This window comes from Nocardioides xinjiangensis (assembly GCF_017916455.1).
In the GTDB taxonomy this organism is placed as follows: domain Bacteria; phylum Actinomycetota; class Actinomycetes; order Propionibacteriales; family Nocardioidaceae; genus Nocardioides; species Nocardioides xinjiangensis.
Genome location: NZ_JAFMSY010000005.1, coordinates 56032 through 170398, shown reverse-complemented (window position 1 = coordinate 170398; position 114367 = coordinate 56032). Strand labels below are relative to the sequence as shown.

The following is a 114367-nucleotide window of genomic DNA, read 5'->3' as shown; positions in this document are numbered from 1 at the left end:
TCCGGTGCCACCGGCGTGGGCACGGCCTCCCTGGGCGACCTGCGGGTGCTCGCGGTCATGGACCCGAGGCGCACCGGCAGCAACGCGCTGCTCGTGCAGGTGCAGGACGCGGCCGGGGAGCCGTACGACCCGCCCGCCACTCCGGTCGTCGAGCTGCGCACCGAGGGGCTCGACATCGGCGCTGTCGCGGTCACGCCCATCGCCGCGGGCACCTACCGGGGCGAGGTCGTGGTCCCGCGCGCCGGCGTGTGGGAGGTGCAGGTCGGGGTCGAGCTGAGCCGGTTCGAGAACCCCGTGACGACCGTCAGGCTGACCGTGCGACCGTGAGCTCCACCGGCACGGTGTGCAGGAAGCCGTCGACCCGCACCTGCGCGAAGAGGCGGTAGTCGCCGGGGTCGGGGATCTCGGCGTGGAAGGTCAGCTCGGAGCCGTCCTCGGTCACGTCCGGCGCGCCGAGCGGGTGCAGGTGCACCATCGCCCCTGTCTCGCGGTGGAAGCCGGTGACGTGCGCGTAGGCGCCCAGGTACGTGCCGAGCTCGACCGGCCGTCCCGCGGCGTCGCGCACGACGAGACCCAGCTCGCCGTCGAGCCCGGCGGTCGGCGCCTCGGAGACGGTCACCGACACGGCCCGGTCCTCGGCCGCGGTGTCGCCGGGATCGCCCGGGGGCATGGCGATCGGCCGGCCCAGGACGACGTGGTCGCCGTTGCCGCCCTCGTCCACCGCGACGAACTCGGTCACCACGCGGTAGGCGCCGGCGTCGGGGACGTCGAAGGGCGCGGACCACGTGCCGTCCGCGTCGCGGGTGGGGTGCAGGTGGCGGAACACGGTGAGCTCGTCGTTGACGAGGTAGAGGTGCAGCTCCTTGGTGAGCTCCTCGACGTAGTCGGTGACCGGCGCGCCCTCGGAGTCGTGGATGCGGAAGCGCACCTCGCCGGTGCCCTCGGGCTGTTGCCGGACCTGCAGGCCCGCGAGGGAGTAGCCGACCTCGCTGACGCGGGTCCCGTCGCCGACAGGCAGGGACGTGTGGCCCTGCCCCGGCGCGTGCGTGTGGCCGGCCTCGACCCGGCCGTCGTCGCCTCCGCTGCAACCGGCCAGCACGACGGCGCCCAGGGTCAGCGGGACGGCGTACCGGAGGAGGCGTGTCACGCGCCCAGTATGCCGACGCGGCGGTGGTGAGGATCGGCCGGTCGACCCGTCACCCGGCGGGCCCTTTCAGAGCTCGGACTGCACGCCCGCCAGCAGCTGGCGGGCCATCACGATGCGCTGGACCTGGTTGGTGCCCTCGTAGATCTGGGTGATCTTGGCGTCGCGCATCATCCGCTCCACGGGGTAGTCGCGGGTGTAGCCGTAGCCGCCGAGCACCTGCACGGCGTTGACGGTGACCTCCATCGCGACGTCGGAGGCGAAGCACTTGGCCGCGGCCCCGAAGAACGTGAGGTCGTCGTCGCCGCGCTCGGAGCGGCCGGCGGCGGCGTAGGTCATCTGCCGCGCGGCCTCCACCTTCATGCCCATGTCGGCGAGCATGAACTGCAGGCCCTGGAAGTCGGCGATCGGCCTGCCGAACTGCTGGCGCTCCCTGGCGTAGCCCAGCGCGTGGTCGAGCGCTCCCTGCGCGACACCGACGGCCTGGGCGGCGATCGTGACCCGGGTGTGGTCGAGGGTCCTCATGGCCGTGGCGAAGCCGGTCCCCTCCTCCCCGATCATCCGGTCCGCGGGGACGCGGACCCTGTCGAGGTAGACCTCGCGGGTCGGGGACCCCTTGATGCCGAGCTTCTTCTCCGGCGCGCCGAAGGAGACGCCCGGGTCCGACTTCTCCACGACGAAGGCGGAGATGCCGCCGCGGGTCTTCTTCTCGGCGTCGGTGACCGCCATGACGGTGTAGAACTCCGACTCGCCGGCGTTGGTGATCCAGCGCTTCACGCCGTCGATGACCCACTCGTCGCCGTCGCGCACGGCGCGGGTCCTCATCCCGCCGGCGTCGGAGCCGGCCTCGGGCTCGGAGAGGCAGTAGGAGAACCCGCCCTCGCCGCGAGCGAGCGCTCCCAGGTAGCGCTTCTTGAGCTCCTCGGAGCCCGCGATCTGCACCGGCAGCGAGCCGAGCTTGTTGACGGCGGGGATCAGCGAGGACGAGACGCACGCGCGCGCGACCTCCTCGATCACCAGCACCGTGGCGAGCGCGTCGGCACCGGCGCCGCCGTACTCCTCCGGCACGTGGGGTGCGTGGAAGTCGGAGGCCAGCAGCGCCTCGGCCGCCTCGTGCGGGTAGCGCGCCTCCTCGTCGACCGCCGCGGCGTACGGCGCGATCTTGGCGTCGGCGACCGCGCGGACGGCCTCCCGGATGGCCTGGTGCTCCTCGGAGAGGGCGTACAACGGGAACTCGCTCATGGCCGAATTGTAGGACGTCCATGCTTTCTGGAGCAGCCGTCTACGGTGTGGTCATGACCACGTCGAGCGCCGCGCGCCATCGCTGGCAGGATCCCGAGACCGTCGACCGGATGCTCGACGAGGCCGCCACCTGGGCGGTGGTCGGCCTGTCGGGCGACCCGTCGCGCACGGCGTACTCCATCGCCGCCCTGCTCCAGCAGCGCGGCAAGCGGATCGTCCCGGTGCACCCGCAGTTCGCCGACCCCGGTGCCGAGCCGGTGCTCGGGGAGCAGGGCTACGCCACCCTCGCCGACGTGCCGTTCCCCGTCGACGTCGTCGACGTCTTCCGGCGCTCCTCGGCTGCCGGCGAGTTCGCCGACGAGGCGGTCCGCATCGGCGCCGGCGGCGTGTGGTTCCAGCTCGGCGTGGTCGACGAGGCGGCGTTCGAGCGCACGGTGGCCGCCGGCGTCCCGATGGTGATGGACACCTGCCCCGCGATCGAGTGGCGCAGACGGGGCCGGTGACCGGGGGCGCCTCAGACGACGCCCATCGCGAGCATGGCGTCCGCGACCCGGAGGAAGCCGGACACGTTCGCGCCGAGCACGTAGTCACCGGGCCGTCCGTAGTCGTCGGCGGCCTCGGCGCACCGCGCGTGGATGCCGGCCATGATCTCGGCCAGCCGGGACTCGGCGTGCTCGTGGGTCCAGGAGTCGCGCGAGGCGTTCTGCTGCATCTCCAGCGCGCTGGTCGCGACGCCGCCGGCGTTGGCCGCCTTGCCCGGGGCGAAGAGCACCCCCGCGTCCACGAAGACCGCCACGCCGGCGGGCGTCGTCGGCATGTTGGCGCCCTCGGCCACCACCGTGCATCCCTGCTCCACGAGGGTCCGGGCCGCGGACTCGTCGAGCTCGTTCTCGGTGGCGCACGGCAGCGCCACGTCGCACGGCACGTCCCAGATCGAGCCGCCCGCGACGTACGACGCCGCGGGACGGCGCTCGGCGTACTCGCTGATCCGCGCGCGCTCGACCTCCTTGAGCTGCTTGAGGAGCTCGAGGTCGACACCCGTCTCGTCCACGACGTAGCCGGCCGAGTCCGAGACCGCCACGACGGTCCCGCCGAGGGCGTGCACCTTCTCCACCGCGTAGATCGCCACGTTGCCCGATCCCGAGACCACGACCCGCTTGCCGTCGAGCGACTCGCCACGCTCGCGCAGCATCTCCTGCACGAAGAACGCGGTGCCGTAGCCCGTGGCCTCCTTGCGCACCGCCGATCCGCCCCAGCCGGTCCCCTTGCCCGTGAGCACCCCGGACTCGTAGCGGTTCGTGATCCGCTTGTACTGCCCGAACAGGTAGCCGATCTCCCGGCCCCCGACGCCGATGTCACCGGCCGGGACGTCGGTGTACTCGCCGATGTGGCGGTAGAGCTCGGTCATGAAGGACTGGCAGAAGCGCATCACCTCGGCGTCGGAGCGGCCCTTGGGGTCGAAGTCCGAGCCGCCCTTGCCCCCGCCGATCGGCATGCCGGTGAGCGCGTTCTTGAAGACCTGCTCGAAGCCGAGGAACTTCACGATGCCGAGGTAGACGCTGGGGTGGAAGCGCAGGCCGCCCTTGTAGGGACCGAGCGCGGAGTTGAACTCCACGCGGAAGCCCCGGTTGATCTCCACCCGGCCGGAGTCGTCGACCCACGGGACGCGGAAGATGATCTGCCGCTCGGGCTCGCAGATGCGCTCGATCACCCGCGCGTCGGCGTACTCCGGGTGTCGCGCGACGACCGGGCCGAGGCTGTCGAGCACCTCGCGCACAGCCTGGTGGAACTCGTCCTCGCCCGGGTTGCGGCGCACGACGAGGTCGTAGATCGAGTGCAGTCGGGAGTCGTCAACGGTCACCAGCGAACCCTAGGCAGGCCGTCGCGGGCCCCGACACCCCCGTCCGAGCCTCGGGCTCGGCCGAGCACGGTTGAATGGACGGATGCGCGACCTCCACGTCCCGCCGGGCCCGGGGCTGCCCGAGGGCCTCGTCGTGCCGGCGGCCGAGCTGGTCGAGCGGTTCTCCCGCTCACCCGGCCCCGGCGGCCAGTCGGTCAACACCACCGACAGCCGCGTCGAGCTGGAGTACGACGTCCGGTCGGCGAGCAGCCTCACGCCGGCGCAGCGGGCGCGCGCCCTGCGCCGGTGGCCCGGCGGGGTGGTCGCGGTCGCCGCCTCGGAGCACCGCTCCCAGCACCGCAACCGCGTCGCGGCGCGGGAGCGGCTCGCCGGCCTGCTGCGCGACGCCCTCGCGCCGCCACCGCCGCCGCGGCGCCCCACCAGGCCGAGCCGGGGCGCGAAGGAGCGGCGGCTGCAGGAGAAGAAGCTGCGCAGCCGCACCAAGTCGCTGCGCGGCCGCGTCGCCGAGTGAGGGACGAGGCGGTCCACGACCGCCTCGCCCGCCGACCTCAGGCGGAGATGCCCGCCACGGCGCCCTCGACCGGCGCGACGCCGCCGAGCTGCGCCAGGGCCTCGTCCATCACCCGCTGCACGGCGAGCGTGTCGTCGAGGGGCACCACCGGGCTCTCGAGGAGCCCGTCGCGCAGGCACTCCTCGACGTGGCGGATCTCGTGGGCGTAGCCGCGTCCGGTGCGAGGGACGACCAGCTCCTCGGCGGCCTGACCGGCGCGGCGCACGACGAGCCGGTCGGGGTGGTGGAACGGCGGGCCGATCTCGATCGAGCCGCTCGTCCCGACCAGGACCGCGTGGCACCCCGTCTGCGCGGTGAGCGACGTGGCGAGCGTGGCACCGCGGCCGTCGTCGTAGGCCAGCGAGATCGAGGCGGTCGCGTCGGCGCCGTTGGGGAACAGCGTGCCGGTGGCCCGCACCCGGTCCGGGGCGCCGAGGAAGTGCTGGGCCAGCGAGATCACGTAGACGCCGAGGTCGAGCACCGCGCCGCCGCCGAGGGCGGGGTCGAAGAGCCGGTGGCCGGGCTCGTAGGGGCGGTGGGCGCCGAGGTCGGCGTGCACGGCGACGACCTCGCCGATCTCACCGGCGGCGACGAGCTCGCGGGCGCGGAGGACGGCCGGGAGCAGGCGGGTCCACATCGCCTCCATGCAGAAGACCGCCGACTCGCGGGCGGCCGCCACGACCTGCTCCGCGCCGGCCAGCGTCACGGTGAATGACTTCTCCACGAGCACCGGGATGCCGTTGCCGATCGCTGCCAGGGCGATGTCGCGGTGCTGCGCGTGCGGGGTGGCCACGTAGAGCACGTCGAGGTCGGCGGCGACGAGCTCACCGTTGGTCATGCCGGTGGCGCCCCAGCGGTCGGCGAGCTGCCCCGCCCGCGCCCGGCTGCGGCTGCCGATGGCGACCACCTCCGCGGAGGGGACGTGCTCGAAGTCGGCGAGGAAGGCCTCCGCCATGCCGCCGGTGCCCGCGATGCCCCATCGTGTCGTCACGCGCCGACCCTAGGCCCGCCGGGCCCCTCGCCGCCGGACCGCTCGCCGTCCGGGCGCCTCGCGACCGCCCGGCCGGCGGCGAGCCGGGAGACCGCCCCGACAGCGCCCTCCAGCGGTCCGCGGCGGCCCAGGCCGCTCACCACCAGGCCGAGACCGAGGAGGAGCAGCACGTGGAAGAGGTAGCTGTCGCGCAGGTCGTCGGGGAGCACGTCGGGCGCGCGGGCCGCGACGTGGACGGCGTAGAGGGTGAGGGTCATCGTCCCGGCACCGAAGAAGAGGGCCGCGCTGCGCCGGGCGAGCGGTCCGAGCGACTCCACGACCACCAAGGCGGTGCCGATGACGAGGAACGCCGCGCCGATGGTGTGCGCCAGGTCGAACGGGGTGGCGGAGTGCGGGGCCACGACCAGCAGCCACTCCCACGCCCCGCCTGCCGGCGTCGTGCCGTACAGGCCCTCGCCGATGCGGTCCAGGAGGGCTCCGGCGCCGTCGTCGCGTGCCGGCGGGTCCGTCATCAGCGCCTCCCGCACCGCCGGTCGCGCGGTGGACCACCGCGACGCCCCGGTGGCCAGCACGGCGAGGGCCGCGCCCCCGACGGCGAGCACGGCGACCAGCCGGCGCGAGGAGAGGTCCAGGCGGCCGATCGCCATGCCGGCCAGGACGTAGGCGAGCCACGGCACCGCCGGGTAGTAGCCGGTGAAGGTGAGCTCGGCGAGCAGCCCGGCCGGGTCGTCGACGACCTGCTCCGGTGAGGGGCTGTCGAACCCGCGCGCCGGCAGGTGCGGCCGCACGAGCTGGGACACCACCGGCGCGATGACCACCCAGCCGGCGGCGAGGGCCCCGAGGAGTGGGGCGCTGAGGCCGAGGAACGGCAGCGCCAGCACGAAGAGCACGCCGTAGTAGGTGAGGATCACGGCGATCCCCGAGTCGAGGCCGGCGAGCAGCAGCCCGACGCCGGCGACCAGCACGGCCCGCACCGCCAGCGCCACGGTGGCCTTGGCGCGCGCCTTCCCGCTGAGCGGCCGTCCCCGGCCCGTCACCAGGGCGATGCTGACGCCGGCGAGGACGGCGAAGAGGGCCGACGCGCGCCCGCCCGCCAGCCACTGCGCGACAGACAGGGAGCCGTCGGCGTCCCGGGGCTTCAGGACGTGCGTGGCCGCCATGCCCAGCAGGGCCAGGCACCGCGCCACGTCGATCCCGACGAGGCGGTCCGGCGCCGGCCCCTGGTTCAGAAGCCGAGCTTCCTGGGCCGCGCGGCCTCCCGGACGGCCTCGCCCTTGGCGTGCGCGGTCTCGGCCAGCGCCGCCTGGTGGTCGAGCAGCCGCTGCCGGAGCCCCGGATCGCTGGTGGCGAGGATCCGCGCGGCGAGCAGGCCGGCGTTCCGGGCGTTGCCGATGGCGACGGTCGCGACCGGGATGCCCGCGGGCATCTGCACGATGGAGAGCAGCGAGTCCATCCCGTCGAGGTACTTCAACGGCACCGGCACCCCGATGACCGGCAGGGGCGTGACCGCGGCAAGCATGCCGGGCAGGTGCGCCGCGCCCCCGGCACCGGCGATCACGACCGACAGGCCCCGCGTGTGCGCCTGCTGACCCCACTCGATCATCTCGGTGGGCATCCGGTGCGCGGAGACCACGTCGGCCTCCCAGGCGACGCCGAGCTCGGTGAGGGCCTCGCCGGCGGCCTGCATGACCGGCCAGTCGGAGTCCGAGCCCATCACGATCCCGACCTGCGCCCCGTCCTGCGCCCCGTCCTGGGCTCCGTCCGGCTGCTGCGTCTGGCTCATCGTGTCCCTCACTCGCTCTCGTCGCCGAGGTCGCCGCGGAACCACGCGGCGGCGTGCCGGGCGCGCTCGAGGCAGTCCTCGAGGTCGTCGCCGTAGGCGTTGACGTGGCCGACCTTGCGCCCGGGACGGAGGTCCTTGCCGTAGAAGTGCACCCGCAGCCGGGGGTCGCGCGCCATGGCGTGCGGCAGGCCGTCGTAGAGCCGGCCGGTGTCGGCCGGTCCGCCCAGGATGTTGACCATCACGGTCCAGCGAGCACGCGGAGCCGGCGACCCGAGCGGGAGGTCCATGACGGCGCGCAGGTGGTTCTCGAACTGCGACGTCACGGCACCGTCCTGGGACCAGTGGCCGGTGTTGTGCGGGCGCATGGCCAGCTCGTTGACCAGGATCCGGCCGTCGGTGGTCTCGAAGAGCTCGACGGCGAGGATGCCGGTGACGTCGAGCGCGCCGGCGATGCGGAGCGCGATCTCCTGCGCGTGCCCCGCCAGCGCGGGCGAGAGGTCCGGAGCGGGCGCGACGACCTCGTGGCAGATGCCGTCGAGCTGGGTCGAGGCGACGACCGGGTACGCCGCGGCCTGGCCGCTGGGGGCGCGGGCGACGAGGGCGGAGAGCTCGCGACGGAAGTCCACGAGCTCCTCGGCCAGCACCTCCACGCCGGCCGCCGCAGCGGCGTCGAAGGCCGCCTGCGCCTCGTCGAGGGCGCGCACGACCCACACCCCCTTGCCGTCGTAGCCGCCCCGCGTCGTCTTGAGCACGCACGGCAGCCCGAACGACTCGACGTCGGCCGACGAGGCGACCACCGCGTTGCGCGGGCACGGCACGCCGAGCTCGGCGAGGCGACGGCGCATCACGGCCTTGTCCTGCGCGTGGACGAGCGCGTCGGGCCCGGGGCGCACGGCCAGCCCGTCTGCGGCCAGGGCGTGCAGGTGCTCGGTCGGCACGTGCTCGTGGTCGAAGGTGACCACGCTGGCGCCCTCGGTCACCCGCCGCAGCGTCGCGAGGTCGGTGTGGTCGCCGACGACCTGGTCGGGGATCACCTGCGCGGCGGAGACGCCCTCGGCCTCGGCGAGCAGGCGCAGCGGGAGCCCGAGCGCGATCGCGGGCTGGGCCATCATCCGGGCCAGCTGGCCGCCCCCGATGACGGCGAGCGTGGGAGCACGGTGCACGGTCGAGGACACGACGGGGAGCCTATCGACCCGGGGTCGCCAGACCGGGCGAGGGCTCAGCCGGCGGCGGTGCCGGCGGTCTCGAAGCGCAGCCCGCGCCCACGGTGGGTGGTGATCAGCGTGGGCCGGCGGGGGTCGTCCCCGAGCTTGCGGCGCAACCAGCCCAGGTGCACGTCGATGGTCTTGGAGCTGGTGTAGAACGACGCCTCCCAGACGTCGGCCATGAGCTCGCCGCGCGTGACGATGTCGCCCGGGCGCGCCATCAGGGCGTGCAGGAGCTGGAACTCCTTGCGGGAGAGCCTGATCTCGCGGTCGCCGCGCCAGACCCGCCGCGCGGTCGGGTCCAGTCGCACGTCTTGCACAGCCAACACGCGCCGAAGGTAGGGACGACCGGCCCCACCGGTGGGCCTTTCGACGAGAAACGGCAAGTGGTCTGGTCCACTCGCCACCGTGCCTCGCTGTCGTGGCCCGCGCTCCCGTGCGTCGCCCGGGGGCGGGCCCTCAGCGCTCGCCCACGCCGAAGACCGGCCACCCGATCTCGGTGCGCCAGGCCGCCGGGTCGGCGGTGTCGCGCGGACCGACGAGGTAGGTCTCCCGCACCGGTCCGGCCACCGCCAGGGCGTTCGCGACCACCCAGGCACCGACCTCGCCGTAGGTGACGTCGATGTCGTCGTGGGGGCCGGTGTGGGTGGCGACGGCGAGCTCGACGGCCGGCAGCGTCACCGGGTGCACCCGGCCGCGGCGCGGCGGGCGCGCGGTCGGGCGGTGGACGAGCACGTGCCCGCGGCCCTCCTCGAACAGGGCGTTGTCGTACAGCCCCCCGGGCGCGCCGTCGCCGTCCTCGACGACCGCGTCGAGCTCGGCCATCGCGCCGGCGTACCACGCGAGGACGTCGTCGACGCCGACGTCACCCTCCACGGCGGCCACGGTGGTGGCCGGGACCGCGCGCACCTCCACGTGCACGGGCGCCGGGTCGGGGGCGAGGAGCCGGCGGAGCGAGGCGACGGCTCCCCGGGTCCGCTCCAGCTCGGCCTCCAGCCGGCGGAGGTGCTCGGCCACGAGGGCGCCGCGGGCGGCCGGGTCCGGCGCCTCGAGGATGCGTCGCACGTCCGCGAGCGGCACGTCGAGGTCGCGGAGGCGGTGGATCACCTGTGCGGTCGGGATCTGGTCCGCGCCGTAGGAGCGGTAGCCGGTCGCGGGGTCGACGGTCGCCGGGACCAGCAGGCCGGCCTCGTGGTAGCGACGCAGGGTCCGGATGCTCAGGTGGGTCAAGCGGGAGAACTCGCCGATCGCCAGCATGCCCCGCAGTGTGCACCCTCTCGCAGGGGGAGGGTCCAACGCTTGACCCTCGCCCGCACGGAACCGGCACGGTGGCCGACATGGACACGAACGCTCCCGACGCCGCCCTGCCTCCCACGATCCGGGCCTTCCTCGCCGCGCACGCCGCCAGGCAGGTGGACGCCGCGGCCCGCGCCTTCTCCTCCTCCCCCACCTCGCCACCGGTCGTCGTCGACGACGGGCACACCTACCGCGGGACCGAGGAGGTCCGTCACTTCCTGCGCGACGCCGGCGGGCAGTACACCTACACGACCGAGCTCGTCGGCGCGGAGCGCGTCGACGACACCCGCTGGGTGGCGGTCAACCGGATCGAGGGCGACTTCCCCGGTAAGGTCGCCGAGCTGCGCTTCCGGTTCACGCTCGTCGACGACCGCATCGCCGAGCTCGTCATCGCCCCCTGACGACCCACGCGGGTCCGCGCCCGGTCAGCGACGGCGTACGGCCACCGGCTCCACGAGCCCGAAGCCGCGGACCGGACGGGCGGGCAGGCGGCGGTTCTCCCACTCCTCGGCCGGCAGCAGGTCGGCGGTGTTCTGGTCGACGATGAGCCGGTTGCGGCGTGCGACCTGCGTCAGCCGGGCCGCCATGTTGACCGGCGGGCCGAAGATGTCGCCGAGGCGCTGGATGACCGGCCCGCTGGCCAGGCCGAGGCGCACGTCGGGCATCTTGGAGTCGCGCCCGATGACGTTGATGATGCCCTCGGCGACCCCGACCGCCTCCTCGGCGGTGGGGGTGACGAAGAGCACCGAGTCGCCGAGGCTCTTGATGATCCGCCCCCCGTAGCGGGCGACCACGTCCTGGCAGCGGCTCTCGAAGACCTCGACGAGGTCGCCGATCTCGTCCCGGTCGAGGGTGTTCGACAAGGCGGTGAACGAGACGAGGTCGGCGAACCCGACGGTCACGTCGATCGTGTGCAGGTCCTCGTCCTTGGCGCCCATCGCCTCGATCCGGCCGACGGCTGCGGCCAGGTGGCGACGCCAGGCGTAGACGAGCAGCCGCTCGAAGGGCGGGTTCACCTCCTCGATGAGGCGCAGCGCCGAGCCGATGCGCGAGCCGGTGGCCTCGTCGCCGGCCTCGAGCTCCTCCACCCGGCTGACGAGCGTGGAGACCTCCCAGTCGGCGAGCCGGGCCATCGTCTGGCCCACACCGCGGGTCAGGTTCACGGCCATGTCGAAGTCGACCGCGCCGGCGTCGACGAAGCCCATCAGCGTGGCGACGGCCTCGATGTCCGCCGCGGTGTAGGCCTTCTCACCGCTCAGCTCGGGGAAGCCGAGCGCGCGCCACAGCCGGCGGGTCTGCTCGATCGTCATGCCGGTCTCGGCCGCCACCTCGAAGGCGTCGAACGCCGGGGCGCTGCGCAGGATGGCCTGGTCGAGCTCCTCGCCCGCCGGCTGTCCCCCGTCCCGGTCGGGCGACCCGCCACGAGGAGTGCGGTCAGGCGCCATCGTCGCGGTGGTCGCCGCTCGAGAGGCGGTGCAGCTCGTCGGACACCTGGAGCTGGACCCGCTCCACGTCGGGGATGTCGTGCAGCTCGACCCGGCCCTCGGTGCTCGCGTCGGAGACCACCAGGGTGCCGCAGCCGAAGAGGCGGTCGATGACGCCGATCTCGAAGTCCACGCCGCTGATGCGGTTCAGCGGGATGGTGCGCCCCTCCTTCGCGACAAGGCCGGAGCGCTTGATGAAGCGGCGGTTGGTGAAGGTGTACGTCGTGGTCGACCACACCACCAGCGGGCGGACGACGAACCAGACGACCACCAGGACCGCGACGGCCCCCGCCACGAAGCCGACGACCGTGGAGTCGGTCACCGTGCTGAGCACGAGCACGGCGGCGACCACGAGGACGAGCACCAGCGCGGGACCGACCAGCGCCTTGGCGTGCGTCCGGGTGGAGACCACGACGTGTTCGCCCTCGTTGAGGAGCTTGGTCGGGAACGGCACGCGCCGATCATGTCACCCGGTGCACCCGACTGCTAGGCGGGCCGCACGTGCACCACGTCGCCCGCGGCGACGGTGAGCGTGCCGTCGTCGGTGCCCACCACGAGCGCCCCGGTCGCGTCGATGTCCAGCGCCTCGCCGCGGCGTACGTCGCCAACGGGCAGGTGCACGTCGACGGTCCGACCGAGCGTGACGCACACGTCGGCGTACGCGGCCCGCAGCGAGCCGACGTCGTCGAGCAGTCCCTGGAGGCCGTGCAGCGAGCCGAGCACCTGGCCGAGCAGGTCCGTGCGCTCCACCGGCTCGCCGGTCTCGAGCGACACCGACGTGGCCTGGGCGACGGGGAGCTCGTCGAGCGTCTGGTCGACGTTGATGCCCACGCCCACGACGGCCAGAGGGCCGGTCGCCGTCTCGACCCGCTCGACGAGGATCCCGCACACCTTGCGGCCGGGCCCGTCGTCGGCGTCGACGAGCACGTCGTTGGGCCACTTCAGCGCGATGTCGGGCAGGCGGTCGGCCAGCGCCGCCTGCACGGCGTACCCGGTGAGGAGCGGCAGCCACGGCCACGAGGTCGGCGGTGCGTCGGGCCGCAGCAGCAGCGAGAAGGTCAGCGCCGACCGCGCGGGCGTCGACCAGACCCGGTCGAGGCGCCCGCGCCCGGCCGTCTGGTGCTCGGTGACCAGCACCAGGCCGGGCGCCTCGCCCGCCCGGGCGCGCTCGGCGAGGACGGCGTTGGTCGACGGGGTGGCCGCGACGACCTCGACGCGCCACCCCGCGGGCGTGGCCAGCCGGTCGAGGTCGAGGGGTGGGCGCGAGGGGGTCGGGTCGCTCATGGGTCTAGATTGCCGCAGTGGGAGACAGCCACGTGCAAGCGACCGAGTCATGCCACAGGAGGCCACCGCGTGAGTGCACAGCCGGGTGAAGGCACCGAGGTCCCCGTCCCGGGGACCGAGCAGGGGACCGACATCGACATCCACACGACCGCCGGCAAGCTCGCCGACCTCGAGCGCCGCCTCGACGAGGCCGTGCACGCGGGCTCGGCGAAGGCGGTCGAGAAGCAGCACGCCAAGGGCCGGCGCACCGCCCGCGAGCGCATCGAGATGCTCTTCGACGAGGGCACCTTCGTCGAGCTCGACGAGCTGGCGCGGCACCGCTCCACGGCGTTCGGGCTGGAGAAGACCCGCCCGTACGGCGACGGCGTGGTGACCGGCTACGGCGAGGTCGACGGCCGGATGGTGTGCGTGTTCAGCCAGGACTTCACCGTCTTCGGCGGCTCCCTCGGCGAGGTCTACGGCGAGAAGATCACCAAGGTGATGGACCTCGCCATCAAGACCGGCTGCCCGATCATCGGCATCAACGAGGGCGCCGGCGCGCGCATCCAGGAGGGCGTGGTCTCCCTCGGCCTCTACGGCGAGATCTTCCGCCGCAACGTCCACGCCTCCGGCGTCATCCCGCAGATCAGCCTGATCATGGGCAACTGCGCCGGCGGGCACGTCTACTCCCCCGCCGTCACCGACTTCACCGTCATGGTCGACCAGACCTCGGCGATGTTCATCACCGGTCCCGACGTCATCAAGACCGTCACCGGCGAGGACGTCTCGATGGAGGACCTCGGCGGGGCGCGCACCCACAACACGAAGTCGGGCAACGCCCACTACATGGCCTCCGACGAGGAGGACGCCATCGCCTACGTCAAGGCGATGCTGTCCTACCTCCCGCAGAACAACCTGGATCCCGCACCCGAGTACGAGGCGCCAGCCGAGTACACAGGTGGGCTGTCCGTGACCGATCTCGACCGCACGCTCGACACGCTCATCCCCGACTCGCCGAACCAGCCCTACGACATGCACGACGTCATCACCGCCGTCGTGGACGACGAGGAGTTCCTCGAGGTCCAGGAGCTCTTCGCCCCGAACATCCTCGTGGGCTTCGGCCGCGTCGAGGGGCGCTCGGTCGGGGTGGTGGCCAACCAGCCCATGCAGCTCGCCGGCACGCTCGACATCGACGCCTCCGAGAAGGCCGCCCGGTTCGTCCGGTTCTGCGACGCCTTCAACATCCCGGTGCTGACGTTCGTCGACGTCCCGGGCTTCCTGCCCGGCACGAACCAGGAGTGGGACGGCATCATCCGCCGCGGCGCCAAGCTCATCTACGCCTACGCCGAGGCCACCGTCCCCCTGGTCACCATCATCACCCGCAAGGCCTACGGCGGCGCCTACGACGTGATGGGCTCCAAGCACCTCGGCGCCGACATCAACGTCGCCTGGCCCACCGCCCAGATCGCGGTGATGGGCGCGCAGGGGGCGGCCAACATCGTCCACCGCCGCACCCTCAAGGCGGTTGAGGAGGCCGGCGGCGACGTCGAGGCCAAGCGGGCCGAGCTGATCGACGAGTACGAGACCACGCTCGCCAACCCCTACATCGCCGCCGAGCGGGGCTACGTCGACGCCGTCATCGCGCCGCACGAGACCCGCGTCGAGGTCATCCGGTCGCTGCGGCTGCTGCGCTCCAAGCGGGAGACCCTCCCGCCGAAGAAGCACGGGAACATCCCGCTCTGATGGGGGCCGCGAGCGACGAGACCCCGCTGCTGCGGGTGGTCGACCCCGACGCGACGGCCGAGGAGGTCGCGGCCCTCGTGGCCGTCCTCACCGCCCTCGGCTCGGCGGGCGCCGAGCCGCCGCCGCGGCCGCGGCCGTCGTGGAACCACCCCGCCCGGGGGGTGCGCACCCCGCACCGGGCGGGTCCGGGCGCCTGGCGCGCCAGCGGCCTGCCGCGCTGACCCGACGGTGGAGCGCCGGGCCGGACCTAGCGGCCGCGGGCTCCACCGTCGCGGAGCGCCGTCCACAGGCGGGTGCCGGTGGCTCGCGCCGGTCCTCGACGGGCGGGATCGTCGGGGGATGCCGAAGCGCTCACCGAGCACGCTCGACCATGCCGGACTGGCACGCCTGCTGCGGGAGCAGGACGGGCTCGTGTCGAGGCCACAGCTGGTCGACCTCGGCGCCTCCCGTGCCGACGTACGCCGCCTGCTCGCGCGACGCGAGCTCGTCGAGGTCCACCCCGGGGTGTACGTCGACCACTCCGGTCGACCCACGCGCCGCCAGCGCGAGTGGGCGGCCGTGCTCGCCTGCGCGCCCGCCGCGCTGCACCGTGAGTCCGCCCTGGACGCCTCTGGGATGACCCGCGACCGCGGGACTTCCGGCGACCCGGCGGTCGTGCACCTCGTGGTGGACCGCGGGCGCCGACTCACCCCGCCCGAGGGCGTGCACGTCGAGCGCGTGCGCGACATGGACAGGTGGGTGCACGAGCACCGGCGGCCGCCCCGGGCGCGCTTCGACTACGCGCTCCTCAAGGCTGCGGCCGACCGGCCCGAGGCCGAGGCCGTCGCGTTGCTCTCCGACGGGGTGCAGCAGGGACTCACGACCGCCGAGCGGCTGGTCGACACCCTCGGCGAGCTGCCGCGCCTGCCGCAGCGGGCCCTGCTCCTGGCCATCGTCGAGGACGTCGCCGCCGGCACCCGGTCGGTGCTGGAGCGGCGCTACCTCTGCGACGTGGAGCGTGCCCACGGCCTCCCGCGCGGCGAGCGGCAGGTCCGCCAGCACACCGCGAGCGGCACGGTGCTGCGAGACGTCCGGTACGGCCCCGAGCGGACCCTCGTCGAGCTCGACGGCGCCTTCGGGCACCGCGACGCCGTGGACCGGTGGGCAGACCTGGGACGCGACGTCGACGCGGTCGTCGACGACCACGTCACGCTGCGGGCCGGGTGGGCGCAGGTCCTCGAGCCCTGCCGGCTCGCCGGGGCGGTGGCCACGGTGCTGCGGCGACGCGGCTGGGAGGGGACGGCTCGCCCCTGCGGGACCCGGTGCGGACTGTACGTCGACGATGGAGGCACCGGCCGGACCTACCGGCCGCCGGCTCCACTGTCGCGCCCCCGCGGCTAGGGTCACCGGCGTGACCGCAACCATCGACGGACTGTGCGACGCCCACGGCGACGACCGCCGCGGGCTCGACCCGCTGCGCACGGCGCTGGAGCGCCTGTGACGACGCTCGTCCTGGCCTCCGCCTCGCCCGCCCGGCTGGCGACGCTGCGCGCGGCCGGGCTCGACCCGACCGTCGTGGTCAGCGGCGTCGACGAGTCGCAGGTGACGGGGCTCCCGCCCGCGGAGCTCGCCCTCCGGCTGGCCGAGCTCAAGTGCGCGGCGGTCGCCGAGCGCGCGGACCTGCCCGCGGAGGCGCTCGTGCTCGGCTGCGACTCGGTGCTCGAGCTCGACGGCCAGCCGCTCGGCAAGCCCCACACCGCGGACGAGGCGGCCCGCCGCTGGCGCGCGATGCGCGGTCGGTCCGGGGTGCTGCACAGCGGGCACTGCCTGCGCGACGTCGCGACGGGACGGGTCGCCTCGGCGACGGGTTCCACGCTCGTCCACTTCGCCGACGTCAGCGACGCCGAGGTCGAGGCGTACGTCGCCACGGGCGAGCCACTGCACGTCGCGGGGGCGTTCACCATCGACGGGCTCGGCGGGGCGTTCGTCTCGCGGATCGAGGGCGACCACCACAACGTCGTCGGGGTCAGCCTCCCGCTGCTGCGCGAGCTCGTCCTCGGGGTCGGCCACGCGTGGACCGATCTGTGGCGCTGACCCGATAGCATCCCCGGCGTGGGGAGCGGGGCGCAGGGAGGACCGGCCGTGGTGGCCGACCCCGACGACCGCTACGGCGTCCGGCACGAGCGGCTGCTCACCGGCGCCACCGTGATCACCGCGGTGCGCACCGTCGCCAGCGTCGTCCTCGCCGCGACCGCCGCCCACCAGCAGAGCCTGACCCTGCTGGTCGTCGCGCTCGGCGTCTACTGGGTCGGCGACATGCTCGACGGGTTCTACGCGCGGGTTCGCGACTGCGAGACCCGCATCGGCGCGGTGCTCGACATCATGTGCGACCGGCTCAACGCCGCCGCCTTCTACATCGGCCTCGCCTGGCTGCAGCCCGACCTGTCGCCGGCCATCTTCGTCTACCTGGCCGAGTTCATGGTGGTCGACTGCTTCCTGTCCATCGCGTTCCTGGCGTGGCCGATCCGCAGTCCCAACTACTTCTTCGTCGTCGACCGGCAGATCTGGCTGTGGAACTGGTCCAAGCCCGCCAAGGCCGTCAACAGCGCGCTCTTCGCCGTCCTGCTGCTGGTGACGGGCTGGATGTGGGTCGGGCTCGCGATCGCCACCGCCCTGCTGGTGCTCAAGTGCGTCTCGCTGCGCCGCCTCACGCGGATCGGGCTGCCCGTGCCCGGGGCCGTCGGCTGATGCTCTTCTGGAGCGTCATGGGCGCCTCCATCGGGTCGGCCCTGCTCCCCCTCATCAACATCGAGGCCATCCTCGCCGTGTCCGTCAGCCGGGCCCCCGGCCACACGTGGGGCCTGCTCCTCGCCGCCACGCTCGGCCAGATGCTCGGCAAGATCCTCTGGTACTGGGGCGGCATGCACGTCGAGCGTGCGCCCTGGGTGCACCGCCACCTCCAGAAGCCGCGCGCCAAGGCCTCGCTGGACAAGTGGCACGAGCGCGCCGAGGGCCGGCCGTGGTTCACGGCCGGCCTGCTCTTCGTGTCCGCCGCCAGCGGCATCCCGCCGTACGCCGTCACCGCGGTGCTCGCCGGCGTCCTGCGGGTGCCGCTGTGGATCTTCCTCGTGACCGGCGTGCTGGGCCGCGGGCTGCGGTTCTGGGCCGTGGTGGCCGGGACGTCGTCCCTGCTCCACCTCTTCTGACCCGTGCGGACCGCGGCCCGCGACCGGTGCGAGGACGCCGGCGCCCGGTGCTACTCGGCGGCGGCCCACGCCTGGCGCAGGGTGACCCGCCCGCCGGTCTGCAGCAGGGCCCGGCGGTAGAGGCGCTCGCCCACCCACACGGTCACCGCGGCGAAGGCGGCCAGCAGGCCCAGCGCGAGCAGCGGCTCCCACCACGCCACGCCGCCGGCGAGGATCCGCTTGGGCATCACGACCGCGGACACGGGCGGAACGAAGGAGGCGATGACCTGGCCGCGGCCGTCGAGCGAGACGCCGCCGAAGAACATCACCAGCATGAGCATCGTCAGCGGGGTGGAGGTGGCCTGCAGGTCCTCGGTGCGCGAGGCGAGGGAGCCGGCCACGGCCCACAGGCAGGCCAGCGCGACGAAGCCGGCGAAGAAGAACCCGACGAACCACGCGGTGGGCCCCGACAGGTCGGGGACGAAGGACTTGTACGGCGTGAACGTCAGCCCGACCAGCCCGACGGCGAGGTAGACCAGCAGCTGGATCATCGCCAGTGCGGTGTTGCCGAGCACCTTGCCCGCGAGCAGGTGCCGCAGCGGGATCGCCGCGGCGATGATCTCCACGATGCGGCTCTGCTTCTCCTCGATCACCGACGAGGCCAGCTGCATGCCGAAGACCAGCGCCGCGAAGTAGAACAGGAAGACGAAGACGAAGCCGACCGCCTCGGCCACGCTCGCCTTCTCGGCGTCGCCGCGCAGGAAGTCCGTGCTCACCGTGCTGCCCGCCTCGAGCGCCTCGACCGTGCTCCCGACGTCGGCCGCGTTCTCGGCCAGCACCTGCTGGCGCACGACCGCGCGGGCGACGTCGGTCAGCGAGTCCTGCTCGCTCGACTCCGAGGTCAGCTGCCAGCCGCCGTCGGCGGGGTGGAGCCACGCGTCGGCCTCGTCCTCGCGCAGCGCGGCCTCGGCGGCGTCCCGGTCGTCGACCTCGAGGACCGTGACCTCGACCCTGTCGTCGACCTCGGGCGCCGACTCCTCGATCGCGGAGGCCATCTCGGCGGCGTCGGGCGTGGCTGCGAGGGTGGCCTCGTCGGTCCGGCCGTCCTGCCAGGCGGTGAAGCCGATGAAGCCGACGAGCATGGCCACCATCAGCACGGTGCCGACGAGGAACGACTTGTCGGTGATCCGCGAGACGACCTCGCGGCGGGTCACGAGCAGCCAGGCGGGCTCGGTGCTGCGGTCGGTGCCGCGGTCGGTGCTGCGGTCGGTGCTGCGGTCGGTGCTGTCGGCGTTCATGCGGTGGCCTCCCGGTAGATCTCGCTCAGCGCCGGGCGCACCCGGACGAACTCGTGGACGTCGCCGCGGCCGGTCGCCTCGGCGACGAGGTGCTGCTCGGCCCCGTCCTCGCGGACCTCGACCAGCGCGGTGGTGCCGTCGAGGTCGAGGACCTCGAGGCCGCGGAGGTCGCGGACCCAACCGGCGTCGCCGCCGAGGACGAGACGGAAGCGCGGCACCCCCGCGTCGCGCAGCTCCGTCACCGTCCCGGCGGCGACCCGGCGTCCGTGGGACAGCACGACTAGCCGGTCGCACAGGCGCTCGACGAGGTCGAGCTGGTGGCTGGAGAAGAGGACCGGCACGTCGTCGCGGGTGTACTCCCGCAGCAGGTCGACCATCGAGTCGACGGCCTTCGGGTCGAGCCCCGAGAACGGCTCGTCGAGGATGAGCGCGGCCGGCCGGGGCAGCACCGAGGCGATGATCTGCACCCGCTGCTGGTTGCCCAGCGACAGCTTCTCGAGGTGGTCGGTCGTACGCCCGCCGAGGCCGAAGCGCTCCAGCAGCTCCTGCACCTGCGCGCGGGCCTCGACCCGTGCCATGCCCTTGAGCTGGGCGATGTAGACCAGCTGGTCGAGGATCGGCTGCTTCGGGTAGAGCCCGCGCTCCTCGGGCATGTAGCCGAAGGACCGGCGGTCCAGGCGGGTGATCGGTCGGCCCTGCCACCGCACCTCCCCCTCGTCGATGCCGAGCACGCCCATCACCATCCGCATGGTCGTGGTCTTGCCGGCGCCGTTGCCGCCCACGAAGCCGGTCATCTGCCCGGCCGGCACCTCGAACGACACGTGGTCCACGGCGGTGTTGTCCCCGAACCGCCTGGTCAGCTCCCTGATCTCCAACATGACCACGACGCTAGGGCGGTGCCCACCTCCTCCGGATCCCCCGCCGGACGGAACCGCGCGACGGAGCCCGGGGTGGAGACACCTCGGACGCGGTCACTCCTCCGTCGGAAGGATGAGGCCGGCCTCGTAGGCGTAGACGACGGCCTGCACGCGGTCGCGCAGGTGCAGCTTCGCCAGGACGTTGGAGACGTGCGTCTTCACCGTCGCCTCCCCGAGCACGAGCTGCGCGGCGATCTCGCCGTTGGAGAGCCCGCGCCCGAGCAGCACGAGCACCTCCCGCTCCCGGCCGGTGAGGTGGGCGAGCGCCGGCGGCTCTGGGCGGTCGGGGACGGCGGCCGCACCGGACATCCTGCCGATCACGCGGCGCGTCACTTCCGGCGCGAGCAGGGCGTGGCCACGGCCGGCGGCGCGTACGGCGTCGAGCAGCTGCTCGGGACCGGCGTTCTTCAGCAGGAACCCGCTCGCCCCGGCGCGGAGCGCGTCGAAGAGGTAGTCGTCGCGGTCGAACGTCGTCACGATCACGACGTGGCCGAGGTCCTCGGCGACGAGGTGGCGGGTGGCCTCGATGCCGTCCATGCGCGGCATCTGCACGTCCATCAGCACCACGTCGGGCCGCGTCGCCCGGGCCCGCTCGAGCGCGTCCAGGCCGTCGGCCGCCTCGCCCACGACCTCGACGTCGTCCTCGACCGAGAGGACCATCGCGAAGCCCGACCGCACCATGGCGTGGTCGTCGACGAGGAGCACCCGCAACGGCCTGCCCGCGTCGGCGGGGCTCGCGAGGGGGCTCGCGCCGCTCACGGCCGCGCTCCCAGCGGATAGCGGACCCGGACGCGGTAGCCGCCCGTCACCCGCGGTCCGATGTCGACCTGGCCGCCGTGGGTGGCCGCGCGCTCCCGGATGCCGAGCTGGCCCAGGCCGCTGCCGGACGTCCCGTGCCGTGGCCGGCCGTCGTCGACGACCTCCACCTCGGCGTACGCCGCCGCCTCGTCGACCCGGACGACCACCGACGCGGTGTCGGCGGTGCTGTGCCGGCGCACGTTGGTCAGCGCCTCCTGGACCGTGCGGTAGATCGCCAGGCCGACGCCGCGCGGCAGGCGGTCGGCCGCGCCGTCCTGCGCCTCGACGACCTCCAGACGGACCCGGAGCCCGTGGTGCCCGGCCTCGGTGACGAGGTCCGGCAGGTCGCCGACCCCGGCCTCGGTCGTCCGGGCGTCCTGTGGGTCGTCGGCGCCCTCGCCGGCTCCCTCGCGCAGGGTGCCGAGCAGGCGGCGCATCTGCGTGACCGCGTCGCGCGAGGCCTCCTCCACGCGGGCGAGGGCCGTACGTGCGGCGTCGGGGTCACGGTCGAGCACCCGTCGCGCCGCTCCCGCCTGCACGCCCATCGCCGAGACGCCGTGGGCCACGACGTCGTGCAGGTCGCGGGCGATGCGCAGGCGCTCGTCGACGACGGCCTGCTCGCGCAGCCGGCCGGCCTGCGTCGCGATGGTGCTCGCCTGCTCCTGCAGGCGTGCCCGCTGGCGGGCGGCACGCCACGAGACGCCGCCGCCGACGATGGCGCCTCCGAAGTACAGGGCGTTGACGACCAGCGTCATCGCCACGGCCGCCGGGATGGGGGGCAGCACGCCGACCCGCTCGGAGGGCGCCTGGTCGTCGATCATGTCCTGCGCGGCCGAGCCGACCGCGAACTGCCAGGTGATCCACGCGAACATGAACAGCACGATGGTGCCGACGACGAGCACCATCGCCCTCCTGTCCCGCGCGTAGGCCACGCCGCTGAGCAGGGCGACGAAGTACACGATCTGCAGCGACACCTGGCCCATCACCTGCGGCATGGTCACCCCGGCCACGAACATGTGCGTCGCCGCGAGCAGCGCGACCACGAGCGGCCACCGCCGCCTGCCGAGCAGCAGCAGCGCGCCGCTCGAGACAGCCAGCCACTGCGTCCACACCGGCGCGTCGGTGTGCTCGAAGCCCCCGGCGCTGCGGACGAGCTCGAGGGCGAGCAGGCTGACCGCCTCGACGCCGGCCGCGAGGACGACGTCCTGGCGGCCGACCGGCGGCCGGGGGCGCTCCCACGTGTCGTCGACGCCGAACCACGTGAGGACGCGCTGGGTCGGGGTCGGCATGGAGCGAGGGTAGGGCGCGCCCGGCCCCCGCAGATCCGCCGGGAGGTGGAGATCGGCGTCCGGGGCTCGCACGCCGCCACGGACGCGGGCGGCAGCACGCGGCTGCCAGACTGCCGCCATGCGGATCGCCACGTCGCTCGCCCTCTTCGCGCTCGCCGCCCTGGCCGAGATCGGGGGCGCCTGGCTGGTCTGGCAGGGCGTGCGCGAGCACCGGGGCTGGCTGTGGGTGGGTGCCGGCGTCGTCGCGCTCGGTCTCTACGGACTCGTCGCCACCCTGCAGCCCGACGCGCACTTCGGACGGATCCTCGCCGCGTACGGCGGTGTGTTCGTGGCCGGCTCGCTCGCGTGGGCGATGGTCCTCGACGGGTTCCGTCCCGACCGGTACGACGTCGTGGGCGCGCTGGTGTGCCTCGTCGGCGTCGCGGTGATCATGTACGCGCCCCGGTCGGCCTGAGGCGCCGGGGTCACTCGACCGGCAGGCCGAGCCCGCGCGCGATCAGCATCCGCTGGACCTCCGAGGTGCCCTCGCCGATCTCGAGCACCTTGGCGTCGCGGTAGAACCGGACGACCGGGTACTCCTCCATGAAGCCGTAGCCCCCGAACACCTGGGTGGCGATCCGCGTCGCGGTGACCGCCGACTCGGTGGCGTAGAGCTTCGCCACGGCTGCGGCCTGCTTGAACGCCGCCATGGAGACCGACGACCAGCCGGCGTCCATCGCGTCCTTCATTGCGGCCGCCTTGTAGGTCAGCAGCCGGGACGCGTCGAGCATGACCTGGAGGTCGGAGACCTGGAACGCGAGGCCCTGCTTGCGCCCGATCGGGCCGCCGAACGTCTGGCGCTCCCCGGCGTACTGCACCGACATGTCCAGGCAGGCCTGGATGCAGCCCACCGCGAGGGCGGCGATCGCGACGCGGCCGTCGTCGAGCGTCGCGAGGAACTGCGCGTAGCCGCGGCCCCTCTCGCCGAGCAGGTTCGCCTCCGGCACGCGCGCGCCGTCGAAGGACAGCGGGTGGGTGTCCGAGGCGTGCCAGCCGAGCTTGTCGTAGGCCTTCTCCGCGGTGAAGCCGGGCGTGCCCGAGGGCACGATGATCGTGGAGATCTCGGGACGTCCGTCGGGCCGCTCGCCGGTGCGCGCGGTCACGGTCACCAGCGAGGTGATGGACGAGCCCGAGTTCGTGATGAACTGCTTGGCCCCGTCGACGACCCACTCGCCGTCCTCGAGGACCGCCTTCGTCCTCGTCGCGCCCGCGTCGGACCCGGCGCCCGGCTCGGTCAGCCCGAAGCCGGCCAGCCGCTCACCGGCGACGAGGTCGGGCAGCCAGGTCTTCTTCTGCTCGTCCGTGCCGAAGGTGAGGATCGGGTTGATGCCGAGGCCGACCGCGGCCTCGAGCGTGATGCCCATCGACTGGTCGACGCGGCCGATCTCCTCGATCGCCAGGCACAGCGAGGTGAACCCGCCGTCCTCACCGGCCATACCCGCACCACCGAACTCCTCCGGGGCGGTGAGCCCCATCAGGCCCAGGGCGCCCATCTTCTGCACGACGTCGGTCGGGAAGTGGTGCTCGCGGTCCCACCGCGCCGCGTGCGGGGCGATCTCGGCCTCGGCGAAGTCGCGGACGCTGCGCCGGAACTGCTCGTGCTCGGGGGACAGCTCGAAGGTCATGGGCGGCATGCTAGCCGGTGAGGGTTAACGATCGCTAACCCTCCGGCGCCGCGCCCGCCGGGCGCCCGACACGTTTCGCGGCGTGGCGCCGACGGGTCTAGGGTTAGGGCAGCCTAAGCAAACAAGGACGACTCCATGACGACTCACCGGCGCCGCACAGCCACCCGCATCGGCGTGACCCTGACCAGCACCCTCCTCACCGCCTCGACCCTCTCGGGTTGCAGCGTGTTCGGCTCGCCCGACCTGGTGATCTACAACGCCCAGCACGAGCAGCTGCTGGACGAGATCGTGCCGCTGTTCGAGGAGGAGTCCGGCCTCGACGTCGAGCTGCGCCACGGCAAGGACCTCGAGATGGCCAACCAGATCGTCGAGGAGGGCGAGGACTCCCCCGCCGACGTGTTCCTCACCGAGAACTCCCCTGCGATGAGCATCGTCGGCAACGCCGGGCTGTTCGCCGAGCTGCCGGAGTCGGCGTACGCCACGATCCCGGACGAGTACGTCCCCGCGGACCGCACGTGGACCGGCTTTCTGGCCCGCTCGACCGTCGCGATGTACAACACCGAGTCCATGACCGAGGCCGACATGCCCGCCTCGATCCTCGACTTCGCCGACCCCGAGTGGCAGGGCCGGGTGGCGTTCTCCCCCACCGGCGCCGACTTCCAGGCGATCGTCTCCGCCGTCCTCGAGCTCGAGGGCGAGGAGGCCACCGCCGAGTGGCTGGCCGGGCTGAAGGAGAACGGCGTGGTCGTGCAGAACAACCTCGTCGTCATGCAGTCCGTCGACTCCGGCGAGGTCGACGCGGGCATCGCGTACCACTACTACTGGTACCGCGACCGCGAGGAGAACGGCACCGACTCCGACGACTCCGCGCTGCACTTCTTCGGCGACCAGGACCCCGGTGCGTTCCTGAGCATCTCCGGCGCGGGCATCCTGGCCAGCAGCGAGCACCAGGACGCGGCCGAGGAGTTCGTCACCTGGCTGACCGGCACCGACGCGCAGCAGGCGATGGCCGAGTCCTACGCCCTGGAGTACCCGCTGAACCCCGAAGCCGCCCTCAACCCCGACGTGAAGCCGTTCGGCGAGCTCGAGCCGCCGGTCGTCGACGTGGCCGCCCTCAACGGGCCCCAGGTCACCGACCTGATGACCGAGGCAGGCCTGCTCTGACCGTCACCGGGCGTCGCACGCCACCCCTGCTGCTCGCAGCAGGGGTGGCGGTCGCAGTCCTGGCGCTGGTCCCGTTGGCCTACGTGGCCTCCTACGTCGCGATCATCGGTCCGGTCGACCTGTGGGGCCTCCTGGCGCGCCCGCGCATCGCCGAGCTGCTCCGCAACACCGTGACGCTCGCCGCCGCCTGCATGGCCGCGACCGCGGCACTCGGCGTCGCGCTCGCCGTCCTCGTCGAGCGCACCGACCTGCCGGGACGGCGGCTGTGGCACGGCCTGCTCGTCGCCCCGCTCGCCGTCCCGGCGTTCGTCAACGGCTATGCCTGGGTGTCCCTGGACCGCAGCGTCCACGGCTTCGCCGGGGCGTTCGCGGTCGTCACGCTGTCGTACTACCCGTTGGTCTACCTGCCGGTCGTGGCGATGCTGCGCCGCCTCGACCCGGCGCTGGAGGAGTCCGCCTGGTCGCTCGGCCACTCGCGCGCCCGCACCTTCGCGACCGTCGTCCTGCCCCAGCTGCGCCCCGCGGTCCTCGGCGGGGCGCTGCTGGTGGGCCTGCACCTGCTCGCCGAGTTCGGCGCGCTGTCGCTGCTCCGCTTCCCCACCTTCACCACCGCGATCTACGACCAGTACGGCTCCACCTTCAACGGCGGCGGCGCCACGGCGATGGCCGGCGTGCTGGTCCTGCTCTGCCTGTTCCTCCTGCTCGGCGAGCTCCGCCTCCGCGGTGAGCGGAGGTACGCCCGCCTCGGCCGCGGCGCAGCCCGCACGTCCGTGCCCCTCGCGCTGGGCCACTGGCGCTGGCCGCTGCTCGCGACGGTCGCCACGGTCGTGGCGCTCGCGGTCGGCGTGCCCGCCTTCGCCCTGGTCCGCTGGCTCGTCGTCGGCACGTCGACGGAGTTCCCGCTGGCCGACCTCACCGAGGCGCTGGTCGCCACGGTCCTCCTGGCGCTCGCCGGCGCGGTCGTCACGACGCTCGCCGCGGTGCCCGTCGTCTGGCTGGCCGTGCGGCACCGCGGGTGGGCGAGCACGCTGATCGAGCGGACGTCGTACGTCGCCAACGCGCTGCCCGGCATCGTCGTCGGCCTCGCGCTCGTGGTGGCCTCGCTCCGCCTGGTGCCGGTCGTCTACCAGACCGCCACCCTGCTCGTGGCGGCGTACGCCATCCTCTTCCTGCCGCGCGCCGTGGTGACCGTGCGCGCCGGGCTGGAGCAGGCGCCCGCCGTGCTCGACGACGTCGCCCACAGCCTCGGCGTGGGCCCGCTGGCCACCGCCCGCCGAGTGACACTCCCGCTCATCGCCCCCAGCCTGGGCGCCGGCGCCGCGCTCGTCTTCCTCGCCATCTCCACCGAGCTCACCGCCACCCTCATGCTCTCGCCGATCGGCACGCGGACCCTCGCCACCGAGTTCTGGTCGGCGTCGTCGGAGCTGCGCTACGGCGCGGCCGCCCCCTACGCGCTGCTGCTCGTGCTCGTGTCGATCCCCGCCACGGTCCTGCTGATGCGCGGCGACAGCCCCGCGACCCGGACGGAGACGGTGCCGGCATGAGCTCGCTGACCCTCACCGCCGTGACGAAGTCGTTCGGCTCCGGCGCCGCGGCGACGCGCGCCGTCGACGACGTCACGCTCGACGTCCCCCACGGGTCCTTCACCACCGTGCTCGGCCCGTCGGGTTGCGGCAAGACGACCCTCCTCCGGCTCATCGCGGGCTTCCTCGTCCCCGACTCGGGCAGCATCGCGTTCGGCGACACCGTCGTGGCGGGCCCCGACGTGCGGCCGCTCGCTCCGCAATCGCGCCACGTGGGCTACGTCCCGCAGGAGGGAGCGCTCTTCCCGCACCTCGACGTCGCCGCCAACATCGCCTTCGGCCTGCCCAGGAAGGCCCGCGACGGTGCGGTCCGCGACCGGGTGGCCGAGATGCTCGACCTCGTCGAGCTGCCCGCCGACTACCGCCACCGGCGGCCCGACGAGCTGTCGGGGGGCCAGCAGCAGCGGGTGGCGCTCGCCCGGTCGCTGGCCCCGCAGCCCGCCGTGGTGCTGCTCGACGAGCCGTTCTCCTCCCTCGACGCCAGCCTGCGCGGCGCCACGGCCCGCGCCGTGCTGCGGGCGCTCGAGGCGACGAACACCACGGCCCTCCTCGTCACCCACGACCAGGACGAGGCCCTCTCGCTCGCCGACCAGGTCGCCGTGATGCGCGCCGGCCGGCTGGTGCAGTCCGCGCCGCCGAGCGAGGTCTACCTGTCGCCCAGCGACCCGCAGGTCGCCGAGTTCGTGGGGCGGGCCGTCGTGCTCCCGGGCACCGCGAGGGACGCCCACGCCACCTGCGCGCTGGGCGACGTGGTGCTCTCCGAGCCCGCCGCCGGCCCGGTCTCGCTGATGATCCGGCCCGAGCAGGTATTCGTCGACCTCACCCACGCCGAGGGCGTCCGGGGAACCGTCGAGGAGGTCAGCTACTACGGGCACGCCTGCGCCGTGCAGGTGCGCCTCGTGGACGGCACGTCGGTGCTGTCCCGGATCTCCGGCGTGCGCCACCCGGCGCCGGGCGACACCGTGCACCTCCGGGTGACCGGACTGGTCCGCCCCTACCGGTCGGGGGGCTCCACGTGACCCTCACCGTCCCGCAGCCGGCGCTGCGCCGCACCGTCGCGACCCGTCCGGTCCTCGACCACGCCCACTACGGCGAGGCGCCGGCCGTCGTCACCGACGGCACGGTGCTGACCCACGCCGGGCTCGCCCGTCGGGTCGCGGACCGTGCGGCGTCCTGGGGTCCCGCGCGCCGGCTCGTGCTCGTCGAGGGGAGCAACGACCTCGACTCGCTCGTGGCCTACCTCGCCGCGCTCCAGCACGGCCACGTGGCCCTCGTCGTGCCCGACGGGCGCCCCGCGCAGCGCCGAGCGCTCGTCGAGGCCTACGACCCGGACATCGTCTGCAGCGCCGGCGCCGCCGACGACGTACGTCGCGGGGTGGGCGCGCACGACCTCCACCCCGACCTCGCCCTCCTGCTCAGCACGTCGGGCACGACCGGCTCCCCGAAGCTGGTGCGCCTCTCGCGCGACAACGTCGCGAGCAACGCCGCCGCCATCGCCGACTACCTCGCGCTCCGCCCGACCGACCGCGCCGCCACGACCCTGCCGCTGCACTACTGCTACGGCCTGTCGGTGCTGCACTCGCACCTCGTCGCCGGCGCGAGCGTCGTGCTCACCGGGCTGAGCGTCGTCGACGACTGCTTCTGGGACCTCGCCGCCCGCACGGGCGTCACCAGCTTCGCCGGCGTGCCGCACACCTTCGACCTGCTGGCCACCAGCGGCTTCGAGGACCGCGAGCTGCCCACCCTGCGACAGGTGACCCAGGCCGGCGGCCGGCTCGCGCCGGAGGACGTGCGCCGCTGGAGCCGGGCCGGCCGCGAGCGGGGCTGGGACCTCGTCGTGATGTACGGCGCCACCGAGGCGACCGCGCGCATGGCCTGGCTGCCGCCACACCTCGTCGAGGACCACGCCGGGGCGATCGGTGTCGCGATCCCCGGCGGACGCCTGCGCCTCGACGAGACGGTGGACACGCGACCGGGCACCGGCGAGCTCGTCTACTCCGGACCCAACGTGATGCTCGGCTACGCCGAGTCCCCCGCCGACCTCGCGCTCGGGCGCGAGACGACCGAGCTGCGCACCGGCGACCTCGCCCGGGAGCGCGACGGGGTGTTCGAGGTGGTCGGCCGGCTCAGCCGCTACGGCAAGGTCTTCGGCCTGCGCATCGACCTCGACGGGGTCGAGCGCCGCCTCCGTGCCGAGGTCGACCGCACGGCGCGTGTCGTGGCGACCGACCGCGCGGTCCACGTCTTCCTCGGCGCCGGCCGCGACAGCGCTGCCGCACGCGCCGTCGTCGTCAGCCAGTGCGGCGTACCTCCCCACGCCGTGCGCACCACCGTGCTGCCGCAGGCGCCGCTGACCGGGTCCGGCAAGCCGGACTACGCCGCCCTGGCCGAGCTGGCCGGGCTGGACGAGCAGGCCGAGCACGAGGCGCGCCACGCCGCCGACGGGACGGCGGGCACCAGCACCCCGGTCCGCACCGACTTCGTCCGCGTGCTGCGCCGGCCCGACGCCACCGAGGCCGACTCGTTCGTCGACCTCGGCGGCGACTCGCTGTCCTACGTCGAGCTGGCGACCCGGCTGGCCGACCGCTTCCCCGCCGGCCTGCCGTCCGGCTGGCACACCCGCGGCATCGGCGAGCTCGAGCGGCTGGCCGCCCACGGCGACGGGCACCCGGGGCGTGCGGACAGCCGCGACGGCCGTGCCGTCGGCGATGGCGACGGCAGTGCACCACGGCGCCCGGCCGCCCGCCGCACGCGGCTCGACACGACGGTCGCGCTGCGCGCGCTGGCGATCCTGTTCGTCGTCGCCTCCCACGTCGACCTCGTCGCGCTCGAGGGTGGCGCCCACCTGCTGCTGGCGCTCGCCGGCTTCAACTTCGCCCGGTTCCAGCTGTCCGCGAGCGGCGGCGCCCGTGCCCGGCTGCGGCACGGGCTCTCCGGCCTCGCCCAGCTCGTCGTGCCGGCCGTGCTCTGGGTGGGCGGCGCGGCCCTCCTGCTCGGCAGCTACGACCTCACCACGGTCCTCCTCGTCCGCGAGCTCGTCAACGGCTCGGAGTGGGACGACCAGTGGCAGCTGTGGTTCCTCGAGTCGCTCGTGTGGATCACGGCGGCCGCGCTCGCCACCACCACCCTGCCCGTGCTGCACCGCCTCGAGCGGCGCACGCCCTTCGGGTTCGCGCTCGGCGTGCTCGGCGTCGCCGCAGCGGCGCGCTTCGCGGAGGTCGGGCTCCGGGCCGGCCCCACCGAGCGCTACACGACCCTCGTGGTGGCGTTCTTCTTCACCCTCGGCTGGGCGGGTGCCCGCGCGACCACGCCCCGCCGCCGCGTCCTCGTCTCGGCGCTGGCCGTGGTCCTCACGGTCGGGTTCTTCGGCCAGCCGCACCGCGAGGCGATCGTGCTCGCCGGCTTCCTGCTCCTGCTGTGGGTGCCGCACGTCGTCGTCCCGCCGCTGCTGGCGCGCGCCGCCGGCGTGCTCGCCGGGGCCAGCCTGTTCATCTACCTCACGCACTGGCAGGTCTACCCGGCCCTCGAGGACGCCGGCCACCAGTGGCTCGCCCTTGTGGCGTCCCTCACAGTCGGCGTCGCCTACGCCCGCCTCGTGCGCCCTGTCGGCCACGCGGTCGGTCGCGCCGTGCTGGGGGCGCGGTAGCCTGCCGAGCGGTACGCCTCCGCACCTCGAACCAGGAGCCCCGCGTGAGCTTGAAGAAGGTCCTCATCGCCAACCGTGGCGAGATCGCCGTCCGCGTCGTCCGCGCCTGCAAGGACGCCGGCATCGGCTCCGTGGCGGTGTACGCCGACCCCGACCGCGACGCCCTCTTCGTCCGCCTGGCCGACGAGGCGCACTCCCTGGGCGGCGCGACGCCCGCCGAGTCCTACCTCGACATCGCCAAGATCATCGCCGTCGCGCAGCGGTCCGGCGCCGACTCCGTGCACCCCGGCTACGGCTTCCTGGCCGAGAACGCCGACTTCGCCCAGGCCGTCATCGACGCCGGGCTGATCTGGATCGGCCCGCCGCCGGCGGCCATCGAGGCTCTCGGCGACAAGGCGAAGGCCAAGCACATCGCCGACAAGGCGAACGCGCCCCTGGCGCCGGGCACCAAGGACCCGGTCGCCGACGCCGACGAGGTCGTCGAGTTCGCCAGGGCCAACGGCCTCCCCGTCGCCATCAAGGCCGTCTTCGGCGGCGGCGGGCGCGGCCTCAAGGTCGCCCGGACCCTGGAGGAGATCCCCGACGCCTACGAGTCCGCGGTGCGCGAGGCGGTCACCGCGTTCGGCCGCGGGGAGTGCCTGGTCGAGAAGTTCCTCGACAAGCCCCGCCACGTCGAGACCCAGTGCCTGGCCGACCAGCACGGCAACGTCGTCGTGGTCTCCACCCGCGACTGCTCGCTCCAGCGCCGCAACCAGAAGCTGGTCGAGGAGGCGCCCGCGCCGTTCCTCACCGACGCGCAGCTCACCGAGCTCTACGAGTCGTCCAAGCGGATCCTCAAGGAGGCCGGCTACCACGGCGCCGGCACCTGCGAGTTCCTCGTCGCGCAGGACGGCACGATCTCCTTCCTCGAGGTCAACACCCGCCTCCAGGTCGAGCACTGCGTCTCCGAGGAGGTCACCGGCATCGACCTGGTGCGCGAGATGTTCCGCATCGCCGCCGGCGAGGAGCTCGGCTACGACGACCCCGAGATCCGCGGGCACTCCATCGAGTACCGCATCAACGCCGAGGACGGCGGCCGCAACTTCATGCCCGCCCCCGGCACCCTGTCCGCGTGGAGCCCGCCGTCCGGTCCCGGCGTACGCCTCGACGGCGGCTACGAGAACGGCGAGACGATCCCCGGCTCGTTCGACTCCCTCATCGCCAAGCTGATCGTCACCGGCCGCGACCGCACCCAGGCGCTGGAGCGCTCGCGCCGCGCGCTCGACGAGTTCGTCGTCGACGGCATGCCCACCGTCATCCCGTTCCACCGCGCGGTCGTGCGGGACCCGGCGTACGTCGGTCCCTCCACCCCCGACGGCACCGGCTCCTTCGACGTCTACACCCAGTGGATCGAGACCGAGTTCGACAACCGGATCGAGCCGTACGCCGGCGACGCCGCGGAGGCCGCGGAGGCGGCCGAGCGGCAGAAGGTCACCGTGGAGGTCGGCGGTCGCCGCCTCGAGGTCGTCCTCCCGGCCGGGCTCGGCGGCCTCGCCGGTGCCGGCGGCGGCGCAGCCGGGGCGAAGAAGCCCCAGCGGTCGGCCAGGAAGGCCGGGGCCGCGGCGTCCGGCGACGCGGTCACCTCCCCGATGCAGGGCACGATCGTCAAGGTCGTCGTCACCGAGGGCCAGGAGGTCGCCGAGGGCGACACCATCGTGGTCATGGAGGCGATGAAGATGGAGCAGCCGCTCAAGGCCCACAAGTCCGGCACCGTCACCGGGCTCCAGGCCGAGGTCGGCGCGACCGTCGCCAACGGCGCGGTCATCTGCGAGATCCAGGGCTGACCGCCGCCCGATCCCCCCGGTAACGCCCCCGACTGCACACTCCCGCCCCCATCAGTGGGGGCGGGAGTGCACGTTCCGGGGCGTTACCGGGGGCGACCAGGACCGGCGCTCGCTCGCTGACCACGGAGCGCGCCGACCGGAGTACGGACCGGTAACCCCGGTCGCACCGGCCGATGGATAGCGTTCGGCCATGTTCTCCAAGGTGCTCGTCGCCAACCGTGGCGAGATCGCAGTCCGGGCCTTCCGCGCCGCACGCGAGATCGGTGCGCGCACAGTGGCCGTCTTCCCCCACGAGGACCGCTGGTCCGAGCACCGGATGAAGGCCGAGGAGGCCTACCAGATCGGCGAGGAGGGCCACCCGGTCCGCGCCTACCTCGACCACGAGGCGATCGTGGCGGTCGCCGTGGAGTGCGGCGCCGACGCCATCTACCCCGGCTACGGCTTCCTGTCCGAGAACCCCGCGCTCGCCGAGGCGTGCGCCGCCGCCGGCATCACCTTCATCGGCCCGAGCGCCGAGGTGCTCACGCTGACCGGCAACAAGGCGCGCGCGATCGCGGCGGCCCGCGCGGCCGGCGTACCCGTGCTGGAGTCCGTGCCTCCGTCGACCGACGTCAAGGAGCTCCTCGCCGCCGCCGAGCAGATCGAGGCGCCGCTCTTCGTCAAGGCCGTCGCGGGCGGCGGTGGCCGCGGCATGCGCCGCGTCGAGGACCGCGCCGACCTGCGCGAGGCCATCGAGACCTGCATGCGCGAGGCCGAGGGCGCCTTCGGCGACCCGACGGTCTTCATCGAGCAGGCCGTCGTCGACCCCCGCCACATCGAGGTCCAGATCCTCTCCGACGGCACTGGCTCCGACGAGGGCGTGATCCACCTCTACGAGCGGGACTGCTCGGTGCAGCGGCGCCACCAGAAGGTCGTCGAGATCGCGCCGGCACCCAACCTCGACCCCGAGCTGCGCGACCGGATCTGCGCCGACGCCGTCCGCTTCGCCCGCGAGATCGGCTACAAGAACGCCGGCACGGTCGAGTTCCTGCTCGACCCGGCCGGCCGCTACGTCTTCATCGAGATGAACCCCCGCATCCAGGTCGAGCACACCGTCACCGAGGAGGTGACCGCCGTCGACCTGGTGCAGTCGCAGATGCTCATCGCCGCCGGCGCCACGCTGGCCGACCTCGACCTCACCCAGGACGCCGTCGAGCCGCGCGGCTTCGCGCTGCAGTGCCGCATCACCACCGAGGACCCCGCCAACGGCTTCCGGCCCGACACCGGGAAGATCACCACCTACCGCTCCCCCGGTGGCCCGGGCGTGCGGCTCGACGGCGGCACGACCTACACCGGCGCCGAGATCAGCCCCCACTTCGACTCGATGCTCGCCAAGCTGACCTGCCGCGGCCGCACCTTCGAGGCCGCGGTGCAGAAGGCGCGGCGCGCGCTGCTGGAGTTCCGCATCCGCGGCGTCTCGACGAACGTCGGCTTCCTCCAGGCCGTGCTCGCCGACCCCGACTTCGCCGCGGGCGGCGTGACCACCTCCTTCATCGAGGACCACCCCAACCTGCTCAAGGCGAACCTCGGCGGCGACCGCGCCACGAAGCTGCTGGCCTACCTCGCCGACGTCACCGTCAACCAGCCGCACGGCCCGGCGCCCGTCTCCGTCGCTCCCGCCACCAAGCTGCCGCCGCTCGACCGCTCCCAGCCGGTGCCCCCCGGGACCCGCCAGCTGCTGCGCGACGTCGGGCCCGAGGAGTTCGCGCGCCGCCTGCGCGCGCAGGACCGGGTCGCGGTCACCGACACCACGTTCCGCGACGCGCACCAGTCGCTGCTCGCCACCCGCGTGCGCACCCGCGACCTCCTCGCTGTCGCCGACCACGTCGCCCGCACCACGCCGCAGCTGTGGTCGGTGGAGTGCTGGGGCGGGGCGACGTACGACGTCGCGCTCCGCTTCCTGGCCGAGGACCCGTGGGAGCGGCTGGCCGCGCTGCGCGAGGCGATCCCCAACGTCGGGCTCCAGATGCTGCTGCGCGGTCGCAACACCGTCGGCTACACGCCGTACCCCACTCAGGTCACCGAGGCCTTCGTGCAGGAGGCGGCCGAGACCGGCATCGACGTCTTCCGCATCTTCGACGCCCTCAACGACGTCTCGCAGATGCGGCCCGCCATCGACGCCGTCCGCGCCACCGGCACGTCGGTCGCCGAGGTCGCGCTCTGCTACACCGGCGACCTGTCCTCGCCCGACGAGCGGCTCTACACCCTCGACTACTACCTGCGCCTGGCCGACCAGATCGTCGAGGCCGGCGCCCACGTGCTGGCGATCAAGGACATGGCCGGCCTGCTGCGCGCCCCGGCGGCCCGCACCCTGGTCACCGCGCTGCGCGAGCGCTTCGACCTCCCGGTCCACCTCCACACCCACGACACCCCGGGCGGGCAGCTCGCCACGCTCGTCGCCGCGATCGAGTCGGGCGTCGACGCCGTCGACGCGGCGTGCGCGTCGATGGCGGGCACGACGTCCCAGCCGGCGCTGTCCGCGCTGGTCTCGGCCACCGACCACTCCGAGCGGGAGACCGGCCTGTCGCTGGCGGCGGTCAACGCGATGGAGCCCTACTGGGAGGCCGTGCGCCGCGTCTACGCGCCGTTCGAGTCCGGACTGCCGTCGCCGACCGGCCGCGTCTACCGCCACGAGATCCCCGGCGGGCAGCTCTCGAACCTGCGCCAGCAGGCGATCGCGCTCGGCCTCGGCGAGAAGTTCGAGCAGGTCGAGGACATGTACGCCGCGGCGAACGACATCCTCGGCAACGTCGTCAAGGTGACGCCCTCCTCCAAGGTGGTCGGCGACCTCGCCCTCGCGCTCGTCGCCGCGGGCGCGGACCCGGCGGAGTTCGAGGCCGACCCGGCGTCGTACGACGTGCCGGACTCGGTGATCGGCTTCCTCAACGGCGAGCTGGGCGACCCGCCCGGCGGCTGGCCCGAGCCGTTCCGCACCAAGGCGCTCGCCGGCCGCACCTGGAAGCAGCCGACGGAGGAGCTCACCGAGGAGCAGCAGGCGAGCCTGGCCTCCGACCGCCGCGCCACCCTCAACGAGCTGCTCTTCCCGGGCCCCACGGCCGCCTTCCGCGAGTCGCGCGAGGCCTTCGGCGACCTCTCGGCGGTCTCCACCATCGACTACCTCTACGGCCTGCGCCGCGGCGAGGAGCACCGCGTGCAGGTGCGCGAGGGCCGGGAGATGCTCTTCGGTCTCGAGGCGATCAGCGAGCCCGACGAGCGCGGCCTCCGCAACGTGATGGCCACCGTCGACGGCCAGATGCGACCCGTGCAGGTGCGCGACCGCAGCATCTCCGCCGAGGTCGCCTCGGCCGAGAAGGCCGACCCGAAGGACCGCGGCCACGTCGCCGCCCCCTACGACGGGGCGGTGACCGTGGCGGTCGCCGAGGGCGACGAGGTGCAGGCCGGGCAGACGGTGGCGACCATCGAGGCGATGAAGATGGAGGCCTCCATCACCGCGCCGGTGGCCGGCACGGTCGCGCGGCTGGCGGTGCCGTCGACGCAGGCCGTCGAGGGCGGCGACCTGGTGCTGGTGATCAGCCCTCGTTGAGGACGACCACGTCGGGGTCGGGCTCGGCGTACTCGCCCACCTCGGCGGGGTCCTCGCCGGTCACGTGCCGGAAGACCTCGACCGCGACAGCGCGCATACCGGTGATCGTGGGGTGGAACGGCGCCGCGACCCCGACGCGGAGCCGGGGCCCGTTGACCCACGCCCGGCCGCCGGCGCACACGTCGTGGCCCTCGGAGGCGGCCTCGAGGTCGACGTACTCACCACCCCCGGCGGTCGCGCCGCGCTCCAGCGCGTCGTTGAGGAGCCCCGCGACCTCGGCCACCGGACCGAGCACCTCGGCGGGTACCCCGACGGCCGGGCAGGTGCCCTCCGTGGGCAGGATGTCGGGATAGCCCACGACGAGGACCTCCGCGCCGGGCGCGGCGTCGCGGATGCGGCGCACCGCCTGCCGGACGCGGCCGGCCACCTTGCCGGCATCGGTGCGCAGCTGCGCGACCGGGCACTGCGCCGCCGTCCCGCGCTGGCACCGGATCAGGGAGTCGTAGATCCCGAAGTCGTTGCCGCCGATGCCGAGGGTGACCAGGTCGGTCTCCTCCGACACCGCGTCGAGCTGCGGGCGGGTCACGTTGCCGTCGAACATCGTCATCGGGTCGTACAGGTCCGCCGTCGTGGCGGCCGAGCACGTGACGTCGGTGTAGCTGGCCACGTCGAGCCAGTCGGCGAGGAAGGCCGGGTAGTTGTCCTTCGACCGCGCGCAGCCGCTGGGGTCGCTGCGCATCGTGCCGATGAACGGCCCGGCCGAGAACGAGTCACCCATCGCGACGTAGTCGACGGGCGTGGCGACCTCGGCGTTGACCACCGGGTCGGGCAGGTCGGCGTCGTCGTCGGCCGCTCCGCCGGACTGGCAGGCCGAGCCGGCGAGGACCAGCGCCGCCAGCGCGGCCGCGAGCCGGGCCCCGGGCAGCGGCACTACCGCACCGGACCCTTCTGCCGCGGCATCACGCTGAAGGTGAACCAGTCGGAGTAGAGCCCGAAGTAGGAGCGGACGGTGTCGCCGTCGACGCGGGCCGTGCCGGTGGTGCCGATGAACGCCATGTCGGTGACCCGACCGCCCCAGTCGCCGTTGCCGTCGCGCGAGATGACCTCGATCCTCGTCAGGTCGCCGATCGCGGGCCAGTGCCGCTCGACCTGGGTGTCGTCGATCACGGTCGTCCACGTGGAGTACTTCGGGTTCGCGAGGCCGTCGTAGGGGTCGGGCTGCGCGACGAGGTACGGCATGGACCCGGCGGCCGAGAAGCCGCCGTTGCTGGCGGAGAACTGGGTGAACGCGGGTCGGCCGTCGTGGAACAGGCCCTGCTTGGCGGTCGCCCGGATCGCCTCGGTCGCCGCCGGGTGCTCGACGTCGGCGCCGCCGTAGACCTGGCACTGGGTGGTGTCGCAGATGTCGTAGTGCGCCGCCGCCGGGTGCGCGCGCTCGTACGCCGCATAGGTGCGCGCCGCGACCGACTGGGCGCTGACCGCGGCCGGCTCCCACAGCGCCGGCACCTCCTGCGGCACGACGCCCCGCAGGTAGGCCTCCATGCCGACCCTGTTGACGGTCTGCCGCCGGCCGCCCTCGCGCGCGGCCACGGACTGGAGGGCGCCGCGGTACTCCCGGCGCGCGCCGCGCACGACGAGGGTGAGCCGGCCGTCCGCGGCGGTCAGCTCGGCCTCGCCCCGCACGGTCCGCCACGTGCGCCAGGCGCCGCCCTTGGTCCACTGGACCGCGGTGTCGTCGCCCCGCGCGACGAGGCGCCACTTGCGCGCCGCCACGGGCGGCAGCCGCCAGGTGCGCTTGCGGCCGAGCGTCGTGACCTTGATCCCGCGCTCGGCGACGACCTGCACGTCGCGCCCGGTGTCGGCGGTGATGAGCACGCGGAGCTTGCCGCGCACCGCGCCCCAGGTCGTGCCGGGGTAGTAGAACTCGTTGATCTGCCGCCACGAGAGCCCCTGCTGGGCCGCGCCGAGGGCGCCGTACTGCGACATCCCGCGCCCGTGGCCGAACCCGTGCCCGGTCACCGTGATCGCGGTGCTGCCCGTGACGGGCCAGGTCTCGGCCCGGCTGCGCGGCTCGGCGGCGCTCGCGACGGGCGCGGGCAGCATCGGCAGCAGCAGGGCGCCGGCTGCGAGCGCGAGGAACGTGCGGGTCCTGGTCATGGGCGTGGCTCTCCCCCGAGAACGACGGAACAAGAACCTCCGAGACTACAGGTGGTCCGCAGCGCGGGGGTCCGGACCGCGGGAACGGTGGCAGGATGGACTGCGTGCTGGGACGTCGCCGGAGGGAGAGGCACGCGCGCGAGCTCGCCGAGCTCGACGCCTTCCGCCAGGTGCGCCGCGCGGCCGACGAGGACGTCACCCGGTTCGGCGAGGAGCTCACCGCGCTCCACCTCGAGACCCTCGGCACCGACCTCGACGACGACATGCGCGCGGACTACCAGCGCGCGCTCGACGCCTACGAGGGCGCCAAGGCGGCGCTCCGCCGGGCGGAGGCCGCCGCCGACGTCACCACCGTCACCCGCACGCTGGCCGACGGGCGCTTCGCGCACGCGTGCGTGCTGGCCGCGCAGGCCGGGAAGCCCCGGCCCGAGCGCCGGCCACCCTGCTTCTTCGACCCGGCCCACGGTCCGGCCACCCGCGACGTCACGTGGGCGCCGCCCGGCGGGGTGCCGCGCGAGGTACCGGTCTGCTTCCGCGACGCCGAGCGGCTCGCCGCCGGCGAGCAGCCCGAGGTCCGCCTGGTCCGGCTCGGAGACCGCCGCGTCGCCTGGTTCGCCTCCGGTCCGACGTACGCCGCCTGGGCAGGCGGCTGGTACGCCGAGCTGGTGCAGGAGGGCCGGATGCAGGCCGAGCGGCTCACCATGGCGTACGCCGGCACGCCCGGCGGGGCGGGCGCGCAGCTGCCGCTCGCCGCCGCGTGGAGCGACCCGGGCTCGTGGGAGGCCGGCGGGATGATCGGCGGCCACGACTACAGCTGGTACGGCGGCGGTGACGGTGGAGGGGGCGGCGGCGGTGACGGTGGAGGGGGCGGCGACGGCGGAGGCGGGGGCGGGGGCGACTGACGCTCGCCCGGGACGGCTGTTCGGGGCCGCCTGTGACACTGGAGGGGTGCCCGAGGGAGACAGCGTCTGGAAGCTCGCGCGCCGGCTGGACCGCCAGCTGGTGGGGCGCACGGTCGTGCGGTCCGACTTCCGCACCCCGGCGCTGGCCACCCGCGACGTGTCCGGGCGCGAGGTGGTCGGGCACGACACCCACGGCAAGCACCTGCTGACCCGCTTCTCCGCGCTCGGCGACTCGCCTCCCGCCACGCTGCACAGCCACCTGCGGATGGACGGGTCGTGGTCGACCCTCGCACCGGGCAAGCGGCTGCCCGGCGGGGTGGTGCCCCACGTCCGCCTCGTCCTGGCGCTCGACGACGGCCGGACCGTGCACGGCATCCGCCTCCACGACCTCGCGCTCGTGCCCACCGACCGTGAGGCCGACCTGGTCGGACACCTGGGTCCCGACCCGCTCCGCGACGACTGGGACCCCGAGGAGGCCGTGCGCCGGCTGCTGCGCGAGCCGGCGACGCCGCTGGTCACCGCGCTGCTCGACCAGCGCTCGCTGGCCGGGCTGGGCAACCTGTGGGCCAACGAGCTCGCGTTCCTCACCGGCGTCAGCCCGTGGACCCCGGTCGGCGAGGTCGACGTCGCGCGCCTGGTCGAGCGGGCGGCGACGATGCTGCGCCACTCCGCCACGGTCGACGGCGCCTACCAGGTCACGACCGGGTCACCGGTCAGGGGCGACGACCACTGGGTCACCGGGCGGCAGCGCCAGGGCTGTCGCCGCTGCCGAGGCCCGGTCAGCGTGAGCGCCGAGGTGCCGGGCGACCCCGCCAACCGGCGCACCTGGTGGTGCCCGGCGTGCCAGCCCGGCCCGGGCCCGGAGATGCGGGTCGGCGGGAGCGGCGTCAGACGTGGTGCAGGCGGCGGGCAGCCTCGGCGACCGACCCGCTCATCGACGGGTAGACGGTGAACGCCTGGGCGAGCTGGTCGGCCGTCAGCGACTCCGCCACGGCGATCGACACCGGGTGGATCAGCTCGGAGGCCCGCGGTCCCACGACGACACCCCCGACGACGATGCCGGTGCCGGGGCGGCAGAACAGCTTCACGAAGCCGTCCCGCACGCCCTGCATCTTGGCGCGGGCGTTGCCGGCCAGGGGCAGGGTGACGACCTCGGCGTGGATCTCGCCGGCGTCGACGGCCTGCTGCGACCACCCGACCGTGGCGATCTCCGGGGAGGTGAAGACGTTCGAGGACACCTTCTTGAGGTCGAGCGGCGCCACGGCGTCGCCGAGGAAGTGCCACATCGCGATGCGGCCCTGCATCGCCGCCACCGAGGCGAGCATCAGCACTCCGGTGCAGTCGCCCGCGGCGTAGATGCCGCGCGCGGAGGTGCGCGAGACGCGGTCGACGGTGATGAACCCGCCGTCCCCGGTCGCCACGCCGGCCTCCTCGAGGCCGAGGTCGGCGGTGTTGGGCACCGACCCGAGGGCGAGGATGCAGTGGCTGCCCGAGACGGTGCGCCCGTCGGTCAGGGTGACCGTGACGGTGTCGCCGTCACGGGTGACCGACTGCATCCGCGACTGCCCCAGGACGTTCATGCCGCGTCGGGTGAGCACCTCCTCCAGCACCGCGGACGCGTCCGCGTCCTCCCCGGGCAGCACCCGGTCGCGGCTGCTGACGAGCGTCACGTCGATGCCGAGCGAGAGGTAGGCGCTGGCGAACTCGGCGCCCGTCACGCCCGAGCCGACGACGATGAGCTTCTCCGGCACCTCGGTGAGGTCGTAGACCTGCTCCCAGGTGAGGATCCGCTCGCCGTCGGGCTGGGCGCTGGGGAGCGTGCGCGGCGCCGCGCCGGTCGCCACGATGATCGCGTCGGCCCGCAGGGTCTCCTCACCGTCGGCGGTGGTCGCCACCACGGTCAGGTCGGGTCCGAGGCGGCCGCGACCGCGCACCATGCGTACGCCGTCCCGCTCGAGCCGGGCCGCGATGTCGGCCGACTGGTCGGCCGCGAGCTGCTTCACGCGCGCGTTGACGCGCCCCAGGTCGACCGCGATCGAGGTGGCGGCGTCGCCCTCGTGGTCGCGGAAGTTGACCCCGAGCTCGCGTGCCGAGGCCATCTCGGTCATCAGCTCCGAGGTCGCGATGAGGGTCTTGCTGGGCACGCAGTCGGTGAGGACGGCCGAACCACCCACCCCGTCGGTGTCGACGACGGTGACCTCGGCGCCGAGCTGGGCGGCCACGTGGGCCGCCTCGTAGCCGCCGGGGCCGCCGCCGATGATGACGATGTGGTCGGTCATCACAGGTTGATCATGTGGCCGGCGATGCCGTGGACGGCCTCCTTGACGGCCTCGCCCAGCGTCGGGTGGGCGAAGACGTTGCGGGCGACCTCGTCGGCGGTGAGGTCCCACTTCTGCGCCAGCGTCATCACCGGCAGCAGCTCGGTGACGTCCGGGCCGATCATGTGGGTGCCGATGATCTCGTTGTGCTCGGCGTCGGCGACGACCTTCACGAAGCCCACGGCCTCGCCGAGGCCCATCGCCTTGCCGTTGGCGGTGAAGGGGAACGTCGCGGTCTTGACGTCGTAGCCCTTCTCCCTGGCCTGCGCCTCGGTGTAGCCGAAGGAGCCGATCTGCGGCATGCAGTAGGTCGCGCGGGGCACGAAGTCGTAGTCCACCGGCATGGTCTCGGCGCCGTTGATGGTCTCGGCGGCGACGATGCCCATGGCCTCGGCGACGTGGGCGAGCATCATCTTGCCGGTGCAGTCGCCGATGGCGTAGACGCCCGGGACGTTGGTGCGGCAGTAGTCGTCGATCTCGATCGCGCCGCGCTCGGTGACGGTGACGCCGACGTTCTCGAGGCCGAAGCCCGTGACGCGGGGGGCGAAGCCGAACGCCGCGAGGAACTTGTCGGCCTCGAGCACCTGCTCGTCGCCGCCGGCCGCGGGGGCGACGGTGACCCTGACGCCCGAGCCGGTGTCCTCGACGCCCTTGACCGCCGTGGCCGTCATGACCTTCACGCCGAGCTTCTTGTAGTGCTTGAGCAGCTCCTTGGAGATGTCGGCGTCCTCGGTCGGGACCATCCGGTCGAGGAACTCCACGATCGTGACGTCGACCCCGAAGTTGGCCATCACGTAGGCGAACTCGACGCCGATAGCGCCGGAGCCGCCGATGATGATGGAGCCCGGGAGCTGGTCGTCGAGGATCTGCTCCTCGTAGGTGACGACGTTCTCGCTGAGCTCGACACCCGGCACCAGGCGCACCGTGGCGCCCGAGGCGATGATCAGGTTGTCGAAGGTGTAGCGGGTCGTCTGCCCGTCCTTGTCCGACACGTCGATGTCGTTGCGGCCCTGGAGCGTGCCCCAGCCGTCGATCTCGGTGATCTTGTTCTTCCGCATGAGGAAGTGCACGCCCTTGACGATGCCGGCGCTCACGTCACGGCTGCGCTTGTGGGTGGCACCGAAGGCCATCGACACCTCGCCCTCGATGCCGTACTTCGCCTTCTCGTGCTGCAGCGTGTGCGCCAGCTCGGCGTTCTTGAGCAGGGCCTTGGACGGGATGCAGCCGACGTTGAGGCAGACCCCTCCCCAGTACTTGTCCTCCACCACGGCCACCTTCTGGCCGAGCTGGGCTGCGCGGATCGCGGCGACGTAGCCACCGGGGCCGGCGCCGAGGACGAGGGTGTCGAAGTGCGTGTCGGTCACGCGCCCAGCCTAGTTGTCGGCCTCGCACGGCGGACACCCGAGGTCGCGGCTCGATATCGTGTGGCCCGTGACGCTCTACGCCGCCTACGGGACGAACCTCGATCCCGCCCGCATGAGCGAGCGCTGCCCCCACTCGATCCTCCAGTCCACCGGGTGGCTCACCGGCTGGCGGCTGACGTTCGGCGGCGAGGAGCACGGCTGGGACGGCGCGCTCTCCACGATCGTCCAGGACCCCTTCGAGCAGGTCTTCGTGGCGGTCTACGACGTGACGCCCGAGGACGAGCGCGCGCTCGACGGCTGGGAGTCCGCCGACACCGGGCTGTACCGCAAGACCAAGGTGCGGGTGCAGACGATGACCGGTCCGCTGGTCGTGTGGGCCTACGTTCTCGACGCCTACGAGGGCGGCCTGCCCTCGGCGTCCTACCTCGGCGTGCTGGCCGACGCCGCCGAGGCCGCCGGCGCGCCCGAGGACTACGTCGCCGCGCTGCGCCGCCGCGCGTGCCGCTCGACCGGGCTCTGACCCCGCACCTCCGGCCGAGGCGGTCTAGAGTTCGCGCGTGACCCACGCCGCAGCAGCCCCCACCCCCTACGAGCTCGCCGGATCCGCCGCCGCCCGGCTCGCCGACCTCACCGGAGTGGAGCGACACGACATCGCGCTCGTGCTCGGCTCCGGCTGGCTGCCCGCCGTCGACGCGCTGGGCGAGGCCACCGCCGAGATCGACACCACGGACCTCCCCGGCTTCAGCGCGGCGGCCGTCGCGGGGCACAGCGGCAAGATCCGCTCCATCCGCAGCGGCGGGAAGAACCTGCTGGTCTTCCTCTCCCGCACGCACTACTACGAGGGCAAGGGCGTCGCCGCCGTCGTCCACCCGGTCCGCACCGCGGCCGCGGCCGGGTGCTCGGCGATCGTGCTCACCAACGGCTGCGGGGGGCTCAAGGAGGGTTGGCAGCCCGGCCAGCCGGTGCTGATCTCCGACCACATCAACCTCACCGGCACCAGCCCGATCGTCGGCGCGACCTTCGTCGACCTCACCGACCTCTACAGCCCCCGCCTGCGAGCGATGTGCAAGGACCTCGACCACTCCCTCGACGAGGGCGTCTACGTCCAGTTCCCCGGGCCGCACTACGAGACCCCCGCCGAGGTCCGGATGGCCGGCATCATGGGCGGCCACCTGGTGGGGATGAGCACCACGCTCGAGGCCATCGCGGCCCGTGAGGCCGGCATGGAGGTCCTCGGCATCAGCCTGGTCACCAACCTCGCGGCCGGCCTGAGCGGCGAGCCGCTCGACCACGCGGAGGTCCTCGAGGCGGGCCGCGCGGCCGCCAGCCGGATGGGCGGGCTGCTCAGCCGGGTCGTGGCAGGCATCTGAGGCACGCGAGCGTGCGCGTCCTCGTCACCGGCGCCGCCGGGAGCATCGGCCGGGTCGTCACTCCCGGACTGACCGCCCTCGGCCACGACGTCGTCGGCCTCGACCTCGTCCCGGCCCCCGACGGCACCCCGTTCGCGTGGCACGAGGCCGACTGCGCCGACGCCGACGCCGTCGACGCGGTCCTCGCGGCCGAGCGGCTCGACGCGGTCGTGCACCTGGCGGGCGTGCCGGAGGAGCGCTCCCTGCCCGAGGAGCTCACCTCGCACGTGGTCACCACAGCGGCGCTGCTCGACGCCATGGTGGCCCACGACGTGCCGCGCATGGTCTACGCCTCCTCCAACCACGCCGTCGGCCGCACGCCGCGCGCCGACGGCGAGCTGACCGAGCACGCCGCCCCGCGCCCCGACACGTACTACGGGGTCGCCAAGGTCGCGGCGGAGGCGCTGCTGCGGCTCTTCGCCGACCGTCACGGCCTCGACGCCGTGGCGTGCCGCATCGGGTCGTTCCTCGAGGAGCCGACCACCGTCCGCGCGCTCTCGACGTGGCTCTCCCCCGGCGACGCCGTACGCATGGTCGACGCGGCACTCACCGCGCCCGCGCCCGGGTACGCCGTGCTCTACGGCATCAGCGCCAACACCCGCGCCTGGTGGGACCTCGAGCCCGGCCGCCGGCTGGGCTACCAGCCGCAGGACGACGCCGAGGCGTACGCCGACCGGGTCCAGGCGGGCCCCCACGACGAGGCGGAGGCCGAGTTCGTCGGCGGCCCCTATGCCACCGCCCGCTTCCACCGCCCGGCCCTGGGCGCGTGACGCTCGCGCCGCCGCCTCCGCTCCGCTGCTCCAGCCCCAGAATCCCCGCTTAAGCGGGGGAGTTCGAACTTCCGGGGGCGTGCAGGCCACTGGAAGTTCGCAATCCCCCGCTTAAGCGGGGGATTCGCGCCCGGGCGGCGACTCGCGCCGGCGACGCCGGGCGAGCCGGGGGGCCTTGACCTGGAGTGCACTCCAAGTCCGAGACTGGTGCGATGACCAGCCTGACCATCGCCGAGGCGGCCGAGAGGACCGGGCTGACCGCCCACACCCTGCGCTACTACGAGCGTGACGGGCTGCTCCTCCACGCCGTCGAGCGCGCGCCCTCGGGGCACCGGCGCTACACCGACGACGACCTCCGCTGGATCGAGATGGTGACCCGGCTCCGCGCCACGGGGATGCCCATCCGGGACGTACGCCGCTACGCCGCCCTCGTGCGCGACGGCGACGGCAACGAGTCCGAGCGGCTGGCGCTGTTGCTGGCGCACCGCGAGGTGGTCGAGAGGCAGCTGGCCGAGGTCACCTCCCACCTGCGTGCCATCGACCACAAGATCGCGCTCTACGAGAACCTGGCGCCCGCCTCCTGAGACCCCTGCCGCCCGCCCGCGCGCCGGGGCCTTGACCTGCAGCGCGCTCGAAGTCGGAGGGTGAGGGACATGACGAACACCTCCTCCACCGCACCCGTCGGGCAGCGCGACCTCGGCACCACCTCACCGCTCACGGTCAGCACGCTCGGACTCGGCTGCATGGGGATGTCGGAGTTCTACGGCACCCCCGACGAGCAGGCCGGGATCGACACCATCCACCGCGCGCTCGACCTCGGCGTCACCTTCCTCGACACCGCCGACATGTACGGCCCGTTCACCAACGAGCGCCTCGTCGGCCGGGCCATCGCGGGCCGCCGCGACGAGGTCCAGCTCGCGACCAAGTTCGGCAACGAGCGGAACCCGGACGGCTCGTGGGTGCGCATCAACGGCACCCCGGAGTACGTCCGCAGGGCCTGCGACGCCTCCCTCGAGCGGCTCGGCGTCGACCACATCGACCTCTACTACCAGCACCGCGTCGACAAGACGGTCCCCATCGAGGAGACGGTCGGGGCCATGGCGGAGCTCGTCGAGGCCGGGAAGGTGCGCCACCTCGGGCTGTCGGAGGCGGGCGCCGAGACGATCCGGCGCGCGCACGCCGTGCACCCGCTCACCGCGCTCCAGTCGGAGTACTCGCTCTTCACCCGCGACCTCGAGGACGCGATCCTGCCCGTCCTGCGGGAGCTCGGGATCGGGCTGGTCCCCTACTCCCCCCTCGGCCGCGGGATCCTCACCGGCGCCGTGACCCGGGAGTCCCTGGAGTCCGGCGACTCTCGCGCCGCAGGCCGCTTCCCCCGCTTCTCCGGCGACGCGCTCGACGCCAACCTCGCGCTCGTGGGGGAGGTCGTCCGGCTGGCGGAGGAGAAGGGCTGCACGCCCGGCCAGCTGGCGCTGGCGTGGGTGCTCGCGCAGGGCGACGACGGCCTGGGGGTCGCCCCGATCCCCGGCACCAAGCGGGTGGCCTACCTGGAGGAGAACGTCGGCGCTGTCGCCGTGGCGCTCACCCGCGACGACCTCGCGGCCTTGGAGCGGGCGGTCCCGCGCGACGCGGTCGCCGGCGACCGCTACGGCGACATGTCCACCATCGACGCCTGAGCGCACCCGGCCGGGATCGCCGCGGGGCACCGCGCGCCCGCGACGTCAGGTGGCGGCGATCCCGACCCGGCCCTCGCGGAACGCGTCCACGAACAGTGCGTGGTCCTTGCGCACGCGAGCGGCGTACTCGATCGCCCAGTCGGACAGCCAGGCGACGAGGTCGTTGCGCCGACCGTGCAGCGACCGCGCGATGGCCTCCTCGACCTGGAAGTCGACGAGGTCCTGCTGGCTGTCCTCGTCGGAGGCACAGTGGATCTTGGCGGTGGCCCGCCCCAGGAGGTCGACCACGGCGCGCATGTCCTCCGGCTCGTTGATGTCGCCCCAGTCGAGGTCGACCTCGTAGGGCGAGACCTCGGAGACGACGTAGCCCACGCCGTCGATGCTGGTGTGCCCGAGCAGCGGGTCGGTGTGCACCTGGAGGGCCCGCTGGCTGACGGCCGTGCGGTGGCCCTCGTGCTCGAAGTAGGCGTCGACGTCGGCGGTGTCGACGAACCTGCTCAGCGCCGGGACGTTGGCCTGCTTCATGCTCAGCACGACGTCGTTGTCCAGCGCCTGGCTGTAGCCCTCGACGAGCACGTTGTACGCCGGCAGCCCCGCGCTGCCGATGCCGAAGCCGGACTTGCCGACGACGTCGCGCAGCTCGTAGAAGAGCTCGCGGTCGAAGCGCTTGGAGTCGGGGATCGTGTCGAGGTAGCCGCCGAAGGCCGCCACGACCTTCTCGCGCTCGGTGCGCGAGAGCCGCCGCGTGGTGGCGTCCTCGAGGAACATGCGGGTGCCGCCCTGCATCGTGGTGACCCTGTCGAGGAGGTCCGCGCGCCGCATCCGGCGGGCCGACTGCAGCGCGGTCAGCACCGGCCCGTGGGCGGTGTCGAGGCGAATCTCGAAGCCCTCGTCGTCCTCGGTCCCGGTGTAGTGGTTGATCTGGGCCAGGTACGAGCGGGTGTAGCGGCCGACCAGCTTGCGGATCGCGTCCTCCGGCAGGGCCTTCTGCCAGCCGAGCAGCGCGAGGCTGGCCGCGAAGCGCTGCAGGTCCCAGGTGAAGCGTCCGAGGTAGGCCTCGTCGAAGTCGTTGACGTCGAAGATCAGCCTGCCGTCGGAGTTGAGGTAGGTGCCGAAGTTCTCCACGTGGAGGTCGCCGTGGATCCAGATGCGCTCCGCCCCGTGGGCGGCCCAGTCGTCGGAGGCCGCGGTGACGTCGTGGAAGAACAGGCACGCGGTGCCGCGGTAGAAGGCCAGCGGGTCACGCGCCATCTTGCGGTACTTCGCGCGGAACGCCGTCGGGTCGGCGCGCATCAGGGGCGCGAAGGCGTCGCGCAGCACCTCGACGATCACGCCGGTCCGGTCGCGGGTGGCCATGGGCGCACTCTAGGTGCCCGCTAGGTTTGCGCCATGGCAACCACCCAACTCGGTCCCAACACCGTCAGCACCGTCGGCGAGCTCCCGACGGTCGGCTCCCAGGCCCCCGGCTTCGAGCTGGTCGACTCCTCGTTCGGCTCGCTCACCGACGCCGACGTCGCCGGCAAGCGTGTGGTGCTCAACATCTTCCCGAGCATCGACACCGGCGTGTGCCAGGCGAGCGTGCGGAGGTTCAACGAGCTCGCCGCCGGGCTCCAGGACACGGCCGTCGTCAACGTGTCGGTCGACCTGCCCCTGGCGCAGGCCCGGTTCTGCGGCGCCGAGGGGATCGACGACGTGCTCGTCGGGTCGGCGTTCCGCTCGAGCTTCGGCCGGGACTACGGCGTCGAGATGGCCGACGGCGGCTGGCGCGGGATGCTCGCGCGTGCGGTGGTCGTGCTGGACGCCGACCGCACCGTCCTGCATACCCAGCTCACCGAGGCGATCGGCCAGGAGCCCGACTACGACGCGGCGGTCGCCGCCCTGAACTGAGGCCCACCGACTGCGCCTCGGGTCGCGGCGCTCACCGCCGCGACTCGAGCCAGTCGTGCTCGGCCCGCGGCAGCACCCGCGCCCTCAGGAACAGCTCGGCCAGGCCCTGGTCGCCCATCCACGCCCGGAAGTACATCGGCACCGTGAGTCCGTGCCCCGGGCGGTGCACCACCGTGACCGGGTCGCCCGGCTCGATGCGCCCGGGCTCGCGCACCGCGAGGTAGGCCCCCGTGCGGCCGTGCTCGGCGAAGCGGCGCATCCACCGGGGCTCCGCCATGTGCTTGGCGAACGTGGCGCAGGGCACCCGCGGTCCGCACACCTCGAGCAGGGCGCTGCCGACCTCCCACAGCTCGCCGACCTCGCTATCGTCGACCGCGAGCCCGCGGGTGGTGAGGTTCTCGCCGAACATCCCGTCGGGCAGGTCGCGAGCGAGCTCGCGGCCCCAGTGGTCCAGCTCCTCGCGCGCGACGGCGTACACCGCCTGCGTGGCTCCGCCGTGGTGCTTGCGGCTGTAGATCTCGTCGCCCACGACACCGCTGCCGAGCCCGCCGCGCTTGGGACCGGGGTCGCGGACGTCGATCCGGTCGACCGGGTGCTTGCGGATGCCGCTCGGGCGACGCATCCCCTCGACCGGCGCCAGGGCGCCGGCGTTGACGGAGAGCACGGTCGCGGTCACGGCGCCACGCTAGCCCGGGGTGCCGGCCGGGCCCGCGGTCAGGAGTCGCCGGAGTGGCAGACCGCCTCGACGTTGTTGCCCTCGGTGTCGCGGACGAAGGCGCCGTAGTAGCCCGGGTGGTACTCCGGCCAGAGCCGCGGCTCGTGCAGCGACTCCGCACCCGCCGCCACGGCCTCCGCGTGCCAGGCGCGGACCGTCGCCGCGTCGGGCGCCCGGAACGCGACGTGGACCTCGCGGTTGGGGCCGACGCCGTCGAAGGTGCTGATCCAGAAGTCGGGCTCCTCGGTGCCGTAGCCGATCGCCACGTCGAAGTCCATGATCCGGCGGTGTCCGAGGACGCCCAGGACCCTGTCGTAGAACGCGGCCGCGCGGGCCAGGTCGGTGCAGTTGATGCCCAGGTGATCGATCATGGACCGATCGTGGCACCGCCCACCGACAGCGGCCCGCGCCTGGGGATAGCGTGCGTCCATGACCGTCGAGACCGCACCGACCGACCTGATCGAGCAGGCCCGGGCCTGGGCCGCCGAGGACCCGGACGAGCAGACCCGCGCCGAGCTCGAGGCACTCGTCGCGGCCGCTGCGCGCGGGGAGCAGACCGACCTCGCCGACCGCTTCGCCGGGACGCTCGAGTTCGGCACCGCCGGCCTGCGCGGCGCCCTCGGCGCCGGCCCCAACCGGATGAACCGCGTCGTGGTCACCCGCGCTGCCGCCGGCCTCGCGGCGTACCTGCGCGACACCGGCCACGCCGGCGGCTCGGTCGTGATCGGCTTCGACGCGCGCCACAACTCCGACGTGTTCGCGCGCGACACGGCCGAGATCATGACCGGCGCCGGCTTCAAGGCGCTCGTCATGCCGCGGACCCTGCCGACCCCGCTGCTGGCCTTCGCGATCCGCGAGCTGGGCTGCGCCGCGGGCGTGATGGTCACCGCGAGCCACAACCCGCCTCAGGACAACGGCTACAAGGTCTACCTCGGCGACGGCAGCCAGATCGTGCCGCCGGCCGACAGCGAGATCGCCGACCGGATCGCCGCCGTGGGCCCGCTGGCCGACCTCCCCCGCGGCGACGCCGGCCGCGTCGTCGGCGAGGAGATCGTCGACCGCTACCTCGACACCGTCGCCGGGCTCGCCGGGGACGGTCCCCGCGACCTCAGCCTCGTCTACACGCCGCTGCACGGCGTGGGCGGCACGACCGTCGCCCAGGTGCTGGAGACCGCCGGCTTCGACGCACCCCACGTCGTGGAGCAGCAGGAGCACCCCGACCCCGACTTCCCGACGGTCTCCTTCCCCAACCCCGAGGAGCCCGGCGCGATGGACCTGGCGATGGCGCTGGCCGCGGAGACGCGGGCGGACCTCGTCGTCGCGAACGACCCCGACGCCGACCGCTGCGCCGTCGCGGTGCCCGACGCCCACGGCTGGCGGATGCTGCGCGGCGACGAGGTCGGCGCGCTGCTGGCCCACCACCTGCTCGCCCGCGGCCGCACCGGCACCTACGCCAACTCGATCGTCTCCTCCAGCCTGCTCGGCAAGATGGCGGCCGCGGCCGGCCAGCCGCACGAGGAGACGCTGACCGGGTTCAAGTGGATCGGCCGCGTCGAGGGCCTCGCGTTCGGCTACGAGGAGGCGCTGGGCTACTGCTGCGACCCCGAGCACGTCCGCGACAAGGACGGCGTCTCGGCGCTGCTGCTGGTGTGCGAGCTCGCCGCGGCCGCGAAGGCCGAGGGCCGCGGCCTCACCGACATCCTCGACGACATCGCCCGCCAGCACGGCCTGCACGCGACCGACCAGCTGTCGGTGCGCTTCGAGCAGCTGTCCGACATCCCGGCCACGATGCAGCGGCTGCGCGCCGCGCCTCCGACGGCCCTCGGCGGGCTCGCCGTCGAGCGGGTCGAGGACCTCGCCGAGGGCTCGGAGCTGCTGCCCCCGACCGACGGCCTGCGCTACTCCCTCGCCCAGGGCGCCCGGGTGATCGTCCGTCCGAGCGGCACCGAGCCGAAGGTGAAGTGCTACCTCGAGGTGGTCGTGCCCGTCGGGGCCGACGCGGACGGCGGCGTCGACGCCGCCCGCATCAACGCCGCCGGCCGGCTCGACGCGATCAAGGCCGACCTGCGGGGCGCCGCCTTCGGACCGGACCGCTGACGTGCGGACCCGCGCCCCGGCCCTGACGACCGGGCTCGTGACCGGACTGGCGACCGGAATGGCGACCGGGCTGGTGGCGGGGCTGATGGCCGCTCCGGTGGCCGCCGCGCCCGCCGGTGCGGCGTACGACGAGCAGGTCCCGCGCACGTGGCGCGTCGGCCCCGAACGCGCCCTGACCACCCCGAGCGCCGCGGCGGCCGTGGCGCGCGACGGCGACACCGTGCTGATCGACCCGGGCACCTACCCCGGCGACGTGGCGACCTGGACCCAGGACGACCTCACGCTCCGCGGGGACGGCGGACGCGCCCACCTGCGCGCCGCCGGCAACGACGTGCAGGGCAAGGCCATCTGGGTCATCGCCGGCGACCGCACCACCGTCGACCGGATCGAGCTCAGCGGCGCGGCCGTGGCCGACCGCAACGGCGCCGGCATCCGGCACGAGGGCACGGACCTCAGGGTCACCCGCAGCTGGTTCCACGACAACGAGAACGGCATCCTCACCGGTGCCGACCCCGACAGCGACGTCGTCGTCCGCAGCTCCCGGTTCTCCGGCAACGGTCACGGCGACGGCTACTCGCACAACCTCTACGTCGGCGCCGTCCGCTCGCTCACCGTGGTCGGCAGCTGGTTCGCCGGCGCGGACACCGGCCACCACGTGAAGTCGCGCGCCGCGCGCACCACCGTCGTGGCCAACCGGATCAGCGACGGCCGCTCGACGGCGAGCTACTCCGTCGACCTGCCCGAGGGCGGTCGGGCCCTGGTGGCGGGCAACGTGGTCGTGCAGGGCCCGCACTCGGAGAACCCGGCGCTGGTGTCCTACGGGGCCGAGGGCCTCGGTCCCTCGCGCACCCTGTGGGTCGTCAACAACACCTTCGTCAACGAGCGCTCGTCGGGCACCTTCGTGGCGCTCGCGGACGGCAGCCGGGCCCACCTGCGCAACAACCTGCTCGTCGGCCCCGGCGACCTCACCACCGGCCGCACCGACGCCCGCGCCAACCGCCGCGTCGGTCGAGGCGGTTTCGTCGACCCGGGCTCGGAGGACTTCCGGCTCCGGTCGTCGTCCCCGGCGCTCGACCGCGGCGTGGCCCTGCCGCGACGCTGGCGCGCACGCTGGGAGTACGTCGCCCCGACCGGGCTCGTCCGCCGCTCGGCGCGCGGCCGGGTGGACGTCGGCGCCCACGAGCGTCGCTGACCGGGCTCCGCGTCGTTGGCTAGGCTCGGGCGCATGGTCCCGACCCCCACCACGGTGGCTCGTGCGCGCGTGGCGTTCGTGCTGGCGCTGGTGGGCCTCGGCTCGCTCGTCGCGGCCGTCTCGCTGGCGCCGTCGACGACCACCCAGTCGGTAGTGGTGCTCACGGCGCTCGCCGCCCACGCGGCGCTGACCCGGGTCCCCGGCCTGATCGCGGTGCCGCCCTCGGGGCGCCCCTCCCTGCGGCCGCCCCGGCGTGCGGCCGACGTGCCGCTCGTGCTGGCCGGGCGGACCACCGACGTGGTGCACCACCCGGTGCGCCCGCGCGCTCCCGGACGCATCTGACGCGTCGCCGCGGCGACGCCACGCAGACCCGTCCCGCCTCGTCCCTGGAGCCCGCATGTCCCTGCTCGACCCCTTCTCGCACGCCCTCGCCGCGGTCCTCGCGGCCACCCACCACGCGCTTATCTCCCTCGGCGCCCTGCCCGACGCCGCCGGCACCTGGGTGCTCGGCGTCGTGGCGCTCGTCGTCCTGGTCCGGCTCGCCCTGCTTCCGCTCGTCGTCCAGGGCGTGCGCCAGGCGCACGCCGCCGCCCGCGCTCGGCCCCACCTGCAGGGGATCGCAGAGCGCTACCGCGGGCGCACCGACGTCGACAGCGTGCGCGCCCAGCTCGACGAGCGCCGCGCGGTCTCGGCCGAGCACGGGATGAGCCGCCTCGGCTGCCTGCCGGTGCTCGTGCAGCTGCCGGTGTGGCTCTCCCTCTACCACCTCCTCTCCGACGTGGCGTCCGGCGTCGCCGTCGGGGCGATGGGCCCCGGCCTGGTGTCGTCGTTCGGCGCCGCCTCCGTCGTCGGCGTCTCCCTGGCCGGTCACGGCTACCTCGGCTCGGGCGGCGTCCACCTCGCGGTCGTGGCCGGGCTCGCCGCCACCGCGGCAGCGCTGTCGTACGTCACCCAGCGCTACGTCGTCGCCCCCAACACCCCGGTGGACGGGATGCCGGAGGCGGTGCTCGTGGCGCAGCGGATCATGCCGGTGATGTCGGCGGGCGGCCTGCTCGTCGCCGGCGGCGTGGTGCCGGTCGCGCTGCTCGTCTACTGGGTGTGCAGCTCGACCTGGACCCTGGCCCAGTCCGCGGCCGTCGGGCGGTGGTGGCCGACCCCGGGGACCGCCGCTGCGGCACGGCGTGGCTGAGGCCCGGTCACAGGAACAGCGAGACCAGCAGCGCTACCACCGCCACCGCGATCAGCGCGCGGGGCACGACCGCCCGCTCGCGGCGTACGGCGTCGGGCAGGGCCAGCTGCTCCGCGGAGCCGGGCCGGACGCCGGCGTCGCGCTGCGCACGCTCGACCAGCTCGCGGAGCCGGTGCTCGACCCAGTCGACGTAGGGCATCCCCTCACGGGGACCCTCCTCGGCCGTGCCGGCGCCGCCGCGCCGCGAGACGAGTGCCTTGCGCCAGGTGCGGCCGACGACGGGCGAGACGTGGCGCCGGTCGGCGGCGCGCACGGCGAGGACCTGGCCGATCGCCGTCTCCTCGATCGCGGCGAGCCGGATGTGGACGGTCTCGGCCAGGTTGCGCATGACGAGGTGCTCCTCGGTGGCCCACAGCGCCGGACGCAGCATCGATGCCCACGCCAGCACGGCCAGGAGCAGGCCCGCAGCAGCAATCCACGGCGGGAAGCCGTCGTCGAGGTAGACCAGGCCGGCCACGACGAGGAGCGCCCCCAGCACGACCGCGAGCCATCCGGTGAGGCGACCGCTCGTGGGCCGGAACCGCTCGACGACGTCGTGGCGGTGGTCCTGCGGGCGTGCCATGGTGTCCTCGTGGCCCTCGTGGCGGTCCGCCCCCGTCCGGGCCGTCGACCTCGGGCAGATGGTGCCCCCGTGCGGATTGCCGGGGGCCCTCGACCCAACTCTATGCTGGGTCGGTGACACCCACTGCCAGCTCGACGGCGAGCACCGCTCCCGGGCTCGGCGTCCTCGACGACGTCGTGCGCTCGGACTCCTCGCTCCGCCGGTTCCTCCACGGCCTGCCGGGAGTCGACCAGGTCGGCTGCGAGGCTCGCGCCGCCACCCTCGCCACCCGGTCCGTCAAGACGACGTCGAAGGCCTTCGCCATCGACCTCGCCATCCGCATGGTCGACCTCACCACGCTCGAGGGCCAGGACACCCACGGCAAGGTCCGCGCGCTCGCGTCGAAGGCGATGCGGCCCGACCCGGCCGACCCGTCGTGCCCGCCCACCGCGGCGGTGTGCGTCTACCCCGACATGGTGGCCACCGCGAAGCAGACCCTCGGCGAGAGCGGCGTGCACGTCGCCGCCGTCGCCACCGCGTTCCCCAGCGGCCGGGCGGCAATGGACATCAAGCTCGCCGACACCCGCGACGCGGTCGAGGCCGGGGCCGACGAGATCGACATGGTCATCGACCGCGGCGCGTTCCTGTCGGGTCGCTACCTCGACGTCTACGAGGAGATCGTCCAGGTCCGTGAGGCCTGCGCCCGGCCCGACGGCACCAGCGCCCACCTCAAGGTGATCTTCGAGACCGGCGAGCTGCAGACCTACGACAACGTCCGGCGCGCGAGCTGGCTGGCGATGATGGCCGGCGGCCACTTCATCAAGACCTCGACCGGCAAGGTGCAGCCCGCCGCCACCCTGCCCGTCACGCTCGTCATGCTCGAGGCCGTCCGCGACTTCCGCGAGCAGACCGGCCGCATGGTCGGCGTGAAGCCCGCCGGCGGCATCCGCTCCACCAAGGACGCCATCAAGTACCTCGTGATGGTCAACGAGACCTGCGGCGAGGACTGGCTCGACCCCGACTGGTTCCGCTTCGGCGCCTCCACGCTGCTCAACGACCTGCTCATGCAGCGCACCAAGATGACGACCGGTCGCTACTCCGGTCCCGACTACTTCACGCTGGACTGAGGACCACCCCATGAGTCGCACCTTCGAGTACGCCCCCGCGCCGGAGTCGCGCGCGATCGTCGACATCAAGCCGTCCTACGGCCTGTTCGTCAACGGCGAGTTCGTCGACGGCACCGGCACGTCGTTCAAGACGGTCAACCCCGCCACCGAGGAGGTGCTGGCCGAGGTCGCCGAGGCCAGCGAGGCCGACGTCGACAACGCGGTCCGGGCGGCCCGCCGCGCCTACGACCGCGTCTGGTCGCGGATGCCGGGCGCCGAGCGGGCCAAGTACCTCTACCGGATCGCCCGGATCATCCAGGAGCGTGGTCGCGAGCTCGCCGTCCTGGAGTCGATCGACAACGGCAAGCCGATCAGGGAGGCGCGCGACGTCGACGTCCCGACCGTGGCCGCGCACTTCTTCTACTACGCCGGCTGGGCCGACAAGCTGAAGTACGCCGGCTACGGGACCACCCCGCTCGGCGTCGCCGGCCAGGTCATCCCGTGGAACTTCCCGCTGCTGATGCTCGCCTGGAAGATCGCGCCCGCGCTCGCGTGCGGCAACACCGTGGTCCTCAAGCCGGCCGAGACCACGCCGCTGACCGCGCTGCTGTTCGCCGAGATCTGCCAGCAGGCCGACCTCCCGCCGGGCGTGGTGAACATCGTCACCGGCGCCGGCGACACCGGCCGCGCGATCGTCTCGCACCCCGACGTCGACAAGGTCGCCTTCACCGGCTCCACCGAGGTCGGCAAGGCGATCGCCCGCGCCGTCGCCGGCAGCCAGAAGAGGGTGACGCTCGAGCTGGGCGGCAAGGCGGCCAACATCGTCTTCGACGACGCGCCGATCGACCAGGCCGTCGAGGGCATCGTCAACGGCATCTTCTTCAACCAGGGCCACGTGTGCTGCGCCGGCTCGCGCCTCCTCGTGCAGGAGTCCGTCGCCGACGAGGTGATGGCCCGCCTCAAGCGCCGGATGGCGACGCTGCGCGTCGGCGACCCGCTCGACAAGAACACCGACGTCGGCGCGATCAACTCCGCCGAGCAGCTCGCGAAGATCCGCGAGCTGTCGGAGGTCGGCGAGGCCGAGGGCGCCGAGCGCTGGTCGGCCCCGTGCGACCTGCCCGCCAACGGCTACTGGTTCGCGCCCACCGTGTTCACCGGCGTCTCGCAGGCGCACCGGATCGCCCGCGAGGAGATCTTCGGGCCGGTCCTCTCGGTGCTCACGTTCCGCACCCCGGCGGAGGCGGTCGAGAAGGCCAACAACACCCCCTTCGGCCTGTCGGCCGGCGTGTGGACCGACAAGGGATCGCGGATCCTGTCCATGGCCAACCGCCTGCGCGCCGGGGTGGTGTGGGCCAACACGTTCAACAAGTTCGACCCCACGTCGCCGTTCGGCGGCTACAAGGAGTCCGGCTACGGCCGGGAGGGTGGTCGCCACGGCCTCGAGGCCTACCTCAAGGGAGCTGACCAGTGAGCCGCATCGACGTCCGCAAGACCTACAAGCTCTACATCGGCGGGCAGTTCCCCCGCTCGGAGTCCGGTCGCTCCTACGTCGTCAACGACGCCAAGGGCCGCCTGCTGGCCAACGCCGCGCGGGCCTCCCGCAAGGACGCCCGCGACGCCGTGGTGGCCGCCCGCGCGGCCTTCGGCGGCTGGTCGGGCCGGACGGCGTACAACCGCGCCCAGGTCGTCTACCGCGTCGCCGAGGTGCTGGAGGGTCGCCGCGAGCAGTTCGAGGCCGAGCTCCGCGCCGCCGAGGGCGTCTCGTCGGGCCGCGCCCGCGCCTACGTCGACGCCGCCGTGGACCGCCTCGTCTGGTACGCCGGCTGGGCGGACAAGATCACCCAGGTCGTCGGCAACGCCAACCCGGTCGCCGGGCCGTACTTCAACCTCTCCACCCCCGAGCCGAGCGGCGTCGTCGCCGTGGTGGCACCGCAGGGGCCGCTGCTGGGCCTCGTCAGCGTCGTGGCGCCCCTCGTCGTCACCGGCAACACCGTGGTCGTGATCGCGAGCGAGCAGCACCCGCTCACCGCCATCACGCTCGGCGAGGTCATGGCCACCAGCGACCTGCCCGGCGGCGTGGTCAACGTGCTCACCGGCTCGCAGGCCGAGATCGCGCCCTGGCTCGCCTCCCACATGGACGTGAACGGCATCGACCTGACCGGCGTCGCCGACCCCGCCCTCGCGGCGTCCCTCGAGGTCGCCGCGGCCGACAACCTCAAGCGCGTACGCCGCCCCGCTCCCGACACCGACTGGCTCGCGGAGCCCGGGCTGGACCGGATGACGCACTTCCTCGAGACCAAGACCGTCTGGCACCCGATCGGCGTCTGAGCGCCACGCACGGACGACGAAGGCCCCCGGACGACGTCCGGGGGCCTTCGGCTCTGGTGCGCTCGGTCAGCGGTTGAGCAGGGCCGAGGCGAGCACGCCGAGGATCTGGTTGGGGTTGTTGACGAGGTAGTTCTGGCCACCCGTCGCCGCGGCGATCTGCTCGAGCTCACCGGTGTCGGAGTCCTGCGAGATGCCGATGATGATCACCTTGACCGGCTTGGCGGGGTCGCGGATCGACTTGAGCTGGTTGATCAGGGCCTCGAGCGACAGCGAGCTCGAGTCGTCGCTGGCCCCGTCGGTGAAGATCACCACGGAGTTGAACCACGCCGGGTCCCACTCCTCCTGCGCGTGCTTGTAGGCCGCCAGGGTCGTGTCCATCAGCCCCGTGGCGCCGCGGACGCGACCGACGAGGGCGCCGGCCTCCTTGCGGACCACGTCGCCGTGCGTGCCCGCGTCGCCGGCGGCGGCGTCGAGACGGTCGAGGGCGGCGTACTCGGCCCACGACGCGCCGTTCTCGCCGCGGTTCTTCGAGAACCCCCAGATGCCGATCCGCGCCTGCGCCGGGAAGGCGTCCAAGGCGAGCTGCGAGGCCTGCACGGCCAGGCCGATGCGGGTGGTGTCGCCCAGGGCAGTCTTCATCGATCCGGAGAGGTCGACCACGGCGAGGATGCTCGAGGGCACCGACAGCACGCGCCACTGGCGCAGGGTGTCGTCGGTGGTCTTCTGCGCGACCGTGCTGAGCACCGCGGCGCTGCCGAGACCGATCTCGTTGGGCAGCGGCTCACCGCCCGGGCCGCGGAGCTCGGCCGCGGCGATGGCCTCCACGCCGGCGCTCGAGGTGAACCAGCGGGTCAGCGCACGGCCGACGCGGGCCGAGACGTCGCGGCCCGTCGACAGCACGTCCATGTTGCCGCGGGTCACCGCGACCATCGGGAAGCGCAGCATCGGCACACCGGTCCGGGGCGCGACCAGCGAGAGCTGGTCGTTGCCGCGCCGGGCCGCGAGGTACGCCTGCTCGGTCGCGGGCACCAGCTGGGTGCTCGAGGCGGTGACGGCGTCGAGGTCGGTCTCCGTGGCGCCGCCCGACACGGCCCGCTCGCCGTAGGTCTGCGCGACCGGGACGGTCTTCTCCTCGATGGTGACCGGCGTCTCCCCCGTCTTCTTCATCTCGGCGTACGGCGCCAGCAGCGCGAGTGCCGAGGCGCCCTCGGCGCTCGGGTCGGCCATCGCGAGGCTGCCGCCGTCGAGGACCGCCGCCCAGGACGCGGGAGCCTTCGCCGCCGGCCCGCCGACGAGGCCGACCGGCGTCTGCGCGAGCACGTCGGCGATCGGCGTACCGGTGAAACCGGCGCTGCTCAGCTGCCCCTTCCACGTCGGGCTGTCCGGGATCCAGAGCTCGGGGAGCTGGGCCTCGGGGTCCCCGAGGAGCGCCACCACGTCCTTCACGGTGCCCGTGGTCACCTGGATGTCGATGCAGGGCTCGTCGGCGTTGACGGCCTCGACGGCCTCCTCCACCAGCGGCGCCATGACCGGCGCCGTGGTGAGCGAGACCTCGTCGGAGACGCAGTCCGGCCCCGTGGCCTCGCTGTCCCCACCGCCGCCCAGCACGAGGAAGCCGGCGACGGCCACCACCAGCGCGAGGGCGAGGCCGAGGAGCAGCCGGGTCCTCCCCGTACGTCCGGCAGCAGCGCCGGGCGTGCCGACGGGCGCGGTCGAGTCGTCGGGACTCATGAGGGTCCTCCCACAGAGGTGTCGGTCGAGGGTCTGCGCGAGACTAATCTCCAGCCCGATCGTCCGTGGCCGAACCAGGAAAAGAGTCCGCACCGAATGAGCACAGCCCAGGTCGTCGTCCTGGCCGGCCCCAGCGGCGCCGGGAAGTCCCGGCTCGCGAAGCGCCTGGGACTACCCGTCCTGCGCCTCGACGACTTCTACAAGGACGGCGACGACCCGACCCTCCCGCGCATCCAGACCGGCGCCAACGCCGGCCTGGTGGACTGGGACCACCCGGACTCCTGGCACGAGGCCGACGCCCTCGCCGCCCTGCGCGAGCTCTGCGCGACGGGGCGCAGCGAGGTGCCGGTCTACGAGATCGCCCGCAACGGCCGCTCCGGCTCGCGCACGGTCGACCTCGGTGGCAGCACGAGGTTCGTGGCGGAGGGGATCTTCGCCCCGGAGGTGGTGGCCGTGTGCCGCGAGGAGGGCCTGCTGGCGGCGGCGTACTGCATCACCCAGCACCCGCTCGTGACCTTCTGGAGGCGCCTGACCCGGGACCTCCGCGAGCACCGCAAGCCGCCGCTGGTCCTGCTGCGCCGCGGGACGGCGCTGATGCGCGACCAGCAGCGGGTCGTGGCGCACGCCCTCCGGCAGGGGTGCCGCAGGGCGACCGGCGACCAGGCCTACGCCGAGCTCACCCGATGAGGGCGGCGTAGCCCGGCTTGATGACCTCGTCGATGATCGCGAGCCGCTCGTCGAAGGGCAGGAACGCCGACTTCATCGCGTTGATCGTGAACCAGCGCAGGTCCTCGAGCGTGTAGTCGAACGTCTCGACCAGGCGGTGCATCTCCTGGGTCATCGAGGTGTCGCTCATGAGCCTGTTGTCGGTGTTCACGGTGACCCGGAAGCGCAGGTCGGTCAGCACACCGATCGGGTGCTGCTCGAACGACTCCGCCGCGCCGGTCTGGATGTTGGAGCTCGGGCACATCTCGAGCGGGATGCGCTTGTCGCGGACGTACGCCGCAAGCCGGCCCAGCCGGACCGACCCGTCGTCCTCGACGGTGATGTCGTCGATGATCCGCACGCCGTGGCCGAGCCGGTCGGCGCCGCACCACTGGATCGCCTCCCAGATCGAGGGCAGCCCGAAGGCCTCGCCGGCGTGGATGGTGAAGGGGGCGTTCTCCCGCTGCAGGTACTCGAAGGCGTCGAGGTGGCGGGTGGGCGGGAAGCCCGCCTCCGCGCCGGCGATGTCGAAGCCGGCCACGCCCCGGTCGCGCCACGCGATCGCGAGCTCGGCGATCTCCATGGACCGGGCCTGGTGGCGCATCGCGGTCAGCAGCTGGCGTACGACGATCCTGCCGCCGCTGGCGGCCATGCCCTCCTCGAAGCCCTCCTGCACCGCGGCGACGACCTCGTCGAGCGTCATCCCCCCGCTCACGTGCTGCTCGGGCGCGTAGCGGACCTCGGCGTAGACCACGCCGTCGGCGGCGAGGTCCTCCACGCACTCGCGGGCGACGCGGGCGATCGCGGGACCGTTCTGCATCACCGCGACGGTGTGGTCGAAGGTCTCGAGGTAGCGCACCAGCGAGCCGGAGTCGGCCGACTCGGTGAACCAGCGCCCGAGCGACTCCGCGTCGGGCGCCGGGAGCTCGTGGCCGGTGTCCGCGGCGAGCTCGACGATCGTCTGCGGGCGCAGGCCGCCGTCGAGGTGGTCGTGGAGCAGCACCTTGGGGGCGGCCAGCACCTGGTCGCGGGTAGGAGTCGTCACCGTCCCATCCAAGCAGGGGCGACTATCTTCGGGGCATGCGCACCTTCACCACGCTCGACGAGGTGGCGGCCGCCGCGGGGACCGACATCGGCACCAGCGAGTGGCTCACCGTCGACCAGGCCCGCATCGACGCCTTCGCCGACGCGACCCTCGACCACCAGTGGATCCACGTCGACGTGGCGGCGGCCGGCGAGGGGCCGTTCGGCTCCACGATCGCCCACGGCTTCCTCACCCTCAGCCTGCTCCCCCACTTCGCCTCCGAGGTCTTCGCGTTCGAGACGCCGGGAGCGCGGCTCAACTACGGCCTCGAGAAGGTCCGCTTCCCGAGCCCGGTGCCGGTGGACAGCAGGCTGCGCTCCCACGTGCGCTTCGGCGAGGTGCGCGACCTGCCGGCCGGCAAGCAGCTCGTCGTGGAGCACACCGTCGAGATCGAGGGGCAGGACAAGCCTGCCTGCGTGGCCGCGCACGTCGTCCTCCTCCTCGCCTGAGCGGTACGGCGCCCGCCCCCGCCGCGCCCGCCGCAGCCCGCCGCCCCCGCCGCCGCCGCCACAGCCCCGGAAATCGGGTAACCCCCCCCATCCGGGCACTCCCGCCCTCACCGGTGGGGACGGGAGCGCGCGTTCCGGGGCGTTACCGGGCGATCGCCCCGGCCGATGCAGCCGGGCCCTAGATCGGGTAACGCCCCCATCCAGGCACTCCCGCCCTCACCGGTGGGGGCGGGAGCGCGCCTTTCGAGGCGTTACCGGGCGATCGGCGGACCGGCGAGTCCGCTGGCGCCGGCCCGGGGGCGGACGCCGCCTAGGAGATCCGGTCGATGACCAGCGGCGCCGGCTCGAACGGCCCGTCACCGATGTCGTACCCGCCCTCCAGCGAGGCGAGGGCCCGCTCGAAGCGCTCGGGCTCGTCGGTGAGCAGGGTGAAGAGGGGCTCGCCCTCGGTGACCTCCTCGCCCGGACGCGCGTGCCAGACGACGCCGGCCCCGGCCTGCACCGGGTCCTCCTTGCGCGCGCGCCCCGCGCCGAGGCGCCAGGCGGCCATGCCGACCGCCATCGCGTCGAGGCGCGTCAGGGTGCCGCTCGCGGGGGCGGTCACGACGTGCGACTCCTTCGCCTGCGGCAGCGACGCGTCGGGGTCGCCGCCCTGGGCGCGGATCATCGCCTTCCAGACGTCCATCGCCGAGCCGTCGGCGAGCTTGTCGGCGGGGTCGACGTCGTCGCGGCCCGCCCCGGCGAGCATCTCGCGCGCCAGCGCCAGGGTCAGCTCGACGACGTCGGCCGGTCCACCGCCGGCCAGCACGTCGACCGACTCCTGCACCTCGACGGCGTTGCCCGCGGTCAGGCCCAGCGGGGTGGCCATGTCGGTGAGGAGGGCGACGGTGTGCACCCCGGCGTCCGTGCCGAGGGCGACCATCGTCTCGGCCAGCTCGCGCGCACTGTCGACGTCCTTCATGAAGGCGCCGCTGCCGACCTTGACGTCGAGCACCAGCGCGCCGGTGCCCTCGGCGATCTTCTTGCTCATGATCGAGCTGGCGATCAGCGGGATCGCCTCGACCGTGCCCGTCACGTCGCGCAGGGCGTACAGCTTCTTGTCCGCGGGCGCGAGCCCGTCACCGGCCGCGCAGATGACGGCGCCGACGTCCTCGAGGATCGCGAACATCTCCTCGTTGCTCAGCGCCGCCCGCCAGCCGGGGACCGACTCGAGCTTGTCCAGCGTGCCGCCGGTGTGGCCGAGGCCGCGGCCGGACAGCTGGGGCACCGCCACACCGCACGCGGCGACCAGCGGCGCCAGCGGCAGGGTGATCTTGTCGCCGACACCGCCGGTGCTGTGCTTGTCGGCGGTGGGGCGCGAGAGCGCGGCGAAGTCCATGCGCTCGCCCGAGGCGATCATCGCCGCCGTCCAGCGGGCGATCTCCCGGCGGTCCATGCCGTTGAGCAGGATGGCCATGGCGAGGGCCGACATCTGCTCGTCGGCGACCTCCCCGCGGGTGTAGGCGTCGATCACCCAGTCGATCTGGCTGTCGGTGAGCTCGTGCTGGTCGCGCTTGGCGAGGATCACCTCGACGGCGTCGTGTGCGGCCACTACGGGGTTCCTTCCGGGTCACGGGGGGCCGCGTCTCCGGCCGGGTCCAGGGTCTCGAGGGCGGCAGGGGCGACGGCGGCCAGATCCTCGGGCCCGAAGGCGTCGGGGAGCACCTCGGACATCGGCTTGACGCCCGAGACCGTCCACAGCAGCAGGTCGCGCCCGCCGTGCTCGTGGAGGAGCTGGCGGCACCGCCCGCACGGCATGATGACCTCGCCCGCGCCGTTGACGCACACGAAGTGGGTCAGCCGGCCGCCGCCACTGGCGTGCAGCTGCGAGACCAGGCCGCACTCCGCGCAGAGCGCCACCCCGTACGCCGCGTTCTCGACGTTGCAGCCGACGACGACGCGGCCGTCGTCGACCAGCGCCGCCGCGCCCACGGGGTAGCCCGAGTAGGGCGCGTAGGCCCGCCCCATCGCCTCGACGGCGGCCGCCCGCAGCTCGTCCCAGTCACCCTGCTCCAGCCTGTCGCTCACGCGGCAACTATGGCGCATGGAACGAACCGGCGGTCATCGGCAGGATCGGCCGAAAGTCGTCCGGCGGGTTTTTGGTCTCAAACGCATTTCAAAGGTCGCGAACCCCGTGACGGGGTGCGAAGCGGCAGGCATCATGCTCCCCGGAAGAGACCCCATCCCAGGGGCACGAACTTGGAGGCATTTGTGGTGAAGACGAGGAAGGTCGTCTCGAGCGGCCTCGTGGCCATGCTCGCGGCCGCGACCCTGGCTGCGTGTGGTGACGCGCCCGAGGAGGAGACCAACACCGGGAGCGGGAGCGAGGGCAGCTCGGCCACCAGCGACTTCCAGCCGTGCATCGTCTCCGACGCCGGCGGTTTCGACGACAAGTCGTTCAACCAGCTCGGCTTCGAGGGGGCCGAGCAGGCCGCCGAGGAGCTCGGCACCGAGCTCATCTCCGTCGAGTCCAACAGCGAGAACGACTACGGCCCCAACCTGGAGAGCCTGGTCGGACAGGGCTGCGACGTCATCGTGACCGTCGGCTTCGCGCTCGCCTCGGCCACCAAGGAGTCGGCCGCCGCCAACCCGGACATCGAGTACGTCCTCATCGACGACGCCGCCGACGGCGGCGACGACGGTGCCACGTTCGACGGCGAGGCCGACGAGCCCAACATCAAGCCGCTGCTCTACGACACCGCCCAGGCTGCGTTCCTGGCCGGCTACGCCGCTGCCGACTACACCAAGACCGGCAAGGTCGGCACCTTCGGCGGCATGCCCTTCCCCACCGTCACGATCTTCATGGACGGCTTCAAGCAGGGCGCCGAGTACTACGCCGAGGAGAAGGGCAAGGACGTCGAGGTCGTCGGCTGGGACGGCGAGAACGGCTCCTTCACCGGTGGCTTCGAGGCCAACGAGGCCGCGACCAGCACCGCCAAGCAGATCCTCGACCAGGACGTCGACGTCATCCTGCCCGTCGGTGGCCCGATCTACCAGGGCGCGATCACCGCGATCGAGGACTCCGGCAAGGACATCGCCATGATCGGCGTGGACGCCGACCTCTACGAGACCGACCCGTCCACCCAGGACTACGTCCTGACGTCGATCCTCAAGGGCATGAAGGTCTCCACCTACGAGGCCGTCAAGGCCGCGGGCGAGGACAACTTCGACTTCGAGCCCTACGTCGGGACCCTGGAGAACGAGGGCGTCGGCATCGCGCCGTTCCACAACTTCGAGGACAAGGTGAACCCCGAGCTCGCCGCTGAGCTCGACGAGGTCAAGGCCGGCATCATCGACGGCTCCATCGAGGTGAAGTCCTACCTGGGCTGACCACCCGCACGCTCCACCACGGAGGGAGGCCGACGGAACCGTCGGCCTCCCTCTTCCGTGCCGGACCGCGCCGCCGTACCAGACCCCGGGACCGACCTCCCGACCATTCCGACCCCTAGGATGCGATGCCATGAGACTCGTCCTGCGAGGCATCACCAAGCGCTTCGGCAGCGTGGTGGCCAACGACTCGATCTCCCTCACGGTCGAGCCCGGCGAGATCCACTGCCTCCTCGGCGAGAACGGTGCGGGCAAGTCGACCCTGATGAACGTCCTCTACGGGCTCTACAAGGCCGACGAGGGCGAGATCGAGCTCGACGGCGAGGTCCAGCACTTCACCGGACCGGGTGACGCGATGGCCGCCGGCATCGGCATGGTCCACCAGCACTTCATGCTCATCCCGGTTTTCACCGTCGCCGAGAACGTCATGCTCGGCAACGAGACGACCGGCTTCGCGGGCACGCTCGACCTCGAGGCCGCCAGCGCACGGGTCACCGAGATCTCGGAGCGCTTCGGCTTCCACGTCCGGCCCGACGCGGTCGTCGAGGATCTGCCCGTCGGCGTCCAGCAGCGCGTGGAGATCATCAAGGCCCTCTCCCGCGACGCCGAGCTGCTCGTCTTCGACGAGCCCACCGCGGTCCTCACCCCGCAGGAGACCGACGAGCTGATGGACATCATGCGCCAGCTCCGCGAGGCCGGGAAGGCCATCGTGTTCATCACCCACAAGCTGCGCGAGGTCCGCGAGGTCGCCGACCGGATCACCGTGATCCGCCACGGCAAGGTCGTCGGCGAGGCGGACCCCAAGGCCAGCAACGCCGAGCTCGCCTCGATGATGGTCGGCCGCCCGGTCGAGCTGGTGGTGCACAAGGACGCGCCGACGCTGGGCGAGGACGCTCTCGTGGTCCGCGACCTCCGCGTCGTCGACGTCGCCGGGCACACCCAGGTCGACGGCATCAGCTTCACGATCCGGGCCGGCGAGGTGCTCGCCGTCGCCGGTGTGCAGGGCAACGGCCAGACCGAGCTCACCGAGGCCCTGCTCGGCCTGCAGGACGACGTCAGCGGCTCCATCACCCTCGACGGCGTCGAGCTGGTCGGCCGGACCACCCGCAAGATCCTCGACGCGGGCGTCGGGTTCATCCCCGAGGACCGCCAGGTCGACGGGCTGGTCCCCGGCTTCACCATCGCCGAGAACCTCATGCTGAACCGCAGCTTCCGGTCCCCGTTCGTCAAGAACGGCTCCCTGCGGCTCGGCGCCCTGCGCGCCTTCGCGGAGAAGAAGCTCAAGGAGTACGACGTCCGCGCCCGCGACATCGACTCGCTCGCCGCGAACCTCTCCGGCGGCAACCAGCAGAAGGTCGTCGTGGCCCGCGAGCTCTCCCGCGACCTGCGCCTGCTCGTCGCGGCCCAGCCGACCCGCGGCGTCGACGTCGGCTCGATCGAGTTCATCCACAAGCAGATCGTCGCGACCCGCGACAGCCGGATCCCGGTCCTCGTGGTCTCCACCGAGCTCGACGAGGTGGTCGCGCTCGCCGACCGGATCATGGTGCTCTACCGCGGCCGGGTCGTCGGCATCGTGCCGGCCGACACCCCCCGCGAGACCCTCGGACTCATGATGACCGGCGAACGCCCGAAGGACCTGAAGGACGTGGTCGCGTGAAGACCCCACCCGCCACCCCCGAGGTGGACCGGGCCGAGGATTCCGGGGTGCCGCCGGAGCGGTCGCGGTCGGTGCTGCGCGAGATCGTCTCGGGCGATGCGCTGGCCGGCGTGCTCGCGGTGCTCCTCGCCGTCTTCGTCGGCTCGGTGATGATCGCGGCGACCGACGAGACCGTCCGCGAGACCGCGGGGTACCTCACCGCTCGCCCCTCCGACTTCCTCACCGCCCTGTGGGACGCCGTGTCGGGTGCGTACAGCGCGATGTTCCGCGGCGCGATCTTCAACTACAACCTCGCCGACCCCGCCCAGCAGTGGCGCCCGCTGACCGAGACCCTGAAGTTCGCCGGACCGCTGATCCTCGGTGGGCTCGGCGTGGGCCTGGCGTTCCGCGCGGCGCTGTTCAACATCGGCGGTCGCGGCCAGATGCTCATCGCCGGTGGCGCGGCCGGCTACGTCGGCTTCCAGCTCGACCTGCCGACGATCGTCCACCTGCCGCTCGCGATCGTGGTCGGCATGGTGGCCGGCGCCCTGTGGGGCGGCATCGCCGGCCTCCTCAAGGCGCGCACCGGCGCCCACGAGGTGATCGTCACGATCATGCTCAACTACGTCGCCTACTACCTGCTGTTCTGGGCGCTCACCAAGGACTGGCTGCTCAAGACGCCGGGTTCGGTGAACCCCAAGTCGCCGCCCATGAAGGAGACGGCGACCCTCCCCCGGGTGCTCGGCGAGCAGTTCAACCTCCACCTGGGGTTCGTCCTCGCCCTCGTCGCCGTGGGCGTGGTGTGGTGGCTGCTCAACCGGTCCACCCTCGGCTACCGCATCCGCGCGGTCGGCGAGAACCCCCACGCGGCCCGCGCCTCCGGCATCAACGTCGGGCGCACGTACACCGTGGTCATGATGGTGGCGGGGTCCCTGCTCGGGCTCGCGGGCGTCAACCAGGTGCTCGGCACCGTCTCCAGCGGCGTCTCGCTCGACCTCGACGCCTCGATCGGGTTCGACGCCATCACCGTGGCCCTCCTCGGCCGGTCCCGCCCGCTCGGGATCCTGGCCGCGGGACTGCTGTTCGGCGCGTTCAAGGCCGGCGGCTTCACCATGCAGGCCTCGGAGAACATCTCGGTCGACCTGGTGCTCGTGGTCCAGTCGCTGATCGTCCTCTTCCTCGCCGCGCCTCCGCTGGTGCGTGCGATCTTCCGGCTCCCCGCCCAGGAGGCCAAGTGAGCACCGTGACCGACCAGCCGGCCCCCGACAGCGGCGGTCTCGCGCCCGACACCGTCGTCGCGCCCACGCGCGGCGGGTCGCGCAAGCTCCCCGTGGTCCTCGGGGTGCTGACCGCGCTGCTCGCGGTCGTCCTGCTCCGCTCGTCGCACGCGGGCAGCACCACCTTCCAGCTCGCGGCGGAGAGCGACTTCTTCGCCCTGCCCGACATCGTCGTCCCCTCGGGGCCGACCGCCTGGCTGATGGTCGTGGCCTGCCTGGCGCTCACCGCCGAGGCCGTACGCCGCATGCTCGCGCACCTGCGCCAGCCGGCCTGGATCCCGATCGCCTTCGCCCTCGCCTGGATGGTCGGCTTCCTCAGCTGGGCGGCCGCCGACAGCTCCATCCGGATGGTCAGCCTGCTCGGCGGCGCGGTCGCGCTCGCGGTGCCGCTCGTCTTCGGCGCCCTCGGCGGCGTGCTCGGTGAGCGCGCGGGCGTGGTCAACATCGCCATCGAGGGTCAGCTGCTCCTCGGCGCGTTCGCCGCGGCGATCACCGCCTCGCTGACCGGCTCGCCGTGGGCGGGTCTGCTCGCGGCGATGGCGGCCGGTGCCCTCGTGGCGCTGATCCTCGGCCTCTTCGCGATCACCTACTTCGTCGACCAGGTCATCGTCGGCGTGGTGCTCAACGTGCTGGTCGTCGGGCTGACGAACTTCCTCTTCCGCCAGGTCCTCACGCCCAACGCGGAGGGCCTCAACGCCCCTGACGGGTTCGACCGCCTGCCCATCCCGGTCCTCGGCGACATCCCCCTGATCGGGCCGATCCTGTTCCGCCAGACCCCCCTCGTCTACGTGCTCTACGCCGTTGTCGCGCTCGTGGCCTACGCCCTCTACCGCACCCGCTGGGGCCTGCGGGTCCGCGCGGTCGGCGAGCACCCGAAGGCCGCCGACACGGTCGGCATCAAGGTCAACCGCACCCGCTACCGCACCCTCCTGCTCGCCGGCGCCATCGCCGGCGCGGGCGGCGCGTACTACACGCTCGTGTCCGTGGGCCAGTTCAACCGGGAGATGACGGGCGGTGCGGGCTACATCGCGCTGGCCGCGGTCATCGCCGGCAAGTGGGACCCCATCCGCGCCACCCTGGCCGCGCTGCTGTTCGGCTTCGCGACCAACCTGCAGGGCGTGCTCTCCGTCATCGGCTCCCCGGTGCCGAGCCAGTTCATGCTGATGCTGCCCTACCTCGTCGGCATCCTGGCCGTGGCCGGCCTGGTCGGCCGCTCGCGACCGCCCGCGGCGGACGGCGTCCCGTACCGGCAGCAGTAGCCCGCCACCCCGGCCCGAGCCTCACCCCGGGCCCACCCGGGCCCCGCCCGGGGAAGGGGCACCGTGTTGTACTGGAGGCCGCCGGCCGGCGACGGGAGCCCGGGCCGGACGGTGCGGCGCCGACACTCGGAGGGTTCAGATGCACGATGACCGGCCCGGCCCTGCGGACCGGGCGAAGGCGTCGCTCGGCGAGAACGCCCTGTCACAGGGCGTCGAGCGCTACGCCTCGATGTTCTCCCACCACCCCCACGCCGCCTACTCGGTGGACCGCCGCGGCTACTACACCGACGCCAACCCCCGCGCGCTCGCGATGACCGGCCTCACCCTCGAGCAGATGAGGCAGACGCACTTCTCGGAGGTCATCCACCCCGACGACGTGCACATCATCCAGGCCGGCTTCGACCGGGCCCTCGCCGGCGAGCCCCAGGTCGAGGAGGCCCGGGTCCTGCGCGCCGACGGGGAGGTCGTCCACATCCGGTGCACCGCGATACCGGTCGTGGTCTGCGGCGAGGTCGTCGGCCTGCACGGCATCACCGAGGACATCACCGAGTCGAAGCGGGTGCTGCGCGAGCTCGAGGAGGCCAACGCCGCCAAGAGCCTGTTCCTGGCGACGGTCAGCCACGAGATCCGCACTCCCCTGGCCGTGCTGGTGGGAGCCACGGACCTGCTGCTGGACGCCGAGCTGGAGCCCGAGCCCGACCACTACGCGCAGATGGTGCGCCGCTCCAGCCAGCGGCTGCTGCACCTGGTCAACGACATCCTGGAGTTCTCGGGCCTGGAGGCCCACCGCACGGTGCTGACGCATGCTCCGTTCGACGTGCGCGCCCTGGTCGCCGACGTGGCCGAGTGGGCCGTCCCCTCGGCCGAGGACCGCGGCCTCGTCGCGTCCTTCGAGGTGGACGGGTCCGTGCCGGCGACGGCGGTGGGCGACGCCCTGCGCATCACCCAGGTCGTGACCAACCTCGTCCAGAACGCCATCAAGTTCACCGAGCAGGGCACCGTCGACGTCCGGGTCACGTCGCAGCCCGAGCCGGCACCCGGCGCCGGCACCTGGCTGGACTTCACCGTGACCGACTCCGGCATCGGCATCGCGCCGGACCGCCTGCACGCCCTGTTCGAGCCGTTCACGCAGGCCGATCCGCAGTACGCCGGCCAGGACCAGGGCATCGGGCTCGGCCTGGCCATCTGCCGCCAGCTCGCCGACCTCATGGACGCGCGCCTCGAGGTGTCCTCCGTCCTCGGGGAGGGCAGCACCTTCACGTTCAGGCTGCCGCTCGTGCAGCCCGGCGACGAGCCGCCGTCGCCGACCGACTGACCGGGCCCTCAGACGCTGAGGGCCGTCACCGCCGCCTCGGCGAGCACCCGCGCCGCGATCCCGGTGGCCGCCTCGTCGACGCGCAGGTTGCCCTGGTGCAGGTCGTACGTCGGGCCGCCGGGCGTGCGCGTGCCGAGGCGGGCCATCGCGCCGGGGACCGAGTCGAGGTACCAGCCGAAGTCCTCGCCGCCGAGGCTCTGGAGCGTCGAGACGTGGCCGTGCGGCCCGAGGACGTTCTCCACCCCGATGCCGAGCAGCGACGTCGAGACCGGGTGGTTGACCACCGGCGGCACGCCCCGCTGGTAGGTCACCTCGGCGGTCACGCTGTAGGGCGCGACGATCGAGGTGATCAGCTGGCGGATGAGGTGCTCAGCGTCGGCCCACGCGACAGCGTCGAGCATCCGGACGGTGCCCGCGACGACACCGCCGTGCGGGATGACGTTGTGGGCCGAGCCCGCCCGGACCATGCCCCACACCACGCTGACGCCGGCGCGGGGGTCCAGGCGGCGGCTGAGGATCGCGGGGAGCTCGGTGATCACCTTGCCGAGCGCGAAGGTGAGGTCCTCGGTGAGGTGCGGGCGCGAGGTGTGCCCGCCCTTGCCGATGAGCCGCACGGTGAGCGCGTCGGCGGCACCGGTGAGGGGGCCCTCGCGGAGGCCGACCCGGCCGACGTCCAGGCTCGGGTCGCAGTGCAGGCCGAAGACGTGCGACACGCCCTCCAGCGCGCCGGAGGAGATCAGGTGCAGCGCGCCGCCGGGCATGACCTCCTCGGCCGGCTGGAACAGCAGCCGGACGCGGCCCGTCAGCAGCCCGCGGGTCGCCACCTCCGCCAGCGCGAGCCCCGCGCCGACGAGGCCGGCGGTGTGGACGTCGTGCCCGCAGGCGTGGGCCACTCCGGGGTTGGTGCTCCGCCACGGGTCGGAGATCAGGTCGTCGACCGGCAGCGCGTCGAGGTCGGCGCGCAGCGCCACGAGCGGGCCGTCGTGGCCGATCTCGGCGAGCACGCCGCCGCCCTCGGGCCGGGTGATCGCCCAGCCGGCGCCCTCCAGCGCGGACACCACCACGTCGGAGGTGCGCTCCTCGGCCCAGCTCAGCTCCGGGTGGGCGTGGAGGTCGCGGCGGAGCGCGACGAGCTCGTCGGCGTACTTGTCGACGGTCTCGGCGATGACGGACGTGGCGGGGAGCTGATTCGGCATGACCGACCCAGTCTAGGTGCCGGCCCCGTCGAAGGCGGCCAGGATCCGGTCCGCGGCCAGCGGCGCCGGGAGCTCGCCGGACAGCACCGCCTGCCGTACGTCGTCGCGCACGGCCGCGACGCCGGGCGAGGACCGCAGCCGCTGGTCGAGCTCGTCGCGCACCAGCGCCCACGTGAAGTCGAGCTGCTGCCCCGCCCGCTTGCGGGCCAGGCCGTCGGCCCCGAGGTGGTCGCGGTGGGCTCCGACGCGCTGCCACACGTCGTCGATGCCGGCCCCCGTGAGGCCGGAGCAGGTGACGACCGAAGGCGCCCACTCGGCATGGCCGCGCACCAGTCGCAGGGCCCCGGCGAGCTCGCGCGCGGCGACCCGGGCGTCCGCCTCGTGGTCGCCGTCGGCCTTGTTGACCGCGACTACGTCGGCGATCTCGAGGATGCCCTTCTTGATGCCCTGGAGCTGGTCACCGGTGCGCGCGATCGTGAGGAGCAGGAAGGTGTCGACCATGCCGGCGACGGTGACCTCCGACTGGCCGACGCCGACCGTCTCGACCAGCACCACGTCGTAGCCGGCGGCCTCGAGCACCAGCATCGCCTGGGCCGTCGCGCGCGCGACGCCGCCGAGCGTGCCGGCCGAGGGCGAGGGCCGGATGAACGCCGACGGGTCGACCGACAGCGCGGCCATCCGGGTCTTGTCACCGAGCACGGAGCCGCCGGTGCGCACCGACGACGGGTCCACGGCGAGGACGCCGACGCGGTGCCCCGCCGCCGTCAGCCGGGTGCCGAGGCCCTCGATGAAGGTCGACTTGCCCACTCCGGGGACCCCGGAGACGCCCACCCGGGTCGCCGGCGGGAGTCCGGTCGCGGCGAGCTCGGTGAGCAGCTCGCGCGCGGCGGCGCGGTGCTCGACGCGCGAGGACTCGACCAGGGTGATGGCGCGCGAGACGTCCGCCCGCCGGCCGAGGCGGACACCCTCGACCAGCGCCGCCACGTCCACGGGCCGGGCCATCAGGCGGAGTGCTCGTCCCGCAGCCGCGTCAGCAGGTCGAGCGCGGACTCCGCGATGACGGTGCCCGGCAGGAACACCGCCGCCGCGCCCATCTCCTTCAGCACCGGCACGTCGTCGGGCGGGATGACGCCGCCGATGACGACCATGATGTCGGGCCGGCCCTGGTCGGCCAGCGCCTGCTTGAGCGCAGGCAGGAGGGTGAGGTGGCCGGCGGCCAGCGACGAGACGCCGACGATGTGCACGTCGGCGTCGATCGCCTGCTGGGCGACCTCCTCGGGCGTGGAGAACAACGGCCCCACGTCGACGTCGAAACCCAGGTCGGCGAAGGCGGTGACCACGACCTTCTGGCCGCGGTCGTGGCCGTCCTGGCCCATCTTCGCGACGAGGATGCGCGGGCGGCGACCCTCCTCGGCCTCGAACTCCTCCGTCGCGGCCAGCACGGCGGCGACGGCGGAGCCCTCCGGGGCCCCTGCCTCCTCGCGGTACACGCCGCTGATCGTACGGATCACCGCCTGGTGGCGGCCGTAGACCTTCTCCAGCGCGTCGGAGATCTCACCGACCGTGGCCTTGGCGCGAGCGGCGTCGACGGCGAGCGCGAGGAGGTTGCCCTCGAGGGAGCCGCCGCCGACCGGACCGCGCTCGGCGCTGGCGGTCAGCGCCTCGAGCGAGCGGCGTACGGCGTCGTCGTCGCGCTCGGCACGCAGCCGCTCCAGCTTGGCGACCTGCTGCCGGTAGACGTCGTCGTTGTCCACGCGCAGCACGTCGAGCCGGTCCTCGGCGGCGAGGCGATAGGTGTTGACGCCGATGACCTTCTGCACGCCTGCGTCGATGCGCGCCTGGGTGCGGGCGGCGGCCTCCTCGATGCGCATCTTCGGGATGCCCTGCTCGATGGCGGCGGCCATGCCGCCGGCGCGCTCGGCCTCCTGGATGTGCGCCCAGGCGCGCTCCGCGAGGTCGTGGGTGAGCTTCTCGACGTAGTAGGAGCCGGCCCACGGGTCGATCACCTGCGTGGTGCCGCTCTCCTGCTGCAGCAGCAGCTGGGTGTTGCGGGCGATGCGCGCGGAGAAGTCCGTCGGCAGGGCGATGGCCTCGTCGAGCGCGTTGGTGTGCAGCGACTGCGTGTGGCCCTGGGTCGAGGCCATCGCCTCGATGCAGGTGCGGCCGACGTTGTTGAAGACGTCCTGCGCGGTCAGCGACCAGCCGGAGGTCTGGCTGTGCGTGCGGAGCGAGCGCGACCTGGGGTTCTGCGGCTCGAAGTCGTCGACCAGGCGGGCCCACAGCGCGCGGGCGGCGCGCAGCTTCGCGACCTCCATGAAGAAGTTCATCCCGATGGCCCAGAAGAACGACAGCCGCGGCGCGAACTGGTCGATCGTCATCCCCGTCCCGAGCCCGGCGCGGATGTACTCCACGCCGTCGGCGAGGGTGTAGGCGAGCTCGAGGTCGGCGGTCGCCCCTGCTTCCTGGATGTGGTAGCCGGAAATCGAGATCGAGTTGAAGCGCGGCATCCGCTGCGAGGTGTAGGCGAAGATGTCGCTGATGATCCGCATGCTCGGCGCCGGCGGGTAGATGTAGGTGTTGCGGACCATGAACTCCTTGAGGATGTCGTTCTGGATGGTCCCCGCGAGCTGTTCGGGCCTGACTCCCTGCTCCTCGGCCGCCGCGATGTAGAGCGCGAGCACCGGCAGCACCGCGCCGTTCATCGTCATCGACACCGACATCTCGTCGAGCGGGATGCCGTCGAAGAGGGTGCGGGTGTCGTAGATCGAGTCGATGGCCACGCCCGCCATGCCGACGTCGCCGCGCACCCGCGGGTGGTCGGAGTCGTAGCCGCGGTGGGTGGCGAGGTCGAAGGCGACGCTCAGGCCCTTCTGGCCGGCCGCGAGGTTGCGGCGGTAGAACGCGTTGGACTCCTCGGCGGTCGAGAACCCGGCGTACTGCCGGATCGTCCACGGCTGGGTGGTGTACATGGTCGGGTAGGGCCCGCGCAGGAACGGCGCCAGGCCGGGCCAGGTGTCCAACGCGTCGAGGCCCTCGAGGTGCTCGGGCCCGTAGACCGGCAGCACGTCGATGCCCTCCGGGCTGCTCCACGGCTCCGCGTCGACGGCGCCGGCCGCCGGCGGGGCGTCGGACCGGAGGTCCACCTCGGCGAAGTTCTCCGGGATGCTCACGACAGCTCCTTCCGGACCCGGCCGAGGAAGGCGAGCGCGTCGACCCCCATGGCGCACGAGTCGTCGACGTCGGTCACGGTCCGCTCCCCCGGCCTACCGGCCAGCACGACGTACGACGCCCCTGCCGCCCGCAGCGCGGCGACGAGGTCGGCGCCCCACTCCGCGTAGGCCGCGTCGGTGCCGGCGAGGCAGACGACGCTCTGGCCCGCGTAGGCCGCGACCACGGAGGCGGTGTCGGTGGTGGCACCGGCCGCCTCGACGGCGACCCCCCCTGCGGCGAACAGGTTCGTCGCGAAGGTGGCGCGAGCGGTGTGCGCCGCGACGGGACCCATGGTCGCGAGGAAGACCGGGCGGGCGGCCGGAGCGGCGCGCATCTCCTCGTAGGGCGCCGCGTAGTGCTCCACCGGGCGCACGCGCCGCGGCGGGCGCTCGGGCAGCACCTCGGCGAGGTTCGGGAACTCCGAGATGCCGGTCAGGGGGCGCGAGCGGTCCGCGATGCCGCGGGCCCGCTCGGCGCTGACGGCACGGACCCGCTCCCGCACGCCGGCCGCGGCCTGCTCGCCGTACCCGCCGTCGGCCTCGATCCGGCCGAGCTCGGCCCACCCGGCGACGGCGAGGTCGTCGGTGAGCCGCTCGACGGCGTAGGAGCCGCCGGCGGGGTCGGCCACGGCGGCCACGTGGGACTCCTCGATGAGGAGGGCGGAGGTGTTGCGGGCGATCCGGCGGCCGAAGGCGTCGGGCCGGCCGAGGCGCTCGTCGAAGGGGACGACGGTGATCGCGTCGGCCCCGCCGACGCCGGCGGCGAAGGCGGCGACGGTGGTGCGCAGCATGTTCACCCAGGGGTCGTACCTGCCCATCATCGGGCGGCTCGTGACCACGTGCTGCCGCTGCGGCACGTGGTCGGCGCCACTCGCCTCGAGCACGCGCGCCCACAGCCGGCGGGCCGCGCGAAGCTTGGCGATCGTCGGGAGCTGCTCGTCGGTGGCGGCGTAGCGGAACTCCAGCAGGGAGGCCGCCTCGTCGACGGGGAACCCGGCCCGGGTCAGCACCCGCAGGTAGTGCACGCCGACGGCCATCGTCCAGCCCAGCTCCTGCCCGTCGCTGGCGCCCCGGTCGTGCAGGGCGGTGCCGTCGACGACCGCCCCGAGCACGCCCAGCCGCTGTGCGCGGCGCACGGTCTCGACGAAGGACTCGAAGGGGCCCCGGCCGTCGTCGGCGACCCGGTGGCCGAACACCTCGGCGGTGGCGGGGTCCGCGGAGAGGTTCGTGCCCGGGTGGGGGTCGCCGGGAACGGCGTCCAGCAGTCGCGCGAGCGCCTCGGACTGCTCGGCGTCGGGCCGCTCCAGGCTCACCGCGGCGAGGTCGAGCAGCACGCCGTCGAGCGCGGCGGACAGGTCGACGGTCCGGGCGAGGTCGAGGTGGAGCGAGGTGGCGCCGTTGTCCAGGTCGACCAGGGCCGCCTCGTTGACCGCGGCCGCGTCGTCCCCGACGAGCGGCGTGCGCACGTCCCACGCGCCCACGCGCTGCGGGCGCCCGGCGGTGGTGAGGCGGTCGAGGTCGGCCGGCTGGCCGATCGGCGGGACCGCGATGCCGTCGAGCGTCGTCCGGGTGAGCGCCGCCCAGACCTCGGAGTCGGGGGCGTCGTCGCCGAGCCGCCGCGCCTTGCGCAGGACCGCGGCGGCGGCCGCCTCCCACGCCGAGACGTCGTAGGCGTCGCCGTCGCCGACGAGCCGCAACGTGCCCGCGGCGGGCTGCAGCTCCGCGGGCTCGTCGAGGCCGCCCTCGAGCCTGCCGTCGAGGTCGGCGTCGGGGCCGCCGTCCGGGTCCGTCATGTAGCGCAGGATAGGCCCGCGGCGTGGCGAGGGTCACTGCCGCCGGCTATGGGATAGGTCACCGTCCCGGCCCGGTTGCCCGACGTTCCCGGAGGGCCGGGACACCGGGCCCATGTGCGGGCCGGCTCGCGTTCCTAGCGTCGTCGCCATGGCAGACGTCTTCCTCCACGTCGGTCTCTACAAGACGGGGACGACCACGATCCAGGGGGCCCTCGCGGCCACGGCCGACCAGCTCGCGGCCGCGGGGGTGCTCTTCCCGGGGGGCCACCGTGCCCAGCGCCTCGCGGCCTACGACCTGCTCGGCCAGCGGGTGGGCGGCGAGCTGCGCGGCGAGTCCGCAGGGGCGCTGGGCCGGCTGGTTGACCTGGTGTCGGCCCACGACGGTCCGACCGTGGTGGTCTCCGAGGAAGAGCTGTCGCTGGCGCGGCCACGGCAGGCGCGTCGGCTGGTGCGCGCGCTCGCCGGAGACGAGGTGCACGTCGTGGTCGGCGCCCGCGACATGGCGCGGACCCTGGTCTCGGCCTGGCAGCAGACGATCGTCAACGGCGGCACCACGAGCTGGGCGGAGTTCGTGGCCTCGGTGCGGGGGCAGGAGGGTGCGCCGCCGGGCGATGGCGTGTCGTTCCACTGGCGCCACGACCTGCTCCGCGTCCTCGACACGTGGGGGTCGGTCGTGCCCGCCGAGCGGGTCCGGCTGGTCACCGTGCCGCCGCGCGGCACGCCGGGTGCCGTCCTGCTGGCGCGCTTCGCCGACGCGGTGCACCTGCCCGCCGGTTGGCCCGGCGAGCAGCAGGACCTCCGCAACGTGTCGCTGGGAGCGGCCGAGCTCGAGGTGGTGCGCCGCCTCAACGAGGCGGTGGGCGAGCGCTTCAACGCCGCGCAGCACCGGTTCGTGATCGAGGCCGGCATCCGCTCCCGCCTCGCCGGCAGCACGGCACGCCCACTCGAGCTGCCGCCGGAGCACCTGCCGTGGGCGAGGTCGTACGGCCAGCGGCTGGTGGAGGAGCTCGAACTCCGCGAGGTCCCGGTGCACGGCGACCTGGCCGACCTCGTGCCGCCCGAGGTCGTCGCCCCCGGCCGCGCCCTCGACGACGTGACCGACGCCGAGCTGCTCGCCGCGTCCGAGGCCGCGCTGGTGTCGCTGGCCCTGGACCACGGGCGGTTGTTCCGCCGCTACCGGCGCGCGTTCGTCGATCGCGAGGGCCGGTTGCCGACACCCGCCGAGGTGCTCAGCAGCCAGGTCCGGGCCGGCGGCTTCTGGCTGCGCAAGCAGGCCGTCCACCACGCCGACCGGCACCCGCTCGTGGCACGCGCCTCGGACGTCTACCTGCGGCGCACGGCCCCGTCGTCGCGGTGGCGAGCTACCACCCGGCGACGTGGTCGACGACCAGTCGCGGCACCAGGTGGGCGTCGTCGCCGGACGACCACTCCGGGAAGTCGAAGACCGCGACCATCAGCTGGAGCGGGTACGTCGGCGGGCGCGGGCAGCGTCGTACCTCCACCCCGTCGACGGTGAAGACGGCGAGCTCCGCGTCCCAGTCGACGGCGTAGGTGTGGGGCTCGGAGACGTCGAGGGGGAGCCGAGGGGCCGCGAAGTCCTCGGTGAGCGCCGGGTCGCGGAACGCCTTGATGCCGACGCCGACCTCGGCCGACCCGTCGGCGACCGCGTTGCCGAACACCTCGACGACGCAGAGCTCGCCGCAGCGCTGCTGCTCCTCGTCGTCCTCGAAGCCCGACATCCACATGGCGGCCATCGAGCGCGGCGAGAGGTCCATCGCGCAGCGGATCTCGACGTGTCCCGAGGACGGCAGCCAGCCCTCGAAGCGCTCCTGCTCCTCCTTGACCCTCAGCCCCTCGGCGAAGCGCTGCTGGCCGCGCGTGCTCCCGACCGGTCCCGACCAGCTGCCCGACTGGATGCCCGAGACGCGCAGCGGCGGCGTGTGGTCGTCGGGGCACCAGAGCGGGTGGTCCACCGGGACGTCGAGGACCAGCCGGCCGCCGTCGAGCCGGTGGCTGGCGCGGGTGGCGGCGCGGGAGCTCCAGGCGGGCAGGTAGTGCGGCAGCCACACCGAGCGGTCGAGCTCCGCGCCGTCGAAGTCGTCGCGGAGCACCTCACACCTCGGTGCGGCCGTCGTTGTCCTTGTTGCGCAGGCCGATCTTGTTGCCCAGCCAGACCAACGGGTCGTACCTGCGGTCCACGACGCGCTCCTTCATCGGGATGATCCCGTTGTCGGTGATGTGGATGCCCTCGGGGCAGACCTCGGTGCAGCACTTGGTGATGTTGCACATCCCGAGGCCGGCTGCCTCCTGCGCCAGCCTGCGCCGATCATGGGTGTCGAGCGGGTGCATGTCGAGCTCGGCGTAGCGGATGAAGAACCGCGGCCCGGCGAAGTGCTGCTTGTTGTCCTCGTGGTCGCGCACGACGTGGCACACGTCCTGGCAGAGGTAGCACTCGATGCACTTGCGGAACTCCTGGCCCCGCTCGACGTCGACCTGCATCATCCGGCGCTTGCCGTCGGCGTCGCGCGGGCCGAGCTCGGCGTACGGCAGCTCGCGGGCCTTCTCGTAGTTGAACGACACGTCGGTGACGAGGTCGCGGATGACGGGGAAGGTCCGCAGGGGCGTGACCGTGATCGTCTCGGACTCCTCGAAGTCCGACAGCCGGGTCATGCACATCAGCCGCGGCCTGCCGTTGACCTCCGCGCTGCACGACCCGCACTTGCCGGCCTTGCAGTTCCAGCGGATCGCCAGGTCGCCGGTCTGCGTGGCCTGCAAGCGGTGCAGGGCGTCGAGCACGACCTCGCCCTCGGAGACCTCGACGGTGTAGTCGGTGAGCCCACCGCCCTCGGCGTCGCCGCGCCAGACGCGCATCTTCAGGTCGTAGCCCATGGCCCTCTCCTCAGTCCTCGAACAGCTCGCGCAGGTCGTCCGGCATCACCGGCAGCGGCTTCTCCGCGATCTCCACGCCGTCGCCGCTCGTGTCGAGCGTCAGCACGAGGTTCTTCGCGCCCCACTCCGGGTCGGGTCCCGGGAAGTCGTCGCGGGTGTGGCCGCCGCGCGACTCCTGCCGCGCCAGCGCCGCCCTGGCGATGCACTCGCTGACGAGCAGCATGTTGTGCAGGTCGAGGGCGAGGTGCCAGCCCGGGTTGTACTGGCGGTGGCCCTCCACCGCCATCGAGCCCGCGCGCTCCTTGAGCCGCTCGAGCGCCACCAACGACTGCTCGAGCTCGACCCCGGTGCGGATGATCCCCACCAGGTCGTTCATCGCCTGCTGCAGGTCCTGCTGGATCGTGTAGGGGTTCTCGGCGGCCCCCGCTGCGGCCGCCGGCTCGAACGGCGCCAGCGCGCCGGCCTGCGCCGCCCTGACGTCCGCCTCCACGACGCTCGGGCGCGGGACCGAGGCGGCGTACGCCGCCGCGGCCTCGCCGGAGCGCTTGCCGAAGACGAGCAGGTCGGACAGCGAGTTGCCACCCAGCCGGTTGGAGCCGTGCATGCCGCCGCTCACCTCGCCCGCGGCGTACAGGCCGGGCACTGCCGACTGCTGGGTGTCGGGGTCGACCTCGACGCCGCCCATCACGTAGTGGCACGTCGGGCCGATCTCCATCGGCTCCGCCGTGATGTCGACGTCGGCGAGCTCCTTGAACTGGTGGTACATCGACGGCAGCCGCTTGCGGATGTAGTCGGCGTCGCGGCGGCTGGCGATGTCGAGGTAGATGCCGCCGTGCGGTGACCCGCGACCGGCCTTGATCTCGGAGTTGATCGCGCGCGCGACCTCGTCGCGCGGCAGGAGCTCCGGCGGACGGCGATTGTTCTTCTTGTCCTCGTACCACCGGTCCGCCTCCTCCTCGGAGTCGGCGGTCTCGGAGCGGAAGTAGTCGGGGATGTAGTCGAACATGAACCGCTTGCCCTCGGAGTTGCGCAGGATGCCGCCGTCGCCGCGCACCGACTCGGTGACCAGCAGCCCCTTCACCGACGGCGGCCACACCATGCCGGTCGGGTGGAACTGCACGAACTCCATGTTGATCAGGCTCGCGCCGGCGCGCAGGGCCAGCGCGTGGCCGTCGCCGGTGTACTCCCACGAGTTGGAGGTCACCTTGAACGACTTGCCGATGCCGCCCGTGGCGAGCACGACCGCCGGGGCCTCGATGATCACGAAGCGACCGGTCTCGCGCCAGTAGCCGAACGCCCCCGCGACCCGGTCGTCCTGCTTGAGCACCTCGGTGACGGTGCACTCCATGAAGACGTCGATGCCGAGCTGCACCGCTCGCTGCTGCAGCGTGCGGATCATCTCGAGGCCGGTGCGGTCGCCGACGTGCGCGAGCCGGGCGTACCTGTGGCCGCCGAAGTCGCGCTGGCTGATCAGCCCGTCCTCGGTGCGGTCGAACAGGGCGCCCCAGTCCTCGAGCTCGAGCACCCGCTCGGGCGCCTCCTGGGCGTGCAGCTGCGCCATCCGCCAGTGGTTGAGCATCTTGCCGCCGCGCATGGTGTCGCGGAAGTGGACCTGCCAGTTGTCCTCCGGCCAGCGATTGCCCATCGCCGCCGCGATGCCGCCCTCGGCCATCACCGTGTGCGCCTTGCCGAGCAGCGACTTGCACACGATCGCGGTCTCCGCGCCCGCCTCGTGGGCGGCGATCGCGGCGCGCAGGCCCGCTCCGCCGGCGCCGACCACCACGACGTCGTACCGGTGGCGCTCGGTGCCGCCCTCGGCGTAGTAGGACATCTCGTTGCCGGTCATCGGATGCCTGGTCTGCGTCATCAGAAGAACCTCACGTCCTGGATCGTGCCGGTGGCGAGCAGGAAGATGTAGAGGTCGACGATGGCGACGGAGAACAGCGAGTACCAGGCCCACCTGCCGTGGCTCTCGTTGAGCCGCGAGACCCACGTCCACAGCCGGTAGCGCACGGGGTGCTGCGAGAAGTGCCGCAGCCGGCCGCCCACGATGTGGCGGCACGAGTGGCACGACAGGGTGTAGAGCCAGATCAGGACGACGTTGACGAGCATCAGCAGCGTGCCCAGCCCCATGTGAACCCCGCTGGTCTCGCCGTCGCCCACGGCGTACTGCGCCGGCATCGGCCGGAAGGCCAGGACCACGTCGAACGTCAGCACCGCGCCGACCAGCACGGCGGCGTACCAGAACCAGCGGTGGACGTTCTGCAGGAGGAGCGGGAAGCGGGTCTCGCCCGAGTACGAGCGGTGCGGCTCCGCGACGCCGCAGGCCGGCGGGCTCATCCAGAACGCCCGGTAGTAGGCCTTGCGGTAGTAGTAGCAGGTCATCCGGAAGCCCAGCGGGAAGACGAGGATGATCAGGGCTGCGGACAGCGGCCACCACGCGAACGGCTGCCCGAAGTCCGACGCCCCGGCGACGCAGTCGCCCAGGCACGGCGAGTAGAACGGCGAGAGGTACGGCGAGGCGTAGTAGTCGCGGCCCAGAAACGCCCGGACCGTCGCGTAGACGACGAACGCGGAGAACACCACGAAGGTCGTCAGCGGCTGGAGCCACCAACGGTCGCGCCGCAGCGTGCGCTCCTCGATGTGCGCGCGACCCGGACTGGTTACGCCGTGGTCGGTCGTTGCCATGCGTCCTCCGTGGTTCCTCCGGTGCGGGTCGCGGCGAGTCCGACTATGGCGTGCGTCACACCGCAGCGGAAGAGGGCGCGCCCGGACGAACCTCACACGCCCTCGGGGCGTGCTACGCGCGGGCCGAGATATACGGTGAAGGAGTGGCAACCCAACTCAACGCCTCCCGCCCGTCCGGTCCCACTCTGGTGAAGGGCGCGCGGGCCTCGCGCACCACCGTCGCGCTGAAGCTCGCCATGGCGGTCAGCGGCTTCCTCTTCGTGGGGTTCGTGCTCGCGCACATGTACGGCAACCTCAAGGCCTTCGGCGGGCACGACGCGTTCAACGAGTACGCGCACCACCTGCGCGAGCTGGGCGAGCCGCTGCTGCCGCACGAAGGGGCGCTGTGGATCCTCCGCCTCGGCCTCATCATCTCGCTCGTCGTGCACGTGGTCACCGGCGTCCTGCTCTGGCGTCGCGCCGCGCGGGCCCGCACCACGAAGTACGTCCAGAAGAAGAACTCCGGCGTCACCCGGGCCAGCCTGATGATGCGCTGGGGCGGCGTGACGATCCTGGTCTTCCTGGTGTGGCACCTGCTGAACTTCACGATCGGCAAGGTGAACCCCCAGGGCGGGGCCACGAACGACCCCTACAACCTGATGGTCGACACCTTCGACGTGTGGTGGATGACGGTCATCTACCTCGTCGCGATGCTGGCCCTCGGCGCCCACCTGCACCACGGCATCTGGAGCGCCGCGCAGACCCTCGGCTGGACCGGCACCGCCACCAAGCGCCGCCGTGCGAAGACCATCGGCTTCGTGACCGCGCTGGTCGTGTCGGTCGGCTACTCCCTCGTCCCGCTCGCCGTCCTCGCCGGCATCATCACCAAGTAACCCAAGGGGTCCCCCGCACATGAGCCACGACATGGACATGCCCGACACCGTCACCTCGACGGAGGCCTCGGCCACGGGCGCGATCGACGGCGACTACGACGACGCCATCGACTACTACACCCCCGGCGACCCGCTGGTCGACATGAAGGCCCCCGACGGCCCGATCTCCGAGCGGTGGCAGAACCGCAAGTTCGAGGCCCGCCTGGTCAACCCGGCCAACCGTCGCAAGCTCTCCGTCATCATTGTCGGGACCGGCCTGGCCGGCGCCTCGGCCGCGGCGACGCTGGGCGAGGCGGGCTACGTCGTCAAGACGTTCTGCTACCAGGACTCCCCGCGCCGGGCCCACTCGATCGCCGCGCAGGGCGGCATCAACGCGGCGAAGAACTACAAGGAGGACGGCGACTCCGTCCACCGCCTCTTCTACGACACCGTCAAGGGCGGCGACTACCGCTCGCGCGAGTCCAACGTCTACCGCCTGGCCGAGGTCAGCACGAACATCATCGACCAGTGCGTCGCGCAGGGCGTCCCGTTCGCCCGTGAGTACGGCGGCCTGCTCGACAACCGCTCGTTCGGCGGCGTCCAGGTGTCGCGCACCTTCTACGCCCGCGGGCAGACGGGCCAGCAGCTGCTGATCGGCGCCTACCAGGCGATGGAGCGCCAGGTGGCTGCCGGCACGGTGACGATGTACGCCCGGCACGAGATGCTCGAGCTGGTCGTCGTCGACGGCAAGGCCCGCGGCATCATCGCCCGCGACATGGTCACCGGCGCCGTGGAGACCCACCTCGCCGACGTCGTCGTCATCGCCTCCGGCGGCTACGGCAACGTGTTCTACCTGTCGACGAACGCGATGGGCTCCAACGTCACCGCCGCGTGGCGCGCCCACCGCAAGGGCGCCTACATGGCGAACCCCTGCTACACGCAGATCCACCCGACCTGCATCCCGGTCTCCGGCTCGCACCAGTCGAAGCTGACGCTGATGTCGGAGTCGCTGCGCAACGACGGCCGCATCTGGGTCCCGAAGAACCAGGCCGACTGCGACAAGGACCCGCGCGACATCCCCGAGGAGGACCGCGACTACTACCTGGAGCGCATCTACCCCTCCTTCGGCAACCTGGTGCCGCGCGACATCGCCTCGCGGGCGGCCAAGAACGTCTGCGACGAGGGTCGCGGCGTCGGTCCCGAGGTCGACGGCGTGCGCCGCGGCGTCTACCTCGACTTCGCGGACGCCATCGACCGCCTCGGCCTCGACGCGGTGAGGTCCAAGTACGGCAACCTCTTCGACATGTACGCCCGGATCACGGGCGAGGACCCCTACTCGGTGCCGATGCGGATCTACCCCGCGGTGCACTACGTCATGGGCGGGCTGTGGGTCGACTACGACCTCCAGTCGACGATCCCCGGCCTGTTCGTGACCGGCGAGGCGAACTTCTCCGACCACGGCGCCAACCGCCTCGGCGCGTCGGCGCTGATGCAGGGGCTGGCCGACGGCTACTTCGTGCTGCCCCACACGATCCGCGACTACCTCGCCGACGGCCCCTTCGAGCCGATCAGCGAGGACCACCCGGCCGTCGTGGAGGCGCGGGACTCGGTGAAGCAGCGGATCGAGCACTTCCTCACCGTGAACGGCAACCGCAGCGTGGACTCGTACCACCGCGAGCTGGGCAACATCATGTGGGAGTACTGCGGCATGGAGCGCAGCGAGGACGGCCTCAAGAAGGCGATCGACCTCATCCGCGGCCTGCGCGACGACTTCTACCGCAACGTCAAGGTGCTCGGCACGTCCGAGTCCCTCAACCAGTCGCTGGAGAAGGCCGGCCGCGTGGCCGACTTCTTCGAGCTCGGCGAGCTCATGTGCATCGACGCCCTCAACCGGCGCGAGTCCTGCGGCGGCCACTTCCGCGCCGAGTCGCAGACCGAGGACGGCGAGGCGCTGCGCCACGACGAGGAGTTCGCCTACGTCGCGGCATGGGAGTGGGCCGGCCTCGACGAGAAGCCGATCCTGCACAAGGAAGACCTGGTCTACACCGCCATCGAGATGAAGCAGCGGAGCTACAAGTGAACCTGACCCTGAAGATCTGGCGCCAGCCGGACGCCGCGTCCAAGGGCGCGATGCACACCTACGAGCTGGCCGACGTCTCGCCCGACATGTCGTTCCTCGAGATGCTCGACGTGCTCAACGAGCAGCTCAACGACCGGGGCGAGGAGCCGATCGCGTTCGACTCCGACTGTCGCGAGGGCATCTGCGGCACGTGCGGGCTGATGATCAACGGCTACGCGCACGGCCCCGAGGTCACCACGACCTGCCAGCTGCACATGCGGTCCTTCAAGGACGGCGAGACGATCACCATCGAGCCGTGGCGCTCCGACGCCTTCCCGGTCGTCAAGGACCTGGTAGTCGACCGCGGCGCGCTCGACCGCATCGTCCAGGCCGGCGGCTACGTCTCGGTCAACACCGGCTCCGCCCCCGAGGCGCACTCGGTGCCCGTGCCGAAGGACGACGCCGACCGCGCTTTCAACGTCGCCACCTGCATCCAGTGCGGCGCCTGCGTCGCGGCGTGCCCCAACGGCTCGGCCTCGCTGTTCATGGGCGCCAAGGTGACCCACCTCGGCCTGCTCCCCCAGGGCCAGCCCGAGCGCGACGAGCGCGTGGTCAACATGGTCGCGCAGCACGACCACGAGGGCTTCGGTGGCTGCACCAACATCGGTTCCTGCACCGCCGCCTGCCCCAAGGAGATCCCGCTCGACGTGATCTCGCAGCTCAACAAGGACCTGCGCACGGCGATCCGCCACGGTCACTGAGCCGACGTACGACGAACGAGGGCCGGGGTGCTTTCCCCGGCCCTCGTCGCGTCTCCGGGGTCCGTCGGCTTCCGGGCCGGTCGCTCGCCCGGGGGTCGGTGCCCCGGCGGTGGGTGCCGCGGCGGTGCGTGACGCAGGTTTTCGAGCGCCAGAACCTGCCCCACGCACCGCTCCTCCCCCGGTCGCTGCCCCGGCGGTGCGTGAGACAGGTTTCCGCGCGCCAGAACCTGCCCCACGCACCGCTCCGCGCCCGGCGCCGCCCCGGCGGTGCGTGACACAGCTTTCCGAGCGCCAGGACCTGCCCCACACACCGCTCCTCCCCCGGTCGCTGCCCCGGCGGTGCGTGAGACACCTTTCCGAGCGCCAGGACCTGCCCCACACACCGCTCCTCCCCCGGTCGCTGCCCCGGCGGTGCGTGAGACAGGTTTCCGCGCGCCAGGACCTGTGCCGCGCACCGCTCCTCCCGCGGTCGCTGCCCCGGCGGTGCGTGAGACACCTTTCCGAGCGCCAGAACCTGCCCCACGCGCCGCTCCTCCCCCGGTCGCTGCCCCGGCGGTGCGTGAGACACCTTTCCGAGCGCCAGAACCTGCCCCACGCACCGCCCCTCCCTCGGTCGCTGCCCCGGCGGTGCGTGAGACACCTTTCCGAGCGCCAGAACCTGTGCCACGCACCGCTACCGCGGCGTACGCGGTCGCGCGCCGGTCGCCAACGGTCGGAACAGCGCCTCCCAGGCTGCGCCGAAGTCCGGCGGCGGCCCCGCGTAGCCGCGTCCGACCAGGGTGCGATGGATCGTCCGGACGACAGACCTCGGCGAACGCAGCCGCTCCCTGGTGACCAGCTCGTACGCCACCCCGTGCCGGCGGTAGGCGGCGTACCGGTCGATGTCGGCGTTGTACTGAGCCCGGTCCTCCTGGTGCCGGCTGCCCTCGTACTCCACAGCGACCCGCCAGGAGCCGAACCACTGGTCGGGTGTCACCTCGACACCGGGCGCCAGCTCGATCGCACGGTTGACGTCGGGAGTGGGGAGGGCGGCAGCCACGACGTACGCCAGCAGCTCCGCTTCGGGGAGCGAGCGGCACCGGTCGTCGAGGAAGGGCAGGACGTACGACGTCTCGGCGACGCCGCGTCGCCAACTCTCCTCGACGAGGAGCCGGTCGAGCAGGTCGAGGTCGAGCAACCCGAGCCGGAGCAGCTCGCACCCGACAGCGATGGCGTCGATCATCCGAGCCTCGGCGCACCAGGCCAGGAGTGCCGCCTCCGGAGCCACGCTCGTGCCGTCGTTCGGTGGCGCCTTCACCGTCCGGTGCAGGAAGACGTCGTGCAGCGTGAGGTGGAGATCGCCCTCCACGACGAAGTGGAGCGGCGCCCGCGGACCGACGTCGATCCCGAGCTCCTGGATGCGGGTGATGCCCGTGGTGAGCGCCTCCACCGGCAGGGCGAGTCGGGCGGCGGCGATCCGGTCCTCGAACGACGGCTGGTGGTCGACGTGGCAGTAGACCGCTTCGTGCAGGCGGCGGAACCGGCGACCCTGCAGGACGCCGCGCGTGAGGCCGCCGGCGAGCGCCTCGGAGCGATGAAAGGGGCGAGCGCGAAAGTCGTCGGGGATCTCGAGCACGCCGCCATGAGGCCACGGGTCGCGGTCGCGGACCCAGCCCTCCGTTGCGGCCCTGTGGACGACCCCCAGCGGGATCGTGCTGTGCACGGCTGCGGGCCAGCCTCCGCCACCTCGAGCGGTGTGTGACGCAGCTTTTCGCGGCCGAAAGACGTGCACCAGGCACCGCTCGACCGCGGACCCCCAACGGGGCGGTGTGTGACGCAGCTTTTCGCGGCCGAGAACCTGCACCACGCACCGCTCGACCGCGGACCGCCACCCCGGCGGTGCGTGAGACAGCTTTCGAGCGCGCAGCACCTGCCCCATTCACCGCTCGACCGCGGACCGCCACCCCGGCGGTGGGTGATGCAGCTTCTTGCGCCCGAGAACCTGCACCACGCACCGCTCGACGGCGGACCGCCACCCCAGCGGTGCGTGAGACAGCTTCCGAGAGCGCAGAACATGCGCCACGCACCGCCCGAGGGACGGTCAGGGGCGGCGCCGGCGTACGAGCGCCACCAGCCCCAGCATCGCCCCCGCGCCGGCGGCGAAGGCCGCCCTCGGCGAGGCGGACGGGGACGCGGCGGATCCCGACGACGGCTGGCGTACGCCGGCGGCCGCGGCCGCGAGGTCGATCTGCGGGCCCTCGGGCATCTGGTCGGCGACCATCCGCGCCTCCCGGGCCGCGCGGGCCTCGGGCGAGGTGTGCGCGAAGGCGGCGGAGTAGACCACGACGCGGGAGAAGTAGTTGATCCAGACGACGAGGATCAGGGCGATCCCGAAGGCCTGGACGGCCGGCTGCTCGCGCGTGCCCTGCAGCAGGAACGTCGACAGCTGCTTCAGCAGCTCGAACGCCACGGCGCCGAGCACGGCGCCGGACCACAGGGAGCGGCTCGGCACGTCGGGGGCGGCCAGCACCTTGAAGAACGAGAAGAAGAGCACGGTGCTGGCGGCGAGGCCGAGCGCCAGCGCCAGCAGCCACAGCAGCGGCTCCGCGCCCAGGCCCAGCCCCAGCGCGTCGAGGATCGGGGTGGCCACCTTCGTGGCGACACCCGACACCGCCACGCTGACGATGAGCACCGACCCGAGGGTCATCAGCGCCAGCAGGTCACGCACCTTGCCGACGACGAAGCTCGGCTGCTCGCGCTCCGGCTCCTCGAAGACGGCGACGATCGCGGTGCGCATCCCGGACAGCCAGCCGAGCCCGGAGTAGAGGGCCACCAGGATGCCGACGCTGAGGATGCCGGGCGCGTTGTCCTGGAACGTCGACAGCGGGAGCTGGCCCTCTCCGTTGCCGATGATGCCGGGGAGCACGTCGTTGATCGCCGTCACGAGGTCCTCGTCGGCGTTGGGGTAGGCCCGCGAGACGTACCCGATGACGGCGAAGGACAGCGCCAGGAGCGGGAAGAACGAGAGGAACGCGAAGTACGTCACCGCGGCGGCGAGGGCGCTGCCGTTGACGTCGCCGTAGTGCTCGACCATCCGCACCACGTGGTCGATGAACGGCCGGCGCTCGCGCACGCGCGCCAGCCGGGTCTTGGCTGCGGAGACGACGGACACCGCTCAGCCCAGCTCGTACCGGTGGGTGGGCCGCCAGCCGGCGTGCTCGTCGTGGACGTAGAGGCTGAAGGAGCCGACGGTGAAACGGCACTCGAAGTCGGCGAGCTCCTCGAAGGCCCGGTCCAGCGTGCGGTCGTCGAGGTGGTGCGCGATGGTCACGTGCGGGTGGTAGGGGAAGTGCAGGTCGACCGCGAGCGGCCCCCGGCGCACCGCGCCCGCCAGCATCTCGCAGGAGGAGATCCCCTCCGCCACGGTGACGAACACGACCGGCGAGACCGGGCGGAACGTGCCGGTGCCGCGGAGGTGGATGTCGAACGGCGCCACGGTGCTGGCGGCCTCGGCGAGGTGCGCCGTCACCTCGTCGAGGTCGTCGGAGACCTCGGTGGGCGGGATCAGCGTGATGTGGGTGGGGATCTGCGCCGCCGTGGCGTCCCCGATCCCGGTGCGGTAGTCCTGGAGCTCGCTCGCCCACGGCTCGGGGATCGCGATGGCCACGCCGATGGTCGGCACGTCACCGGTCCCGGGCAGCCGCGGGCAGGAAGCCGACGCGGTCGTAGACGTCGCCCAGCGTCGCCGCCGCCACGGCACCCGCGCGCTCCGCTCCCTGCGCCAGGATCCGCTCGAGCTCGGTGCGGTCGTCGAGGAGCTCGCGCGTGCGCTCGCGCAGTGGCGTCAGGGTCTGGAGGACGACCTCGGCCACCTCGGACTTGAGGTCGCCGTAGCCGCGGCCCTCGAACGCCGAGACGAGGGCCTCGACCTTCTCCCCCGACAGGGCCGAGTGGATGGTGAGCAGGTTGCTCACGCCCGGCTTGGCCTCCCGGTCGAAGCGGATCTCGGTCTCGGAGTCGGTCACCGCGGACCGGAACTTCTTGGTGAGCACCTGCGGCTCGTCGAGCACCCACACGCAGCCCTGGCCGCCGATCGACTTCGACATCTGCTTCTCGGGGATCTGCAGGTCGTAGATCTTGGCCGTCGACTCGAGGATGTAGGGCTCCGGCGGCCGGAACGTCTTCTTGTACCGGTGGTTGAACCGGTTGGCGAGGTCGCGGGTGAGCTCCAGGTGCTGGCGCTGGTCCTCGCCGACGGGGACGTACTGCGGCCGGTAGAGCAGGATGTCGGCGGCCTGGAGGATCGGGTAGGTGAACAGCCCGACGCTCGCGGCGCCCTCACCGGCCTTGGCGGACTTGTCCTTGAACTGCGTCATCCGCCGGGCCTCGCCGAAGCCGGTGAGGCACTGCAGCACCCAGCCGGCCTGCGTGTGCGCGGGGACCTGGCTCTGCACGAAGATCGTGGCGCGGGCCGGGTCGACGCCCGCGGCGACGAGCTGGGCCACCGACACGAGCGTCCGCTCCCGCAGCACCTTGGGGTCCTGCTCCACGGTGATCGAGTGGAGGTCGGCGATGAAGTAGAACGGCTCGAACTCCTCCTGCAGCGCCACCCACTGACGCAGCGCACCGAGGTAGTTCCCGAGATGGAACGAGTCCGCCGTCGGCTGGATGCCGGAGAGGACCCGCGGACGCGTGGCGGGCGTGGTCGACATGCGGCCCAGTCTCTCACCGCCCCCGCCCGCTGCTCGACGGGGTCCGGGGGGAGCGGTGCGACCGGTAGGCGGGCCAGCCCCTCAGACGACCCAGCCGACGTTCTCGGCGACGAGGTCCGCCGCGGGGTAGATCCCGCGCAGCTCCTGGCGGCGCTCCAGCAGGCTCACCACGTCGGCGACGTTGCGGTCGGCCAACTGCCGGCGACGCTCCATCTCGGCCGCGATCTTGTTCTCGTCCACCATGACTCCCCCTCCGGAAGATTGCGGGTGGCTGGTCCACCCGTCATGGATTGGATCGTTACAAACGCGCGCTACACAAGAGTTCCGCCCGTGTTAACTCCACGCAACATGCACGGAAATCACTGGCACGTCACGACCGCTCGCCCGCGCCCGAGACGGATCCGGACGGCCGCTCCCGGTGGGGAACGGCGCCGGGGTCAGGCCGTGGCGTCCTGCTCGCGGACGTGCAGCCGCGCGGAGACCAGCAGGACGGCCACGCCTGCCAGCGACAGCGCCAGGCCCACCAGCGCGGGGGCGCGCAGGCCCCAGCCGGCGGCGATCACGAGGCCGCCGAGCCAGGCGCCGAGGGCGTTGGCGATGTTGAGCGAGGCGTGGTTCAACGCGGCACCGAGGGTCTGGGCGTCGCCTGCGACGTCCATCAGGCGCAGCTGCAGGTTGACCACGAGGACCGACCCCAGGGTGGTCACGAGGAACACCACCGGCAGCGCGGCCCACCCGTGCGGCGCGGTGAGCCAGAAGGCCAGCATCGTGGCAGCCATGCCGGTGCCGCCGATGATCAGCGAGCGGAAGATCGACCAGTCGGCCATGATCCCGGCCAGCCAGGTGCCGGCGACCATGCCGAGCCCGAACGACAGCAGGAAGACGGCCACGGACCGCTCCCCCAGCCCGCCCACGTCGGTGACGACCGGGGCGATGTAGGTGTAGACGGCGAACATCCCGCCGAAGCCGATCGCGCCGGCCAGCAGCGTCAGCCACACCTGCGGGAGCCGGAAGGCGGCGAGCTCGCGGCGGCCGCTCGCCTCGCCGTCGCCTGCGACGGAGGGGACGAACCAGGCCACCAGCGCGAGCGTCAGCAACGCGAGCCCGGACGCCGTCCAGAACGCCGCACGCCAGCCGAGCTCCTGGCCCAGCACGGTCGCGGCCGGCACGCCGATCACGTTGGCCACGGACAGCCCGAGCATCACCTGCGAGACCGCGCGGCCCTTGCGCGAGGGCCGCGCCATGCTGGCCGCGACGAGCGAGGCCACGCCGAAGTACGCCCCGTGCGGCAGGCCGGCGGCGAAGCGCGCCACCATGAGCTGCTCGTACGACGTGGCGAGCGCGCTCAGCCCGTTGCCGGCGGCGAAGGCCGCCATCAGCGCGACGAGGAGCGCCCGGCGCGGCAGGCGGGCACCGAGGAACGCCAGCACGGGTGCGCCGACCACCACGCCCACGGCGTACGCCGAGATCACGTGGCCGCCCGTGGGGATGGAGACGTTGACACCCGCCGAGATCTGCGGCAGCAGGCCCATCGTCACGAACTCGGTGGTGCCGATCGCGAAGCCGCCCATCGCGAGGGCGAGGACCGCGAGGGCGAAGTGCCGGGCGGTGACCGACGGGACGTCGAGGTCGGGGACGGGCGGGGCGGGGGTCTCGGCAGTCGTGGTCATCACCTCCCGCAAGGGCCGGCGGGACCGGTTTTGTTCCCGTGGGACCCGGCGGTCGCCCCGTTCGTGGCCGAGATCACGCGGCCGCGGCGGCGGCGGGCGAGCCGGCGCGTCGGCGTTCCCACAGGTGCAGGCCGAGGTCCACGACGGTCTTCGAGCCGAGCAGGAGCAGCACCGGGGCCAGCTCCTCGAGTCCGCTCGGGGCGTCGGCGGAGCCCACGGAGCGCAGGGTGAGCCCGAATCCCACGATGATGGCGACGTGCAGCACGAGCATCCGCGGGTAGGGCTGCCACATCGCCGTGGCGGGCGAGACACGCCAGCGCTCGCCGCCGTCGAACCAGTTGAGCCAGAGCGAGCCGAGGTGGCTGAGCGCCAGCGCGAGGCCTGCGAGCACCCACGTCGCCGGGTGCAGCTCGCCGCCGGCGAGGAACGCCAGCGCGAAGGCGAACACCCCGTGGACGAGGGTGAAGATGCCGTAGTGGAAGGCGAAGAAGGACGCCAGCGCGCCCGGACGTGACGCGTCCACCGGCTTGCCGTTGACGGTCATCCGGACCCGGCTCGCCGCACCGGGGCCGCGCGCGGTGCGCACCTTGACGATGGTGATGACCCAGTAGGCGAGGTTCTCGATCCAGTAGGTGACGAACACGTCGCCGACGGACATGTGACCGGCCCGCACCGCCCACAGCGGGGACAGGTTGCCGGCGACCAGGGAGAGCGAGGAGAGCAGGGGCGCGCGCGGCAGCCCCTGCTCTCCCGTGACCATGTGCGTGCGGTCGGCCGTGCTCAGGCCAGCGAGGCGATCGCCTCGTTGAAGGTGGCCGAGGGGCGCATCACCGCAGTGGCCTTCTCCGGGTCGGGCCGGAAGTAGCCGCCGATGTCCGCCGGCTTGCCCTGGACCGCGAGCAGCTCGTCGACGATCCTCTGCTCGTTGTCGCGGAGCGTGGTCGCGAGCGCGGAGAAGGCGTCGGCGAGGTCGGTGTCGTCGGTCTGCTTCGCCAGCTCCTCGGCCCAGTAGAGGGCGAGGTAGAAGTGCGAGCCGCGGTTGTCGATCGTGCCGAGCTTGCGCCCGGGCGAGCGGTCCTCGTTGAGGAAGGTCTCGGTCGCCTTGTCGAGGGTGTCGCCGAGGATCTTCGCGCGGGCGTTGTCGGCGTAGCCGGCGAGGTGCTCGAGCGAGGCGGCGAGCGCGAAGAACTCGCCGAGGCTGTCCCAGCGCAGGTAGTCCTCCTTGACCAGCTGCTGGACGTGCTTGGGCGCCGAGCCGCCGGCGCCGGTCTCGAAGAGGCCGCCGCCGTTCATCAGCGGGACGATGGAGAGCATCTTCGCGCTGGTGCCGAGCTCGAGGATCGGAAAGAGGTCGGTGTTGTAGTCGCGCAGCACGTTGCCGGTGACCGAGATCGTGTCCTCGCCCCGGCGGATCCGCTCGAGGGAGTACGTCGTGGCCGCCGCGGGCGCCATGATGTCGATTTCGAGGCCGTCGGTGTCGTGGTCGGCGAGGTACTCGCGCACCTTGGCGATGAGGTTGGCGTCGTGGGCGCGGGTCTCGTCGAGCCAGAACACGGCGGGCGTCGCGCTGGCGCGGGCGCGGGTGACGGCGAGCTTGACCCAGTCGCGGATCGAGGCGTCCTTGGTCTGGCAGGCGCGCCAGATGTCGCCGGCCTCGACCTCGTGGGACATGAGCACCTCGCCCGCGCCGTTGCGGACCTCGACGCGGCCCGCGGCCGGGATCTCGAACGTCTTGTCGTGCGAGCCGTACTCCTCGGCCGCCTTGGCCATCAGGCCGACGTTGGGCACCGAGCCCATGGTGGCGGGGTCGAGGGCGCCGTGGGTCCGGCAGTCGTCGATCACGGCCTGGTAGACGCCGGCGTAGGAGGAGTCGGGGATGACCGCGAGGGTGTCCTGCTGCTCGCCGTCGGCGTTCCACATCTGTCCCGACGTGCGGATCATCGCCGGCATCGAGGCGTCGATGATGACGTCGGAGGGCACGTGGAGGTTGGTGATGCCGCGGTCGGAGTCGACCATCGCAAGCGCCGGGCCCTCGGCCAGGCCCTTGTCGAAGGCCGCCTTGATCTCGGCGCCGTTGTCGAGCGAGTCGAGGCCGGCCAGGATGGCACCGAGCCCGTCGTTGGCGGAGAGGCCGGCAGCGGCCAGCTCCTCGCCGTACTGCGCGAAGACGTCGGCGAAGTAGGCGCGCACCACGTGGCCGAAGATGATCGGGTCGGAGACCTTCATCATCGTGGCCTTGAGGTGCGCGGAGAACAGCACGCCGTCGGCCTTGGCCCGGGCGACCTGGGCCTCGAGGAACTCGTCGAGACGCGCGGCACTCATGAAGGTGGCGTCGACCACCTCGCCGGCCAGCACCTGCAGGGCGTCCTTGAGCACCGTCTCCTGGCCGTCGGCACCGACGTGCACGATCGACAGGGCGTCGTCGTCGGGGACGACGACCGACTGCTCGTTGCTGCGGAAGTCGTCGTGACCCATGGTCGCCACCGACGTCTTCGAGTCGCTGCTCCACGCGCCCATCGAGTGCGGGTGGGACCGGGCGTAGTTCTTGACCGACGCGGGCGCGCGCCGGTCGGAGTTGCCCTCGCGGAGCACCGGGTTGACCGCGGAGCCCTTGACCTTGTCGTAGCGGGCGCGGACGTCGCGCTCCTCGTCGGTCTGCGGGTTCTCCGGGTAGGCGGGCAGGTCGTAGCCCTGCGACCGCAGCTCGGCGATCGTGGCCTTGAGCTGCGGGATCGAGGCGGAGATGTTGGGCAGCTTGATGATGTTGGCCTCGGGCCGGGTGGCGAGCTCGCCGAGCTCGGCGAGGTCGTCGGAGATCCGCTGCTCGTCGGTGAGGCGGTCGGGGAACTGCGCGATCACGCGACCGGCGAGCGAGATGTCGCGCGTCTCGACGTCCACACCCGCGGTCCTCGCGTAGGCGGCGATGATCGGGAGGAACGAGTACGTCGCGAGCAGCGGCGCCTCGTCGGTGTGGGTGTAGATGATCTTGGCCATGGGTACGACAGCTCCTGTAGATCGTGATCTGATCCTGGGCAAACCTCTTGACGTCAAGATACCTGACGCAGGACCGGGTGGCGACTTCACTACCCTCGCACCCCTGCAACCACGCCGCTAGAGTCGCCGTGGTCGCCGGGCGCGACCACTGACTCCGAGGGGGAATCGCGATGAGCACCGTCGACGACACACCGACCACCGCGCAGAAGTTCACGGCAGAGACGCTCGGCACCTTCGTGCTGGTGTTCTTCGGCTGCGGCGCCTTCTTGATGAGCGGTGGCGACTACGTCGCGACGGGCCTCACCTTCGGACTCACGGTCGTGGTCATGGCGTACGCCGTCGGGCGCATCTCGGGCGGCCACTTCAACCCCGCCGTGACGCTGGGCGCCGTGCTGGGCGGCCGCCTGCCCTGGAACCAGGTCGGCATCTACATGGCGGCCCAGCTGCTGGGCGGCCTCCTCGCCGGCGGTGCGCTGTTCGGGCTCAACCACGGCTTCGAGGGCTTCAACGCCGAGGGCCGCATGGGCCAGAACTCCTTCGGGGACACCGGCTCGGGCTACGCGTGGTGGGCCGCGCTCCTGCTCGAGATGCTGCTGACGGCGATCTTCCTCTGGGTCATCCTGGCCGTGACCGACGGGCGCAACGAGGTCAACGTCGCGCTCGGTCCGCTCGCCATCGGCCTGGCGCTGGCGATGATCCACTTCGCCTCGATGAGCGCGACCGGCACCTCCGTCAACCCCGCCCGCTCCATCGGCGTGGGGGTCTACGCCGGCACCGACGCGATCGTCCAGCTCTGGCTCTTCGTGGTCGCGCCGCTCGTGGGCGCGGCGATCGCGGGGCTCACCTACCCGATCCTCTTCGGCCAGGGCGCCGAGCCGGTCGCCGGCTCGGGGCTCAACTTCGGCGGCGGCCGGAAGAACCAGTACGTCCCGGGCAACTACGAGGCCCAGTGGAACCAGGGCCAGCAGGGCGGCTGGGGCCAGCCCGGCGCCGCGTGGGGTGCACCCCCGCAGCAGCAGTGGGGCCAGCCCGCGCAGCAGCCCGACCCGACCTACGGGCCGCCGCAGCCGGCGCCGCAGTCCACGCCGCAGCCCACGCCGCAGTCCGCGCCGCAGTGGGGGCAGCCCGCCCCGCAGCAGCAGCCCGCCCAGCCCGGCCAGTGGGGCGCCCCGCCGCAGCAGCCGGCCCAGCCGGGCCACCCCGGGCAGCAGAGCGCGCCCGGCCACTGGGGCAACCCCGACGGCGACGACGACGGCCGCACCCAGGTGCGCCGCCCCGACTGACCCGGGGTCAGTCCCTCAGTCCCTCAGCGCAGCGGTCCAGCCGGCCGTGAGGTCCTCGACGCTCACGAGGCCGACCCCCTTCTCGTAGACGGTGCGGGTCGCGGCGCCGGCCCCGTCGTCCGTCCCGCCGTCGTCCGTCCCGTCGTCCGTCCCGTCGTCGGGCGCGCCGGTCTCCGCGACCCGCGCCTGCACCAGGTCGCGGCTGCGCTGCTCGATCGTGGTGCTCGCGCGGGGCAGCCCGGGCACGTCGTACGTCAGCCAGCCGTCGCCGAGCCGGGGGTCCGCCGGCATCGCGAGCCCGGCCTGGGCACCGCCCTGGCCCGCGCGCCAGCTGACTTCTCCCCCCGGGCGGTCGGCGTCGACGCCGACCAGCCAGACGTTGCCGTCCTCGTCCTGGGCGTAGTAGCGGGTCGCCGTCTCTCGTGCGCCCTCGATGTCCGTCGTCGTCGTGACTCCCGTGGCGGCCAGCCCGGCGACCGCCGTCGTGCCGTCGAGCACCGCGGCCTCGATCGAGCCGACCCTCCGGCCGGCGTCGACCGCGTCGTAGGTCCACTCCGCGCCCGGCTCGAGCGCGAGCCACGGGTTGTCGACGACCTCGACGAAGTCGCCCGCATCGATCGTCGGCGTGGGGATCACCAGTCCGTTGATGCCCGGCGAGTCGTACGGCGCCGGCTGCCCGATCCCCGCGCAGCCCGACAGCGTTCCGGCCAGCGCCGCCACCAGCGACGCGGCGACGGCCGCCGACCCGCGGGCGCGGCGTACGGCTCGCAGCGCCCTCGTCATGGGCGCCAGCATGCCAGCCGCCCCCCGCTGCTAGCGTCAGCGGGACAGACGTCCCGCCTCCCGCACACTCACGAGGAGAACCACCGTGACCTCCGAACCCCTCAAGGTCGCCGTCACCGGCGCTGCCGGCCAGATCGGCTACAGCCTGCTCTTCCGCCTCGCCAGCGGCGCGCTCGCCGGGGACCGCCCGATCGAGCTGCGGCTGCTCGAGATCGAGCCCGCCCTCAAGGCGCTCGAGGGCGTCGTGATGGAGCTCGACGACTGCGCGTTCCCCGGTCTCGCCGGCGTCGAGATCGGCTCGGACGCCGAGAAGATCTTCGACGGCGTCAACCTGGCCCTGCTCGTCGGTGCGCGCCCGCGCGGACCCGGCATGGAGCGCGGTGACCTGCTCTCGGCCAACGGCGCCATCTTCACCGCGCAGGGCAAGGCGCTCAACGCGGTCGCGGCCGACGACGTACGCATCGGCGTCACGGGCAACCCGGCCAACACCAACGCCCTCATCGCCATGAGCAACGCGCCCGACATCCCGCGCGAGCGGTTCTCCGCGCTGACCCGCCTCGACCACAACCGGGCGATCTCGCAGCTCGCCGCCAAGACCGGCGCCAAGGTCAGCGACATCAAGAAGATGACGATCTGGGGCAACCACTCGGCCACCCAGTACCCCGACCTGTTCCACGCCGAGGTCAACGGCCAGAACGCCGCCGAGCTCGTCGACGACCAGGCGTGGCTCGAGAACGAGTTCATCCCCACCGTCGCCAAGCGGGGCGCGGCGATCATCGACGCCCGAGGATCCTCCTCGGCCGCCTCGGCCGCCTCCGCGACGATCGACGCCGCCCGCGACTGGCTCTTCGGCTCCCCCGCCGACGACTGGGTCTCGATGGCCGTGGTCTCCAACGGCGAGTACGGCGTGCCGGAGGGCCTCGTCTCGTCCTTCCCGGTCACCACCTCCGGGGGCGACTGGTCCATCGTCGAGGGCCTGGAGATCAACGACTTCTCGCGCGGCCGGATCGACGCCTCCACCGCCGAGCTGGCCGACGAGCGCAACGCGGTCACCGAGCTCGGCCTGATCTGACGCGCTCAGCCCCTCTCTCAGCCCGGAGCGGTGCGTGAGGCAGGTTCTGCACCTCGGAAACCTGCACCACGCACCGCTCGCGCGTCCGGGGCGTCCGCAGCCGCGCAGCGGTGCGTGAGGCAGGTTCTGCACCCCGAGTACGTGCACCACGCACCGCTCGCGCGTCCGGGGGCGGCCTCAGCCCCCGCAGCGGTGCGTGAGGCAGGTTCTGCACCCCGGAAACCTGCACCACGCACCGCTCGTGCGTTGAAGGGAGTCCTCAGCCCCCACAGCGGTGCGTGAGGCAGGTTCCGCACCTCCAGAACCTGCACCACGCACCGCTCGCGCGTCCGGCGGCCGCCCTCAGAAGCCGGGCTGGTCCGGGATCGACCCGGCCAGGAAGATCAGCGCCCCGCCGAGGACCAGCAGCACCAGCGCGTCGAGCACCTTGTGGCGTACGGCGAGCATGCCGGCGTCGCGTCGGCGCAGCACGAGGCGGACGACGGCCGCCCCGATCAGCGCCCCGCCCATGAGCCGGATGCCGGTGCGCCACTCGTCGAGCGCCACGATCACCATGGCGACCGCGACGACGCCGAGGACGACGAGGTAGAACGCGCCCCCGATGGTGGACGGGTAGCGGCGGGGCTCCTCGGGGTCGACCGGCTCCGCCGAGACGGGCGGGACCGACTCCGGCGGCTCGATGTGTCCGCCGCGGTCGGCGCTGTCGGGTTCGCCCATCGTCAGGACCGGACGGACTCGGCGATCTCGACGATGTTGGTCAGCAGCATCGCGCGCGTCATCGGACCCACGCCCCGGGGGTTGGGCGAGACCCAGCCGGCCACCTCCCACACGTCGGGGTGGACGTCGCCGGTGACCTTGCCGTCGACGCGGGAGACGCCGACGTCGAGCACGGCAGCGCCGGGCTTGACCATGTCGGCCGTGATGATCCCCGGCACTCCGGCGGCAGCGACGACGATGTCGGCCCTGCGCACGTGGGCAGCGAGGTCGCGGGTGCCGGTGTGGCACAGCGTGACCGTGGCGTTCTCCGAGCGACGGGTGAGCAGCAGGCCCAGCGGGCGGCCCACGGTGATGCCGCGACCGACCACCACGACCTCGGCACCGGCGATCTCCACGCCGTGGCGGCGCAGCAGCTCGATCGAGCCGACCGGCGTGCACGGCAGGGGGCCGGGCTCGCCGAGGACCAGCTTGCCGAGGTTGACCGGGTGCAGGCCGTCGACGTCCTTGTCGGGGCGCACGCGCGAGAGCAGCGCGAACTCGTCGAGACCGGTCGGCTGCTGGACGATGAACCCGGTGCACGAGTCGTCGTCGTTGAGCTCGTCGATGACCGCCTCGACCTCGGCCTGGGTCGCCGTGGCGGGCAGGTCCCGCCGGATCGAGGTGATGCCGATCTCGGCGCAGTCCTTGTGCTTGGCGCCGACGTACCAGTGCGAGCCCGGGTCGTCGCCCACGAGCACCGTGCCGAGCCCGGGCGTGACTCCCCTGGACCGGAGCGCGGCCACCCGCTCGGCGAGCTCGGCCTTGATGGTCGACAGGGTGGCGGCGCCGTCGAGGGTCTGTGCGGTCACGGGCGTCATCCTAGGGAGGCCGGCCATCAGTGGAAGAAGTGCCGTGCGCCGGTCAGGTACATCGTCACCCCGGCCGCCTCGCAGGCGGCGACGACCTCGGCGTCACGCACCGAGCCGCCCGGCTGGACGATGGCCTTGACGCCGGCGTCGATGAGGATCTGCGGACCGTCGGCGAAGGGGAAGAACGCGTCGGACGCGGCGACGGCCGACGCCGCCCGCTCCCCCGCACGCTCCACCGCGAGGCGGCACGAGTCGACGCGGTTGACCTGTCCCATGCCGACGCCGACCGAGGCCCCGCCTGCGGCCAGGAGGATCGCGTTGGACTTCACCGCACGGCACGCGCGCCACGCGAAGGCGAGGTCGGCGAGCACCTCCTCCGAGGCGGCCTCACCGGTGGCGAGGGTCCACGAGGCGGGGTCGTCGCCCTCGGCGGACAGCACGTCGCGCTGCTGCAGCAGCAGCCCGCCCGAGATCGCGCGGGTCTCGGCGCCGCCCCGGGCCAGCGGCGGGCACTCCAGGATCCGGATGTTCTTCTTGGCCTGCAGCGCCTCGATGGCGCCGTCCTCGTAGCCGGGCGCCACGATGACCTCGGTGAAGATCTCGGCCACCTGCTCGGCCATCGCCACCGAGACCGGGACGTTGGTCGCGATGACGCCGCCGAAGGCGCTGACCGGGTCGCACTCGTGCGCCTTGCGGTGCGCCACTGCGACGGGGTCGGGCACGTCGTCGGCGCAGACCGCGATGCCGCACGGGTTCGCGTGCTTGATGATGGCGACCGCCGGCTCGTCGAAGTCGTACGCCGCCCGGCGGGCCGCGTCGGCGTCGACGTAGTTGTTGTAGGACATCTCCTTGCCGTGGTGCTGCGTCGCCTGGGCGAGGCCGGGACCACCGGGGAGGTAGCCGTTGGAGTAGAGGGCCGCGGACTGGTGCGGGTTCTCGCCGTAGCGCAGCACCGCCTGCTGGTCCCACGTCGCGCCCATCCAGGCGGGGAAGCCGGTGCCGTCGCTGGTGTCGGTGAGCACGTTGCCCATCCAGGAGGCGACGTGGACGTCGTAGGTCGCGGTGTGCACGAACGCCTCGGCGGCGAGCCGCTGCCGCTGCGCCAGCGTGAAGCCGCCGGCGGCCGCAGCGGCGAGCACGGCGTCGTACGCCGCGGGCGAGGTGACGATCGCGACGCTCGGGTGGTTCTTGGCCGCGGCCCGCACCATCGACGGACCACCGATGTCGATCTGCTCCACGCACTCGTCCGGGCTCGCGCCGGAGGCGACGGTCTGCGTGAACGGGTAGAGGTTGCTGACGACGAGGTCGAACGGCTCCACGCCGAGCTCCTCGAGCTGGGCGACGTGGGAGTCCAGGCGGCGGTCGGCGAGGATCCCGGCGTGCACGCGCGGGTGGAGCGTCTTGACCCGGCCGTCGAGGCACTCGGGGAAGCCGGTGAGGTCCTCGACCCGCGTCACGGGCAGGCCCAGCGACGCGATCAGCGCGGCCGAGCCACCGGTCGAGACGAGCTCGACGCCGGCGTCGTGGAGGCCGCGGACCAGGTCGTCGAGGCCGGTCTTGTCGTAGACGGACACCAGGGCGCGGCGGATCGGGATGCGGCGCTCGGGGGCGTCGTTGGAAGCGTGGTCGGACACGGGACTCCTCGGTCGGTTCGAGTCGGGGCACCCAGGCGTTCGATGCTCCCGCGCGTCACTCCCCGGTGGTGGCCCACCTGCGCCAGTCGTGTGCGCGCAGCCTACCGACGACCGCCGCCGATGCGAACCCGGCGGCCCTCCACGGCGATGCCCTCGCGGGCGATGCGGCCGACCGCGTCGACGAGCATCGCGCGCTCGGCGGTCTTGATGCGCTCGTGGAGGGACGCCACGTCGTCGTCCTCGGCCACCTCGACAGGCACCTGGGCCACGATCGGCCCGGTGTCGACGCCCGCGTCGACCACGAAGAGGGTCGCCCCGGTCACCCTGACCCCGTAGTCGAGCGCGTCGCGGGGGCCGTGCATGCCGGGGAACGCCGGGCAGAGCGCCGGGTGGGTGTTGAGGGTGAGGAACCGGTCGAGGAACTCCTGCGACAGCAGCTTCATGAACCCTGCCGAGACCACCAGGTCGGGCTCGAACCGCTCCACGACGGTCGTCAGCGCGGCGTCCCAGCCCTCGCGGGTCTCGAAGTCCGACAGCTTGCGGACGAAGGTGGGCACGCCGGCCCGCTCGGCGCGCGCGAGGCCCTCGATGTCCTCGCGGTCGGCGCCGACCGCGACCACGCGGGCGCCGTACGCCGGGTCGGCGGACGCGTCGAGCAGGGCCTGGAGGTTGGTGCCGGACCCCGAGACGAGGACGACGAGGCGGGCGGGCTGGCTCACGCCGGGAGTCTAGGGCGAGCGAGCCCTCAGGCGCGGTGCGAGGGCCCGCTGCGCGCCGACCGGTCCTGCGCCGACGGGTCCCGCGCCGACCCGTCCCGCGCCGACCGGTCCCGCGCCAGGCGGCCGGCGACGAGCGCGGCGATCCCGGTGGTGACGGGGACCGCGGCGATGATGCCGAGCCCGCCGACGAGGCCGCGCACGACCTCCTGCGCCACCACCTCCTGGCTGACCGCGATCCCGAACGGCAGCGAGAGCGCGGAGAAGACGAGCATCAGCGGCAGCGTCGCTCCGACGTACGCCAGGACGAGGGTGTTGACGGTCGACGCGACGTGCGAGCGCCCGATGCGCATCGCCCGGACGAAGAGCGACCGCGCGCTCGCGTCGGGGTCGACGTCGGCGAGCTCCCACACGGCCCAGGTCTGGGTGACCGTGACGTCGTCGAGCACCCCCAGCGCCCCGATCACCAGGCCGGCGAGCAGCAGGCCGCGGAGGTCGACCTGCGCGGCGATGCCGGAGATGTACTGGCTGCCCTCGTCGACCAGGCCGGTGAAGTGGCCGACCCGCGTGAAGACCCAGCCGATGCCACCGATCACCACGAGGGCCACCAGCGTGCCGAGCATCGCGACGGTGGAGCGCAGGTCGAAGCCGTGGGACAGGTAGAGCGTCACGAGCATGATCGCTGCGGCGGTGGTCACCGCGACCGCCAGCGGCGGCGAGCCCTCCATGATCGCGGGGAGGGTGAAGACGGCGATCAGGACGAGGGAGTACGCCAGGCTGGCGAGGGCGCCGATGCCGCGCCAGCGCGACAGCGCGAGGACGCCGACGGCGAAGAGGATCGTCAGCGTGAGCAGCGGCGGGCCCCGGTCGAAGTCCTGGAAGGCGTACTGCTGCCCCTCCGGCGCCTGCTCGGTGAACGACACGATGATCCGGTCCCCCGGCACGACCTCGGGCGCCGTGTCGCCGTAGGGCAGCAGCGCCTCCGCCTCGGCCGGGGCGCCCGGCCCGCTGAGCAGCTCCACCCGGGCGAGCTCGCACCCGTCCACGTCGACGTCCTGCGGGCAGCCGACGATCTCCTGGACCCGGGCGGTGCCGCGCTCGACGTCGACCCCCGGGCCGCTGATCTCGAGGTCGCCGTCGGGCCACAGCGCGAGGAGGCCGACGAGGGTCGCGAGCACCAGCGGGGCGAGCAGCAGGCCCACCAGCACCCGCAGCCGCCGTGGCGCGGGTCCGAGTGAGGACCGTTCGCCGTGGCCGTGACCAGCTCCCACCCGTCAGTCCCCTGCCGCGTCGGTGCGGGGCCGAGCCGCGCGCCACAGGAGGAGGGACACCACCGAAGCCCCCAGGAGGGCGCCGACGCCGCACGCGGTGACGGCGTGCACGAGCACGTCGCGGGTGAACGGCCCGACGAACCGCATCCGGCCCGGACCGGCGGCGCCACCGGAGACCGAGGCGAGCACCGCCAGCGCCACGCCCGCGACCAGGCCGCCCCCGCACCCGGCCAGGGCGATCTGCTCCCAGGTGAGGAGCCGGTGGCGCAGCACCCGGAAGGCCACGACGGCCGCCACGAGCGGCGGCAGCGCCATCAGGACGCCGGTCCAGCCGGCCGGGGTGCCTGCGGCGGGAAGGGCGGCGAGGAGCGGGACGACCGGCAGCGGCCCGAGGACCACCGCACCGGGCGAGACGAGGGTGGCGCCACCGACCGCAAAGCCCGGCCCCAGCAGCCACGAGGCCGCGAAGAGCGCCGCGTTGGGGAGGAAGGCGGCGTTGACGAGCGCGTAGAGGGCGGCTTCGGAGGGGCTCGGGTGCAGGCGCGAGGTCATCGTGGCCGCCTCGTCGAAGGACGCCACCAGCGCCACGAGGAACAGCACGGCGGAGACGGCGAGCAGCCGCGACAGCACGGCGCCCGCCACGGCGGCGCCGGCCCGGACGGTCGCGGGCGCGAACGACGTCCAGATGGCGGCGCGCCCGGAGCCGACGGCGATCGCCGGCGCGGCCACGGACGCCGTCAGCAGGAAGGTCCAGGCGAGCACGCGCGGCACGGACGGGGCGGCACTGCTGCCGGCGGCCAGGGCGGCCACGACGACGGCCACCACGGCGTACCCGGCGAAGAACAGGGTGATCGCGGTCGGCACCGTGAGGTCGCGCTCGCCGTCGGAGATCCGGTCGGCGTCGGGGCCGTGGCCGGAGACCGCGTCACCGACGCGGTGCCCGAGCCGCCACATCGACCAGGCGGCGAGCGCGGTGACGCCGAGCGGGACGATCGTGATCCGGGCCCCGAGCACGGTGACGCCGGAGCCGTGACCGGCCAGCCAGGCCAGCGCAGCGACCCGCATCCCGTCGCGGGGCGCGCCGTGCACGCCGGCGTCCGAGGCGAACCACCCGATCACGCCGACCGCGAGCAGCACCACGAGCGGTCCCAGCGCGGCGAGCACCCCACCGAGCGTGGCGACCAGCACCAGCGGTCGCTGCCGGGCAGCATCGGCCCGCGCGTGGTCGGGACGGGTGAGCAGCGACGTCATGGCCTTCCCATCCTCCCCCGGGCGCCCGGGCAGATCGTGCTCCCACGCCGCCCGCCCGCGCCGGGGAGGGATGTGCGCGGCGTCGGGCACTCCCGTACCGTGGAGCGGTCATGAGGAGCCCCGAGACCTTCGACGCCTACTACGTCGAGACCCGCACCCGACTCCTGCACGAGGCGTACGCCCTCACCGGCGACGCGCCGGCCGCGCGGGCAGCGGTCCGGGACGCGTTCGTCGTCGCCTGGCACCACTGGCGCAAGGTCGGCCAGCTCGAGGACCGCGACGGCTACGTCCGCCCGCTCGCCCTGCGCCGCGCCCGACGCCGGCACACCGCCCGGATCTGGCACCGCGACAAGTCGCTCGACCCCGAGGTGCGCAGCACCCTCGACGCCCTGTCCAAGCTCACCGTCCGCCAGCGCGAGCTGCTCGTGCTCAACGGCCTCTCCGCGCTGACGCTCAACGAGCTCGCCCGGGAGGTCGGCCTCCCCCGGCTCGACGCCGAGCGGGAGCTCCAGACCGCCAGCTCGCAGTTCTCGCTGCACCGCGACGTGCCGACGACGGAGATCTCCCGCCTGCTGCACGACCTGGCGGTCCCGCTGGCCGACATCCGCTGGCCCCGCGCGACGGTGGTCCGGCGGTCGGGCGCCGCGCGACGTCGTACGCACACCGTGATCGGCGCCGCGCTCGCCACCGCCGCGCTGCTGGCCTCGGGGTCGCTCGTGGCGACCGGCGCCGGCGCCGAGCCGACGAGCCTGAGCGAGGAGAAGGCGCAGGCCGGCGTCACCGTGCACGCCCCGGAGCCCGTCAGCGCGGGCGAGGAGATCATCAGCGAGGCGGCCCTGTTCACCACCGACCAGGTGGACCGCTTCGGTCCCGGGCTGGACTGGGCCGAGACGGGCACGACCGACAACCTCACGGGCAACGGGCTGCTCGCCCCGTGCCAGCGCGAGCGGTTCGCCGACCCGGACGGCGTCACCGCGCTCGCCCGGACGTGGGAGGGCTCCGCGGCGCGCGCGCAGCAGCGGCCGAGCGGCAAGGCGCGCCGCGAGCAGGACCGTGGCCGGGCCGGCGGCGTCGAGGCCCGCGCGGTGCAGATGGTCGAGATGTCGCAGAACGAGAAGCAGGCCGGTCGAGCGTTCGAGACCGCGTCGCTGTGGTTCGCCGGGTGCATCGACCCGCGCACCCAGCTCGTCTCCACCCGCACGGTCGAGCGGGTCGGCGACCAGGCGCGCACCTTCCAACTCCGCTCGTGGGGCAAGGTGCCGAGCAGCATCGACGTGGGCGTCGCCCGCACCGGGAGCCTCGTGGTCACCACCGTCGTGCGCAGCAACGGCCGGGCCGTCCCGGACAAGGCGGCGGTCACCGGCCTCGCCGCGGCCGTCAACGGCCTCTGCGGGGCCGAGGGCGCCGGCAGCTGCGCCGGTCGCGCCCGCGCGCGCACGGCGGCACCGCTCGCCATCGGCACGCCGCCCGGCCTGCTGTCGGTCGTCGACCTGCCGCCGGTCGCGGCGGTCCGCGGCCCCTGGGTGGGCACCGACCCGGAGCGGGCACGCACGAACTACGCCGCGACACGCTGCGACCGAACGACGTTCCAGGGCAAGGGCATCAGCAAGGCGCTGACCCGCACCTTCCTCTTCCCCGAGACGCCCAGCGCCAACCAGCTCGGACTCACCCAGACGGTCGGCTCGATGGCCCCGGCGAGGGCCTCGTCCTTCGTCGACCAGGTCCGCGACCGCATCCGGCAGTGCGGCCGCGCGAACCTCGGCACCAGCGTGACCGAGCTGGTCTCCTCCTCGTCGCAGACGAGCGACCTCAGCGCGTGGTCGCTGACGATCGAGCTCAACGACCGGCAGTCGTTCCCGTTCCTGATGGCGATCGTGCGCGACGGGACCGCCGTCTCGCAGCTCGGCTTCGCACCCGACCGCGACATGACCATGTCGCGGGCGGACTTCGTCGCGCTGTCGCGGCGGGTGCTCGAGCGGCTCGCTCCGCTCGACCGCACCCGCTGACGCAACCTTTTCCGTCCCCGGGCTGTCTCAGCAGGCATGACCGCCCGCGCGCGCCTCGTGACCGCCGCCCTCGCCTGCCTGCTGCCTCTCGGCGGCTGCGGCGACCGGTCGGCGGACGAGTCGACGGCGCGCGGGTCCTCGGGCGGCTCCGCCGGTGGCGCTGACTCCCGCTCAGGCTCCGTGCCCGGCACCTCCATCCCGGACGACTTCCCCCTCTCGACGGGGATGGGCGCACCGCAGGACAGCATCCCCACCGCTCGCACCGGCACCGGCCTGCGGGACCTCGAGCTCTGCGGCTCCTCCCCGCTGCGCGGCCTCGGCATCCGCGACCGCATGGTCGCCGACGACAGCGGCGGGGAGGCCGCCGACACCCGCGAGCTGGTGCTGCTCGGCAGCCCCGACGAGGCGGTCGCGGTCGCCCAGGAGCTCGCCGACCTCGCCTCGACCTGCGAGCCCGCGGCCTCGAGCGGCCGGCAGGTCGTGCAGACCCGCACCGAGGTGGTCGGGTCCCCCTTCGCCCCGCCGCCCGCCACGACGCTCGTGCAGACCTACGTCGTCGACGGCGCCCCCGGCACCGGTGCGACGGTCGTCCACGTCGTGCCCGTCGGGGCGGCCCTGCTAGTCGCCTCGACCTACGGCGGATGGACCCGCGCGGAGTCGCCGCAGGCCGTCCACCGGACCGTCGAGCCGCTCCGCGAGACCGTCTCGGCGCTGGGCGTCTTCGCCGACGGGTCGACCGACCCCGCCGCGGAGCCCACGGAGCCCACCGGGGCGCCCACGGGGTCGCCGGACGTCAGCGGCCCGGGCAGCTCGGTCCTCGAGGTCACGCGGGTCGGTGCGGCCCGGGGGCTGGTCCAGACGTACGGTGAGGGCTCGCTCGCATCGCTGGACGAACGGGCCGACGCGGCCACCAGCACGACGGGGAAGAACCCAGCGATGTGCGTGTTCACGAAAACGGGGTGCTAGACATGTCCATTCCTTCGACGCTGGCCAGCTCGGCCTGCCCGACTCTGCCCTCGCCGCGGCGGCTCAACGCGGTCGCGCCGGTGCGCCTGCTCGGCGCGCACGTCGTGTGGCGCGTCCTGTGGGACGCGCGGCGGCCGGGGCGCCACGACGCACGGACGGCCCCGCAGGATGACCTACGGAGCCGTCTCGAGCGTCGCCTCGAAGGCGCGGTGGATCAGAGGGCCTGAAGGATCTCCCGCATCAGCGCGGCGGTCTCCGACGGCGTCTTGCCGACCTTGACGCCGGCGGCCTCGAGGGCCTCCTTCTTCGCCTGCGCGGTGCCCGACGAGCCCGACACGATGGCGCCGGCGTGGCCCATCGTCTTCCCCTCGGGGGCGGTGAAGCCGGCGACGTAGCCGACGACCGGCTTGGTCACGTGCTCCTTGATGTACGCCGCAGCACGCTCCTCGGCGTCGCCGCCGATCTCGCCGATCATCACGATCGCCTTGGTCTCCGGGTCGTTCTCGAAGGCCTCCAGCGCGTCGATGTGCGTGGTGCCGATGATCGGGTCGCCGCCGATGCCGATGGCGGTCGTGAACCCGAAGTCCTTCAGCTCGTACATCATCTGGTAGGTCAGCGTGCCCGACTTCGAGACCAGGCCGACGGGGCCCTTGCCCGCGATGGTGTGCGGCGTGATCCCGGCCAGCGACTCCTCGGGGGTGATGATGCCGGGGCAGTTGGGGCCGATCATCCGGGTGGACTTGCCCTCGAGGTAGGCGACGACCTCGGCGGTGTCGAGCACCGGGACGCCCTCGGTGATGACCACGAGCAGCGGGATCTCGGCGTCGATGGCCTCGATGCAGGCGTCCTTGGTGAACGCCGGCGGCACGAAGGCGACCGAGACGTTCGCTCCGGTCTCCTTCATGGCCTCCTCGACGGTGCCGAAGACCGGCAGCTCCTTGCCGCCCAGCTCGACGGTCGTGCCGGCCTTGCGGGCGTTGACGCCGCCCACGATGTTCGCGCCCGACTCGACCATGAGGGTGGTGTGCTTGGCACCCATCCCGCCCGTCATGCCCTGGACGATGATCTTGCTGTCCTTGTTGAGGTAGATGCTCATCTGTTCAGTTCTCTCTCTCAGGCCTGGTGGGCGAGCTCGGCGGCCTTGTCGGCCGCGCCGTCCATCGTGTCGACCTGGGTGACCAGCGGGTGGTTGAGCTCGTCGAGGATCGCGCGACCCTTGTCGACGTTGTTGCCGTCGAGGCGGACGACGAGGGGCTTGGTGGCGGCGTCGCCGAGGATCTCCAGCGCACCCTTGATGCCGTTGGCGACCTCGTCGCACGCGGTGATGCCACCGAAGACGTTGACGAAGACGCTCTTGACCTGCTCGTCGTTGAGGATCACGTCGAGGCCGTCGGCCATGACCTGCGCGTTGGCGCCGCCGCCGATGTCCAGGAAGTTGGCGGGCTTCACCCCGCCGTGCGCCTCACCGGCGTACGCGACGACGTCGAGGGTGCTCATCACGAGGCCGGCGCCGTTGCCGATGATGCCGACCTGGCCGTCGAGCTTGACGTAGTTGAGGCCCTTGTCCTTGGCCTTCGCCTCCAGCGGGTCGGCCTCCTCGCGGATCTCGAACTGCTCGTGCTCGGGGTGGCGGACCTCGGAGGCGTTGTCGTCGAGGGAGACCTTGCCGTCGAGCGCCTCGAGCTTGTCGCCCTCGAGGCGGGCCAGCGGGTTCACCTCGACGAGGGTCGCGTCCTCCTCGACGTAGACCTGCCACAGCTTCTGGACCATCTCGATGGCCTGGTCGCGCAGCTCGGCGGGGAACTTCGCCTCGTCGACGATGGCGGCGGCCTTCTCCGGGGTGACCCCCTCGAGCGCGTCGATGCGGATCTGCTTCACGGCCTCGGGGTTGGTCTTGGCGACCTCCTCGATCTCCACGCCGCCCTCGACCGAGGCGATGCACAGGTGCGAGCGGTTGGAGCGGTCGAGCAGGAAGGAGAAGTAGTACTCCTCGACCGGCGGCGTGGCCGGCGTGACGAGCACGCGGTTCACGCGCAGGCCCTTGATCTCCATCCCGATGATGTCGCGGGCGTAGGACTCGGCCTCGTCGGCGGTCTTCGCGATCTTCACGCCGCCGGCCTTGCCGCGACCGCCGGCCTTGACCTGCGCCTTGATGACGGTGACGCCGCCCATCTCCTCGGCTGCCGCGCGGGCCGCCTCGGGGGTCTCCGCGACGACACCGAGGGTGGTCGCTACTCCATGCTTGGCGAACAGCTCTTTCGCCTGAAACTCCATCAGGTCCACGAGGTGACCGGTCCTTTTCGTCTGCGAACAGTGGCGGGGGATTCCCTCTCGGCACCCTAGACCTCCCGGAGCGGGTCGCACGAGATCGGGTGCGCGTGGTGGTGCTCACGCCCGGGCTAGGTTGAGGGACATGTCCTCGACCGGCTCGGGCACGACGTCCTCGGTGATGTGGTTCCGGCGCGACCTGCGCCTGCGCGACAACCCCGCGCTCCTGGCGGCGCTCGAGGACGGGACGACCACGGCGCTGTTCGTCCTCGACCCCGCCATCTGGTCCTCCGCCGGCCCCGCCCGGCGGGCGTGGCTGGCGGCCAACGTGCTGTCGCTCGCCGAGCGCATCCCGCTCACCGTCCGGCTCGGGGACCCGCGCGACGTCGTGCCCGACGTCGCGGACGGCCGGCGGGTCCACGTCTCCGCGGAGACCACGCCCTACGGACGGCGCCGCGACGAGGCGGTCGGCGAGCGGGTCGAGCTGGTCGCCACCGGGTCGCCGTACGCCGTCGGGCCGGGCCTGGTGCGCACCGGGGGTGGCGACCCCTTCCAGGTCTTCTCGGCCTTCGCCCGCGCCTGGCGCGAGCACGGCTGGTCGGAGCCGGCGGCCGCGCCGGCGTCGCCCGACGTCCGCGAGGGCGAGTCGGACCGCGAGGCGCTCGACCTGCTGAGGACGGCGGTGGACGACGCGCCCGTGGAGCTGCCCGACGCCGGCGAGGACGCGGCCCGGAGGCGCTGGCGGGACTTCCGCGACCGCGCGCTCGGCGCGTACGAGACCGAGCGCAACCGTCCCGACCACGACGGCACCTCGCGCCTGTCCCCCTACCTCCACCTCGGGGTGCTCCACCCCCGCTCCCTGCTGGCGGAGGTCGACGCCGGCTCGACGTACGCCAAGGAGCTGGCGTGGCGCGAGTTCTACGCCGACGTGCTGTGGCACGCGCCGGCCTCGGCGTGGAGCGACCTGAAGCCGGCGCTCGCCCGGATGACGTACGACGAGCCCGGCGCGGCGAGCGACGCGTGGCGCGAGGGCCGCACCGGCTACCCCATCGTGGACGCCGGGATGCGGCAGATGGCGAGCATCGGGTGGATGCACAACCGCGTGCGGATGATCACCGCCTCGTTCCTCACCAAGGACCTGCACGTGTACTGGACCCTCGGCGCCCGGCACTTCCTCGACCTGCTCGTCGACGGCGACGTCGCCTCCAACAGCCACGGCTGGCAGTGGGTCGCGGGTACGGGGACCGACCCCTCGCCCTACTTCCGCGTCTTCAACCCGGTCACCCAGGGCCTCAAGTTCGACCCCGACGGCGACTACGTCCGCCGGTGGGTGCCCGAGCTGCGGCACCTGCCGGGCAGCGCTGCGCACGAGCCGTGGCGCTCCCAGGTGGGCTACGAGCACGGCTACCCGCAACGGGTCGTCGACCATGCCGCGGAGCGGCGGGAGGCCCTGGCGCGCTACGAGGCGGCCCGTCGCTGAAATGCTGCCGCCCCGTTTATCGGACGCCCAGCGGGGTACTTGCACAAATTTGGTCGAGGGTTGCACGTTGTCGTGATCTTTCCGTTACAGTCGTGCGCGGTCTCGCCGACCCCCACCCCCCTGACCCGGCAGATTGGTGTTCCTTCATGGGCAACCACCGAGCGGAGCGCGCTCCCAAGCGACGCACCTCGGCATCGGCTGCACCTACGACCGGCAAGCGACGCGCCACGCCGTCCCGCCGTCCCGTGCTCGCGCTGCCCTCCCTCCCCCTCGTGGCCGGCGTCGCCGTCCTCGCCGTCTCCGCCGGTGGCGCGGTGACCGCGTCGGGCGCCGGCGTCACCGCCCTGACCTCCACCGGCTCCGCCGTCGAGGCGAGCGGCTCCATCGGCTCGGTCACCGGCCAGGCGCTCGCGCGCCGCGGCGCGGTCGTCAGCCGCAGCGACACCCGCGAGTCCGGTGCCGAGGAGACCGACCCCGAGCTCATCGCCCTGGCCGAGAAGCAGATGGCCGAGCGCGCGGCGAAGCTGGCGGAGATCCGCAAGGCCGCCGAGGAGCAGGCAGCGAAGATCAAGGAGAACAAGTGGGTTCTCCCCCTCGCCAGCTACGGCATCACCGCGACGTTCGGCCAGTACGGCCTGTGGGCGAGCTACCACACCGGCCTGGACTTCAACGCCAACAGCGGCGACCTGATCATGTCGGTCGCCAACGGCACCGTGACCGAGACCGGCTACGACGGCGCCTACGGCAACAAGACCGTCGTGACGCTCGATGACGGCACGGAGATCTGGTACTGCCACCAGACCTCGATCCACGTCTCGGTCGGCGACCGCGTCAACGGCGGGGAGACCATCGGCACCGTCGGGGCCACCGGCAACGTGACGGGCTCGCACCTCCACCTCGAGGTGCGACCCGGCGGAGGCGGCCCGGTCGACCCGTTCCAGGCGTTCGTCGAGCACGGCATCGTTCCCTGACCGAGGCCTCCCCGGCCGTCAGGACCTGCCCCACGCACCGCTCGCCGCCGCTGGCGGTGCGTAGCGCAGGTTTCCGACCTGCAGAACCTGCCTCACCCACCGCTCGCCGGGTGGCGGTGCGTAGCGCAGGTCTCCGGCATGCGGAACCTGCCTCACGCACCGCTCGCCGGGTGGCGGTGCGCAGCGCAGGTTCGCGGCCTGCGGAACCTGCCTCACGCACCGCTCGGCGGCTGCCGGTGAGCAGCGCAGGTTCCGGCCTGCAGAACCTGCCTCACGCACCGCTCGGCGACCGGCGGTGAGCAGCGCAGGTTCCCGACCTGCAGAACCTGCCTCACGCACCGCTCGCTGCGGCCGGCGGTGCGCAGCGCAGGTTTTGACCTGCAGAACCTGCCTCACGCACCGCTCGGCGGCCGGCGGTGAGCAGCGCAGGTTCCCGGCCTGCAGAACCTGCCTCACGCACCGCTCGCCCGGCCGGCGGTGCGCAGCGCAGGTTTCCGGCCTGCAGAACCTGCCTCACGCACCGCTCGCCCGGCCGGCGGTGCGCAGCGCAGGTTTCCCGACCGTCAGAACCTGCCTCACGCACCGCTCGGCGGGGCGCGTACGCCGTACGCCGGACCGCGGCGGCTACAGCTTCTCGACCGGCGCGTAGCGCAGCAGCAGGCGCTTGACGCCCTCGGAGCCGAAGTCGATGGAGGCGACGGACTTCTCGGCGACCCCGTCGACGGCCACGACCGTGCCCATGCCGAAGGAGTCGTGCACGACCCGGTCCCCCGGCTCGAGGCTCGGGATCGCCCGCGCGGGCTTGGCCTTCGCCGCGGCGTCCGCGCGCAGCGCGGCCGAGCTGAAGTTGCGCCGGCCGGCCTCGGTCGGCGTGCCCAGCCGGGACGGTCCGCCGGTGAGGTCGGGCCGGCCCCAGCGGGTCTGCTCGGCCGCCGTGCGCCGCCAGTCGACGAGGTCGACCGGGAGCTCGTCGAGGAACCGGCTGGCGGGGTTGTGGCTGGGCGCGCCCCAGGCGGAGCGGACGAGCGCACGGGAGACGTAGAGGCGCTTCTGGGCGCGGGTGAGCCCGACGTAGGCCAGCCGACGCTCCTCCTCCAGCTCGGGCTGGTCGCCCAGGGAGCGCTGGTGCGGGAACACGCCGTCCTCCAGGCCGGTGAGGAACACGACCGGGAACTCCAGGCCCTTGGCGGTGTGCAGCGTCATCAGCGTGACCACGCCGGAATCGTCGCCGCCCGGGGCGTCGGGGATCTGGTCGGCGTCGGCGACGAGGGCGACCCGCTCGAGGAAGTCACCCAGCCCCACGGCGACCGTGCCGGCCTCGACCTCCGCCGGGTCGGCGCTCGGCCCCGGCTGCGGGTCCTCCGCGAACTCGCGCGCGACCGCGACGAGCTCCGCCAGGTTCTCCACGCGGGTGCCGTCCTGCGGATCGTCGCTGGCCTCGAGCTCGGCGAGGTAGCCGGAGCGCTCGAGGACCGACTCGAGGATGACGTCGGGCCGCTCGTCGGCCTCGACCATCGACTGGAGCTCCTGCACCATCGCCACGAAGGCCTCGATGTTCTTCAGGCTGCGGGTGGCCAGCCCCGGCGCCTCCGCGGCGCGGGTCAGCGCCTCCCAGAAGGTGGTGCGGTCGCGCTCGGCCAGCGCCGCGATGCAGGCCTCGGCGCGCTCGCCGATGCCGCGCTTGGGGGTGTTGAGCACCCGCCGCAGCGAGATCTCGTCGGCGGTGTTGACCAGCATGCGGAGGTAGGCCAGCGCGTCGCGCACCTCGCGCCGCTCGTAGAAGCGGACGCCGCCGACGACCTTGTAGGGCTGGCCGGTGCGGATGAACACCTCCTCGAACACGCGCGACTGGGCGTTGGTGCGGTAGAAGACGGCCACGTCGGCCGGGCGCACGCCGGCGTCGTCGGTGAGCTTGTCGATCTCCTCGCTGACGAACCGCGCCTCGTCGTGCTCGTCGTCGGCGACGTAGCCGACGATGCGCTCCCCCTCGCCCGCGTCGGTCCACAGCCGCTTGGGCTTGCGGCCGCGGTTGTTGCCGATGACGGAGTTCGCGGCGCTCAGGATCGTCTGGGTGGAGCGGTAGTTCTGCTCGAGCAGGATGGTGGTCGCGTCGGGGAAGTCCTGCTCGAAGTCGAGGATGTTGCGGATGTCGGCGCCGCGGAAGGCGTAGATGGACTGGTCGGCGTCGCCCACCACCATCAGCTCGCTCGGCTCGACGCGCTCGGCCGGCTCGGCCCCCTCGCCCACCGGCCCGGCGTCGATCTCGAACGACGCGC

General features: G+C 73.1%; 103 protein-coding genes and 1 riboswitch (2 of these 104 running past the window's edge). Of the genes, 48 read left to right on the top strand and 55 right to left on the bottom strand.

Annotation, left to right across the window (positions count from 1 at the left end; all coding sequences use genetic code 11):
• Positions 1–327 carry the final stretch of a copper resistance CopC/CopD family protein gene (locus tag J3P38_RS17100; RefSeq protein ID WP_210504501.1) on the top strand. Its footprint begins 1365 nt before the window's first position, so 327 of the gene's 1692 nt are visible here — the last part of the coding sequence; the start codon falls outside the window, past its left edge; the stop codon is at positions 325–327.
• Here J3P38_RS17100 and J3P38_RS17095 read toward each other — a convergent pair.
• Positions 305–1147 (bottom strand): hypothetical protein, encoded by an 843-nt coding sequence (locus tag J3P38_RS17095; RefSeq protein WP_210504499.1) that lies wholly within the window; start codon positions 1145–1147, stop codon positions 305–307. The two genes, J3P38_RS17100 and J3P38_RS17095, sit on opposite strands and share 23 nt — an antisense overlap.
• A gap of 66 nt (positions 1148–1213) precedes the next feature.
• A complete protein-coding gene (locus tag J3P38_RS17090; RefSeq protein WP_210440224.1) occupies positions 1214–2386 on the bottom strand; it encodes an acyl-CoA dehydrogenase family protein in 1173 nt (390 codons plus the stop codon).
• Between the two features lie 53 nt (positions 2387–2439).
• Between J3P38_RS17090 and J3P38_RS17085 the strand changes: the two genes are divergently transcribed.
• A complete protein-coding gene (locus tag J3P38_RS17085) occupies positions 2440–2889 on the top strand; it encodes a CoA-binding protein (protein ID WP_210440223.1) in 450 nt (149 codons plus the stop codon).
• 11 nt (positions 2890–2900) lie between these two features.
• On the opposite strand, the gene gdhA is transcribed toward J3P38_RS17085, so the two are convergent.
• Entirely contained in the window at positions 2901–4250 is a 1350-nt protein-coding gene (gdhA, locus tag J3P38_RS17080; RefSeq protein ID WP_246851098.1) for an NADP-specific glutamate dehydrogenase, read from the bottom strand.
• A 79-nt stretch (positions 4251–4329) separates the two neighbouring features.
• On the opposite strand from gdhA, the gene arfB reads away from it, so the two are divergent.
• Positions 4330–4758 (top strand): alternative ribosome rescue aminoacyl-tRNA hydrolase ArfB, encoded by a 429-nt coding sequence (gene arfB, locus J3P38_RS17075; RefSeq protein ID WP_210504498.1) that lies wholly within the window; start codon positions 4330–4332, stop codon positions 4756–4758.
• 37 nt (positions 4759–4795) lie between these two features.
• Here the strand turns inward: arfB and J3P38_RS18490 are convergent, their stop codons facing one another.
• The 6 genes from J3P38_RS18490 to J3P38_RS17045 all read right to left on the bottom strand — a co-directional run bounded on the left by J3P38_RS18490 (position 4796) and on the right by J3P38_RS17045 (position 10033).
• Complete coding sequence (locus tag J3P38_RS18490; RefSeq protein WP_307807978.1) at positions 4796–5788, bottom strand: Gfo/Idh/MocA family protein; 993 nt, start codon at positions 5786–5788, stop codon at positions 4796–4798.
• A complete protein-coding gene (locus J3P38_RS17065) occupies positions 5785–6981 on the bottom strand; it encodes a heparan-alpha-glucosaminide N-acetyltransferase domain-containing protein (protein ID WP_307807984.1) in 1197 nt (398 codons plus the stop codon). The genes J3P38_RS18490 and J3P38_RS17065 overlap by 4 nt, the downstream gene beginning before the upstream one ends.
• Before the next feature lie 32 nt (positions 6982–7013).
• Positions 7014–7571: a 5-(carboxyamino)imidazole ribonucleotide mutase gene (purE, locus tag J3P38_RS17060; protein ID WP_210440219.1), complete on the bottom strand. Its 558-nt coding sequence runs from the start codon at positions 7569–7571 to the stop codon at positions 7014–7016.
• Between the two features lie 8 nt (positions 7572–7579).
• Complete coding sequence (locus J3P38_RS17055; protein WP_374222623.1) at positions 7580–8794, bottom strand: 5-(carboxyamino)imidazole ribonucleotide synthase; 1215 nt, start codon at positions 8792–8794, stop codon at positions 7580–7582.
• Complete coding sequence (locus J3P38_RS17050; RefSeq protein ID WP_210440218.1) at positions 8791–9105, bottom strand: winged helix-turn-helix domain-containing protein; 315 nt, start codon at positions 9103–9105, stop codon at positions 8791–8793. The genes J3P38_RS17055 and J3P38_RS17050 overlap by 4 nt, the downstream gene beginning before the upstream one ends.
• Before the next feature lie 130 nt (positions 9106–9235).
• Positions 9236–10033 carry a MerR family transcriptional regulator gene (locus J3P38_RS17045; protein ID WP_210504494.1) on the bottom strand — a complete coding sequence of 266 codons (798 nt, stop codon included), beginning with the start codon at positions 10031–10033 and terminating at the stop codon, positions 9236–9238.
• Between the two features lie 80 nt (positions 10034–10113).
• Here J3P38_RS17045 and J3P38_RS17040 point away from each other — a divergent pair, with 80 nt between their 5' ends.
• On the top strand, positions 10114–10473 hold the full coding sequence (locus J3P38_RS17040) for a nuclear transport factor 2-like protein (protein ID WP_210504493.1): 360 nt from the start codon (positions 10114–10116) through the stop codon (positions 10471–10473).
• Between the two features lie 24 nt (positions 10474–10497).
• Here the strand turns inward: J3P38_RS17040 and J3P38_RS17035 are convergent, their stop codons facing one another.
• Genes J3P38_RS17035 through J3P38_RS17025 form a run of 3 tightly spaced genes read right to left on the bottom strand, consistent with a single transcriptional unit; the run spans position 10498 to position 12840 of the window.
• Positions 10498–11517 carry an adenylate/guanylate cyclase domain-containing protein gene (locus tag J3P38_RS17035; protein ID WP_210504491.1) on the bottom strand — a complete coding sequence of 340 codons (1020 nt, stop codon included), beginning with the start codon at positions 11515–11517 and terminating at the stop codon, positions 10498–10500.
• Positions 11507–12010, bottom strand: coding sequence for a PH domain-containing protein (locus tag J3P38_RS18485; RefSeq protein ID WP_210504490.1), 504 nt, complete (start codon positions 12008–12010; stop codon positions 11507–11509). Before J3P38_RS18485 ends, J3P38_RS17035 begins: the two co-directional genes overlap by 11 nt.
• Positions 12011–12042: 32 nt before the next feature.
• Positions 12043–12840 carry a biotin--[acetyl-CoA-carboxylase] ligase gene (locus J3P38_RS17025; protein WP_210504488.1) on the bottom strand — a complete coding sequence of 266 codons (798 nt, stop codon included), beginning with the start codon at positions 12838–12840 and terminating at the stop codon, positions 12043–12045.
• A gap of 69 nt (positions 12841–12909) precedes the next feature.
• On the opposite strand from J3P38_RS17025, the gene J3P38_RS17020 reads away from it, so the two are divergent.
• The 6 genes from J3P38_RS17020 to J3P38_RS16995 all read left to right on the top strand — a co-directional run bounded on the left by J3P38_RS17020 (position 12910) and on the right by J3P38_RS16995 (position 17747).
• A complete protein-coding gene (locus J3P38_RS17020; RefSeq protein WP_455430102.1) occupies positions 12910–14562 on the top strand; it encodes an acyl-CoA carboxylase subunit beta in 1653 nt (550 codons plus the stop codon).
• Positions 14562–14783, top strand: coding sequence for an acyl-CoA carboxylase subunit epsilon (locus J3P38_RS17015; RefSeq protein WP_210440212.1), 222 nt, complete (start codon positions 14562–14564; stop codon positions 14781–14783). The genes J3P38_RS17020 and J3P38_RS17015 overlap by 1 nt, the downstream gene beginning before the upstream one ends.
• A gap of 118 nt (positions 14784–14901) precedes the next feature.
• On the top strand, positions 14902–15942 hold the full coding sequence (locus tag J3P38_RS17010; protein ID WP_210504487.1) for a type IV toxin-antitoxin system AbiEi family antitoxin domain-containing protein: 1041 nt from the start codon (positions 14902–14904) through the stop codon (positions 15940–15942).
• 96 nt (positions 15943–16038) lie between these two features.
• The gene (locus J3P38_RS17005) at positions 16039–16635 is read left to right on the top strand and encodes a Maf family protein (protein ID WP_210504485.1); all 597 of its coding nucleotides are present in this window, start codon (positions 16039–16041) and stop codon (positions 16633–16635) included.
• Between the two features lie 18 nt (positions 16636–16653).
• Positions 16654–17289, top strand: coding sequence for a CDP-alcohol phosphatidyltransferase family protein (locus J3P38_RS17000; RefSeq protein ID WP_307807977.1), 636 nt, complete (start codon positions 16654–16656; stop codon positions 17287–17289).
• Positions 17289–17747 (top strand): VTT domain-containing protein, encoded by a 459-nt coding sequence (locus J3P38_RS16995; protein ID WP_210440206.1) that lies wholly within the window; start codon positions 17289–17291, stop codon positions 17745–17747. Before J3P38_RS17000 ends, J3P38_RS16995 begins: the two co-directional genes overlap by 1 nt.
• 50 nt (positions 17748–17797) lie before the next feature.
• Here the strand turns inward: J3P38_RS16995 and J3P38_RS16990 are convergent, their stop codons facing one another.
• The 4 genes from J3P38_RS16990 to J3P38_RS16975 form a co-directional block, all read right to left on the bottom strand.
• A complete protein-coding gene (locus tag J3P38_RS16990; RefSeq protein WP_210504483.1) occupies positions 17798–19024 on the bottom strand; it encodes an ABC transporter permease in 1227 nt (408 codons plus the stop codon).
• Entirely contained in the window at positions 19021–19902 is an 882-nt protein-coding gene (locus J3P38_RS16985) for an ABC transporter ATP-binding protein (protein WP_210504479.1), read from the bottom strand. Before J3P38_RS16985 ends, J3P38_RS16990 begins: the two co-directional genes overlap by 4 nt.
• Before the next feature lie 93 nt (positions 19903–19995).
• Entirely contained in the window at positions 19996–20700 is a 705-nt protein-coding gene (locus J3P38_RS16980) for a response regulator transcription factor (RefSeq protein ID WP_307807976.1), read from the bottom strand.
• Positions 20697–22028, bottom strand: a complete 1332-nt coding sequence (locus J3P38_RS16975; protein WP_210504477.1) for a sensor histidine kinase — start codon at positions 22026–22028, stop codon at positions 20697–20699. Before J3P38_RS16975 ends, J3P38_RS16980 begins: the two co-directional genes overlap by 4 nt.
• 118 nt (positions 22029–22146) lie before the next feature.
• On the opposite strand from J3P38_RS16975, the gene J3P38_RS16970 reads away from it, so the two are divergent.
• The gene (locus J3P38_RS16970) at positions 22147–22482 is read left to right on the top strand and encodes a YnfA family protein (RefSeq protein WP_210504475.1); all 336 of its coding nucleotides are present in this window, start codon (positions 22147–22149) and stop codon (positions 22480–22482) included.
• A 10-nt stretch (positions 22483–22492) separates the two neighbouring features.
• Here J3P38_RS16970 and J3P38_RS16965 read toward each other — a convergent pair whose 3' ends face one another.
• Positions 22493–23692, bottom strand: coding sequence for an acyl-CoA dehydrogenase family protein (locus J3P38_RS16965; RefSeq protein WP_210504473.1), 1200 nt, complete (start codon positions 23690–23692; stop codon positions 22493–22495).
• Positions 23693–23827: 135 nt separating this feature from the next.
• On the opposite strand from J3P38_RS16965, the gene J3P38_RS16960 reads away from it, so the two are divergent.
• The 6 genes from J3P38_RS16960 (at position 23828) to J3P38_RS16935 (ending at position 35491) form a co-directional block, all read left to right on the top strand.
• Complete coding sequence (locus J3P38_RS16960; RefSeq protein WP_210504471.1) at positions 23828–24856, top strand: iron ABC transporter substrate-binding protein; 1029 nt, start codon at positions 23828–23830, stop codon at positions 24854–24856.
• Between the two features lie 44 nt (positions 24857–24900).
• Positions 24901–26400 carry an ABC transporter permease gene (locus tag J3P38_RS16955; protein WP_210504469.1) on the top strand — a complete coding sequence of 500 codons (1500 nt, stop codon included), beginning with the start codon at positions 24901–24903 and terminating at the stop codon, positions 26398–26400.
• On the top strand, positions 26397–27458 hold the full coding sequence (locus J3P38_RS16950; RefSeq protein WP_210504467.1) for an ABC transporter ATP-binding protein: 1062 nt from the start codon (positions 26397–26399) through the stop codon (positions 27456–27458). Before J3P38_RS16955 ends, J3P38_RS16950 begins: the two co-directional genes overlap by 4 nt.
• Positions 27455–30085 (top strand): AMP-binding protein, encoded by a 2631-nt coding sequence (locus J3P38_RS16945; protein ID WP_307807975.1) that lies wholly within the window; start codon positions 27455–27457, stop codon positions 30083–30085. Before J3P38_RS16950 ends, J3P38_RS16945 begins: the two co-directional genes overlap by 4 nt.
• Before the next feature lie 44 nt (positions 30086–30129).
• Positions 30130–31908: an acetyl/propionyl/methylcrotonyl-CoA carboxylase subunit alpha gene (locus tag J3P38_RS16940; protein WP_307807974.1), complete on the top strand. Its 1779-nt coding sequence runs from the start codon at positions 30130–30132 to the stop codon at positions 31906–31908.
• A 190-nt stretch (positions 31909–32098) separates the two neighbouring features.
• Entirely contained in the window at positions 32099–35491 is a 3393-nt protein-coding gene (locus J3P38_RS16935; RefSeq protein ID WP_210504465.1) for a pyruvate carboxylase, read from the top strand.
• Here the strand turns inward: J3P38_RS16935 and J3P38_RS16930 are convergent.
• Together J3P38_RS16930 and J3P38_RS16925 are read right to left on the bottom strand one after the other, a co-directional pair.
• Positions 35478–36422: an SGNH/GDSL hydrolase family protein gene (locus tag J3P38_RS16930; protein ID WP_210504463.1), complete on the bottom strand. Its 945-nt coding sequence runs from the start codon at positions 36420–36422 to the stop codon at positions 35478–35480. The genes J3P38_RS16935 and J3P38_RS16930 overlap by 14 nt on opposite strands.
• A complete protein-coding gene (locus J3P38_RS16925; protein ID WP_210504461.1) occupies positions 36422–37648 on the bottom strand; it encodes a SpoIID/LytB domain-containing protein in 1227 nt (408 codons plus the stop codon). The genes J3P38_RS16930 and J3P38_RS16925 overlap by 1 nt, the downstream gene beginning before the upstream one ends.
• Positions 37649–37752: 104 nt before the next feature.
• On the opposite strand from J3P38_RS16925, the gene J3P38_RS16920 reads away from it, so the two are divergent.
• Together J3P38_RS16920 and J3P38_RS16915 are read left to right on the top strand one after the other, a co-directional pair.
• On the top strand, positions 37753–38550 hold the full coding sequence (locus J3P38_RS16920; protein WP_210504459.1) for a hypothetical protein: 798 nt from the start codon (positions 37753–37755) through the stop codon (positions 38548–38550).
• A 46-nt stretch (positions 38551–38596) separates the two neighbouring features.
• The gene (locus J3P38_RS16915; protein WP_210504457.1) at positions 38597–39502 is read left to right on the top strand and encodes a DNA-formamidopyrimidine glycosylase family protein; all 906 of its coding nucleotides are present in this window, start codon (positions 38597–38599) and stop codon (positions 39500–39502) included.
• Here J3P38_RS16915 and J3P38_RS16910 read toward each other — a convergent pair.
• Entirely contained in the window at positions 39438–40829 is a 1392-nt protein-coding gene (locus J3P38_RS16910) for an NAD(P)H-quinone dehydrogenase (protein ID WP_210504455.1), read from the bottom strand. The two genes, J3P38_RS16915 and J3P38_RS16910, sit on opposite strands and share 65 nt — an antisense overlap.
• Positions 40829–42232, bottom strand: a complete 1404-nt coding sequence (gene lpdA, locus J3P38_RS16905; RefSeq protein WP_210440178.1) for a dihydrolipoyl dehydrogenase — start codon at positions 42230–42232, stop codon at positions 40829–40831. The genes J3P38_RS16910 and lpdA overlap by 1 nt, the downstream gene beginning before the upstream one ends.
• A 67-nt stretch (positions 42233–42299) precedes the next feature.
• Here lpdA and J3P38_RS16900 point away from each other — a divergent pair, with 67 nt between their 5' ends.
• The 5 genes from J3P38_RS16900 to J3P38_RS16880 all read left to right on the top strand — a co-directional run bounded on the left by J3P38_RS16900 (position 42300) and on the right by J3P38_RS16880 (position 46087).
• On the top strand, positions 42300–42752 hold the full coding sequence (locus tag J3P38_RS16900; RefSeq protein ID WP_210440176.1) for a gamma-glutamylcyclotransferase: 453 nt from the start codon (positions 42300–42302) through the stop codon (positions 42750–42752).
• A gap of 37 nt (positions 42753–42789) precedes the next feature.
• Positions 42790–43602 (top strand): purine-nucleoside phosphorylase, encoded by an 813-nt coding sequence (locus J3P38_RS16895; protein WP_210504453.1) that lies wholly within the window; start codon positions 42790–42792, stop codon positions 43600–43602.
• A gap of 11 nt (positions 43603–43613) precedes the next feature.
• A complete protein-coding gene (locus tag J3P38_RS16890; protein ID WP_210504452.1) occupies positions 43614–44411 on the top strand; it encodes an NAD-dependent epimerase/dehydratase family protein in 798 nt (265 codons plus the stop codon).
• A gap of 212 nt (positions 44412–44623) precedes the next feature.
• Positions 44624–44995, top strand: coding sequence for a MerR family transcriptional regulator (locus J3P38_RS16885; protein ID WP_210440171.1), 372 nt, complete (start codon positions 44624–44626; stop codon positions 44993–44995).
• A gap of 69 nt (positions 44996–45064) precedes the next feature.
• Positions 45065–46087 (top strand): aldo/keto reductase, encoded by a 1023-nt coding sequence (locus J3P38_RS16880; protein ID WP_210440170.1) that lies wholly within the window; start codon positions 45065–45067, stop codon positions 46085–46087.
• A 45-nt stretch (positions 46088–46132) separates the two neighbouring features.
• Here J3P38_RS16880 and J3P38_RS16875 read toward each other — a convergent pair whose 3' ends face one another.
• Positions 46133–47443 (bottom strand): DUF2252 domain-containing protein, encoded by a 1311-nt coding sequence (locus J3P38_RS16875; protein WP_210440168.1) that lies wholly within the window; start codon positions 47441–47443, stop codon positions 46133–46135.
• A 33-nt stretch (positions 47444–47476) separates the two neighbouring features.
• Here J3P38_RS16875 and tpx point away from each other — a divergent pair, with 33 nt between their 5' ends.
• On the top strand, positions 47477–47974 hold the full coding sequence (gene tpx / locus J3P38_RS16870) for a thiol peroxidase (RefSeq protein ID WP_210440167.1): 498 nt from the start codon (positions 47477–47479) through the stop codon (positions 47972–47974).
• 31 nt (positions 47975–48005) lie between these two features.
• Here tpx and J3P38_RS16865 read toward each other — a convergent pair whose 3' ends face one another.
• Positions 48006–48650 (bottom strand): MOSC domain-containing protein, encoded by a 645-nt coding sequence (locus tag J3P38_RS16865; RefSeq protein WP_210440165.1) that lies wholly within the window; start codon positions 48648–48650, stop codon positions 48006–48008.
• 38 nt (positions 48651–48688) lie between these two features.
• Positions 48689–49060 carry a VOC family protein gene (locus J3P38_RS16860; protein WP_210440163.1) on the bottom strand — a complete coding sequence of 124 codons (372 nt, stop codon included), beginning with the start codon at positions 49058–49060 and terminating at the stop codon, positions 48689–48691.
• A gap of 58 nt (positions 49061–49118) precedes the next feature.
• Between J3P38_RS16860 and J3P38_RS16855 the strand changes: the two genes are divergently transcribed.
• From J3P38_RS16855 to yidC, 4 genes are read left to right on the top strand one after another with little or no spacing between them, the layout of a single operon-like run.
• Positions 49119–50786, top strand: coding sequence for a phospho-sugar mutase (locus tag J3P38_RS16855; protein WP_210504450.1), 1668 nt, complete (start codon positions 49119–49121; stop codon positions 50784–50786).
• A 37-nt stretch (positions 50787–50823) separates the two neighbouring features.
• Positions 50824–51978 (top strand): right-handed parallel beta-helix repeat-containing protein, encoded by a 1155-nt coding sequence (locus tag J3P38_RS16850; protein ID WP_210440159.1) that lies wholly within the window; start codon positions 50824–50826, stop codon positions 51976–51978.
• Between the two features lie 33 nt (positions 51979–52011).
• Positions 52012–52320: a hypothetical protein gene (locus tag J3P38_RS16845; protein ID WP_210440158.1), complete on the top strand. Its 309-nt coding sequence runs from the start codon at positions 52012–52014 to the stop codon at positions 52318–52320.
• 55 nt (positions 52321–52375) lie between these two features.
• Positions 52376–53167, top strand: coding sequence for a membrane protein insertase YidC (yidC, locus tag J3P38_RS16840; protein WP_210504449.1), 792 nt, complete (start codon positions 52376–52378; stop codon positions 53165–53167).
• A 7-nt stretch (positions 53168–53174) separates the two neighbouring features.
• Here the strand turns inward: yidC and J3P38_RS16835 are convergent, their stop codons facing one another.
• Positions 53175–53789, bottom strand: a complete 615-nt coding sequence (locus tag J3P38_RS16835) for a hypothetical protein (protein ID WP_210440154.1) — start codon at positions 53787–53789, stop codon at positions 53175–53177.
• A gap of 113 nt (positions 53790–53902) precedes the next feature.
• Between J3P38_RS16835 and deoC the strand changes: the two genes are divergently transcribed.
• From deoC to J3P38_RS16820, 3 genes are read left to right on the top strand one after another with little or no spacing between them, the layout of a single operon-like run.
• Positions 53903–54895: a deoxyribose-phosphate aldolase gene (gene deoC, locus J3P38_RS16830; protein WP_210504447.1), complete on the top strand. Its 993-nt coding sequence runs from the start codon at positions 53903–53905 to the stop codon at positions 54893–54895.
• A 10-nt stretch (positions 54896–54905) separates the two neighbouring features.
• Positions 54906–56345: an aldehyde dehydrogenase family protein gene (locus tag J3P38_RS16825; RefSeq protein WP_210504445.1), complete on the top strand. Its 1440-nt coding sequence runs from the start codon at positions 54906–54908 to the stop codon at positions 56343–56345.
• Positions 56342–57202: an aldehyde dehydrogenase family protein gene (locus J3P38_RS16820; RefSeq protein ID WP_210440149.1), complete on the top strand. Its 861-nt coding sequence runs from the start codon at positions 56342–56344 to the stop codon at positions 57200–57202. The genes J3P38_RS16825 and J3P38_RS16820 overlap by 4 nt, the downstream gene beginning before the upstream one ends.
• 66 nt (positions 57203–57268) lie before the next feature.
• On the opposite strand, the gene J3P38_RS16815 is transcribed toward J3P38_RS16820, so the two are convergent.
• A complete protein-coding gene (locus J3P38_RS16815; protein ID WP_210504443.1) occupies positions 57269–58933 on the bottom strand; it encodes a substrate-binding domain-containing protein in 1665 nt (554 codons plus the stop codon).
• A gap of 96 nt (positions 58934–59029) precedes the next feature.
• Between J3P38_RS16815 and J3P38_RS16810 the strand changes: the two genes are divergently transcribed.
• Positions 59030–59620 carry an ATP-binding protein gene (locus tag J3P38_RS16810; RefSeq protein WP_210504441.1) on the top strand — a complete coding sequence of 197 codons (591 nt, stop codon included), beginning with the start codon at positions 59030–59032 and terminating at the stop codon, positions 59618–59620.
• Here J3P38_RS16810 and J3P38_RS16805 read toward each other — a convergent pair.
• Positions 59610–60683 carry an adenosine deaminase gene (locus tag J3P38_RS16805; protein ID WP_210504440.1) on the bottom strand — a complete coding sequence of 358 codons (1074 nt, stop codon included), beginning with the start codon at positions 60681–60683 and terminating at the stop codon, positions 59610–59612. The two genes, J3P38_RS16810 and J3P38_RS16805, sit on opposite strands and share 11 nt — an antisense overlap.
• Positions 60684–60718: 35 nt before the next feature.
• On the opposite strand from J3P38_RS16805, the gene J3P38_RS16800 reads away from it, so the two are divergent.
• Positions 60719–61171, top strand: coding sequence for a MaoC family dehydratase (locus J3P38_RS16800; protein ID WP_210504439.1), 453 nt, complete (start codon positions 60719–60721; stop codon positions 61169–61171).
• Between the two features lie 310 nt (positions 61172–61481).
• Here the strand turns inward: J3P38_RS16800 and J3P38_RS16795 are convergent, their stop codons facing one another.
• Together J3P38_RS16795 and J3P38_RS16790 are read right to left on the bottom strand one after the other, a co-directional pair.
• The gene (locus tag J3P38_RS16795; RefSeq protein WP_210440140.1) at positions 61482–62762 is read right to left on the bottom strand and encodes a thymidine phosphorylase; all 1281 of its coding nucleotides are present in this window, start codon (positions 62760–62762) and stop codon (positions 61482–61484) included.
• A complete protein-coding gene (locus J3P38_RS16790; RefSeq protein WP_210440138.1) occupies positions 62762–63256 on the bottom strand; it encodes a cytidine deaminase in 495 nt (164 codons plus the stop codon). Before J3P38_RS16790 ends, J3P38_RS16795 begins: the two co-directional genes overlap by 1 nt.
• Before the next feature lie 165 nt (positions 63257–63421).
• Between J3P38_RS16790 and J3P38_RS16785 the strand changes: the two genes are divergently transcribed.
• The 5 genes from J3P38_RS16785 (at position 63422) to J3P38_RS16765 (ending at position 70024) form a co-directional block, all read left to right on the top strand.
• On the top strand, positions 63422–64540 hold the full coding sequence (locus J3P38_RS16785) for a BMP family lipoprotein (RefSeq protein ID WP_307807973.1): 1119 nt from the start codon (positions 63422–63424) through the stop codon (positions 64538–64540).
• Between the two features lie 130 nt (positions 64541–64670).
• Entirely contained in the window at positions 64671–66194 is a 1524-nt protein-coding gene (locus tag J3P38_RS16780) for an ABC transporter ATP-binding protein (RefSeq protein ID WP_210440136.1), read from the top strand.
• Positions 66191–67411: an ABC transporter permease gene (locus tag J3P38_RS16775; RefSeq protein WP_307807972.1), complete on the top strand. Its 1221-nt coding sequence runs from the start codon at positions 66191–66193 to the stop codon at positions 67409–67411. The genes J3P38_RS16780 and J3P38_RS16775 overlap by 4 nt, the downstream gene beginning before the upstream one ends.
• Positions 67408–68709: an ABC transporter permease gene (locus J3P38_RS16770; RefSeq protein ID WP_307807971.1), complete on the top strand. Its 1302-nt coding sequence runs from the start codon at positions 67408–67410 to the stop codon at positions 68707–68709. The genes J3P38_RS16775 and J3P38_RS16770 overlap by 4 nt, the downstream gene beginning before the upstream one ends.
• Before the next feature lie 139 nt (positions 68710–68848).
• Entirely contained in the window at positions 68849–70024 is a 1176-nt protein-coding gene (locus J3P38_RS16765; protein ID WP_210440135.1) for a sensor histidine kinase, read from the top strand.
• A gap of 8 nt (positions 70025–70032) precedes the next feature.
• Here J3P38_RS16765 and J3P38_RS16760 read toward each other — a convergent pair whose 3' ends face one another.
• The 8 genes from J3P38_RS16760 to J3P38_RS16725 all read right to left on the bottom strand — a co-directional run bounded on the left by J3P38_RS16760 (position 70033) and on the right by J3P38_RS16725 (position 81799).
• Positions 70033–71220, bottom strand: a complete 1188-nt coding sequence (locus tag J3P38_RS16760; RefSeq protein WP_210440133.1) for an amidohydrolase — start codon at positions 71218–71220, stop codon at positions 70033–70035.
• 12 nt (positions 71221–71232) lie between these two features.
• Positions 71233–72222, bottom strand: a complete 990-nt coding sequence (meaB, locus tag J3P38_RS16755) for a methylmalonyl Co-A mutase-associated GTPase MeaB (RefSeq protein WP_210440131.1) — start codon at positions 72220–72222, stop codon at positions 71233–71235.
• The gene (gene scpA / locus J3P38_RS16750) at positions 72222–74390 is read right to left on the bottom strand and encodes a methylmalonyl-CoA mutase (protein WP_210440129.1); all 2169 of its coding nucleotides are present in this window, start codon (positions 74388–74390) and stop codon (positions 72222–72224) included. The genes meaB and scpA overlap by 1 nt, the downstream gene beginning before the upstream one ends.
• The gene (locus tag J3P38_RS16745) at positions 74387–76222 is read right to left on the bottom strand and encodes a methylmalonyl-CoA mutase family protein (RefSeq protein ID WP_210504438.1); all 1836 of its coding nucleotides are present in this window, start codon (positions 76220–76222) and stop codon (positions 74387–74389) included. Before J3P38_RS16745 ends, scpA begins: the two co-directional genes overlap by 4 nt.
• A gap of 1361 nt (positions 76223–77583) precedes the next feature.
• A complete protein-coding gene (locus J3P38_RS16740) occupies positions 77584–78333 on the bottom strand; it encodes a glycoside hydrolase family 16 protein (RefSeq protein ID WP_210440123.1) in 750 nt (249 codons plus the stop codon).
• 1 nt (position 78334) lies between these two features.
• Positions 78335–79111, bottom strand: coding sequence for a succinate dehydrogenase/fumarate reductase iron-sulfur subunit (locus J3P38_RS16735; protein WP_210504437.1), 777 nt, complete (start codon positions 79109–79111; stop codon positions 78335–78337).
• Between the two features lie 10 nt (positions 79112–79121).
• Positions 79122–80978, bottom strand: a complete 1857-nt coding sequence (locus tag J3P38_RS16730; protein WP_246856402.1) for a fumarate reductase/succinate dehydrogenase flavoprotein subunit — start codon at positions 80976–80978, stop codon at positions 79122–79124.
• Positions 80978–81799 carry a hypothetical protein gene (locus J3P38_RS16725; protein ID WP_210504436.1) on the bottom strand — a complete coding sequence of 274 codons (822 nt, stop codon included), beginning with the start codon at positions 81797–81799 and terminating at the stop codon, positions 80978–80980. The genes J3P38_RS16730 and J3P38_RS16725 overlap by 1 nt, the downstream gene beginning before the upstream one ends.
• 143 nt (positions 81800–81942) lie before the next feature.
• Between J3P38_RS16725 and J3P38_RS16720 the strand changes: the two genes are divergently transcribed.
• The 3 genes from J3P38_RS16720 to J3P38_RS16710 are packed head-to-tail and all read left to right on the top strand — an operon-like array spanning position 81943 to position 85470.
• Positions 81943–82671 carry a succinate dehydrogenase cytochrome b subunit gene (locus J3P38_RS16720; RefSeq protein WP_307807970.1) on the top strand — a complete coding sequence of 243 codons (729 nt, stop codon included), beginning with the start codon at positions 81943–81945 and terminating at the stop codon, positions 82669–82671.
• Positions 82672–82690: 19 nt separating this feature from the next.
• Entirely contained in the window at positions 82691–84730 is a 2040-nt protein-coding gene (locus J3P38_RS16715) for a fumarate reductase/succinate dehydrogenase flavoprotein subunit (RefSeq protein ID WP_374222519.1), read from the top strand.
• A complete protein-coding gene (locus J3P38_RS16710; protein ID WP_210504435.1) occupies positions 84727–85470 on the top strand; it encodes a succinate dehydrogenase/fumarate reductase iron-sulfur subunit in 744 nt (247 codons plus the stop codon). The genes J3P38_RS16715 and J3P38_RS16710 overlap by 4 nt, the downstream gene beginning before the upstream one ends.
• Positions 85471–86143: 673 nt before the next feature.
• On the opposite strand, the gene J3P38_RS16705 is transcribed toward J3P38_RS16710, so the two are convergent.
• The 8 genes from J3P38_RS16705 to J3P38_RS16670 all read right to left on the bottom strand — a co-directional run bounded on the left by J3P38_RS16705 (position 86144) and on the right by J3P38_RS16670 (position 94825).
• Positions 86144–87172 carry a hypothetical protein gene (locus J3P38_RS16705; protein WP_210504434.1) on the bottom strand — a complete coding sequence of 343 codons (1029 nt, stop codon included), beginning with the start codon at positions 87170–87172 and terminating at the stop codon, positions 86144–86146.
• A 378-nt stretch (positions 87173–87550) separates the two neighbouring features.
• The gene (locus J3P38_RS16700; RefSeq protein ID WP_307807969.1) at positions 87551–88621 is read right to left on the bottom strand and encodes a YihY/virulence factor BrkB family protein; all 1071 of its coding nucleotides are present in this window, start codon (positions 88619–88621) and stop codon (positions 87551–87553) included.
• Between the two features lie 3 nt (positions 88622–88624).
• Positions 88625–89131, bottom strand: coding sequence for a 2'-5' RNA ligase family protein (locus tag J3P38_RS16695; RefSeq protein ID WP_210504433.1), 507 nt, complete (start codon positions 89129–89131; stop codon positions 88625–88627).
• Position 89132: 1 nt separating this feature from the next.
• Positions 89133–90161, bottom strand: a complete 1029-nt coding sequence (gene trpS, locus J3P38_RS16690) for a tryptophan--tRNA ligase (protein WP_210440113.1) — start codon at positions 90159–90161, stop codon at positions 89133–89135.
• A gap of 81 nt (positions 90162–90242) precedes the next feature.
• Positions 90243–90404 (bottom strand): hypothetical protein, encoded by a 162-nt coding sequence (locus J3P38_RS16685; protein ID WP_210440112.1) that lies wholly within the window; start codon positions 90402–90404, stop codon positions 90243–90245.
• 194 nt (positions 90405–90598) lie between these two features.
• Complete coding sequence (locus tag J3P38_RS16680) at positions 90599–91831, bottom strand: MFS transporter (protein WP_210440110.1); 1233 nt, start codon at positions 91829–91831, stop codon at positions 90599–90601.
• Between the two features lie 73 nt (positions 91832–91904).
• Positions 91905–92591 (bottom strand): DUF6498-containing protein, encoded by a 687-nt coding sequence (locus tag J3P38_RS16675; protein ID WP_210440108.1) that lies wholly within the window; start codon positions 92589–92591, stop codon positions 91905–91907.
• A gap of 20 nt (positions 92592–92611) precedes the next feature.
• Positions 92612–94825 carry an NADP-dependent isocitrate dehydrogenase gene (locus J3P38_RS16670; RefSeq protein ID WP_210440107.1) on the bottom strand — a complete coding sequence of 738 codons (2214 nt, stop codon included), beginning with the start codon at positions 94823–94825 and terminating at the stop codon, positions 92612–92614.
• Between the two features lie 170 nt (positions 94826–94995).
• Here J3P38_RS16670 and J3P38_RS16665 point away from each other — a divergent pair, with 170 nt between their 5' ends.
• Positions 94996–96108, top strand: a complete 1113-nt coding sequence (locus J3P38_RS16665; RefSeq protein ID WP_210440105.1) for an aquaporin — start codon at positions 94996–94998, stop codon at positions 96106–96108.
• Positions 96109–96123: 15 nt separating this feature from the next.
• Here J3P38_RS16665 and J3P38_RS16660 read toward each other — a convergent pair whose 3' ends face one another.
• On the bottom strand, positions 96124–96891 hold the full coding sequence (locus J3P38_RS16660; RefSeq protein WP_210504432.1) for a DUF952 domain-containing protein: 768 nt from the start codon (positions 96889–96891) through the stop codon (positions 96124–96126).
• An 85-nt stretch (positions 96892–96976) separates the two neighbouring features.
• Between J3P38_RS16660 and J3P38_RS16655 the strand changes: the two genes are divergently transcribed.
• Positions 96977–97963 (top strand): malate dehydrogenase, encoded by a 987-nt coding sequence (locus J3P38_RS16655; protein ID WP_210440101.1) that lies wholly within the window; start codon positions 96977–96979, stop codon positions 97961–97963.
• 342 nt (positions 97964–98305) lie between these two features.
• On the opposite strand, the gene J3P38_RS16650 is transcribed toward J3P38_RS16655, so the two are convergent.
• The 6 genes from J3P38_RS16650 to J3P38_RS16625 form a co-directional block, all read right to left on the bottom strand.
• Positions 98306–98680: a DUF3017 domain-containing protein gene (locus tag J3P38_RS16650; protein ID WP_210504431.1), complete on the bottom strand. Its 375-nt coding sequence runs from the start codon at positions 98678–98680 to the stop codon at positions 98306–98308.
• Between the two features lie 2 nt (positions 98681–98682).
• Positions 98683–99528, bottom strand: coding sequence for a bifunctional methylenetetrahydrofolate dehydrogenase/methenyltetrahydrofolate cyclohydrolase (locus J3P38_RS16645; RefSeq protein WP_210504430.1), 846 nt, complete (start codon positions 99526–99528; stop codon positions 98683–98685).
• Positions 99529–99554: 26 nt separating this feature from the next.
• Positions 99555–101162, bottom strand: coding sequence for a bifunctional phosphoribosylaminoimidazolecarboxamide formyltransferase/IMP cyclohydrolase (gene purH, locus J3P38_RS16640; RefSeq protein ID WP_210504429.1), 1608 nt, complete (start codon positions 101160–101162; stop codon positions 99555–99557).
• 22 nt (positions 101163–101184) lie between these two features.
• A riboswitch (ZMP/ZTP riboswitch) is annotated at positions 101185–101261 on the bottom strand.
• Between the two features lie 2 nt (positions 101262–101263).
• Positions 101264–101881, bottom strand: coding sequence for a phosphoribosylglycinamide formyltransferase (purN, locus tag J3P38_RS16635; RefSeq protein ID WP_210440093.1), 618 nt, complete (start codon positions 101879–101881; stop codon positions 101264–101266).
• 26 nt (positions 101882–101907) lie between these two features.
• A complete protein-coding gene (locus tag J3P38_RS17960; protein ID WP_210504428.1) occupies positions 101908–103149 on the bottom strand; it encodes a YibE/F family protein in 1242 nt (413 codons plus the stop codon).
• Between the two features lie 3 nt (positions 103150–103152).
• Positions 103153–104400 (bottom strand): cell division protein PerM, encoded by a 1248-nt coding sequence (locus tag J3P38_RS16625; protein ID WP_210504427.1) that lies wholly within the window; start codon positions 104398–104400, stop codon positions 103153–103155.
• Positions 104401–104510: 110 nt separating this feature from the next.
• Here J3P38_RS16625 and J3P38_RS16620 point away from each other — a divergent pair, with 110 nt between their 5' ends.
• Positions 104511–106406 carry a SigE family RNA polymerase sigma factor gene (locus J3P38_RS16620; protein ID WP_210504426.1) on the top strand — a complete coding sequence of 632 codons (1896 nt, stop codon included), beginning with the start codon at positions 104511–104513 and terminating at the stop codon, positions 106404–106406.
• Positions 106407–106442: 36 nt separating this feature from the next.
• Positions 106443–107372 (top strand): hypothetical protein, encoded by a 930-nt coding sequence (locus J3P38_RS16615; RefSeq protein WP_210504425.1) that lies wholly within the window; start codon positions 106443–106445, stop codon positions 107370–107372.
• Positions 107373–107586: 214 nt separating this feature from the next.
• Here J3P38_RS16615 and sucD read toward each other — a convergent pair whose 3' ends face one another.
• A complete protein-coding gene (sucD, locus tag J3P38_RS16610) occupies positions 107587–108468 on the bottom strand; it encodes a succinate--CoA ligase subunit alpha (RefSeq protein WP_210504424.1) in 882 nt (293 codons plus the stop codon).
• Between the two features lie 17 nt (positions 108469–108485).
• Entirely contained in the window at positions 108486–109655 is a 1170-nt protein-coding gene (sucC, locus tag J3P38_RS16605) for an ADP-forming succinate--CoA ligase subunit beta (RefSeq protein ID WP_210440083.1), read from the bottom strand.
• A gap of 130 nt (positions 109656–109785) precedes the next feature.
• Between sucC and J3P38_RS16600 the strand changes: the two genes are divergently transcribed.
• Together J3P38_RS16600 and J3P38_RS16595 are read left to right on the top strand one after the other, a co-directional pair.
• A complete protein-coding gene (locus J3P38_RS16600) occupies positions 109786–111120 on the top strand; it encodes a cryptochrome/photolyase family protein (RefSeq protein WP_210504423.1) in 1335 nt (444 codons plus the stop codon).
• Between the two features lie 146 nt (positions 111121–111266).
• Entirely contained in the window at positions 111267–112091 is an 825-nt protein-coding gene (locus J3P38_RS16595) for a M23 family metallopeptidase (RefSeq protein ID WP_210504422.1), read from the top strand.
• 624 nt (positions 112092–112715) lie between these two features.
• Here the strand turns inward: J3P38_RS16595 and pcrA are convergent.
• Positions 112716–114367, bottom strand: partial view of a DNA helicase PcrA gene (gene pcrA / locus J3P38_RS16590; protein ID WP_210504421.1) — the 3' portion only. Its footprint extends 757 nt past the window's final position; 1652 of the gene's 2409 nt are visible here — the last part of the coding sequence; the start codon falls outside the window, past its right edge; its stop codon occupies positions 112716–112718.

Bases quoted from the DNA above. Each gene is read 5' to 3' on its own strand.
- purE (WP_210440219.1), bottom strand. From the start codon at position 7,571: ATGAGCCAGACGCAGCAGCCGGACGGAGCCCAGGACGGGGCGCAGGAC.
- J3P38_RS16855 (WP_210504450.1), top strand. From the start codon at position 49,119: ATGACCGTCGAGACCGCACCGACCGACCTGATCGAGCAGGCCCGGGCC.
- sucD (WP_210504424.1), bottom strand. From the start codon at position 108,468: ATGAGCATCTACCTCAACAAGGACAGCAAGATCATCGTCCAGGGCATG.
- J3P38_RS17085 (WP_210440223.1), top strand. From the start codon at position 2,440: ATGACCACGTCGAGCGCCGCGCGCCATCGCTGGCAGGATCCCGAGACC.
- J3P38_RS16825 (WP_210504445.1), top strand. From the start codon at position 54,906: ATGAGTCGCACCTTCGAGTACGCCCCCGCGCCGGAGTCGCGCGCGATC.
- J3P38_RS16885 (WP_210440171.1), top strand. From the start codon at position 44,624: ATGACCAGCCTGACCATCGCCGAGGCGGCCGAGAGGACCGGGCTGACC.
- J3P38_RS16925 (WP_210504461.1), bottom strand. From the start codon at position 37,648: ATGACCAGGACCCGCACGTTCCTCGCGCTCGCAGCCGGCGCCCTGCTG.
- J3P38_RS16880 (WP_210440170.1), top strand. From the start codon at position 45,065: ATGACGAACACCTCCTCCACCGCACCCGTCGGGCAGCGCGACCTCGGC.
- J3P38_RS16760 (WP_210440133.1), bottom strand. From the start codon at position 71,220: ATGCCGAATCAGCTCCCCGCCACGTCCGTCATCGCCGAGACCGTCGAC.
- J3P38_RS16600 (WP_210504423.1), top strand. From the start codon at position 109,786: ATGTCCTCGACCGGCTCGGGCACGACGTCCTCGGTGATGTGGTTCCGG.
- J3P38_RS16790 (WP_210440138.1), bottom strand. From the start codon at position 63,256: ATGCGCCATAGTTGCCGCGTGAGCGACAGGCTGGAGCAGGGTGACTGG.
- J3P38_RS17045 (WP_210504494.1), bottom strand. From the start codon at position 10,033: ATGCTGGCGATCGGCGAGTTCTCCCGCTTGACCCACCTGAGCATCCGG.
- J3P38_RS17010 (WP_210504487.1), top strand. From the start codon at position 14,902: ATGCCGAAGCGCTCACCGAGCACGCTCGACCATGCCGGACTGGCACGC.
- J3P38_RS17035 (WP_210504491.1), bottom strand. From the start codon at position 11,517: ATGGCGCCTGACCGCACTCCTCGTGGCGGGTCGCCCGACCGGGACGGG.
- arfB (WP_210504498.1), top strand. From the start codon at position 4,330: ATGCGCGACCTCCACGTCCCGCCGGGCCCGGGGCTGCCCGAGGGCCTC.
- J3P38_RS16985 (WP_210504479.1), bottom strand. From the start codon at position 19,902: ATGTTGGAGATCAGGGAGCTGACCAGGCGGTTCGGGGACAACACCGCC.
- J3P38_RS16960 (WP_210504471.1), top strand. From the start codon at position 23,828: ATGACGACTCACCGGCGCCGCACAGCCACCCGCATCGGCGTGACCCTG.
- J3P38_RS16730 (WP_246856402.1), bottom strand. From the start codon at position 80,978: ATGACGCAGACCAGGCATCCGATGACCGGCAACGAGATGTCCTACTAC.
- trpS (WP_210440113.1), bottom strand. From the start codon at position 90,161: ATGTCGACCACGCCCGCCACGCGTCCGCGGGTCCTCTCCGGCATCCAG.
- meaB (WP_210440131.1), bottom strand. From the start codon at position 72,222: ATGGCCCGGCCCGTGGACGTGGCGGCGCTGGTCGAGGGTGTCCGCCTC.
- J3P38_RS16780 (WP_210440136.1), top strand. From the start codon at position 64,671: ATGAGACTCGTCCTGCGAGGCATCACCAAGCGCTTCGGCAGCGTGGTG.
- J3P38_RS16835 (WP_210440154.1), bottom strand. From the start codon at position 53,789: ATGGCACGCCCGCAGGACCACCGCCACGACGTCGTCGAGCGGTTCCGG.
- J3P38_RS16845 (WP_210440158.1), top strand. From the start codon at position 52,012: ATGGTCCCGACCCCCACCACGGTGGCTCGTGCGCGCGTGGCGTTCGTG.
- J3P38_RS16950 (WP_210504467.1), top strand. From the start codon at position 26,397: ATGAGCTCGCTGACCCTCACCGCCGTGACGAAGTCGTTCGGCTCCGGC.
- J3P38_RS16965 (WP_210504473.1), bottom strand. From the start codon at position 23,692: ATGACCTTCGAGCTGTCCCCCGAGCACGAGCAGTTCCGGCGCAGCGTC.
- J3P38_RS17040 (WP_210504493.1), top strand. From the start codon at position 10,114: ATGGACACGAACGCTCCCGACGCCGCCCTGCCTCCCACGATCCGGGCC.
- yidC (WP_210504449.1), top strand. From the start codon at position 52,376: ATGTCCCTGCTCGACCCCTTCTCGCACGCCCTCGCCGCGGTCCTCGCG.
- J3P38_RS16685 (WP_210440112.1), bottom strand. From the start codon at position 90,404: ATGGTGGACGAGAACAAGATCGCGGCCGAGATGGAGCGTCGCCGGCAG.
- J3P38_RS16625 (WP_210504427.1), bottom strand. From the start codon at position 104,400: ATGACGTCGCTGCTCACCCGTCCCGACCACGCGCGGGCCGATGCTGCC.
- J3P38_RS16715 (WP_374222519.1), top strand. From the start codon at position 82,691: ATGAGCCACGACATGGACATGCCCGACACCGTCACCTCGACGGAGGCC.
- J3P38_RS17015 (WP_210440212.1), top strand. From the start codon at position 14,562: ATGGGGGCCGCGAGCGACGAGACCCCGCTGCTGCGGGTGGTCGACCCC.
- J3P38_RS16815 (WP_210504443.1), bottom strand. From the start codon at position 58,933: ATGAGTCCCGACGACTCGACCGCGCCCGTCGGCACGCCCGGCGCTGCT.
- J3P38_RS16810 (WP_210504441.1), top strand. From the start codon at position 59,030: ATGAGCACAGCCCAGGTCGTCGTCCTGGCCGGCCCCAGCGGCGCCGGG.
- J3P38_RS16675 (WP_210440108.1), bottom strand. From the start codon at position 92,591: ATGGTCACGGGAGAGCAGGGGCTGCCGCGCGCGCCCCTGCTCTCCTCG.
- J3P38_RS16725 (WP_210504436.1), bottom strand. From the start codon at position 81,799: ATGGCAACGACCGACCACGGCGTAACCAGTCCGGGTCGCGCGCACATC.
- J3P38_RS16660 (WP_210504432.1), bottom strand. From the start codon at position 96,891: ATGACGAGGGCGCTGCGAGCCGTACGCCGCGCCCGCGGGTCGGCGGCC.
- J3P38_RS16595 (WP_210504422.1), top strand. From the start codon at position 111,267: ATGGGCAACCACCGAGCGGAGCGCGCTCCCAAGCGACGCACCTCGGCA.
- J3P38_RS16970 (WP_210504475.1), top strand. From the start codon at position 22,147: ATGCGGATCGCCACGTCGCTCGCCCTCTTCGCGCTCGCCGCCCTGGCC.
- J3P38_RS16990 (WP_210504483.1), bottom strand. From the start codon at position 19,024: ATGAACGCCGACAGCACCGACCGCAGCACCGACCGCAGCACCGACCGC.
- J3P38_RS16800 (WP_210504439.1), top strand. From the start codon at position 60,719: ATGCGCACCTTCACCACGCTCGACGAGGTGGCGGCCGCCGCGGGGACC.
- J3P38_RS16910 (WP_210504455.1), bottom strand. From the start codon at position 40,829: ATGACCGACCACATCGTCATCATCGGCGGCGGCCCCGGCGGCTACGAG.
- J3P38_RS17090 (WP_210440224.1), bottom strand. From the start codon at position 2,386: ATGAGCGAGTTCCCGTTGTACGCCCTCTCCGAGGAGCACCAGGCCATC.
- J3P38_RS16995 (WP_210440206.1), top strand. From the start codon at position 17,289: ATGCTCTTCTGGAGCGTCATGGGCGCCTCCATCGGGTCGGCCCTGCTC.
- J3P38_RS16975 (WP_210504477.1), bottom strand. From the start codon at position 22,028: ATGCCGACCCCGACCCAGCGCGTCCTCACGTGGTTCGGCGTCGACGAC.
- J3P38_RS16875 (WP_210440168.1), bottom strand. From the start codon at position 47,443: ATGGCCACCCGCGACCGGACCGGCGTGATCGTCGAGGTGCTGCGCGAC.
- J3P38_RS17025 (WP_210504488.1), bottom strand. From the start codon at position 12,840: ATGAGCGACCCGACCCCCTCGCGCCCACCCCTCGACCTCGACCGGCTG.
- J3P38_RS16680 (WP_210440110.1), bottom strand. From the start codon at position 91,831: ATGACCACGACTGCCGAGACCCCCGCCCCGCCCGTCCCCGACCTCGAC.
- J3P38_RS16765 (WP_210440135.1), top strand. From the start codon at position 68,849: ATGCACGATGACCGGCCCGGCCCTGCGGACCGGGCGAAGGCGTCGCTC.
- J3P38_RS16935 (WP_210504465.1), top strand. From the start codon at position 32,099: ATGTTCTCCAAGGTGCTCGTCGCCAACCGTGGCGAGATCGCAGTCCGG.
- J3P38_RS16650 (WP_210504431.1), bottom strand. From the start codon at position 98,680: ATGGGCGAACCCGACAGCGCCGACCGCGGCGGACACATCGAGCCGCCG.
- tpx (WP_210440167.1), top strand. From the start codon at position 47,477: ATGGCAACCACCCAACTCGGTCCCAACACCGTCAGCACCGTCGGCGAG.
- J3P38_RS16745 (WP_210504438.1), bottom strand. From the start codon at position 76,222: ATGACGGACCCGGACGGCGGCCCCGACGCCGACCTCGACGGCAGGCTC.
- J3P38_RS16860 (WP_210440163.1), bottom strand. From the start codon at position 49,060: ATGATCGATCACCTGGGCATCAACTGCACCGACCTGGCCCGCGCGGCC.
- J3P38_RS16615 (WP_210504425.1), top strand. From the start codon at position 106,443: ATGACCGCCCGCGCGCGCCTCGTGACCGCCGCCCTCGCCTGCCTGCTG.
- J3P38_RS16670 (WP_210440107.1), bottom strand. From the start codon at position 94,825: ATGGCCAAGATCATCTACACCCACACCGACGAGGCGCCGCTGCTCGCG.
- J3P38_RS16665 (WP_210440105.1), top strand. From the start codon at position 94,996: ATGAGCACCGTCGACGACACACCGACCACCGCGCAGAAGTTCACGGCA.
- J3P38_RS16735 (WP_210504437.1), bottom strand. From the start codon at position 79,111: ATGGGCTACGACCTGAAGATGCGCGTCTGGCGCGGCGACGCCGAGGGC.
- J3P38_RS16620 (WP_210504426.1), top strand. From the start codon at position 104,511: ATGAGGAGCCCCGAGACCTTCGACGCCTACTACGTCGAGACCCGCACC.